The organism is Deinococcus aetherius (assembly GCF_025997855.1).
Lineage (GTDB): Bacteria > Deinococcota > Deinococci > Deinococcales > Deinococcaceae > Deinococcus > Deinococcus aetherius.
Genome location: NZ_AP026560.1, coordinates 1,895,039 through 2,004,980, shown reverse-complemented (window position 1 = coordinate 2,004,980; position 109,942 = coordinate 1,895,039). Strand labels below are relative to the sequence as shown.

Genomic DNA, 109,942 nt, shown 5'->3' with positions numbered 1-109,942 from the left:
GAGGCGGTTGTGGAGGAGTTCGTCGGCTACGGGTATCGGCGCGTGACCCGCGAGTTGGCTCGACGAGGCCGCCCGGTGAATCACAAACGGGTGCTGCGGGTCATGCGGGAACGCCGCTTGTTGTGCCGCCCTAAACGTCGCTACCGAGCGACGACCCACTCGAACCACAGCGAGGCGCGCTTCCCCAACCTGCTGCCCGAGGTCATCCCGGTACGACCGGATCAGGTGTGGCAGGCCGACCTGACCTACGTGCGGGTCCAGCAAGGCTTTGTCTACCTGGCCTGCGTTCTGGACGGCTTCACCCGTGAAGTTGTCGGCTGGTCCATGTCCAGGTTCCTCGACGCGGACTTGCCGCTGACGGCCTTGAACAACGCGCTGGCCGCGCGTTGTCCGGCCCCAGGGCTCCTGCATCATTCGGACCAGGGCGTGCAGGGTGGATTCAAGTGGTCGTCGCAACACCCTGACCAAGGAGGGTGGGATGAGCACTGGGAAGCGAAAATCAGATAGTGCGGGGCGCTGTAAGCTGCATTCGCCAGGACGGCCAAGCGTCGCCCGACGGGAGCACCAGCGGCAGTTCTGGGTGTTGATTGCGGCGGGTCAAGGGAGTGAAGATGCAGCCACAGCCGTCGGTGTCTCGCCTGCGGTGGGCACGCGATGGTTTCGAGAGGCAGGTGGTATGCCCCCCACAACATTGGCTCCCTGGAACGCCACGCCGTCAGGGCGGTATCTGTCCTTCGCCCAGCGGGAAGAGATCGCGCTCCGTCGAGCACAAGGTCATGGCGTGCGGGAGATTGCGAGGCACTTGGCAAGGTCCCCGTCGACCATCTCGCGTGAACTGCGGCGTAACGCCGCCACGCGTGGCGGCGGCCTGGAGTACCGGGCGACGACTGCCCAGTGGCACGCCGAACGGTCCGCCCGCCGACCAAAACCAGCCAAACTCGCGGTGAACGTGGCGCTGCGGGCGTACGTGCAAGACCGCCTGGCCGGGCAGGTCACCTCGCCCTGCGGGGCAACTATTCCTGGGCCGACTGTGGCGTTCAAGGGCCGTCGGCACGGGCGGCGACAGAGTCGCCGCTGGGCCAGTGCGTGGAGTCCACAGCAGATCGCCCGCCGACTGCAACTCGACTTTCCGAATGACCGCACCATGCGCATCAGCCACGAGGCCATTTACCAGGCGCTGTACATCGAAGGGCGGGGTGGGCTGCGCCGTGAGCTGGTCACCTGTCTGCGAACCGGTCGAACGTTGCGTGTTCCTCGAGCGCGTCGCGCCCGAATGAGCAAGCCGTTCGTCGCCCCCGAAGTCATGCTCAAAGAGCGTCCAGGAGAAGCGGCGGATCGGACGGTGGCGGGCCACTGGGAAGGCGACCTCATCCTCGGCCTGGGGAGCTCGGCCATCGGGACCTTGGTGGAGCGCTCGACGCGGTTCACGTTGTTGCTTCATCTCCCTCGTCTGCCCAGCCACGGTGTGGAAGCTCGCGTCAAGAATGGCCCGGCGCTGGCTGGACACGGTGCTGAAGCGGTGCGTGACGCTGTGACGAGCGCACTCACCCTCCTGCCGGAGCAGCTCCGACGGTCACTGACGTGGGATCAGGGTGCTGAGATGAGCCAGCACGCTAAACTGCGCGGTGAAACCGGGGTCGCCGTCTATTTCTGCGAGCCGCAGAGCCCGTGGCAGCGAGGCACGAACGAGAACACGAACGGTCTGTTGCGCCAATATTTTCCAAAGGGCACGGACCTGAGCGTGCACAGCGCGGACGACCTTGCCGCCGTGGCCGCTACCTTGAACGCCCGACCTCGCAAGGTGCTCGACTGGCGAACACCCAAGGAGGCCTTCGAACACGCGCTGCACGCCATTCATACTGCTGTTGCAACGACCGCTTGAATCCGCCCAGTACGCCAGCCGGGTCTACGTCAACCGACTCCGCGAAGTGGGCATCACGCCCAGCATGTCCAGAACGGGGAATCCGTACGACAACGCCAAGATGGAGAGCTTTTACAAGACCCTGAAGACCGAGGAGGTTGATCTGCAAGAGTACGTTGATCTGGAAGACGCATGGCGGCACATTGATGCCTTTATTGCGAACCTGTACAACCGCCGCCGACTGCACTCCAGCCTGGGGTACGTCCCGCCTGCCGAATTCGCCGCTCGGTACACTGCCCCCCAGATGTGACTTGCCCTGCGGTCCGCTCGATTGGGGTCACTCCACAGACCACCTGGTATGCCCACCGGTGGTTGGTCGAGGACTATCACAAGTGCTTAAAAACAGGCTGTCGCGTCGAAGAGCGACAACTCAGGACAGCCGAACGGTTGACCCGTCTCCTTGGATTTCTGTCGTTGGTGGCGGTACGGCTCCTGTGGCTGCGGAACGCGACGCGTTCCGCAGGTGATGACCTGGCGCAGTCTTCCGTCCCGACACCTCTGGTGGAAGTCATTGCAGCTCGGTTGAGGCAGCCGGTGGAGGAAGTGCGGCTCCGCACGTTCTGGCGCGCTGTGGCCGCGTTGGGTGGTTTTCTCGGACGAGCAGGAGACGGCGAGCCCGGCTGGCAGACCTTGTGGCGCGGCTGGCTCCGACTTCAGGATTTGGCCTGGACGCCCCCTCCCATTAAGGGTACTTGTGGGTAATGATCAGCCCTGAAGGAGTGGGCCTGCGCGTCACTTTCTGTCATGGCCGCAGTATGGGCCTCGCGCGACTCTTCTCCCTCCGGCGAGCACCGCCCCCGGAGAACAGAGGCGAGCCTGGGTCAGGGGGTACCCTCCCAGGCTCGCGGACCGCTCGGTGGCGGGATCTTAGGACCGCACCACCTCGCGCGGGGCCTCCAGCCCCAGCAGCATCTCCTCGCTGAGGGTCTTCTCGCGGGCGACGGCGTAGATCATCAGGCCGTAGAACACCTTGGCGCAGACGTCGGCGACCGAGTGGCCGACCTGTCCCAGCACGAAGGCGGGGGCGCCGCCGAGGCCCAGCAGCGGGAGGGCGTACACGAGCGGGTGCAGGCTCCAGGAGGCCATCAGGAGGACACGCAGCCCGGTAAACAGCTCGCGGACCCGGGGCGTCTCGAAGCGCAGCACGCCGCGCAGTTCGCTCCACAGGACGAACAGGATGTACCCGAAGGGCACGCACGACGCGGCCCCCCAGGCAGCACGCAGGCCGAGGTTCTCGTGCTGCACCTCGCCCAGGTAGCCCAGCCCGATCATCAGGACCGCCGCGCCCGCGAGCCGCGCCACCAGGCTGGCACTCTTGCGGCGCCCGATGTCGAGCACCAGCATCAGGGCGGCCAGGATCAGGGGCACCGTGCCCAGCCAGTCGGCGTAGCGAAAGGCGTCGTTGAAGGGCTGGCCGGTGGGCACGTACGTCCCGCCCTGCAGGACGTAGGCTGCCTTCCAGCCTCCCAGGAGTTGCCAGTAGTGATAGCTCGCCATGCCGACGGCGGCGGCCATCAGGCTCAGCGCGAGACGGTACGCACTCGCCACCTGTGAGCGCAGCAGGGTGAACAGCAGCGCCGCCCCGCCCATGAACGCCGTGGTGAGGTTGAGAGCGTTGAGGATCAGCAGGTGCTGTTCCGTGGTCAGGGGCATCAGGTCGTTCATTCGCTCTCCGGGCGCGGGGCGCCGTGGCTGTGGCCGAGGGGCGTGGGGTGGTCCTGGAACGTTCCGGCGACGGGTCCCGCGACTCGCCGCAGGTGTTCGGCGAGCACGCGCCTCAGCTCGCCGGGCTCGGTGGTGGCGTGCTGGTCGCGTACCAGGGCGAGCAGCCGTGGAGCGCGCCCGTCGAGTTCCTCGTGCAACTCGCGCTCGAACGCCCGCCACAGTTCCTCGGCCGTCACGGGCGCGGGGAGCGGGGCGTCCTCCACGGGCGCCGCCACCGGGGCTGGAAGCTCGTCGGCGTACAGGAGCGCGGGCAGGTCGCGCGGTGCCCACGCGATGACCGTCTTGCGGTAACCCGCCGTGCTGTCGGGCAGGGCGGCCCTGGGAGGGGCGCTGCCGCGCAGGTGCCAGACGTGGTGGTGGGTCGCCCCGCGCTCCAGCAGCACCACGCCCTCGAAGCCCCGCGCCGTGAGTTCCGTCAGCAGGGAGGGCTCGTGCGCGGGGAGCGGCTGGGCCAGCGCCAGGGTGCGACCATCCACCGAGGCCAGGGCGAGTGCGGCCTGCTCGGCCCCCAGCGCGAAGGCGTGGACCGTGCCGTGACGCGCGGCCCGCAGGATGGTCGCCGCCGCCTCCGCAGGCGCAAGGCTGGCGTACACGGCATGGACCAGTCGGCCGTGGTGCAGCAACAACCACCCCCGCGCGCCCCCGGGCAGGTCCAGCTCGAACAGCCCGCTGAACCTCTCCGCCCGTCGCTGGGCGAAGGTGGCGCCAAAGGTCGAGCTGGGCAGGTACTCCCCTGCCGTCCGGCGGCGGGTCAGCAACCGAAAGACGTGGGCGACGGGCGCGGGCACTTCGGCCGTCATGTCTGCCCACCTCGCGCCATGCCGTCAAGCAACTTCCGCCGTGTGGCCTGGTTCGAGGCCGTCTCCCCGGGGGGACAGCCACGGCGGTGCCACGCCCGACTCCCATCCGTTCCTCGCGGACGGGGAGGGGTCCTTCCAAGTGCGCTCGTCATACCCCTTTTGTAGAAGGGTGGTCATCACAAGAACCTTTTCTCTAGGCCTGAATCGTGTCCGCGCTTACAAGACAGGAGGGCGTAGAAAGGAGCGAGAGAACCGCCCTCGTCTTCAAGTGGTGATCCACCGTGAGACAGCAGCAGGCGCGGGTGTTCCGGGTCTCGCCCCCGTTGAATGTGGCGGTGGGGCAGGGTCTCCACCGCCGGGACCGTGCTCGTCCGGTCCTCGTCGGCCACCTCTCCCACAACTAACGAACGCTTGTTAGACTGTCTCCGCAGATGACCTCTTCCGACCCCCCCGTTCAGGTTCCCGGTGCCGCCTCCCCGTGGGCAGACGCCCTCGCCCGCCTCGCCGCCGATCAGGCCCGGGTGAGGGCGGGGGGCGGCGCCAAGGCCCAGGCGCGGCAGCACGAGAAAGGGCGGCTGACCGCGCGCGAGCGCATCGGTCGCCTGGTAGACGAGGGGACTCCCTTCGACGAACTCATGACCTTCGCCGGGTGGGAGATGTACGAGGAGGTCGGCGGCTGTCCCGGCGGCGGCGCCGTCACTGGCATCGGTCAGATCCAGGGGCGACCCTGGATGATCGTCGCCAACGACGCGACGGTGAAGGCGGGAGCGTTTTTCCCGATCACCGCAAAAAAGGTCATCCGCGCGCAGACGATTGCCCTCGAAAACCACCTCCCCGTCGTGTACCTCGTGGACTCGGCGGGCGTGTACCTCCCTATGCAGGACGAGATTTTTCCCGATCAGGACGATTTCGGGCGAGTCTTTTACCTCAACGCCCGGATGAGCGCGAGGGGGATTCCTCAGATCGCCGCGATCATGGGCAACTGCGTGGCGGGGGGCGCCTACCTCCCGGTCATGTGCGACACGCTGATCATGACCGAGGGCTCGGGCCTGTACCTCGCCGGTCCCGCGCTCGTGAAGGCGGCCATCGGGCAGGTCGTGGACTCGGAGGAACTGGGAGGGGCGGCCATGCACGCGGGCATCGCGGGGACGGTCGACTACCGCGAGCCCGACGACGACGCGGCTCTCGCGCGGGTGCGCTCGCTCGCCGACCTATACGCGCGGGGAGACGTGGCGCCCTGGGCCAGACGCCGGGCGGAGGTGCGTGAGCCGGAAAGCCGGGACCTGACCGAACTCGTCGGCTTCGACGGCTCCAAGACCTACGACGTGCGCGACCTCATCACGTCCATCACCGACGGCGGTGAGTTCCATGAGTTCAAGGCCGAGTACGGGGAGACCATCGTGTGCGGCTTCGCCCGCCTGGGCGGTTACCCGGTGGGCTTCGTGGCGAACCAGCGTACCGTGATCAAGAAGAAGCTCAAGGCAGGCGGCGAGCCCGGGCTGCGCACCCGCATCGAGGTCGGCGGCGTGATCTACGGCGACTCCGCCGACAAGGCCGCGCGCTTCATCCTCGACGCGAACCAGGCGGGCGTGCCCCTGGTCTTCCTCTCCGACGTGACCGGCTTCATGGTGGGCCGCGACAGTGAACAGGAGGGCATCATCCGGCGGGGCGCCAAGCTCGTGAACGCGGTGAGCAACAGCGTCGTCCCCAAGATCACCGTCATCACGGGCGGCTCCTTCGGGGCCGGGAACTACGCCATGAACGGCAAGGCGTACTCGCCCCGCTTCATCTTCGCCTGGCCCAGCGCCAAGTACGCCGTGATGAGCGGCAACGCCGCCGCCAAGACCCTCCTCGACATCCAGCTCGCCGCCCTCAAGCGCGCGGGCTTTGATCCCGACGACGAGGAATTGCAGGCCCTCTACGAGCAGGTCAAGGCCAAGTACGACGCCGAACTGGATCCCCGTTACGCCGCCGCCCGCCTCTGGGTGGACGAGATCATCCCGCCGAATGACACCCGCGACCGCCTGATCCGCGCCCTCGAAGCCTGCGCCGGGAACCCGCACCAGGAGGAGTTGCGGGTGGGCGTGTTTCAGGTGTAGGGCCTTTCTCCCTCCCCACCTGTGGGGGAGGGCCGGGGAGGGGGGGCGTGTGACCAACTCGGAGTGCACCAAGACGCCTTGCCACCCATCCCAGCCGCGCCTCATGTCGTCCGCGTTCACCCCCTCTCCTGCGGAGCTGTACCAGTTCCAGCTTCCCCCTCTGCAAGCAGCTCTGCGCGTCATAGGGGGAGGAGCCAAAAAGCCCCCCTTCCCCGGAGGTTCCACCCATGACCAGCACCCTCGACCGCCCCGCCAACCCCAACGTCTCGCCCATGAACGATGACCAGCGCACCATCGTCGCCGCCCTGAGGAGCTTCCTGAAGGACCGGGTGGAGCCGGGCGCCGCCGAGCGCGACCAGACGGGTGAGTTCCCCTTGCAGATCGTCCGCGAACTCGGCGACATGGGTATCATGGGCGCGCAGACGCCCGAGGAATACGGCGGCACGGGGCTGGACACCGCCACCTTCGCCATGATCATCGAGGAGATCGCGGCGGTGGACGGTTCGCTGTGCCTGACCGTCGCCAGCCACAACTCGCTGTGCCAGGGGCACATCCTGATCGGGGGCACGGACGCGCAGAAGCGCAAGTTCCTGCCCGACCTCGCCAGCGCACGCAAGCTCGGGGCGTGGGGCCTGACCGAACCCGCCAGCGGCTCCGACAGCGGCGGCCTCCAGACGCGCGCCGTGGAGCAGGCGGACGGATCCTGGATTTTGAACGGCTCCAAGAACTTCATCACCCAGGGCAGCGTGGGCGGCACCTACGTCATCCTGGCACGCACCGACGCGCCGCGCCCAGGCAAGGGCAAGAACGACGGCATCAGCGCCTTCGTCTTCAACCGCGATGAGGTGACGGGCTTTTCCATCGGGCGCAAGGAGGACAAGCTCGGCCTGCGGAGCAGCGACACGGCGCAACTGATCTTCGAGGACATCCACCTCCCGCAGGACGCCCTGCTCGGCGAGCGCGGCAATGCTTTCAAGGACGTGATGCGGGTGCTCGACGGCGGGCGGGTCGGCATCGCCGCGATGGGGCTGGGGCTGGGCCGCGCCGCCTTCGAGTACGCCGCCCGCTACACGCTCGGGCGCGAGCAGTTCGGCAAGGCCATCGCGCACAACCAGGACATCGCCTTCCGCCTCGCGGACATCGACACGCAGCTTGAGGCCGCCCGGTTGCTCATCCGCAAGGCCGCCGACCTCAAGGACGCGGGGCAGAACTTCACGGCCGCTGTCGCCCGCGCCAAGCTCTACGCCACCACGGTCGGCGTCCACGCCTGCGACGAGGCGATCCAGATGCTCGGAGGCTACGGGTACATCAAGGAGTACCCGGTGGAGCGGTACTGGCGCGATAACCGCCTGACCCGCATCGGGGAAGGGACCGACGAGGTACAGCGGCTGGTAATCAGCCGGGACGTGCTGGGGCGGTTCGCGGATTGAGGGCAGATTTCAGAGGCGGGCGGCGTGGTGGAGGCCGCCCGCCTTTTACACCGGAATATCTACCCAGGGCCTGATCTTTGCCTTGTCCCGGTGTGCCTCGATCACCAGTCCTACATCTGAGAGTGTGATGGTGCTGAGCATAGGCTCGTAATATTGAAGCCGCCTCGCCACACCCGGGAGATGGTACGTCCAATACAGACCCATGAGGGGACTGAGCCAGAGTTCGCTGCCGTGTGTGCGCTCGGTGGCGTGGTGGTCGCCGTATCCGCCGTAAATGGCGCCCACGACGCTGCTGTTCACGATGCTGATGTACCGGGGCATCATCTCAAAGACGGCCTCGCAGGCATCGCGGTACTTTTGCACGGGCGGCGTCTCCGGCATGAGGCTGAAGGCACCCAGGTAAGCGCCGTCCTTGATAAGGTCGGCGGTCGCTTCCAAGTAGTGCGCGTGGCAGACCCCATGAAAGCGGTCCACGCCGAAGCCCAGACAGACGAGCAATTTCTTCACGCCCTGGAGTTCGTTGACGGCGACCAAACTCGTTATGTCCTCATGGGGCGTGCCCAGGTCCACCTCGTCGCCGCGCATCAGGGAGTCGGTGCCGCCGTCCACGAGGATAACCGTCTCTATGCTGAGATGCTCGATTAACGCCTGGTACGCAGTTCTCAGGGGTTGCACGCCAACCTTGCGAAAGGCGTAGATGCTGGACGGTTCGCCCTGGGTACGTAGCCAGCGGCTCAGCCAGTATTCGGGGAAGTAGTCGCCGGGGTGCACGCTGAAGTGTGGGGTCACTTCCACGACGGCGGGCGCGAGGGACCCTGGCGGCTGAAGGGCGAGTGACGTGAACGAGTAGTTCGCCAGAAACACTTCCTTACCCTCTGCGCGCAGGGCGAAGTACAGAGGGAGGCCGCAGAACACGTCGAATCCGCCGCCCATCCCGGCGATCAAGATTCGCTTGGAGTCGGCGACTTCTGCGAAAAAGGGCGGCTGCAACGCGTTCATCAGCGGCCAGTGTGTCACACGTGGGACGGCGGAGCCTGCAAATTTACCTGTACTTCCTCACCCGCTCCATCAGCAGCCCGAAAAACCCGTCCGCGTCCACCTCCGTCATAACCTCGGCGCTGGGTGCCTTGCCGGTCACGCCCCACATGTCTCGCCCTCATTCCTTACAGGATTCCCGTAACGCGACGGTGGGTGCGGAAACGCTGCCGTTATGTTCCTTAAGACTCCGCTTCCCGCCCTTGAAACGCCCGCCGGGCCTCCATAATCGCCTCCCGGTGCTGCTCGGCCCAGACCCACACGCCGCAAAAGGCCTCGCTCAGGCTGCGACCCATGTCGGTGAGTTCGTACTCGACCCGGGGCGGGATGACCGGGTACACCGTGCGGACCACCAGGCCGTCCGCCTCCATCTGACGCACCGTCTTCGTCAGCATCTTCTGGCTGATGTCGCCGACCAGCTCGCCCAGACGGGTGAAGCGTAGCCGCCCGTGTTCCTCCAGGGTCTCCAGCACGAGCATGGTCCACTTGTCGGCGACCCGCCCGATGATCTCTCGCACCAGGGAGTCAAGCTCCGGGTCCGACTGTGGGGGTTGCGCGGCACGGTCTTCGGTCACGCTCATATAATCACTCTCCTCTGGGTAAGTATAGCTCCTTAGGGTGCCTACTTCCTTTTGGTAAGTGACCAGCCTATCCTCCGAACCAGGAGGAGCACCATGCAAATGAACGGCAACACCATCTTGATCACCGGCGGGGGTTCGGGGATTGGCCGCGCGCTCGCCGAGGCGTTCCACGCTCGCGGCAACCAGGTCGTCATCGCGGGACGCCGCCAGCAGGTGCTGGACGAGGTGACGGCGGCGAATCCGGGGATGAAGTCCGCCGTGCTCGACATCGAGGACCCGGAGGCGATCCGCCGCTTCGCCGCGTCGCTCCAGGCCGAGTTCTCCGCCCTGAACGTGGTGATCCACAACGCGGGCATCATGCGCGCCGAGTCGGTGCGGGACGGGGCGCTGGAGGACGCCGAGGCGACCGTGGCGACGAACCTGCTGGGGCCCATTCGTCTGACGGCGGCGCTGCTGCCCCTGCTGCTGGGCCAACCGCAGGCCGCCATCGTCACGGTGTCGTCCGGCCTGGCGTTCCTGCCGTTGGCGGCGACCCCCACCTACAGCGCGACGAAGGCCGCGATCCACTCCTACACCCAGTCGCTGCGCCACCAGCTCCGGGAAACGTCCGTGCAGGTGATCGAACTCGTCCCGCCGTACGTGCAGACGGAGCTGATGGGCTCGGGGCAGGCCAGCGACCCCAATGCCATGCCGCTGGTGGACTTCATCGGCGAGACGATGCGCCTTCTGGAGACCTTCCCGGACGCGACCGAGATTCTGGTCGAGCGGGTCAAGCCGCTGCGGTTCGCCGAGGTGGACGGGAAGTACGGCGCCGTGTTCGGCCAGATGAACGGCTCGGCGCACTGACGGCGGACGTGGCGACGCCCGGACGGGAGGGAAGGTCCGGGCGTTTCTCCCTCAGGTCCGGGCCGGGCCTCCGTACCGCCCCACCCGCTCCACCAGCAACCCGAAAAACCCGTCCGCGTCCACCTCCGTCATGACCTCGGCGTTGGGTGCCTTGCCGGTCACGCCCCACACGTCCGCCACCGTTCGCCCCCGGCTGGGGCCGCCCGTCAGGTCGATCTCGACGTGCATGGGGCGCGTTCTGAACAGCTCGGGTCGCAGCAGCCAGGCCACGGTCAGGGGGTCGTGGAGGGCGCCGCCGTCCCAGCCGTAGCGGACGCGGTGGTGTTCGGCGAAGAATTCGAGCAGCACGGCCACGAACTCGCCGACCGGGGTAGCGAGGGCACGGAAGGCCGCCACGCGCGCCGGGTGGGCGATGGCCTGGTGCGAGGCGTTCAGACCGATCATGGTGAGGGGCACGCCGCTCGTGAAGACGATGTGGGCGGCGTGCGGGTCGGCGAGGGCGTTGAACTCGGCGGCGGGCGTCCAGTTGCCGGTGTCGGTGGAGCCCCCCATCCAGACGATCCGCCGGATCAGGGGCGCGATGTCCGGGGCGAGCCGCAGGGCGAGGGCAACGTTCGTGAGGGGGCCGGTCGGTACCAGGGTCACGTCGCCAGGCTGCTCGCGCACCGCGTGGATAATGAAGTGCGCGGCATGTTCGGCTTCCACATTCCTGCTGGGCGTGGGCAGGTGGGGGCCGTCCAGCCCGCTTTCCCCGTGCACGAGTTCGGCGCTGATGGGCCCGGCGACGAGGGGGCGGTCGGCGCCCCGGTACACCGGCACGTCCGCGCGGGCGAGTTCGCGCACGACGAGGGTGTTGTGGGTGGTGCGCTCCACGCCGACGTTGCCGAAGACGGTGGTCAGGCCCAGCACGCGCAGTTCCGGGCTCGCCAGCGCGAGCAGGAGATTCACGGCGTCGTCGTGGCCGGGGTCGCCGTCGAGGATGACGTTCAGGGGCATGGGGCAGTCTGGCATGGGGCGCACCCGCCCCGGCGCGGGTTGCCCGCCCTCCTCCCCCTCCCCCTGGACCTTTGTCCCGGACTGTGTGCCCGAGCGTGAAGTCAACGTAAGATTCTGCGCATCTGCCCCACGTTCGCGCCCCTACACTGTGGCTATGAAGGGCCTGCGCGAATTCATCGACTGGCTCCGGGAGGCCCTGAAGGGCTCGCCCCAGCCCCAGCCGGTGCCCATTCCCGTCCGCGTACGCGAACGTCGCTGACGGGCCTCCTTCCCGAATGACTCCCCCGCTCACCCCCCCGGGTGGGCGTTTTTCTGACCTCCCGTCGGTAGCACTTGGTAACACAGGGCCGCCGTCCAGGTGGGTCCCCGCGCTATGCTGCCCCCCGTGCCTGGCCCGTCCGAACAAGTCTCCGAACATGGGATGGAGGAACTGCGCGCCCTCGTCGCCGACCGCCCGGCGGGGGAGCGCGAACGGGTCGAGCGGGCCTACGAGTTCGCGCGGGACGCCCACGAGGGCGTGAAACGCAAGAGCGGCGAGCCGTACATCACCCACCCGGTCGCGGTCGCCATCATTCTGGCGGGGCTGGGCATGGACACCGACAGCCTCCTCGCCGGGCTGCTCCACGACACGGTGGAGGACGTGGAGGGCGTGACCTTCGAAGAGATCGAGCGCCGCTTCGGGCCGGACGTGCGCCGCATCGTGGAGGGCGAGACCAAGGTCAGCAAGCTCTCCAAGCAGGGGAGCCAGGCCGCCGAGGTCAGCGACGCGGGGCGCGACGTGCAGGCCGAGAACCTGCGCCAGATGCTCGTCGCCATGACCGGGGACATCCGCATCATCGTGGTCAAGCTCGCCGACCGGCTGCACAACATGCGGACCCTGGGCAGCATGAGGCCGGAAAAGCAGCAGCGCATCGCCCGCGAGACGATGGAGATTTTCGCGCCGCTCGCCCACCGCCTCGGCATCGGGCAGATCAAGTGGGAGCTGGAAGACCTCAGCTTCCAGTACCTCCAGCCCGACGCCTACGAGTACCTCCAGACCCGGCTGCGCACTCGCCAGGACGAGCGACAGGCCCTGATTGAGCAGGCGGTGGCGCAATTACGTGAGGCGCTTGAAGACGACCTCGAACTTCCCGAGTGGGTCAGCGACATCGACATCGCGGGGCGGAGCAAGCACCTCTGGAGCATCCACAACAAGATGCAAAAGGAGGGCAAGGCGCTGGAGCAGATTTTCGACCTCCTCGCCATCCGGGTGATCCTGACGCCCAAGGACCTCACCGTCCCCCCCGGCACCGACGAGAAGCGCCGCGTGCGCGCCGAGGAGACGCGGGAAAAACGCATCTGCTACCACACCGTCTCCATCGTGCACTCGATGTGGACGCCGCTGCCGGGCCGTTTCAAGGACTACATCGCTGTCCCGAAGCCCAACGGCTACCAGAGCCTGCACACCACCGTGATCAGCCAGAGCGGGCAGCCCATCGAGGTGCAGATTCGCTCGCGGCGAATGCACGAGATCGCGGAGTACGGGGTGGCGGCGCACTGGATGTACAAGCAGGGCAACCAGCTCGCCCAGCGGGACCGCGAGAACTGGATCGCGCAGCTCCGTGAACTCCAGAACGAGATCAACGACGCCTCCGACTACCTCGACGCGGTGAAGACCGACATCCTCTCGCAGCGGGTGCGGGTCTTCACGCCCAAGGGGCTGGCGATCTCGCTTCCGGCGGGAAGTACGCCCGTGGACTTCGCGTACCACATCCACACCCGCATCGGGGAGACGACGGTGGGGGCGCGGGTGAACGGGAGCATCGTGCCGCTCTCGCACAAGCTCGGCAACGGCGACATGGTGGAGATCGTGACGAGCAAGAACGGCCACCCCAGCAAGGACTGGCTGAACTTCACGGTCACGAGGAGTGCCCGCGCGAAGATTAGGCACCATTTCCGCCAGCAGGAACGCGCGGAGGCACTGCAACACGGCCACGACCTGCTGGAGCGGTACCTGCGCAAACGCCAGCTTCCGGTGCGGCAACTCATGCGCACGAAGCTGCTGGAGGACGCGACGAGCCGCCTCGTCGGCACCCGCAACCCGGACGACCTGTACCTCGCGCTGCACGCCGGGAAGCTCACGCCGAGCGTGGTGGGACGTATCCTCGCCCCCAGCCTCGCGCAGGAGCAGGCGCCTCACCCCGAGCGGCGCGGCCCGCCCCCACAGAAACCCACCGAGCCGGGCGGCGTGTACGTCGAGGGCTTCTCCACCGCCACCAAGCTCGCGCACTGCTGCAACCCGATCCGGGGCGACCAGATCATGGGCTACCTGACACGCGGGCGGGGAGTCAGCGTCCACCGCATCGACTGCCCCAACATGATCCGGCTCCTCAAGGACGAGCCCGAACGCTGCATCGCCGCGAGCTGGGACGCGGGGACGCCGGGCAGCACCATCGTGGACCTCGACGTGGTGGCGTCCGACCGCGCGGGGCTCCTCGCCGACGTGCTGGGTGTGCTGGCGAGCGAGAAGCGCAGCCCCATGAAGATCGAGGCGGGCGTGAGCGCCGACAGCACCGCCCACATCCACCTGCGGCTCGCCGTGGGCGGGAACGCCGATCTGGAGGTCGTGCGTGACGCGATCATGCGGGTGCCGGGAGTGACGGACATCCTGCGGGCGGGCAAGGGCAACGGGCGGGTCAGAAACGGGGCGAGCGCGTAGGTGCCGCCGTTCAGCCCGGGGTGGAGCAGGTGGGGGCAGAGCCGCCCGAGGGTGAGTTCGGGGGCGGTTGTCTCCCCCCCCATCCCGCCCTCCTCCCCACACCCTTTCCTTCGCCGTCCCTCACGCTCGGCCTCTAGCCTTCCCGCATGACCCGCCGTGTCCTCTTCCTGTGCGCCGCCCTCCTCGCCGTCCACGCGGGCGCTCAGACGCTCGTGCCCCTCGATTCGCGCCCGGCGACGCGGGTGCTGCCCGCCCTGATCGCGGAGGTGGGGGGACGCACGGTGCAGGTGCCGGGTGCGGACCTCCTCGGGAACGCGGAGCGCGGGGCGGACCCGGCGGCCCTGACCACCTGGCTGAACGCCCAGCCCGCCGACCAGCCGCTCATTGTCGCCCTCGACGCATTCGCTTACGGCGGCCTGGTGCAGTCGCGCACGAGCCCGCTCACCGCCGGGGAGGCCCTGGCCCGCCTCGAACCCGTGCGGGCGTGGGGACAGCGGACGGGGCAGCCCATCTACGCCTTCATCACCCTGCCGCGCGAGCCCGACGCCACGAACCGGGAGCGCAACCTGGCGGTCGTGCGGCAGGCCGTCGAGTGGGCGCGGCAGGGCGTGTTCAAGGAACTGCACGTTACCTGGGACGACGCGCTCCCCGGCAGCCCCTCTCCCGCCGAGGGCGCGGCACTGGTACAGGACGCCCCGGAGGGCGTGCTCGTCTACCCCGGCGCGGACGAGGTGCTGGCGATGCTCGCCGCCCGCGCCCTCGCGCCGAGCGAGAAGACCGTGCGTGTGGAGTACAGCGACCCGGCCAAGGCGCAGCAGGTCATCCGTTACGAGGGCATTCCCCTGACCCGGAGCACCGAGAACCACGCGCGGGCGAGCAGCTTCCGGGTGGTGACGGAGGGGCCCGCCGACCTGACCCTCTTCGTGTACAACGGCGGGGACCCGCGTCAGGCCGCCGTGCGGGTGAGCAGCCTCCTGAGGCGCGGCCCGGTCGCGGTGGCGGACGTGGCGCAGGTCAACCTGGGCAACACCCGGCTGTGGTCGGACCTCGCCACCCTGCGCCAGCACGCGAACCTGCGCTCGCTGGCCGCCTGGGGCACGCCGGGCAACAACCTCGGCACGGCCCTCGCGCACGCCCGAGTCGCGCTGGAGGGGGCCGACCCCGTCCGGCAGGACGCCCTGCTCGCCCGCGAGTACGCCAACGACGTGATCTACAGCGCCGAGGTGCGGGCGGCCCTGCGCAAGGCCATCCCCGAGGCGGAGCTGAACACGCCCGCCGGGCAGGCCAAGCTCCTCGAACTCGCCCGGGACTACTTCCCGCTGCGGGTGGGCCGGACGTACACCCTGGACGACGCGACGCTGCCGTGGGGCCGCTCCTTTGAGTGGGATTTCGACCTGAAGCCGCGTTGACGATCTGGGGGGAACGCTGGGTGTGGACGCTCTGCCAACGTTCGGCCCGCCTACTCAACCCGGGGTGACAACTGCGCCGCCGGGCGTTTCTCCACGCTCAGCAACAGGGCCGCGCCGATCACCAGCGCCGCCCCGAACAGTGCGGTGGGGGAGAGGCGCTCCCCGAAGAGGAGGGCGGCCAGCCCGGCGGCGACGACGGGTTCAAGGCTGGCGATCACGCTCGCGCGGGTGGCGGGGAGGTGCTTTAGTCCCGCGCTGTAGGCGAGGTAGGCGAGGTACGTGCTGAAGACGGCAATAGCCCAGAGCGACCCCCACGCCCCCGACGTCTTGGCACTGAAGCTCACGAAGGGGAGCAGGCACAGCGCCCCGACCGGCAGGGCGACCGCGAGGAGGGCAGGGGGCGAGTACCGTCCGAAGAACGCCTTCCCGTACAGGTAATACAGGCTGTACGTGAACCCGGCGACGAGCCCCCACCCCAACGCCGCGCCCGTGACGCTCACGCCCTGCCCGCCCCCCAGGCTGATCAGGGCGATGCCCGCGAGCGTTCCCACGACCGCCGTCATCTCCCTCACGCCCAGCCGCTCGCGCAACACCGCCCAGCCGAACAGCGCCACGAAGGCCGGGGCGGTGTAGAGCAGCACGCTGGCGAGGCTCGCGCCGCCCGCCCGCACGGCGAGCTGGTAGGAGCCGTAAAAGACACTCACGCCGAGCACGCCAAAGGCGGCGGTGACGAGGAGGTCCCGCCCGCGTGGCAGGGGAGCGCGCGTGACGAGCGCGTGGAGCGCGTACAGCCCGCCCGCGAGTGCGGCCCGCCAGAAGGCGACCTCCAGCGGCGAGACGCCCGCCCCCTGCGCGTTCTTGCCCAGGATACCGAGCAGGCCCCACAGCACCGCCGCGACCAGGATGAGGAGCGGGGCCGGGACCCTCACGTGCGCTGCCGCCAGACGGCCACGGTGGCAGCCACCACGGTCAGGAGGCCCAGCCCGCCCAGGCCCAGGAGCAGCAGGGTGCGCCGGTCGCGCGTCGCCCCGACGGGTGCGAGCGTGCCCTCGGTGAAGGGGCCCCGGTCCCCGGACGGCAGGAGCACGTCCACGGGCACAGGCGCGTCCGGACGTCCTGCTTGCAGCGAGGTGGGGCCGGGCGCGGTGACAGGCCGCAGCACCCCGTCGGGCGTGAGCGGCGAGTACACGCTGTTCGTGACCCAGTAGCCGTACTCGCCGGCGGGAACGGCGGCGTCGATCACGAGGTTCGTCCCCTCCACCCGCACGGTCGGCGCGGGGAGCGGGGTCGGGGGCCCGCCGCCCTCGGGCGCCTTCCGCAGACTGGCCTCAAAGCCCGACACGCGCAGGTGATACTCCCAGCCCCCCGTCCCGGTCACGTTCAGGCGCAGGTCGTCCAGAGTCCGCACGCCCCCCACGCCCGTCCGCACGAAGATGTCGGTCACGCCCGCCGAGAAGCCGCTCGGTGCCCCCCAGGGATTCTCGATGCGCCCCAGCTCCACCGTGAAGCGCATCCCCTGGCCCTGCGGCTGGGCCCGGAAGCCCCGCAGGTCGAGCGCGCTCTCGCTCACCGCCGGGCGGGTGGGGAGCACGTAGCCCCCGTCGCCGCGTGCGTCCCCGGCCGGATCGGAAAAGAACACGAGCGCGGCGGTGAGGAGCGTCAGCACGGGCGCGAGTATACCGTGGCGTTTGGGAGGTTCAGGTGGGCTGAGGTTGGGGAGGTGGGGGGCAGGGTGTCTTGCTCCGTTTACCCCCACCCCCCAGCCCCCTACCCCCAGGGGGGGCAGGGGGAGCGGCGCTGCGCTGGGCAAGGGCACACGGGCGGCGTGAGTGGGCGAGTCTTTTTGAACGCAATGTTTGATCTTGCTGCGTCCCATCTATGTGCCCACCGTCTCGCTGCGCGAGCCGACGTGGTCGTGGGCCAGGACCGTCCGCCCACTTCCACTCAAAGGGCGTCCGAATTCGCGTTTTGAACAGCGCAAAAGCTCCGGCTCCTTTTCTCCCTCTCCCCTCGTGGGAGTCGTAGAGCCGCTTGCGGAGAGGGCCGGGGCGTGTGATCGGCTCCACCGCCTATTTCCGCCCAGCCGCCGTCTTTTTGCTCCTCCCCCCTTGTGGGGGAGGCTGGGAGGGGGGTCAACGAAGCGCCCCCCAACGCACCTCCACGCCCAACACCCCCTGCATCCATCCCAGGGGAACAAGGTGGAGCGCCGCTGGCGTGGGCCTCCCCTTCAGGCCGCCCGTGCCCGCGAGATTAGCGCCAGGAGGGCCTGGGCGAGGGCGGCGGGATCATGGCGGGCGGTGGGGCCGGTCTGGAGGAGGGGGGCGCTGCGCACGCGGCCCCGGAGGTCACGGCTGGCGCCCGCGAGGTCGAGCACCTGGGCGCCCTCGGCGGCGTAGCGCCCCTGCACGTCGGGGGGAATGGGGGCGCTGTTCATGAGGACCCAGTCGGGGGCGCGGCCGAGGTGGGCGGTGATGGCGAGGACGTGGTCTTCGAGGGTGAGGCCCGTCGTCTCGCCGGGCTCGCTCATCAGGCTGGCGACGTAGACGATGGGGGCGCCCGACTCGCGGATGGCGCGGGCGATGTCGGGCACGAGCAGGGCGGGGATGATCGAGGTAAAGAGGCTCCCCGGCCCCAGGACGATCAACTCGGCCCCCCGCACGGCGCCCAGCACGTCGGGAAGCGCGGGCAGGCCGGGGGGTTCCAGCCGCACGTCGAGGATGCGGGCCGGGCCCACCTGACCGCTGAGCCTGCTCTCGCCGCGCACCTCGCGCCCGTCGGAGAGCCGCGCGACGAGGGTGGCGGGCCGGGTCGTGGCGGGAAAGACCTGCCCGCGCACCCGCAGGACCTCGTGGATGTCGCGCATCGCGCCCTGAAGCCCGCCCTGTTCCTCGCTGAGGGTGGCGAGGAGGAGGTTGCCGAAGGTGTGCCCCTCCAACCCCTCCCCGCGCCCGAAGCGGTGGAGCAGCAGCCGGGCGAGGACCGGGCTGTCGCTGAGTGCTGCGTAGCAGTCGGTGAGGTCGCCGGGCGCGATCATGTCGAGGGCCTGCCGCAGCCGCCCGCTCGACCCGCCGTCGTCCGCCACCGTCACGACCGCCGTGATGTTGCCCGTGTGGACCTTGAGGCCCATCAGGAGGTTCGAGAGACCCGTCCCGCCCCCCACCGCCACGATACGGGGGCCGCGTGCGCGGGTGCGGTGGGAGTAGATCACGTCGAGGGCCGTTTCCGGGGCGGTGCCCGTCGAGCGCAGCATCGAGCGGCTGAGCATCATGATGCTGAGCAGCGCGCCCACGAGCGCGAGCCCCATCACGGTCATGCCGCCCACGTAGAGGGGCAGCACCTCGGGCTTGGTCAGGGCATTGAGCCACAGGATCCAGCGGGTCGCCACGAAATGCAGCGGCCCGGTCCAGGTGAAGTGCAGGAAGCCCACCGCCCCGATGAAGGTGCAGACGACGAAGAGCAGGAGCCAGCGTTTGACCCCCAGCCCCGGCTCCAGCCACATCCGGGCCCGGCGGGTGGCCCGGCGTGCGCTCCCGACCCGTGTGCTCACCGAATCGTTCATCCGCCCTCCCCCACCTGCATGTCGCGGTGGTCGGTCACCTGCGCGCCCTGGTCCGCGAGGTCCCCTGCCAGCCGCGCCGCCACCGCCACCGAGCGGTGTTGCCCCCCCGTGCAGCCGATGGCGACCGTGTACCCGTGCCGCCCGGACGCCCGCGCCCGCTCGGCCGCCGTCCGCACGAAGTCGCGCACCTCCCCGTAAAACCTCTCGGACGCCTCGTCCCCGAAGACGTACCCCGCCACGTCGGGCTCCAGCCCCGTCTTGGGGCTCAGCTCGGGAACGTAGTAGGGGTTGGGCAGCGAGCGCACGTCGATCACGAGGTCGGCGTCGCGCGGCGGGGCGTTCTTGAAGCCGAAGCTCATCAGCCGCAGGGCGAAGTCGCGCTCCAGCCGGAAGGTGTGCAGCACCCGCTCGGCGAGTTCCCCTGCCGTCAGCGACGTCGTGTCGATCACCGTGTCCGCGATGGCGCGCAGGGGCGCGAGGAGTTCGCGCTCACGGGCGAAGTCCACCATCAGGGTTTCACCCAGGGGGTGCTCGCGGCGGGTCAGGTTGTAGCGGCGCAGCAGCACCTCGGCGTTCGCCTCCAGAAATAGGACCCGCAGGTCCTCGCGGCGGCGGGCCAGCCGCGCGTAGCTCGACTCCAACGCCCCCAGGAAGTGCCGGGTCCGCGCGTCCGTGCTGATCGCCACCCGCTCCAGCCCGCTCGCCGAGACGAGGTCGTGCATCGCCCCCCACAGCTCGGGCGGCAGGTTGTCGGTGATGAAAAAGCCCGCGTCCTCCAGCGTCCTCAGCGCGGTGCTCTTCCCACTCCCCGACAACCCCGACACGACCACAAACGCCATGCGGCCAGTCTACCCCCGGGGCGGCACCGGGCCGGATAGGGTCGCCTCCTCGTCAAGACAACGCGGACCGCAGGGGCACCCACGGTCCACGCTCCATCGCCCTCAGCCGAAGAACGCCCCCCACAGCAGGTACGCGTTGAGCCCGATGATGATGCCCGCGAAGGTCCAGCCCAGCACCGTGACGACGGGTCTGCTCACGAGCACCCCCATCACGTCGCGGCGGGCGGTGAAGAGCAAGAGGGGCACGAGGGCGAAGGGCACGCCGAAGCTGAGGATGACCTGCGAGAGCACGAGGGTCTGGGTGGGGTCGAGCCCCGCCAGGATCACCGCGAAGGCGGGCAGCATGGTCAGGGTGCGGCGCAGCCACAGCGGAATGTGGAAATTGACGAAGCCCTGCATGATGACCTGCCCCGCCATCGTGCCCACCGCGCTGCTGCTCAGGCCCGAGGCGAGGAGGGCGATGGCGAAGGCGACGGCGGCGGCCGGGCCCAGCAGCGGCGTGAGGGTCTGGTACGCGACGCTCAGGTCGCCCGCGTTCTCCACGTTCTTGCCGTGGAAGGTCGCCGCGCTCACCGCGAGCATGCTCATGTTGATCAGTCCCGCGAAGCCCATCGCCACGATCACGTCCACCCGGTTGAGGCGCGAGAGCCGCACCTTCTCCGCGTCCGTGCGGGTGGGCACCCGGCCCTGCGTGAGCGCCGAGTGGAGGTAGATCACGTGCGGCATGACCGTCGCACCGATGATGCCGACCGCCAGATACACGCTGTCCACCCCCTGAAAGGTGGGCACGAAGCCGCGCAGGGCCTCGGCGCCGGGCCGCGCCAGGACGAACTGCACGAGGTACGCCACGCCGATGATCAGCACGAAGGCCCCCACCGCGATCTCCAGCGGGCGAAAGCCCCGGCGCTGGAGGGTGAGCAGCCAGAAGGTGATGACGCCCGTGATCGCCGCCCCCCAGATCAGGGGCAGCCCGGTCAGCAGGTGGATGGCGAGGGCCGCCCCCAGGAACTCCGCGAGGTCGGTCGCCATCGCCACGATCTCGGCCTGCACCCAGTAGGCCCACACCAGGGGCCGGGGCCAGCGTTCCCGAATGACTTCCGGCAGATTCCTGCCCGACGCGATCCCCAGCTTCGCGCTGAGGTTCTGAATCAGCATCGCCATCAGGTTCGCCGCCAGGATCACCCACAGCAGCGTGTACCCGAACTGTGCCCCGCCCTGGATGTTCGTGGCGAAGTTCCCGGGGTCCATATACGCGATGCTGGCGACGACCGCCGGACCCACGAAGGGCAGGACGCGCGCCAGTCCCCGCCGCTGAGCGGGGCGCGTCAGGATTTGCGTGGCCCGCTCCGTCATACGGGCGTCCAGACCACCCGCTGGGGCCGGGAACGAGGTGACCGACTTGGAAGAAGGGGGCGGGGCAGACATGAACGTATTTTAGGCATACCTAAAAAAATGTCCAGCCCGCCCAAGGAGAGATGAAGGGTCGGGGGAGGGGGGAGGCCTTCCCCGTTGCCCTAGCCAATTCTCGCGGTTCCGGGCGCGGCGGGCTTACCCTGGCCGCATGACCGCGTCCCTCCCCGCCCAGACCGAAGCGGCGCCTGCCCAGACGCAGGTCGCCCCCCTGCGCGTCCTGATCTGCGACGAGATGAACCCCGGCAATCTGGAGCACGCCGGGTTCGAGATCGACTACGGGGGCAACCTCCCCCGCGAGGAGACCCTGCGCCGCCTCCCCGGGTACGACGCCCTGATCACCCGCAGCCGGACGAAGGTGGACCGCGAGTTGCTGGAGGCGGCGGGCGAGCGCCTCAAGGTCGTCGGGCGCGGCGGGGTCGGTGTGGACAACATCGACCTGGAAGCTTGCTCGCGGCGGGGCATCCTGGTCCTCAACGCGCCCGAGAGCAACAACGTCTCGGCGGCGGAACTCGCCTTGGCGCACCTGATGGCCGCCGCGCGGGGACTGACCCGCTCCGACCGCAAGACACGCGCGGGCGAGTGGGACCGCAAGTTCCTGGGCGTGGAACTCAAGGACAAGACGCTGGGCATCGTGGGGCTGGGCCGCATCGGGAGCATCGTCGCCGACCGGGCCCAGGGGCTGAGGCTCAACGTGGTCGCCTTCGATCCCTACGTCCCCGAGAACAAGTTCGAGCGGCTGGGCATTACCCGCGCCACCACCCTCGACGACCTGCTGGCCCAGGTGGACTTTCTGACCGTCCACACGCCGCTCACCGAGGAGACGCAGGGGATGATCGGCGCGCGGGAACTCGCTCTCCTGAAGCCCGGCGCCATCGTCGTGAACGCGGCGCGCGGCGGGATTGTGGAGGAGGGGGCGCTGGTGGACGCCCTTTCGGCAGGCCACCTCTTCGGGGCGGGCGTGGACGTGTTCGTGGACGAGCCGCCCGCGCCGGATCACGTCTTCCTGGGTGCGCCGAATCTCGGGATCACCGCGCACCTCGGCGCGAACACCCGCGAGGCGCAGGAACGGGTGGGGGCGGAGATCGTGGGGCGGGTGCTGGCGGCCCTCCAGGGGGACGTGAGCAAGGGCGCGGTGAACGCCCCGGCCCTCGACGCCAAGACGCTGGAGCTGCTCGGCGGCTACCTCGACCTCGGCGAGAAGCTGGGGCGCATCCTCGCGCAACTGCTTCCCGGCGCGCACGACCTGGAGGTCACCTTCCGGGGTGAGTTCCCCGCCGACCCTGCTCCCGTGGTGACCGCCGTCCTCGTCGGGTATCTGAGCGGCAGCACGGACGAGCGCCCGAACATGATCAACGCCCGCGCGCTGGCGAAGGAGCGCGGCCTGAACCTCGCCGTGCGCGAGGAGGGCGACAGCCCCGACTACCAGACCGAGGTGATCGTGCGGGTCGTCAGCGGCGCGCAGGGGGAGAAGCAGCGCACCCGCACGGTGGGGGGCACGGTCTTCGGCCGCAGCCCGCGCCTGACCCGCCTACGCAACTTCCGGGTGGAACTCGCCCCCGAGGGTTTCATCCTGATCGCCTCCAACCAGGACCGCCCGGGCGCCGTCGCCAAGCTCTCCAACTTGCTCGGCACCTGGGGCATCAACATCGCGGGGATGGCCCTGGGGCGCGCGGAGAAGGGGGGGCAGGCCCTCTTTACCCTCACCCTCGACGACGGTCTGACCCCCGAGCAGCTTCAGGCGATCCGCGACCTCGACGTGATCGAGTCCGCGTTCCTCGTGCGGGTGTAGGGGAAAGGGGAAGGGAGCGGACCGTCCAAAGAGGGCGCCCGCCCCACGCCTTATCATGGGGCATGAGCGACCCCGCCCTCCAGGTGATCAGCGTCGAGGAGTACCTGCGGACGGAACTGGAGAGTTCGGTCAAGCGGGAGTATGTGAGTGGGTTCGTGTATCCGCTGCACGGCGCGACGAAGGCGCAGGCGGGCACGAGCAAGGCACATGCCCTGATCACCGGCAACATCATGTTCGCGCTCCAGCCTGCCAGCAGGCGGTCCCGGTGTCGCCTCTACGCGGCGGACATGAAGCTTCGCATTGAGGATCGTGACTCCTTCTATTACCCCGATGTCATGGTCGCCTGCGGGGAGGACAACGGTGAGGAGTATTACGAGACGGACCCCTGCCTGCTCGTGGAGGTTCTCTCCAAACGCACCGCCGCGATTGACCGCCACGCCAAGTACCACGCGTACACGTCCATCCCCAGTCTCCAGACGTACCTGATCGTCTCCCAGAGCGAGCGGCGCATCCTCGCCTACGGGCGGGAGGGCGACAGTTGGCGGCTCACCGAGTACGACGGCGCGGGCGAGATTCCCCTCACCTGCCCCGGACACACGCTCACCCTGGATGAAGTGTACCAGGGGGTCATCGACTCTCCGGGGTCGGCCCCAGTCCCTCGTGTTTGAGAGGGTTGGCCGCACCGGGTGGCTCAGACACTCAGTTGCACGATCAGCCGCTCCAGGGTCGCCCCGGGGTCCAGGCCCCGTTTCATCGCCACGTCGGCGTCGAGGATGCGGGCGAGGTGGGCTCGCACCTTGTCCTCGCTCAGGCGGCGGGCCACGTCGAGCGCCTTCTTCGCCGGGTAGGGTTTGACCCCGAGGCGCTGGGCGGCGACCGCCTCGGTCACCCGGCCCTCCTCCTGGGTCAGCGCCACGCAGCGCGCGACGAGGCTGTACTGCCACACGACCGCACCGAGGAGCTTGAAGGGGTCCTCCCCCCCCGCCAGGAGACGGCGCAGTTGGGTGACGGCCTCGCCGGGGCGCCCGGTGGTCGCGGCCCCCAGCAGCGCGAAGGAGTCGCCGGGCGGCTCGCGGCCCACCACCCGCCGCACGAGGTCGGCGCTGTGGGGCGGGTCGAGCAGCGTGAGCTTGTTGAGCTCGCCCGCGATGCCGGTGAGATCGGGGCCGAAGACCTCGGCGAGGTAGAGGGCGGCCTCCCGGTCGAGCTTGAGTCCGAGTCCCCTCGCCCGCCCGGTCACCCACCCGGCCACGTCGCCGGTCTTCTGCGGGGCGGGGGAGGAATGGTGCTCGCCGCGCGACTCGTAGAGCTTGACCCGCGAGGCGGGCGGGTTCTCGTCGAGGACGGCCACGGTGACGGGCGCGGAGGCGAGGAGGTCGAGCAGGGCCTTGTCGGGCTTGGCGCCCGCGAGGTCCACGACCACGCCGCCGTCCCCGAAGAGGCTGGGGGCGAGGAGGGGGGCGAGGGCGGGCGCGGTGACCTCCTCGCCCGCGAGGCGGGGCAGGTCGCGCACGTGCAGGCCCCGGGCCGCGAGGGTCTCGCGCAGGGCCTCCTCCGCCAGGAAGCGGCTGCCGCTGAAGGCGATCAGTCCCACGCGGCGGCAGGTCTCAGGGTGTTCCAGGTCTTTTCCAGGGCGGCGCGCATCTCCCCGGCGGTGGCAGGCCGCGCCTCCGGGTCGCGTTGCAGGGCGGCGCGCAGGACCGGGTGGACCTCGGGAGGGCCGGGCAGGGGCGCGCAGTCCTCGTGGATGCCGACGAGCCACCCCAAGGCGTCCTCGTAGGGGGGAGAGCCCGCCAGGCAGTCGAACAGCAGCACACCTACCGAGTATAGGTCGCTGCGGGGGTCGCCGCGCACGCCCCGGAACTGCTCGGGGGCCATGAAGTGCGGGGTGCCCATGCGCGTGCCGTCGTGAATGTCAGTGCCGAGCGCCCGCGAGTGGCTCATGCCGAAGTCGATCAGCCGCACGGCGTCGCCCCGCGCCCGCCCGCCGTGCAGGAGGACGTTCTCGGGCTTCAGGTCGTGGTGCGTGACCCCGCACGCGTGCAGATGCTCGACGGCGCGCAGCACGCCGGTGGCCACGCACAGCGCCGCCCCGGCGGGGAGGGGACTGGCCTCGATCACCTCGCGCAGGGTGCCCCCCGGCACGAAGGGGAAGATGAGCTGACGCGGCGTGCGGGCGAGAAGTGGCACGACGAGCGGGTGGCTGAGCCCCGCCGCGATTCCGCCCTCGTGCGCGAACCGCAGGGTGGCCTCGGGCTCGGCGGTGAGCAGCGTCTTGACGAACACGGTCTGTCCCCGCCACTCCCCGACCTCGCTCTGGACGCCGCCGCGTGTGGCGAGAACGCGGCGGCGTTCGATGGTTTGGGCGACACGGAAGTCCTGCACCCGGACATTTTAAACTCAGTCCTCCTCCAGTTTTGTCACAGCCGTGTCTCCGTGAGGGGAAGTGGGGTGCCCCCTTCCGGCCCGTCCCCGGCTCACACGACCTTCCCCGGCGTGGCTCCTCTCCCCGGAACTCACCTGGGGACACCTCCAGGGCCGCAGGAGGGCCACTCGGGTGGGGAGGGACACGCCGGGCCTCAGACCCGGTCGAGGGCCTCGTAGGGTTCGGGCGGCCGTTCGACCCGGATGGGGTCGCCCGGGCGGACCTCGCCCCCCGCCACGACGATGCCCATGACCCCCGCCTTGCGGACGAGGCGGCCCTGGGCGTCGCGGCCCAGCACGGCGGCGAGCAGGCCCGGCCGGAAGGAGTCGAGCTGGGCGCAGGGGTTGCGCAGCCCCGTGACCTCCACCACCGCCGCCCCGCCCAGGTGCAGCCGCGTGCCCCGGGGCAGGCCGAGGAGGTCGAGCCCGCGTGTCGTGACGTTCTCGCCCATCTGCCCGGCGGCCACGTCGAGGCCCTGGGCGCGCAACTCGTCGTGCAGCTCGGCGTGGATGAGGTGGACCTGCCGCAGGTTAGGCTGAGTGGGGTCGGCGGCCACCCGCGAGCGGTGCCGGACGGTGACGCCGAGATGCGCGTCCCCCTCCACGCCCAGCTCGGCGAGGAGCCGGATGCGCTCCCGGTTCGCCTTGCTGAAGGAGTGGGTCTCACTCACGCTGACGGCGGTGACGGTGGCCGTCATGGGCTGAACGGTCATGGGGACATGGTATGGCCCGGCCGACAAGGAGAGAGGGAGTGGGCGCTCCTCTGCCCCACCCCCTCCTGCTCCTGGAATTCTCGTCCGGGTCAGCTCACGCGGACGCTGTTCACGAGGTTGCGGATCACGGTCTCGTTGCGGCTGTAGTCGCCGGTCTTGGCCGCGATGGTCACGACCAGGGTCCGGCCCTGGAGGCTGGTGATCAGGAACTCGCGCCGCACGTCGTCGCCCTGGCCGGGGGTGGTGAAGACGAACTGTGCCCAGGGGGCGCCGCCCATCTGCACGAGGCTCGCCCGCAGGGTCTTGACGTTGGGCACCTGCGCGCGGATCACGGCCGGGAACTGGGTGACGAGGTCAGCCACCTGCGCGGGCGCGAGCCTGCCCTCCCGCCACTCGAAGGCCACCGTGACCTTGCGGTCCTCGGTCAGGAAGACGGCGTCCGGGCGGCTGGCCGCCACCGGGAAGGCCTTGGTGATGCCCGCCTCGCTCAGGGTCAGCAGACGGGCGTTCGGTTCCAGGGTGACGGGCACGGTCTGGAGCTTGACGGGCGCGGCGAGCGCGCTGGAGAGCAGGCCAGCGGCCAGCAGGGAGAGCAGGACCTTCTTCATGGGGTCTCACGTTACCCGCCCGCCCCGCCCCTGCCATGAACACCGCGTGAGGAGCGTGCGAGGGACCGTCAAGAGGACGTCAGGTTGAGGCCGGGGCCGGATAGGGGAGGGCCCCGCCCGGCGACCCCGGTCCCGCTACCATGCGCCCATGACGGATTCCGGGCTGGCCCTCGATCCCACTTTTCCACAAGGCTTCCGGGCGGCGGCGATGGCGGCGGGCATCAAGCCGAGCGGACGAACGGACCTGAGCTGTGTGGTGAGCGACGAGGCCTGCACCTGGGCCTTCGCGGGCACCCGCAGCACGACGGCGGCGGCCTGCGTGGGGCGCAACCGCGAGCTGTACCGCGAGGGAAGGCCCGTGCGCGCCCTCCTCGTCAACGCCGGGAACGCCAACGCCGCGACCGGGGCGCGGGGCGTGCGCGACAACGCCGACATGGCGGGGGCGCTCGGCAGCGTGCTGAACGTGGACGCCGACGCCGTGCTCACCGCGAGCACCGGCATCATCGGCCATCCGCTGCCGATGGACCGGGTGCTGGGCGGCGTGGAGCACCTGCCGGAGGAACTGGGCACGGCGGCAGGCCCCTTCGCGGCGGCGATCATGACGACCGACACACGCCCCAAGCTCGCCCAGGCGACCCTGAGCACGGGCGCCCGCATCGTGGGCACGGCGAAGGGCAGCGGCATGATCCACCCCGACATGGCGACGATGTTCGCCTTCGCCTTCACCGACGCGCGGGTGGACGCCTCCGCCCTGCGGGAAGCCTTTCCCGCCGTCGTGGCCTGCACCTTCAACGCGGTGACGGTGGACGGCGACACGAGCACGAACGACATGGCGGTGGTGCTGGCGAACGGCCTCGCCGGTGACGTGGACCCGGGGGAGTTCCTGGCCGCGCTGGAGGGCGTGATGCGCGACCTCGCCCGCATGATCGCCGCCGACGGGGAGGGGGCGACCAAGCTCCTCACCGTCCGGGTGGGCGGGGCGCGCACCGAGGCCGAGGCGCTGACGGCCGCCCGCACCTGCTGCGTGAGCCCCCTGCTCAAGAGCGCCGTCCACGGCAACGATCCCAACTGGGGCCGGGTGATCATGGCGGTGGGCCGCAGCGGCGCGGCGGTGGACATCGAGCGGATGACGGTGAGCGTGCAGGGCCGGCCCGTCTTCGCCGGGAGACCCCTCCCCTACGACGAGGCGCAGGTCAGCGCTAGCATGAGGGCCGAGGAAGTCGTCTTCGAGGTCAACCTCGGCGTGGGGGAGGCGCAGGGCGAGGCGTGGGGCTGCGACCTGAGCGCCGAGTACGTGAGCATTAACGCGGACTACACGACCTGAGCCCGCTTTAACCGCCGCGCCCCTTGAGGAACTGGCCGACCCACGGCACCCGGTCGGAGAGGAGGCGGCCCCCCACCGCGAAGTCGCGCGGCGGGTAGGAGTGGAAGCGGAGGTTGATGCCGTCCACGTCCTCCGGCCCCACCCCGAACAGGCGGGCGAGGACGGGGGTGAGGTGGCGGGCCACCTGCCGCTGCTTGCGGGTGCTCATGTTCCAGTCGGAGAGTTCGACGGTCAGGTCCACCCGGCCCCGCTCGCGGGGGGTGCGCCCGCCGATGTAGAGGTCCTCGTCGCAAACTTCGGCGAAGTGAACCGTCGTGTGCTCGCGCAGTTCCTCACGGGTGGGGCCGCCGCGCGGCGAGAAGAAGAGCAGATTGACCGCCTCGGTGAGTTGCCGGGCGACCTCCGCCTTGCGCCCGGCGGGGAGGGGAGGGCAGGTGACGCGCAGGTAGGGCATAGGTCAGTGTAGGCGCGGCCCCATCTCCTCCTTGAGCCTTCCCTGAGTCGGCTCCCGGTGAGCGCGGGAGGGGGTAGCGTGGGCCATGACGAGCCCCACCCTCCCCGCCTCGGCCCTGGCCCGCCCGCTCGACCTCTCGCTCTCCTCGAACCGGTACGTGGTGGCGGGCACGGTGGCGAGTACCCTGGCCGCCCGGCTGTCCGGCCACCCCTGGCCCTCGGCGCTCGGCGTGGGCGCGGCGGGCTTCCTGGGCTGGGCGGCGGCGCGTGAACTCGACCCCGACTACCCCGACACGGCGGGCGCGGCGTTGCCCCTGGCGGCCCTCGCGGCGCTGGTGGGGGGGCCGCCCAACCCGCTCGCGGGTCTGTCCGTCCTGAGCGGCCTGCGGGTCCTCGCGGCCACGGTAGGGCAGGCGCCGGTCCCGCTCGACGTGGCCGCGCTCGCCGGGCAAGCGGGCCTGTCGGCGCTGACGGGGGAGCGGGTCGCGGCCCTCGTGCCGGGAGCGGCGCTCGCCCTGTCGTCCACGCGGCCTGACGCCTTCCAGGGCTCGGGGCGGGACGCCGGGCTCGTGGCCCTGGCCGCCCTGCTGCCGGGAGTGCGCCGGGGGCAGGGACGGGGCGCCCCGGCCGACGCGCTGACCCTCGCCGCCCTGGGCCTGTCGGGCGTGCTGACGCGGGCGGAGACCGTGGAGACCGAATGCGACCGCGCTTCCACCCCTGTCCCCGCCGAGCGGGTGCGCCTCACGCGGCTCCTCGCGCTGGGAGCCCTCGGCGCCGGGTTGCTCGCGCGGGAGACCCGCTCGCTCGCGCCCCTCGCCTCGGCGGTGCTGGCGGTCGGGCTGCGGCGGGTCCTGCCGGGCGCGAAGTGAAGCTCCCAGGGAGCGCGCACCCCGCCTCCCCCACCCGGGGCGGGTAAGCTGGAGCATGACCGGACTCCCCAGGCAACTCACCCTGCTCGCGGCGACCGTCCTCACGCTGGTCATGAACTACCTCAGCAACGCGCTCCCCCTCTTCGGGAACAGCAACCGGGAGGTCAGTGACGGCCTGCCCAACGCCTTCACGCCCGCCGGGCTGACCTTCTCGGTGTGGGGCGTGATCTTCCTGGGCCTGCTCGCCTTCGCGGTCTATCGGGCCCTCCCGGCGCAGAGGGGCCCACGCCTCGACCGCCTCTTCTGGCCGTTCCTGCTGGCGAACCTGCTCAACGTGGCGTGGCTGCTGGCCTTCCAGAGCCTGAACTTCGGCCTCAGCGTGGTCGTCATGCTCGCGCTGCTGGGCAGCCTGATCTGGCTGTACCTGCGCGTGCGCGGCCTGAAGCCGCTCGGCGCCGAACCCCTCACGCTCGCGCTGCCCACCAGCCTGTACCTCGCCTGGATCAGCGTGGCGACGATGGCAAACATCACCGCTTTTCTCGTCAGCCAGGGGGTGACGGGAGGCCTGGCGGGGCTGAGCGGCCCGGTGTGGTCGGCCCTCCTGGTGGTCGTCGCCGCGCTGCTGGGCGTGTTCTTCCTCATGCGCTTTCGGGACTACGCCTTCGCCGGGGTGCTGCTGTGGTCCTTCTACGGCGTGTATGCCGCGCGGCCCGAGGTGAACACGGTCGTCCTCGGCGTGGCGCTCGCCGCCGCCCTCGTGCTGCTCGGGATCGTGCTCGCGGCCCGGCGGCCCAGGGCGGCGCTGTAGGGCCCCAAAGGGGAGGGGGAGGCCACGTTCGACCTCCCCCCGCCTGGAACAGGAAGTTTACTTGCTCGTGGTGTTGTTGGGAGTGGGTGTGTTGCTGGACGCGGGGGCGGGGGCGGCGACCACCGACGGCGTCGTCTGGATGTTCAGGCGGGCGATCTGGGCGTCGAGGTACTTCTGGGCGGCGTCGCGGGCCAATTGCTCGCGGATGGTGGGCGCGACCTCCGCGAGGGGCGCGAGACCCGCCTGATTGCGCTTGGTGACGAGCAGGACGTGCCAGCCGTACTCGGTCTGCGCGATCTGGGGCTGGTTCACGGGGCCGCCGAAGGCCGCCTTGTCGAAGGCCTCCACCGTGTCGCCGGGCGCGATGCAGCCGAGGTCGCCGCCCTCCGCCGCGCTGCCGGGGTCCTGGCTCTTCTCCTGGGCGATCTTGGCGAAGTCCCCGCCTGCCTGGAGGTCCTTCAGGACGGTCTGGGCCTCGGCCTGGGTCTTGACCAGGATGTGCCGCACGCAGGCCTGGGCCGGGCGGTTGAAGGACTGCTTGTTGAGGTTGTAGAAGCTGTTGACCACGGCGTCCCCGAACCTGAGGCGGTTCTTGATGCCCTCCAGGTACGCGGAGACGACGGCCTGCCGCTCCAGGTCGGCGCGCAGATCGGCCTCGTTCCCGTAGCCCGTCGCCTGAAGGGCCTCGGCGAACTCGGCGTCCGAGGAAAAGCCCTTGCGGGCGGAGGCGAACTGCTCGTCGATCTGGGCGGGCGTGACCTTGGTGTCCCGGCGGGCGAGCTGGTACACGGCGCGGTCGCGGGCGAACTGCTTCAGGAATTCCCCCCGCGCCTCGGCGAACTCGGGCAGGATGTCGGGCGTGAAGGGCACCCCCTGCGAGTTCAGCACCCGCGCCACCGCCACCCGGAACGCCCGCTCGTAGTCCGCCAGCGTGAAGCGTTCGCCCCCCACCACCGCGACGACCGCCTGGGGGTTCGCGGCGGGAGCCGGGGTGGTCCGGGCCGGGGCGGCGGGCGTCGTGGCAGGTGGAGTGGTTGGGGTGGCGGGCGTGGTTTGGGCCGGGGTCGGCTGAGCTGGGGTGGTCTGGGCCGGGGCAGGCGCCGTGGTCTGCGCTGGGGCCGTCTGAGACGGCGTCGCCGGGGGAGTGGGGGCGGGCGTCGGCGTGGTGGTCTGGGCCAGGGCCGCGCCGCCGAGCAGCAGGGCGAGCGTGAGGATGCTTTGTTTCATCCGCCCACTCTAGCGTCCTTCAGTCCCCCCGTCTGGAGGATCGGACGCATGAGGTCGCCAGTCGCTGGAAACTAGTCGCCAGGGCAGGGTGCTGCCCACTTGAGCCGCCCTCCTCCTGGCGCCTGGCGACTTCCCCACCCCTGCTACAATCCCCCCCGATGCGCCTGACCCTGGTCGAAACCACCGATTCCCGCGTGTACGACGACGCGGTGCGCTCGCTCCCCCTCACCAGCGCCCTGCAAGGCTGGGGCTACGGGGAGGCGCGGCGCGTGCTGTGTCAGACGCCGATGCGTTACCTCATCCAGCACAGCGGGCGGACGGTGGGCGCCGTCCAGCTCCTCCGCAAGCGGCTGGTGCCCGGGCTCAGCACCCTTTACGCTCCGCGCGGCCCGGCGCTGGAGTCCCTCGACCTCCTGCCCGCCTTCGCCGAGGCCGCCCGTAAGGTCGCCCGGCCCACCGACGCCCTCCTCAAGGTCGAGCCCCCCTCACCCATCCCTGCCGACGACTCGGTGCCTGTCCCCGGGTCGTTCGGCCCCCTGCGCCGTGCCGAGTCCGAGCAGCCCGAGCACACCATCCTCGCCGACCTCACCCGTTCGGAGGACGAGCTGTTCGCGGGCCTGCACTCGATGGCGCGCCGCAACGTCCGCACCGCGCAGAAGCTGGGCGTGGTCGCGGGCCGCGACGACGACTTTGAGGCGTTCTGGGAGATTTTCACGGCGACGAACGAGCGGGCCAAACTCGGCGCCTTCCCCCGTGCCTACTACGAGACCATGCTGCGCGAGGGCAACGCGCACGGCGGCGAGGCGTACATCGTCCTGTCGCGGTACGAGGGGAAGGCGCTCGCCGGGGGCTTTTTCCTGGCGATGGGCACGGGCACCTCTTACCTCTTCGGCGGCAGCGTGCGCGACGACCGCACCCAGCCGGACGGCACGCCCTACAAGGACGCCAAGGCGCCGGACGCCTTCTACTGGAACGCGATGCTGGACGCCAAGCGCCGTGGCTACACCCTCTTCGACTTCTGGGGCATCCCGCGCAGGCTGGACGAGGACAAGCATTCTTTCGGCGTCTTCAAGATGAAGCTCAAGTTCTCCGAGCACCGTGTCTGGTATCCCGCCTACGACCTAAATCTCAACGTCGCCGCCCCCGCCATCGTGAGGGCGTTGCGCTGGCGCAAGACGCAGAACAACCTCAGGAAGCGGGGGAGTGCGGAGGACGTGCTGTAGGGAGCGGTCAGCTCTCAGCTTTCAGCAGTCAGCGAAAAGCCCGGGATCAGCGGTTTTCCGGGCTCAGGCTGTCCACCACGAGGTGATGCCCGTCGAGGTTCCGGGCGTCGAAGGTCCGCCCGAAGCCCTGATCCTCTATCGGCGTGATCCGGGCGCCCAGTTCGGTCAACGCGGTATGAATGGCCTCCACATCGTCCGTCTCGAAGCCCAGTTCGACCGGGCCGGGGCCGTCGCGCTTGGTCGGGTCCTCGGTCTCGACGTTCTTGAGTCTGGGGGTGTAGCCCTACGACCCCAGGATCAGCATGTGCGGCGGAGCGGCGCGGGTCCGTCCTCAGGCCGAAGGCCCGTTCTTAGAAGTCTTGCGCCCGCGCCACGTCCGACACGAGCAGGTTGACGTTGCGGAGGGTGGCCGAGGTCGTTGTGGTCATGGGCCGAGCGTCTCACCCGTCGCCCCCGCCCGTCTTGCACAAGCGCGGCAAGACCCTTACCGGGCGACCTGGGAGCGCCGCGCGGGAGCCGTCACCCCCAGCGCCAGCACCGCCGCCGCCCCCGCCAGGACCGCCGCCGCGATCATCGCCGCGCTGTAGCTGCCCAGGGCGTCGCGGCTGACTCCGCCCAGCCAGGAGGCCAGCGCCGCGCCGACCTGGTGGGAGCAGAAAATCCAGCCGTAAACCGTGCCCACGTTCGCCCGCCCGAAGGTGTCGGCGGTCAGGGCGATGGTGGGCGGCACGGTGGCGATGTAGTCGAGGCCGAAGAGCACCGCGAAGAGGGTCAGGCTGTAGCCCGGCGGCACGAAGGGCAGCAGCGCGAGGCTGACCCCCCGGAAGGCGTAGTACATCCCCAGCAGGAAGCGCGGGTCCACGCGGTCGGTGAAGTACCCGCTGGCGAGCGTGCCCACGAAGTTGAAAGCCCCCATCACCGCCAGCATCCCCGCCGCAAAGCCCGGGGTGAGCCCCATGTCCCCGCAGTACGCGATGAAGTGGGTGCCGATGATGCCGTTGCTCGTCGCCCCGCAGACGAAGAAGGTCGCCGCCAGCAACCAGAAGTCGCGGTGCCGCACCGCCCGCCCCATCACCCGGGGGTCGGGCTGGGGGGCGGGGGCAGCCGTGCTCACCGGGTCTCCGTCCGGCCTCAGCCCCACCTGCGCCGGGCTGTCCCGCAACAGCCACCACACCAGGGGGGCGAGCACGAGCGCCACCGCCGCGATGATCCAGGTGCCGCCCGTCCAGCCGAGGTTCTGGGCCCAGCCCGTGAGCAGGGGAATGAACAGCAGTTGCCCCGCGCTCGTCGCCGCGCCGAAGATGCCCGTCACCAGGCCGCGCCGCCGCACGAACCAGCGGGTCGCCACGGTCGCCCCCAGGACGCTGCCGACGAGTCCCGTCCCCAGCCCGCTCAGCAGCCCCCACGTCAGGTGCAGGCCCAGGGCGGAGCGCGACAGGGTGGTCAGCGCGAAGCTGAGGGTCACCAGCAGCAGGCCCACGGTGGCGACCCGGCGCGGCCCGAAGCGGTCCATCAGACGCCCCGACAGGGGGGCGGCCAGCCCGAAGACGAGCAACCCCAGGCTGGCCGAGAGGGACAGGGTGCTCCGGCTGAGGCCCAGCGACTCCTCCATCGGCAGCAGGAACACGCCGGGCGCCGAGCGGGCCCCCGCCGAGATCAGCAGGGCGAGGACGGTGACGCCCACCACGACCCAGCCGTAAAAGAGCCTCTGCGTGCTGAACCGGGGGGGCGTGGGGTCGTTCATGGGCCGATGATAAGCCCCTGGTGAAGGGTGGCGGGTCGGCTGAGGTGCCGGACCCTAGACCTGTTCCTCCCCCCGCGTCCTGAACCGCCGCGCTCCCCACCACAGCCCCCCCCCGAGGGCGGCGAGGAGCAAGGCGGGCGTCAGGTCCGCCTCCGCCCGCTGGACGTACCGCAGGGCAGCCTCCCCGGACTTCCAGAGGGCGTACTGCCACAGCCCGACGTGCAACACGGCGCCGACGAGCGCCCAGAGGGTGAAGGGGACGGAACGCACGCCGAGGGCGCGGGCGGTCCACGTCACCGGTGTGCGCAGCGACCCGACGCTGCGGCTCAGGACGATCAGGAGTGGCCCGGCGTGGGCGGTCAGGCGCCGTATTCGCGGGGTCTGCACCCGCTCCCGCCAGCGCGCAGGCAGCCGCGCCAGAATTCGTCCGCCCAGCGCGTACCCGGTGAGGCTCCCCAGGAAGTTCCCCAGGGCACCCCACAGCACCGCGTCCGCGTAACTCGTCCGCCCCGCGCCCATCAGGGCCGCCTGCGCGAGCATGGGCAGGATGCCGGGCACCCCGGGCACCCCCGCCCCCTCCACGAACATCAGGCCCAGGGTCGCCGCGTTCAGCCACGCCGGGTCGAGCGCCGTGAGCCAGGCGGGCAACTCCGGCGTCACGCCCACCCCCGCGTGAGGTCGAGGGCCATCGTGACCTGTTCCTCCGCCTGCCCGGTCCACGGCGTCCAGAGCGGGGTCTGCTGCGCCGCCCAGACCCGGAAGCCGCGCCGCTCGTAGAGGTGGACGGCGGCGGCGTTCCGCCTCGTGGTCGAGAGCTGGACGCCGGGCACCCGCCGTGCCCGCAGCTCGGAGAGGTAGGCGTCGAGCAGCGCCCCTCCCGCCCCCAACCCCCTTGCGGACGCGAGCAGGTTGAGGTGCAGGTGGGCGGGGTAGAGGTCGGCGGGCGGATGCGGCACTCCGTAGAAGGTGGAGCGTAGCAGATAACGCAATGAAGGCCACGCCCCCGGCAACCGCCCCGTCACCAGCCGCCCCAGCAGCCCCGGCACCTGCGCGGCGAGGGCGTGCGAGTAGCGCCCCCGGTCCACGCTCCCCAGGATGTACCCGACGACCTCGCCCCCCTGCCGCTCCGCTACGAAGCCCACCCCGCCCCCGCCGGGTGTGAGGTACGGCGCGACCCACAGGGCGGCGAAGAGCGGGCGCGAGGGGAAGAAGCGCGCGGCACTCTCCCCGAAAAAGGCCGTCTCGTAGGCGACGTGGGCCAGCGCCCCCGAGTCGGCGGGCCGCACGGGGCGCAGGGTGAGGGCGGGCGCGAACATGCGCCCCAGCCTAAGCGCGGGGGTGGGGCGGCGTGCCCCGGTCCCCACCCGGGCGCGTGGTAAATTGAACCCAGTCCAGAGTTTCTTTCCGGCCGGGGCGAGGCCTTCCGCCCGTCCCCCGAGCCGCCCCAGGAGTGTGCCCATGATCGACTTCACCCTCACCGACGAGCAGAAACAGCTCCAGCAACTCGCCCGCGACTTCACCCGCCGCGAGATCATCCCCGTCGCCGCCGAGTACGACCAGAAGGAGGAACTGCCCTGGCCGGTGGTGCAAAAGGCCTTCGAGGTCGGCCTCCTCAACGCCTCCATCCCCGAACGCGCGGGCGGCCTGGGGCTGGGCATGGTGGACGAGTGCCTGATCGGCGAGGAACTGGCCTACGGCTGCATGGGCATCTACACGGTCATGATGGCCTCCGAACTGGGCATCACGCCCATCCTGGTCGGCGGCACCGAGGAGCAGCAGAAGCGTCTCCTGAGCCCGCTCACCGAGAAGCCATCGCTGGCCGCCTTCGCCCTCAGTGAACCCAACAACGGCTCCGACGCCGCCGGGATGCACACCACCGCCGTCCTCGACGGCGACGAGTGGGTCATCAACGGCACGAAAATGTGGATCAGCAACGGCGGGGTGGCCGATATCACGGTCGTCTTCGCCACCACCGACCGCCAGGGCGGGCACCGGGCGACGGTCGCGCTCGTGGTGCCTAAGGACGCGCCCGGCTTCTCGTGGAACAAGATCAAGCACAAGATGGGTCAGCGGGCGAGCCTGACCTCCGAACTCGTCTTCGAGAACGTGCGGGTGCCGAAGGAGAATCAGCTCGGCGGCCTGGGCGACGGCTTCAAGATCGCCATGAAGACGCTCGACAAGACCCGCATCCCGGTGGCGGCGGGGTCGGTCGGCATCGCCCGCCGCGCGCTCGACGAGAGCGTCAAGTACGCCAAGGAGCGTCAGGCGTTCGGCAAACCCATCGCCGACTTCCAGGCGATCCAGTTCAAGCTCGCCGAGATGGCGATGGGGGTCGAGACCGGGCGGCTGATGTACCAGAAGGCGGCGTGGCTGGTGGACCGGGGCCTGCCCCACGGCTACGAATCCGCCATCGCCAAGGCCTACTGCTCGGACATGGCCTTCGACGCGGCGAACGAGGCGATCCAGGTTCACGGCGGCTACGGCTACGTGGGCGAGTACCCGGTCGAGAAGCTGCTGCGCGACGTGAAGCTCAACCAGATTTACGAGGGCACGAACGAGATTCAGCGGGTGGTGATCGGCCGTCAGCTCCTGAAGTGACGGCGGCACGGCGAGAGGGGGCGGGCCAGATGGTCTGCCCCCCTTACATTTCTGCTTGACTTCCCCTTTCCCCCACCGGATAGTGAGCGCACCCTAAATCCAGCTTCACGGGCTCACCGCCTGACCAAAGAGGAACTGCCCTAGGAGGATTACACATGAAACGACTGGCCTTCACCGTCACCTTCGCCCTGCTCGCCGCCGCCCAGGCGCAGAAGGTCCAGACCCCCGTACCTATCGGCGTCGCCGTCGCCCAGACGAGCAACACCGCCCTGCTGGGGCAGGAGCAGGTCATCGGGGCGCGCTTCGCCGAGAAGTTCCTGAACGCGCGGGGCGGCATCAACGGCACGCCCATCAAGCTCGTCTTTCAGGACGCGGCGGGCGACGAGAACAGCGCGATCAACGCCTTCCAGAACCTGATCACCAAGGAGAACGTCGTCGGCATCGTGGGGCCCACCCTGTCGCAGCAGGCCTTTGCCGCCGACCCCATCGCCGAGCGGGCCAAGGTGCCCGTGCTGGGTCCGAGCAACACCGCCAAGGGCATCCCGCAGATCGGGGAGTTCGTGGCCCGGGTGTCCGCGCCCGTCGCCGTCGTAGCGCCCAACGCCATCAAGCAGGCCCTCAAGCTCGACCCCAAGATCAAGAAGGTCGCCGTGCTGTACGCGCAGAACGACGCCTTCTCGACCTCCGAGACGGGCACCTTCCAGGAGACGGCCAAGGCCCAGGGCCTGAACGTCGCCACGGTGCAGAAGTTCCAGACGACCGACACCGACTTCACCACCCAGGTGACGGCGGTGCTCAACGCAGACGTGGACCTCGTGATCGTCTCGGGCCTCGCGGCGGACGGGGGGAACCTCGTCAAGCAGCTCCGGCAACTGGGCTACAAGGGCCTGATCATCGGCGGCAACGGTCTGAACACCTCCAACATCTTCTCGGTGTGCCAGCGCTACTGTGACGGCATCATCATCGCGCAGGCGTACAGCCCGGCCCAGCCCAGCGCGGCCAATCAGGTCTTCGTGAAGGAATACCGCGCCCAGTACAAGAAGGACCCGCCCCAGTTCGCCGCCCAGGCCTACGCGGGCGTGCAGGTCATGGTCGAAGCCCTCAAGGCCCTCGACCGCAAGAAGAAGCTCGCCCAGTGGGACCTCGGCGAACTGCGGGCCGCGCTGAACAAGCAGATTCTTGCCGGGAAGTACAACACCCCCCTCGGCGAGCTGCGCTTCGAGAAGGACGGCGAGATCATCCAGAAGGACTTCTACGTCGCCCAGATCAAGATGAAAGACGCGCGCACGGGTTCGTTCGTCTTCTTGAAGTAAGCCGTCAGCTCTCAGCCGTCAGCAGTCAGCAAGAACGGAGCTGATCGCTGACGGCTGACCGCTGAAAGCTCCCAAAGAAAGGGCCACCGTGGAACTGAGCCAACTCATCCAGAACCTCCTCAACGGCCTCGCCATCGGCAGCGTGTACGCGATCTTCGCGCTGGGCTACACGCTGGTCTTCTCCATCCTGGGCATCATCAATTTCGCGCACGGCGCCGTGTTCACGCTCGGCGCCTACTTCACCTACACGCTGGTCGTCGGGCAGTTCGAGAACAACGGACTCCTCAAGGGGGTTAACCTCTTCCCGCAGGGCTCGCCGCTGTCGGGGAACCCCTGGGCCTTCGCCCTCGCCACCCTGATCGGAGCAGTGATCGCGGGGTTCGTCGCCGTGCTCGTCGAGCGGCTGGCGTTCCGGCCCATGCGGGCGAGGGGCGCCGATCCCCTGCTCGCCCTGGTGAGCAGCCTGGGCGTGGCGCTCGTCGTCGTGAACCTGATTCAACTCCTCGTGGGCGCGGAAATCTACAACTTCCCCTCCGACGCCTACGGGGAGGTGCGGCCCGCGCTGAGCTTTCAGATAGGAGACCGGGTCGTCATCGTCCGCACGGTGCAGATCATCATCTTCGCGGTGAGCCTGGCGATGCTGGCGGTGCTGGGGTACGTGATCGGTCGGACCAAAGTGGGCAAGGCGCTGCGGGCGGTCGCGGAGAGTCCGGGCACAGCGAGCCTGCTCGGCATCAGCGTGGACCGCTTCATCCTGATCACCTTCTTCCTGTCGGGCTTTCTCGGGGGACTGGCAGGAACGCTCGTCGGCACGGCCTTTGGGGTGGCGGGGCCGTACTTCGGGGTGACGTATGGGCTCAAGGGGCTGGCCGTGATCGTCCTCGGCGGGCTGGGCAGCATTCCCGGCGCGGTCGTCGGCGGCCTCGTGATCGGACTGGCGGAGGCATTCGTGCCCGCCAACTACAGCGCCTACAAGGACGCGGTGGCCTTCGCCCTGCTCTTCGTCATTCTCCTCGTGCGTCCGCAGGGTCTGCTGGGCCGCGTGCAGATTCAGAAGGTCTGACATGGGAGACTTCCTTGCCCAGTACGGCTTCCTGATCGTCACGATGGTGCAGGCAGGGCTGTTGGGCCTGAGCCTGTACTTCCCGCTCCAGGCCGGGCAGCTCAGCCTCGCCAGTCCCGGCTTCTACGCGGTGGGGGGGTACGTCGCCGCGATCCTGCTCACCAACCCGGCCTTCGCGGGGCTGCGCGAGTCGCTGGGGAACGGCCTCTTCCCGCTCACCTGGCTCGCGGCGGCGCTGATCTGCGGTCTGCTCGGCCTTGTCGTGGGCATCCCCGCCCTGCGGCTGCGCGGCATCTACCTCGCGCTGGCGACCATCGCCTTCGTCGAAATCCTGCGGGTGGTGAGCCTGAACTTGGGCGTCACGGGCGGGGCCATCGGCATCTTCGGCATTCCGCAGGCGTTCGGTTTCCAGGACCGCTGGCAGTACATCTGGCTCTTCGGGCCGCTCCTGATCCTCACCCTGCTCTTCGCGCGGCAGCTCGAACGCTCGCGGGTGGGCCGGGCCTTCCGCGCGATCCGCGAGGACGAACTCGCCGCCGACGCGATGGGCGTGCCGCCGACGCGCTACAAGGTGCTCGCCTTCGTGATCGGCGCGGTGCTCGCCGGGATCGTCGGGGCGATGAGTGCCCCCTTCCTGAACACCTGGAACGCCAAGCAGGGCACCTTCGACGCCTCCATCGCCATCCTCGCCTTCGTCCTGATCGGTGGCTCGCGCAACATCTGGGGCCCGGTGGTGGGCGGGGCGCTCCTGACCGCCGTGCCCGAACTGCTGCGCTTCCTGGCCGACTGGCGCCTCGTGATCAACGGGCTGGTGCTCGTCGTGGCGAGCCTGTACCTGCCGCAAGGGATCGTGGGGGCTCTGGAAAGATTACGGCGCACCCGGCCCCCCCGCCGCCCCGAGACCGCCGCCCTGCCCGGGGTGAAGGGAGGCACGCCGTGACGGCCACGCTGACCGAACGAAAGACCGTGCTGGAGGCTCGCGGCCTGACCCGGCGTTTCGGCGGCCTCGTCGCGGTGAACAACGTGAGTTTCGACGTGGCCGAGGGCGAAATCTTCGGCCTGATCGGACCCAACGGGGCGGGCAAGACCACCCTGTTTAACCTGATGACCGGCCTCACCCCACCCAGCGCGGGCACCCTCTCGTACCGGGGGCAGCGGGTAACCGGCCTCGCCCCGCACCGGATCGCGGCGCTGGGGATGAGCCGCACCTTCCAGAACATCCGGCTCTTCCGGGCCCTGACCGCACTGGAGAACGTCAAGATCGCCCAGCACGTCCGCACGGGCGCGGGGATGTGGGCGGGCGTGTTCGGCACGGCGCGGGCGGAGGAGGCGCGGGTGGAGGAACGGGCGTGGGCGCTGCTCGACCTCGTGGGCCTCGCCGACCGGGCGGGGGAGAGCGCGGGGAATTTCAGCTACGGCGATCAGCGGCGACTGGAGATCGCCCGCGCCCTCGCCACCGAGCCGCGCGTCCTGCTCCTCGACGAACCGGCGGCGGGCATGAATACCAGCGAGAAGGGCGGCCTGACCGCCTTCATCCGTCAGATGCAGGGCCGCTTCGACCTCACCGTCCTCGTGATCGAACACCACGTCCCCCTGGTGATGAACCTGTGCGACCGGGTGGCCGTGCTCAACTTCGGGCAACTCATCGCGGTCGGCGACCCGGCCACGGTGCAGCGCGACCCGAAGGTGATCGAGGCGTACCTGGGGGGGGAGTGATGGCGCTCTTACAGATCGAGAACCTGAGCGTGAACTACGGCGGGGTGCAGGCGGTCCGTAACCTCAGCCTGCACGTCGAGGAAGGCGAGGTCGTCACGCTGATCGGCGCGAACGGGGCGGGGAAGACGACCACCCTGCGCGCCGTGTCCCGCCTCGTGCGCCCGCGCGAGGGCCGCATCACCTTCGCGGGCCGCGACATCACCCGCCTGCCCCCCGACGAGGCGGTGCGGCTGGGCATCGCGCAGAGCCCCGAGGGGCGGCAGGTCCTCGCCCGGCAGAGCGTGGAGGACAACCTGGAACTGGGCGCCTACACCCGGCGGGACCCGGCGGAGGTGCGGGCGGACATCCGGCGGATGTACGAGCGGTTCCCCCGGCTGGGCGAACGTCGCAACCAACTGGCCGGGACGCTCTCAGGTGGCGAACAGCAGATGCTCGCTATCGCCCGCGCGCTGATGAGTCGTCCCCGGCTGCTCCTCCTCGACGAGCCCTCCCTCGGCCTCGCGCCGCTGATCGTCCGCGAAATCTTCGCCATCATCCGCGCGCTGAACGAGGCGGGGACGACCATCCTCCTCGTCGAGCAGAACGCCCGGCTGGCGATGGGGCAGAGCCACCGGACCTACGTGCTCGACGCCGGGCAACTGACCTTGCAGGGGGACAGCTCTCAGCTCGTGAACGACGAGCGGGTGCTGCACGCCTACCTGGGGGGGTGAGGGGTGAAGGCCGAGGGGGAGAGGCGGCCGTCCCACGCCTCTCCCCCTCGTTCCTGTTCAGCGCGTGCCGAAGTCCTGCACCCAGTAGGTGCCCTTGGGGCTGGCGGGGTCGTTCACGTACCCGACGCCGAGTTCCTTGAACCTCGGGTCCATCAACGTCCTGCAATGGCTGGGGCTGTCCAGCCAGGCCTTCATGACGTGCTCGCTGTCGTACCCGGCGGCGAGGTTCTCGCCCACGAACTGCCAGCCCGTGTATCCGGCGGCCTCGGCACGGTCCTCGACCTCCAGGCCGTCGGGGTTCCGGTGGTCGAAATAGCCCCGGGTTGCCATGTCGGCGGCGTGAGCGCGGGCAGCTTTCGCTAGATAGCCGTTCCAGGTGACGGGCGTGGTCGCCGCGAAATGCTGGTCGCCGCACGTACGCGGCTGGGCACGGACCTCGTTCACCTGCCGCAGAATCAGGGCTTCTTCGGTGCTTTTCGTTTGGTCACCAGCGTCATTCGCCGAGGGAGTGCCCGTCGTGCCCGTGCCGCCACAGGCCGTGAGGGTGAGGGAACCGAGGAGGAGAAGGATCAGGGGAGTGCGCATGGGAATGCCGCCACCCTAGACGCTTCCCTCTTGCGCCCTCGTCACACGGCCTCTCCTAAAGACCGCGCGGACGGCAGGAGGCAGAACGCGGCCCCCGACCATCCACATTGGAAAGAGGCGGCCTCCCCCGCGCCGCCTCCCCCAGGGCTCAGCCCTGCGTCTCCTTTGGGATGTCCACGTCGAACAGCGCCTGCACGAACTCGCGGCTGTCGAAGGGTTGCAAGTCGTTCGCCCCCTCGCCCACGCCGATGAACTTGATGGGCACCCCCAGCTCGCGGACGATGGGGATCAGGATGCCGCCCTTGGCCGTGCCGTCGAGCTTGGTGACGATCACGCCTGTCAGAGGGGTAGCCTCGTGGAACTTCTTGGCCTGCTGGAGGCCGTTTTGCCCGGTCACAGCGTCGAGGACGAGCCACACCTCGGCGGGCTCGCCGGGGTCGGCCTTGTCGATCACGCGGCGGACCTTTTTCAGCTCCTCCATCAGGTTGTGCTTGGTGTGGAGTCGCCCCGCCGTGTCCACGAAGAGGAGGTCGGTGCCCCGCGCCACCCGCGCGCTCGCGGCGTCGAAGGCCACGGCGGCGGGGTCGCCCCCCTCGGGACCCTGAACGACGGGCACGCCGAGCCTTTCTCCCCACACCCCGAGTTGCGCGCCCGCCGCCGCGCGGAAGGTGTCCCCGGCGGCGAACATCACGCCCCGGCCCCGGCTGCGGTAGTACTGGCCGAGCTTGGCGATGGTGGTGGTCTTGCCCACCCCGTTCACGCCGATCACCATGACGACGTGCCCGCCCGGATCGACGGTCGTGCGCCGGGCGCTCGGCGCGAAGCCGAACTTGCGGAACTGCGCCCGCTTCGCGTCGGGCTCCAGTTGCAGGGTGAGGGCCTCCATCAGGGCCTCTTGCAGGTTGGGTTTGTCGCTCGCCCGCACGTCGGCGATGATCTCCTCGGTGGCGGCGCGGCCCACGTCGGCGGCGATCAGGGCGTATTCGAGGTCCTCGATGGAGTCGAGGCGGTTCGTGAACGAATCACGCAGATCCTGGCCGATGAACCCGGCGGTGTCACTGATCTGCTTGCGGGTCTTGCTTAGCCCGTCCCGCAGGCGCTCTAGCCAACTCATGTCCCCACCATACCGCCCGAGGGGCGGGCAGCGGGCGCACGGGGTCGCAAAGCGGAGGCGCTCAGCCGCCCGGGGTCCCCGCCTGCGCCTCCCGCAGAAGCTGCACCTTGAGCGTGCTCAGGCGGCCACGACTCAATACGCCCTTGAGGAGCACCCGGTCTCCCAACGCGAGCACGGGCACGTCGTGGCCGTACCGGGCCTCCAGCTCCGCGTTCCCGCTCACGTCCACGGGCGTGTAGCGGTAGGCGAGGGCTTGCAGGCCCGCCTCCGCCTGCTCGCACAGGTGGCAGCCCGCGCGGGTGTAGAAGGTGAGGGTGGGGAGGACGCTCATGGGGGGAGTCTAGGCCGGAACCGGCGTGGGGCGCGGGAGGAGCGTCAGCGCCTGCACGGGCGCGTACATGTCCTGGGAGGCGATGAGGTCCCCGGCAGCGCTGTAGGTTCGCAGCACCTGCCCGCCCCGGCGCACAAGGTACACCTGCCCGCCCGCGTCGATCTGGAGCAGCCACGGCGCACCCTCGGGCTCCCCGACCAGCGGCTCCAGGGCGAAGGACGCCCCGGGCTTGCCGCCGGGCTCGATGCGGCGCACCCGGCGGGCCACCCCGTCCACGATGTAGACGGCGCCGGAGCCGTCCACCCCCAGGCCCTCCAGCTCGCGCAGGGCGTCGCTCTCCCGGTCGCGGCGGAAGGCGTAACGGCTGAGGTACTCGCCCTGGGGGGAGAAACGCTGCACCTCGCGGTTGCCGCCGTCGAGGACGTAGATTTGCCCGTCGGGCGCGGCGGCGATGGCGCGCGGGTTCTCGAAGCGGCCCAGGCCCTGCCCGCGCCCCCCGAAACGGCGTACGAAGCGCCCGTGGGTGTCGTAGACGACGACATGGTGGGTCTCGCCGTCGAGGACGTAGACGTGCCCCCGGGTCACGGCGAGGCTGACGGGTTGCAGCAGCTCGCCCTCGCCCAGCCCGTAGGGGCCGAAGGCGGCGACCTCGCGGCCGTCGGGGGCGAGGCGGCGGATCAGGGCGCCCGTCTTGCCCTGGCGGAAGTCGAGGAGCGCCGCGTAGAGATGCCCGTCCGTGTCGGCGGCCAGGGCGCCCGGCGCCCCCGGCAGACCGCCCTCGCCTCCCCCCGTGTTGCGCAGGCTCAGGCGCAGTCGTCCCCTCAGGTCCAGGACGCGCAGGGTGCCGCGCTTGTCGGTCACGCTCAGGGCCAGGGCGAGCGGGTCGGTGAAGGCCTCGTCCTCCAGCACCCCGGCGTCGAGGCGGGCGATCACCTCGTCGAGGGTCGGTCGGTCCTCGGGGTCCTTTTCGATCATGTGCAGGATCAGGTCGGCGAGCTTGCCGGGCACCTCCATCCGCACCTGCTTGGGCGGCTTGGGCGTCTCGAAGACCTGCTGGTGGACCACCGCCTCGTAGCTCCCCTTGAAGGCGGGTTGACCGGTCGCCATCTCGTAGGCGAGCAGCCCCAGCGAGTACACGTCGCTGCGGGCGTCCACCCGGTTGCCCTTGGCCTGCTCGGGGGCCATGTAGACCGGCGTGCCCACCCGCGTGCCCGTCATGGTGAGCCGGGTGAGGACCTTGCCGACCGCGATGCCGAAGTCCATCAGCTTCACGCCGCCCTCGCGCAGTTTGCCGTCCACGAAGGCGTGCCTCAGGACCATCACGTTCGCGGGCTTGATGTCGCGGTGGACGACGTTGTGCAGGTGGATGTGCCGCAGCGCGTCGGCGAGGGCGCGCAGAACCTGGGCCGCCTCGGCAAAACTCAGCGGTCGGCTTTCGAGCAGGGCCTCCAGGCTCTCGCCGTCGAGGAATTCCATTGCGATGTAGTGTTCGGGGGCCTCCATCCGGTAGTCGTACACCCGCACGACGCCGGGGTGGTTGAAGCGTTTGAGGACCTCGGCCTCGCGGTAGAAGCGTTTCACGAAGCGGGCGTCGGCGAGGTACTTCTCCTGCGGCACTTTGAGGGCCACGATGCGCCCGTCGAGCCGCCGCCGCGCCCGGTACACGCTGCCCATCCCGCCGATGCCCACCCGGTCGAGCACCTCGTAGTCCTGAAAGTTCAGGTCGGGCACGGTGGGAAGCGGGCGGGGTGGAGGGGCGGACGCTGTGCGCCTGACCCCGGTGGGGACCAGGGTGCGCGGGCTGCCGGGCAGGCGCAGGCCGCCGCCCGACGCGGACGCCCCGCCCAGCCGGAAGGCCGCGCTTCCCGCCACGACCGCCACGGCGACGAGAACCCCCTGCGCGCGGCCCAGCCCACCCCCGCCGAGTGCCAGTGCGCCCAGAAGCGCCGCCAGCCCGACCGCGAGGGCGGCCACGGCGAGGCTCAGGATGCGCTCGCCCGAACGGACGCAGATCATCACGCCCACCACGAACAGCGAACCGAGCAGAAGCAGATTCACGGGCGGTCCCCGCAGGGAGGCGGGCAGGAGCGGACGGCGGGAGGCACGCGCATGGCTGTTTCCTTTATACCGGACCCCCCTGTCTGGACGCTTACAGGCTGCCCACTGGGGGGGCCACCGGGGGGAAGGGGGGCGTAACCCGGCAGGGCGCCTTCCTATACTGGCCGGATGACCTCCTGGGCGTACTGGGCCGAACTCGTCGAGCTCTTCGAATACCGGGTCGCCGACGTGCTGGCGGGCCGGGTGCCGCGCGGGGGCAGGCGGGGGCTGGCCGAGCTGCGCGACACGCTCCTGGGGGCCCCGCTCGAACCCGCCCTGCACCGCCGCCTGCTGGAGAGTGACCGGCGGTACCGCGCCGGGCTCGGGTTGGAGGGCGGAGTGCGCACCACGGCCGCCGAACCCGGCCCCGCGTCCGCCTGGACCGCGCCCGCCGCCGGGGACTCCCCCGAGACCCGCGCCTGGGAGGAGCTGCGGCGCCTGGCGTGGCACGCGGGCCTGCGCGAGCAGGTGTCTCAGCGGACCCGCCCCCTGCGCGACGAGCCCGGGCGCCTGACCCTGCGCGTGCTGTACGCGGCCCTGGAGAACGCCGAGCGCGCCGCGCGGGGCGTGGCCGAGCCGCTCGCGGTCCCTGCCGAGCACGACCCCCTCGTCTCCCTGCACGACGCGGAGGTGGCCGGGCGTCTGGCGCTGGCCCTCGCCGACGCGCTCCTGCCGGAGGAAGGCCCCGCGCGGGTGCAGGCCGCCCTCTGGGCTGTCCACGACGCGCCCTTTCCCCGCCACCCCGACGAGGACCTGCTGGGGGCGCGCATCGAGGCCGCCGAGCGCGAGCCCCTCGCCCCCGAGGCCCGGGCGGCCCTCGTTCGGGCCCTGCGGGCATCCCACCCCGCCGTGCGCGATCCGCGTGAGCGGCCCGCCATCCGCGCGGCGGCCCGGCAGCTTCAGGCCCTTCTGGGTGAGCTGCTGGAGGGCGCCCCCGCCCCGGCACTCGGCGTGATGCCCGCGCGCAGCGTGCTGTACGCCGCCCACGCGGCCGCCGCACTCCCCGCCCCCGACGACGGGGCGGACGACCTCGTCATCCACCTCGTGGGGGGGCAAGGGGTGCACTGGCGCGGCCTGAACCTGCGCTGGCAGCCGGTCGGGCCGCACTGGCAGTTCCAGGTCGGGGACGAGGTCGCCCTGCTGCAACCCCACCTGCCCCCCACCGAGCGCGCCTGGACGTTGCCGACCTCCCAGGGGAACCTGAGCGTGTTTCTCAGCGGCGCCTACGCCCTGCTGCGGGTGGCCCCGGTGGGCGGCGAGGGCCCCGGCCACCTCGCGGCGCGGGCGCGGGCCGTGGCGCGGCTGCTCGACCCCGGTGAGCACCACGCGAACCTGCGGCTCGCCCGGGCGGCGGCGCAACTTCTGCGGGGGGGGCAGGTGGACGCCGCCGCCCTCGGCCCCGGCAGTGCGGGGCGGTACGCGGGCGCCTCCCAGGAGACGCTGCTCACCCTGGCCCGCAAGGGTGTCGACGCCCTGACCTCGCGCATGACCCGGCTCACGCCCGTCGAGAGCGAGGCCGCCCTGCGGGACGGCGCCGCCGCCCTCGGCCTCCCGGAAGAACGCGCCCTCGCGCTGCACGACGTCCTCCACGCGGCGACCTTCGCGCCCGAGTGCCTGCTCGCCCCGTCCCCCGCCTCCCGGCTGGACGTGCCCGAGGGCGGCGCCTTCGTCAGCGTCCGCCTGGGGGAGGGCCCCGTCACGCTCCACGTTCGGAGCCGCAGCCTGACCGTTCGGCAGGAGGGCGGCGGGGACCCGGTCGCCGCCTTGCCCGGGCAGCCCGCCCTCCCCCTGCGCGACCTGCTCGTCCTGCCCCTGCCGGGGGCGCGGGTGCTCCTTGTCCGGCAGGGGTCGTGGGTGGCCGCCGCCTTGGATTCGCCGGACAGCTCGGGAGGAACGGTACCCTGAAGGGCCACCCCTCCTCTCCGTCCCGCGAGGGAGGTCACCCGCCCCCACCCCGTCCCTTACCCTACCCGCATGGCGACCCTGTACCTGATCCTGCTCACCCTCCACAACCTCACGCGCTGGCTGGTGCTCATCGCGGGAGTCTGGGCCCTGCTCGTCAGCGTGCGCGGGATCGGGGGTGCGCGGCCCTTCACCCCCGCTGACCGCCGCCCCGTCGCCCTCTTCGCGGGAAGCGTCCACCTTCAGGTCGTGCTTGGGCTGCTGCTCTTCGGCCTCCTCGGGGCCACGGCGGGCCGCGCGTTCTCGGACGCCCCGCGTGCCAGCTTCCAGTGGGAACACCTGGGCCTGATGCTCGTCGCCGCCGTCTTCGCCACCCTCGCCAGTGCGCTCAGCAGACGGGCGGCGAGCAACCAGGCGGGGTTCCGCGTCGCCGCGCTCTGGTCGGGGCTCGCGCTCGTGGTGATTCTGGTGGGTATTCCGTGGTGGCGGCCTCTGCTGCGGCTGTTCTCGTAGGAAAGCGGTCAGCCCTCAACCGTCAGCAAAGAGAGGACGCCACGGCGTGGGCCAGGGCGTCCTCTTCTTGCTGAGGGCTGACCGCTCCCTCACCTCCCCGGCTCGATAATTACCTTCCCCGTCGTCTTGCGGTCGAGGAGGTCCTGAAAGGCTCGGGCACTCTCGGCGAGCGGGTAGGTCGGCCCGACCTGCGGGGTGACGCGCCCGCTTCCCACCAGCGACGTGAGCGCCCGTGCCGCATCCCGGGTCGCCTCCTGGTCGCCCATCAGCGAGGTCAGCCACAGCCCCGTCACGGTGAGGTTGCGTTTCATCAGCTCGACCGGGCGCATGTTCGCCTGCTCACGGCTCGCGTTCCCGATCACGATGATTCGGCCCCGATTCGCGGCCATGTCGAGGCTTTCCTGAAAACGCTTGCCGCCCACGACTTCCAGGATGAGGGGCACGCCTTTCCCGCCTGCCGCCTCGCGCACCTTCTGCACCCGGTCCGGATCGTCCTGAAGCAGCGTCACGTCGGCGCCGAGTTGGCGGGCAATCTCCAGCTTCTCCTCGGTGCTCGCCATCGCCACGACGTTCATGCCCAGCGCCTTCGCCAGTTGGATGCTCGCCGTGCCCAGCGCCCCCGCCGCCGCCTGCACGAGAACCCACTCACCCTCCTGGCCGTGCCCCAGCGTCTTCAGCCCGTGATAGGCGGTGAAGTACGACACGGGGAAGGCGGCGGCCTGGGCGGCGGTGAAGTGCTCCGGCACCGGGATCAGCGCGGCGGCGGGAGAGACGGCGTACTCTGCCAGCCCCCCGCGCCCCCCCAGGCTGGTGACCTTCTGCCCGACCTGCACGCCCCTCACACCTTCCCCCAGCGCGTCCACGGTTCCCGCGAACTCCATACCCGGCGTGTACGGCACCCGCGTGCGTGTCAGGTATTCCCCGGCCACCGCCAGCACGTCCGCGAAGTTGATGCCAACCGTCTCCACCTTCAATCGCACCTCGCCCGGGCCAGGCTGAGGGACGGGCACTTCCCGCACCTCCAGCACCTCGGGGGGGCCGAGACGTTCGACGACGATGGCGCGCATGGTGCCGCCCTCTTTGGGTGATCCAGCACTTTGAGTCATGGGGAGAGGATACCCGCGTTGTCCCTGTCAGGGTGAACGTCAACGTTCAAGATGAACGCGGGCGTATTTGACCCGTCGCCCCGCCCCGTGAAAAGCTGGGGCCCGCACCCAAGGAGGTCCCATATGAGCATCGTCGACCAGACCCGCCAGGGGGACGTTCTCGTCCTGACCATCAACAATCCGCCCGTCAATGCCTTTTCGCCCGGTGTGCCGGAAGGCCTCCACGCGGGCCTCGACGCCGCGCTGGCCGACGAGGGCGTCAAGGCCGTCGTCATCATCGGCGGGGGGCGCACCTTCATCGCGGGGGCGGACATCAAGACCTTCGACCTGCCCCGCGAGCAGGCTCCCGACCTGCGCGGCTTCATTCAGAGGCTCGACGCCTTCGAGAAGCCGACCGTCGCCGCCATCCACGGCACCGCGCTCGGCGGCGGGCTGGAAGTGGCGCTCGCCTGCAACTACCGGGTGTCGGTGAAGGACGCGCAGATGGGCCTGCCCGAGGTCAAGCTCGGCGTCCTGCCCGGCGCGGGCGGCACCCAGCGCCTGCCGCGAGTCGTCGGTGTGCAGAAGGCGCTGGAGATGATGCTCTCGGGCAACCCCATCAGGGCGACCGAGGCCAGGGAACTCGGGCTGGTGGACGAGATCGTGGAAGGGGACCTGCTGGAGGGGGCCGTCGCCTTCGCCCGCGAGCACGCCAACATCCGCCCCCTGCCGCGCGTGAGCGAGCGCCGGGTGGAGGGCGTTCCCCCCCAGGTGTTCGAGGCCGCCCGCAAGGGGATCGAGAAGACGCACAAGGGCCAGCTCTCGCCCAGCTTCATCATCGACCTCGTGGAGATGACGACCACCCAGCCCTTCGCGGTGGGCTGGGACGAGGAAGCCCGCCTCTTCATGGCCGCCAAGGACTCGCCCCAGTCGCGCGGCCTGCGTCACATCTTCTTCGCCGAGCGGGAGAGCGCCAAGATTCCGGGCCTGGGCAAGGACACCCCGACCACCGACATCAGGAAGGCGGGCATCATCGGCGCAGGCACGATGGGCGGCGGAATCGCCATGAACTTCCTGAACGTGGGCATCCCCGTGACCATCGTCGAGACGGGCCAGGAAGCCCTCGACCGGGGCCTCGGCGTCATCCGCCGCAACTACGAGAACTCGGCGAAGAAGGGCCGCATGACGATGGAGGATGTGGAGAAGCGCATGGCGCTGCTCACGCCCACCCTCGACATGAACGCCCTCGCGGACGCCGACATCATCATCGAGGCCGTGTTCGAGAACATGGAGGTGAAGAAGGACATCTTCACGAGGCTCGACGCTATTGCCAAGCCCGGCGCCATCCTCGCCACGAACACCTCGACCCTCGACGTGAACGAGATCGCCTCCGTCACCTCCCGCCCCGAGCAGGTGATCGGCCTGCACTTCTTCAGCCCGGCGAACGTGATGCGGCTCCTCGAAATCGTGCGGGCGGACAAGACGAGCGATTCCGTCCTCGCTACCAGCATGGCCCTCGCAAAGCGCATCAAGAAGGTGGGCGTCGTGGTGGGCGTGTGCGACGGCTTTGTCGGCAACCGCATGATTCACCGCTACGGCGACGAGGCGCGCAAGCTCGTCGAAGAAGGCGCCCGCCCCGAGGACGCCGACGCCGCCATGCACGCCCTCGGATTGCCGATGGGCCCCTTCGAGATGAGCGACATGGCCGGGCTGGACGTGGGCTACCTCATCCGCCAGCACCAGGCGAAGGTGCGCGGCGAATCCAAACCCGACGGCTGGCTCGACCGCATCGTGGAGACCGGGCGCAAGGGCCAGAAGACCGGCGGCGGCATCTACGACTACGACGAGAACCGCAGGCCGAGGCCGAACGCCGACATGCAAAGGCTCATCGAGGACTACCGCGCCGAGAAGGGCCTCCAGTCGCGTGAGATCACCCAGGAGGAGGCCACCAAGCGCCTCGTCTACTCGCTCGTCAACGAGGGCGCCCAGATTCTCGACGAGGGCATCGCCCAGCGGGCGGGCGACATCGACGTGATCTACATCTACGGCTACGGCTTCCCGGCCTACCGTGGCGGTCCCATGCAGTACGCCGACGAGATGGGCTTGGGGAACGTGGTCGCCGACCTGGAGCAGTACGGCCAGACGCCCGCGCCGCTGCTCAGGAGGCTGGCTCAGGAGGGGAAGACGTTCGCGCAGTATGACCGGGAGCGGCCAGGCGTCTAAAGTGTTCGCATATTTGATAACGTAGCTATGGTGAGCGATGCCTCGTAAAATCCGAGACCTCATCCGGGACTTGGAAAAGGCGGGATTCGAGTTGAGGAGCGTGCGGGGCAGTCACCGGAAGTACGTCCGGGGTGAGGTCACCGTCATCATCAGCGGCAATGCGGGCGACGATGCGAAGAAGTACCAGGAAAGGGACGTGCAGGACGCACTGAGGCAGAATTGAGGAGGAGAAGGTGTACCTGACCATTGTCAGTTCGGGCGAGCGCAACTGGAACGCCCTCGTCCCTGAACTTCACTGCATCGTCACCGCCGGAAACCGGGAAGACCTTTTCCGCCTTACCCAGGAGAGCATGGCCCTCGCGTTGGAGGACCAGCCGGAGTCCGAGCCCCAGGTGCGGAGCTTGGAGGATTTGGACGCCGACCTCAGAAGTGAACTCGATGGCAGCGAGGAAATCATCTTCCTCGCCCCCGTCGAGATGAATCCCGTCAGCCTGGAAATCGAGCAGGCGTTGGAGAAGGCGGGTGTGTCTCAGGCGGAACTCGCCCGCCGCCTCGGCACCAGCCGCTCCGCCGTCAACCGCCTCGTCAACCCGTTCTACTGGGGCCACTCGCTCGACATGCTCCGGCGTGTGGCCGCCGCCCTGGAAGCCGAACTGGAAGTCAAGCTCACGGCGAAGGCGTCGTGAAGTTCGAGAGAGGATGTCTTCCCCTGCTCGCACTCTTACTAGTGACTGCCCCCTGTAAAGCGAACAGATGAGAGGAGAGCTGATGCTGACCCCCGTCTACTTGTCCAGTCTTCCTCGGAGATTTGGCATCCTGCTCTTCTGCTTGTCTCTCTTTGGTCTCGTCCACGGTATACCCCACACCTGGGGGAGGTGGACGCTGCTTGCCCTGGTTCTCGCCGTGACGTGCAGTATCGGGAGCCTGCTCCTGCTGCGGAGCACAGAGAATCAATCCTGGCTCTGGCTTGGGGGCGGGAGTACGCTGGCCGCCCTTGTTCTGGCCTACGACTTGATCGTCTCGTCCTAAATCCGCCTCCAAGAATCCCTCCAAGGAGACCCACCATGCGTGAAGCCGTCATCGTTTCCACCGCCCGCACCCCCATCGGCCGGGCCTACCGGGGGGCCTTCAACGCCACCCCCTCGCCCACCCTCGCCTCCTACGCCATTCGCGCCGCCGTCGAGCGGGCCGGGGTCGAGCCCGCCGAGATCGAGGACTGCATCATGGGCGCCGCGATGCAACAGGGCGTGCAGACCACGATTGGCCGCAACGCCGCGCTGCGCTCCGGGCTCGGCGTGGGCGTGGCGGGCCAGTCCATCGACCGGCAGTGCGCTTCCGGCCTGATGTCCATCGCCACCGCCGCCAAGCAGGTCATCGTGGACCGCATGGACGTGTGCGTGGCGGGCGGGGTGGAGTCGATCTCGCTCGTGCAGACGCCGGAGATGCGGGTGGGCCCTGACCCCGAACTCCTGTCCATGCACAACGGCGTCTACATGCCGATGATCGACACCGCCGAGGTCGTCGGACAGCGGTACACCATCAGCCGCGAACGCTGCGACGAGTACGCCCTGCGCTCGCAGCAGCGCACGGCGAGGGCGCAGGCCGAGGGCAGGTTCGACAACGAGATCATCCCCGTGACCGCGCGCATGTCCGTGACTAACAAGGAGACGGGCGAGGTCACCATGAAGGAAGTGACGCTGACCAAGGACGAGGGCAACCGCCCCGACACGACGATGGAGGGCCTGCGCTCCTTGAAGGCCGTGCGCGGAGAGGGCAACCAGATCACGGCGGGCAACGCCTCGCAGCTCTCCGACGGCGCCTCGGCGTGCATCGTGATGGAGGCGGAACTGGCGCGCTCACGCGGTCTGCAACCGCTCGGGCGTTACATGGGCATGGCGGTGGCGGGCACCGAGCCCGACGAGATGGGCATCGGCCCGGTGTACGCGGTGCCCAAGCTGCTGAAGCGGTTTGACCTGACGGTGGACGACATCGACCTGTGGGAGCTGAACGAGGCGTTCGCCGTCCAGGTCCTCTACTGCCAGGACCGCTTGGGCATCCCCGACGACAAGCTCAACGTCGACGGCGGCGCCATCTCGGTTGGCCACCCCTACGGCATGAGCGGCGCCCGCCTCGTCGGCCACGCCCTGATCGAGGGGCGGCGCCGGGGAGCTAAGTACGTCGTCGCGACCATGTGCGTTGGCGGCGGCATGGGGGCGGCGGGGCTGTTCGAGGTGATGTAAGGGCAGTGATGAGGGTTGAGAGGCGCGGGGCGGTGATGGCCGTCTCGCGCCTTCTTCTTTTCGCTCCTCCCCCTTGATGGGGGAGGTTGGGACTTGTAAAGCTCCGAAGGAGAGGGGGTGAACGGGCACAGCATCCCAAGGCCAACAGGAAGGGAAGCCATCTTCTTGACGGTGAGAGGGCTCGCCTTCCCCCTCACCCCAACCCTCTCCCGCCGGGGGAGAGGGAGCAAAGGACCGCACCCACTATCGTTTGACGTTGAACAATCTACAATGTGCCCATGACCACCTCCCCCCTCATCCCTCACGGCCTGCACCACGTCACCGCCGTGACGGCGAACGCGCAGGCGAACCTCGGCTTCTATACGGGCGTGCTGGGCCTGCGGCTCGTGAAGAAGACGGTGAATCAGGACGACGTGACGGCCTACCACCTCTTCTTCGCGGACGGGGCGGGGAGTCCGGGAAGCGACCTGACCTTCTTCGAGTGGCCCGTGCCGCCCGAGGTGCCGGGGAACCACTCGATTACGCGGACGGGGCTGCGGGTGCCCAAGGGGAGCCTGGAGTGGTGGGCGGATCATCTGCGCGGCCACAGCCTGACCATCACGCCCGTCACCCGCGCGAATCGGCCCCACCTCGACTTCGCCGACCCGGAAGGCCAGCGCCTCAGCCTCGTGGAGGGGGGACCGGAGGGTGTGGTGTGGGAGGGCAGCACCATCCCCACCGAGCACCAGATTCTCGGCCTGGGGCCCGTCGAACTCACCCTGCCCGGCCTCTTTCCCACAGAGCGCGTGCTGACTCGCGCCTATGGCCTGCACGCGGCGGGCACCTACCCCGACCCCGAGAAGCCCGAGCGGACGGTCCATGTTTACGCGATGGCCTCAACAGATCAGCACGGCGGCGGGCCACACGCCGAACTCCACTTACGTCTCGACCCCTCCCTACCCCCGGCCCGGCCCGGCGCGGGCGGCGTCCACCACCTCGCGCTGCGGGTGCGGGACGAGGACTACCACGCCTGGAGCGAGCGGCTGACCGGCCTGGGCCTGCGGACAAGCGGTGAGGTGGACCGCCACTGGTTCCACTCCATCTATTACCGCGAGCCGCAGGGCATCCTGATCGAACTGGCGACGGACGGTCCCGGATTCGCCGTGGACGAGGACCCGGCCCACCTGGGAGAAACGCTCGTGCTCGCGCCCTTTCTGGAGCTCCGGCGCGGGCAGATCGAGGCGGGGTTAAGGCCGCTGAGCCTCAAGGGGCGCGGGAACTGAAAGGGAAAGGGGCGAGGCCGCCGCTGTGGGTGCCTCGCCCCTCTTTTTTCCCCTTCGCCTACGCCAGCACGGCTTCCGGCTCGGCGACAGGCAGCTCGAAGGCGTCGGCCACGCCGCCGTAGGTGATCTGCCCCCGGTAGGTGTTCAGGCCGCGCCGCAGGGCCTGATTGCGCTGCAGCGCCTCCATCCCCTGATCGGCGAGGAGCAGCGCGTAGGGGAGGGTCTGGTTGGTGAGCGCGAAGGTGCTCGTGCGCGGCACGGCGCCCGGCATATTCGCCACACCGTAGTGAATCACGCCGTCCACCACGTAGGTGGGATCGTCGTGGGTGGTGGGGTGGATCGTCTCCACACAGCCGCCCTGGTCCACGGCCACGTCCACGATGACGCTGCCCTCCTGCATGAGCGGCAGCATGTCGCGCGTGACGAGGTGCGGGGCCTTGGCGCCGGGGATCAGCACGCCGCCGATCAGGAGGTCGGCCTCCGGCAGCAGGGCGCGGATGTTCGCCTCGCTGCTCATCATGGTGGTGAGCCTGCCGAAGAACACGTCGTCCAGGTAGGTCAGGCGGCGGTGCGACACGTCGAGGACGGTGACCTTGGCGCCCAGCCCCATCGCCATCTTCGCCGCGTTCGTGCCGACCACGCCGCCGCCGATGATGACCACATGGCCCGCCTGCACGCCGGGCACGCCGCCGAGGAGCACGCCGCGCCCGCCGACCGGCTTCTGGAGGTGGTACGCGCCCGCCTGCACGCTCAGACGCCCGGCGACCTCGCTCATGGGCATCAGCAGGGGGAGGCTGCCGTCCTCAAGCTGCACCGTCTCGTAGGCGATGGCGGTCGTCCCGGCGGAGAGCAGCGCCTCGGTCAGCGGGCGGTCGGCGGCGAGGTGGAGGTAAGTGAAGAGCAGGAGGTCGTCACGCAGGTACCCGTACTCGGCCTCCACCGGCTCCTTGACCTTCACGACCATCTCGGCGGCCCAGGCGTCCGCCGCCGTACCCAGCGTGGCGCCCGCCCCCTCGTACTCGGTGTCCGTGATGCCGCTGCCCACGCCCGCCCCGCGCTCGACGATGACGGTGTGCCCGCGCCGCACCAGGGTGGCGACCCCTCCCGGCGTGAGGGCCACCCGGTTTTCCTTGACCTTGATTTCCTTGGGAAGTCCGATTCGCATGTCATTGCCTCCAGGCGCCGTGCGGGGTGAACTCCGCCGACGATTCCTTCGTTGCCGTGACGCAATGGTAGCAGGAGTATCGGCGTTCAGGATTGCTTCCTCTCCGGCCGACGGGTCCGATGCCGCAACAACGTTGCTTCTAAAGGCTAAACTGTTGGCATTTATGTCACGGCCCGAACTCGACGCCATCGACCGCCGCATCCTGACCATCCTCCAGCGCGACGCCCGAATACCGAACACCGAACTCGCCGACGAGATCGGCCTGACGCCCGCCCCGACGCTGCGGCGGGTCCGGCGGCTGGAGGAGGAGGGCGTGATCAACCGCTATGTGGCGCTCCTCGATCCCAAGCTGGTCGGTCGAGACCTGATGGTCCTCGTGCGGGTGACGCTGGACCGGCAGACCAAGCAGGGCTTCGAGACCTTCGCCGAGCACATGCGCACCCGGCCCGAGGTGCTGGAGTGCTACCTGTGCCTGGGCGACACCGACTACCTCCTCAAGGTCTGCGTGCCCGACCTCGACGCCTACCAGACCTTCCTGGTGGACGTGCTCGCCGCGACGCCGGGCGTGAGGAATACGGCGAGCACGATTGTGGTGAAGCAGGAGAAGTACACGACGAGCCTGGCGGTGGAGGAGGAGCGGTAATGGGAAAAGCTGGGAGGTTGACCGCGTGCATGGCCCTGACGACCCTGTTGCTCGCGTGTAGCCCCCAACTTGCGGGGAGCGAGAAGCAGTCGCCGGCGGAAGGCTACAAGCACCTCAACGCCTGGGCCTACATCCGCGAGCGTCCCGACGGTCACGGGTTGTCCTCCATCTACGAGGGCGAGTTGGGGGAGGCGGCCATCCTGACGTACCTCCGGAACAGGATGGAGAAGGCCGACGAGGCGCTGAAGGCTATGACGGCGGCGGGTGCCGATTCGGCGGAGGTCAGGCGGCTTGAGGCGCGCAAGGCGTCGGCCCAGCGGACACTCGATCTGATGGTCTCGGCGGGGCGCCTGGAGAGAAGCTCTGTCACCCGCTAGGCTGGAGGCTCTATGCGTTCCCTGACTCTCTGTGCCCTGATGCTCGCCTCCGCCGCGTTCGCGCAGTCTTCCACCCCGGCTACGCCGACCCCGGCCCGCCCCGCCGCCGCGCCCACCTTCGTTCCCGTGCCGTACCTCAGCACCCAGCCCGTCCGCTCCTTCAAGGAGCCCGGCTGGGTGATCGATCCCGCCAAGACCTACCGGGCCGTGCTGAAGACGAATAAGGGCGACGTGACGGTCGAGTTTTACGCCCGGCAGGCACCCAAGGCGGTGAACAACTTCGTGTTTCTGGCGCTGAATCACTTCTACGACGGAACGCGCTTTCACCGGGTCATCGAGGGCTTCATGGCGCAGGGGGGCGATCCCCTCAGCGCGGACACGGCGCAGCGGGAAAAGTGGGGCACGGGCGGGCCCGGCTACGGCTTCTTCCTGGAACTCGACGAGGGGCTGAACTTCAACTCGGCGGGGGTGCTGGCGATGGCCCGCTCGCAGAGTCCGTTTTCTCAGGGAAGCCAATTTTTCATCACACTCGATGCCGCCGATTTCTTGAATGGACAGTACACCGTGTTCGGCAAGGTCGTGGCCGGGCAGGACGTGCTGGCGAAGCTCACGCGGACGGCGCGGAGTGGGCAGGGCGGGGAGACGCCCATCAATGGGGCCCAGCCCGACACCCTCCAGAGCGTGCAGATTCTCGTCTCGCGGTAAAGGGCGAGGGGGACCCGGCGGCGGTCCCCGTTCCTCCTCTACACTCCCTCCATGCCCCGTCTGTCCCGCCTGGTCCTCCCCCTCGCCGCTCTGGCTGCCGCCGTCTGGTACGTGCGCGGCGTGCGCCGTTACCGCGACCCCATCCGCATCCCACCGCAGGACGCGGGCGCGGTTCTCAGCCCCGCCGACGGGCTGGTGTGCTTCGTGCGCTGCATCGAGGGCGGGGAAGTGCGGGTGGAGACGCTGGCCGCCCCTCTGAGGGCGCGTGACCTGATCGGCGCGGACGTGCGGGAGGGCTGGCTCGTAGGCCTGGTCAACGGGCCGCTCGACGTGCACTTCGCCTACGCCCCGGTGAGCGGCACGGCCAGGGGGTCCCAGCACCTCGGGAGCCGCCTGAATCTGCCGGTCGGGGGCCCCGGGCTCCTGCTGGGCCGCCCCGCCGACCTCCTCGGCACGCGCGGCGCGGTCGAGAACGAACGCCACGTCACCACCCTCACCACCGAGAAGGGCGACGTGAGCGTGACTCTGGTCGCGGGAAGGGGAGGCCTGAACGCCACCACCTACGTCCGCCCGGGAGACGAGACGCGCGCCGGGCACAAGCTCGCCTTTCTGGAGGAGGGCGGTCTCATCCTGTTGACGCTGCCCGGGCACGCCGCCCCCCAGGTCAGCGTGGGCGACCGGGTGACGGGGGCGGAGACGGTGGTGGCGCGAATTTAAGCGGCTTCTTCGACCGGAAGGCCATCCAAAAACTCGTCGACACCCGACGGCGGCGCCCTTCCTGGGACGGTCAGCGCGCGGTCAGGAACACGAGGTCCAGGGAAGGCGGCTGGTGCCCGAGCAGGCGGATCATCTGCACGATCTGGGCCGTGTGGCGCACCTCATGCTGCATGACGTGCCAGATCACCTCGTCCGCCGAGATGGTCTCCGTGCGGTCCTCCGAGACCTTGATCCTGCGGTTGGAGGCGACGACCTCCATCAACTCGGGCCACCTCCGGAGCGTGTCCGACTCCACCGCCTCCCAGTAGGCGAGCAGCGACTCCAGCGGTTCTTTTTCGTGGTGCCAGTATTCGTCGGCCGAGGTGGGCTCAGCGCCCAGCGTTTCCAGGTGCACGGTCTCCAGCACGAGCGGCTGGCCGAGCAGATCCAGGCGAAACCAGCCGTCTTCCACCACGGGAATGTGAGCCACCAGGTCCTTGACGCAGCGGGCCCCGTCCGTCGGAAGGACGGCCCGCGCGAGGGCGTCTTCCGGCAGGGCGCGCAGGGTCGTCCAGAGTCGGCGGCGGGCCTGCGTCAGATAGCGGTAGAACGCCTCGGCATCCATGCCCCGAGCATAGTGCCGGTCCCGTCAGATCGTGTCGTGATTTCGGGACGGTGCAGGGTCGTCTCCCGTCACCTCGGCTCCACGGCCGAGCGCCCCGGAGACTCAGCGGACCAACGCCACTACCAGCGTCACGACGAGGGCGGCGAGCCCCATGCCGATGCTGCTCGCGGCGCCGGTCTGCTCGCCCTCCTCGCGGGCGCGGGCGGTCCCGATTCCGTGGGCGACGCTGCCGATGGCGACTCCCCGGGCGAGGGGGTGGTGCACGCCCAGCCGCGTCAGGGCAGGGGGGAGCACGAGCGCGCCGAGGAGCCCCGAGAGCACGGCCAGCGTCGCCGCGAGGGCCGGGGGCGCCCCGGTGAGGTGGGCGAGTTGCAGGGCGACCGGGCTGGTGGCGGTCGCGGTGATCAGCGAACGCTTGGCCTCCACGCCCAGGCCGAGGAGGCGGGGGAGCAGCGTGTCGGCCCCCACCCCGACCAGCGTGCCCGCCGCCCCCCCCAGCGCCAGCGCCCGCCACTCCCGCGCGAGCAGCGCCCGCAGCCGGTACAGCGGCACGGCGAGCGCCACCACCGCCGGGCCCAGCAGGAAGGAGACGGGCCGAACCTCCGTCTGATAGACGTGGTACGGCGTCCCCGACACGAGCAGCACCGCCGCCACGACCACCGTGGCGATCAGGGTGGGATTGACGAGGGCACTCCGCGTCCTGACCTGCGCGACCACGCCGAGCGCGAAGGCGAGGAGAGTGAGGGCGACCCAGGTCATGTGCCCCCCTGGGAACCCCGCTGACGGCTGACCGCTGACGGCCGAAAGCTCCTCCTCATCCCCGCACCAGCCGAGACGCCACCGCGCCCGCCACCCCCGCCCCCAGCAGCAGCCCGGCGAGCATCACGAGGAGCCAGAGCGCCCACTCCGCACCTCTGGAGAGATACTCGACCACACCCACGGTGGCGGGCACGAACAAGAGCCCCAGGGTGGCGAGCAGGCCGTCGGCGGCGTCCTCGATCCAGTGCAGCCGCACCACTCCCAGGGACAGGGCCGCCCACAGGAGCACCATGCCGACCACCGAGCCCGGCAGCGGCAGCCGCAGGGCGGAGACGAGGGCGGTGCCGAGCGCCGCGAACCCCACGAGCACGCCCAGCCCCAGCACGAAGCGCACCGGAACGGGCAGGCTCCGGGTGACGGACGTGCTCACGCCCCCGCCGTCAGCCGGGCGAGCATCCCCCGCACGACCTGCTTGGCGTGGCGGGCGACGAGCGGCATGAAGCTGCGGTAGTCCACCTGCGCGTCATGGTCGGCGGTGTCGCTCACCGAGCGGATGACCACGAAGGGCACGCCCGCCTTGGCGCACACCTGGGCGACGGCGGCCCCCTCCATCTCCGCGCAGGCTGCCCCGAAGAGGTCGTGCAGCCTCTGCGCTCCCTCACGCGAGGCGACGAACTGGTCGCCGCTCGCCACCCGGCCCTCCAGGACGCGCACGCCCTTCACCTCGCCCGCCGCTGCGAGCGCCAGGGCCCGCAGCCGCTCGTCGGCGGGCCAGGCGGGGGGCTCGCCGGGCACGGTGCCGGGCTCGTACCCCAGCGCGGTCACGTCCACGTCGTGCTGCACGAGGTCGGTGCTCACCACGATGTCCCCCACGCGCAGGCCCGGCTGCACACCGCCCGCCACACCCGTGAAGATCACCCGGGTGGCGCCCGCCGTGAGAAGGTGCGTGGTCGTCATCGCGGCGTTCACCTTGCCGATCCCGCCGCGCGTGAGGAGCACGGGCACCCCGTCCAGCACGCCCCGGTGCAGGGTCACGCCGGGCCGCGTCAGGTCCTCGCGCTCCCGCAACTCCGCGAGCAGCAATTCGATCTCCTCGTCCATCGCGCCTATGATCGCCAGCATTGCGGCCCAGTCTACGGCGCCCATGACCTGAGTCATGGCGGTCGGTCTCCCTGCCCCGGCATCCTGTCGTCATGACCCACGTGATCGTCAGCCCCTGCATCGGCGTCAAGGACCAGGCCTGCACGGAAGTGTGCCCGGTCGAGTGTATCTACGACGGCGGCGACCAGTTCCTGATCCACCCCGACGAGTGCATCGACTGCGGCGCCTGCGTCCCCGCCTGTCCCGTCAGCGCCATCTTCCCCGAGGAGGACGTGCCCGCCGAGGAAACCGAGTTCATCGTCAAGAACCGCGCCTTCTTCGGCCTGTGAGCGTCCTCGCCGCCCTGAACGTGCTCCTCGTCGGCGTGTGGGTGGGGATGTACCTCTTCACCACCTTCGTCGTGAGCCCTGCCTTCAAGGAGCTGTTTCCAGACGAGGCAATCCGCAGCGCCCACCGTCGCCTCGTAGGTCGTCACTATGCCCGGGTGAACGGCCCGCTGACGGGTCTGCTGCTGCTCGTCGTGCTCGGGCTAGGCTTGAAGCAGGGCTTCACCGCGCCGCTGGTGCTCGAACTCGCGGTGCTCCTCCTCATCGGCGCCCTCGTCGCCCTGCATGTCCGGCGGGGCACCGGCTCCCTGCATCACCCACCTCACCCTGACGGCCAGCGTCCTGCTCTGCGGGCTGGCCGTGGCGGCGCACCCATGAGCCTGGCCTTCCCATCCCCCCCGTACGCCCGCCTCGGTGACGAGCAGTTGCGGCGGTTGCTGTGGATCTTCTATGCGAGGGCAACACAGGACGAATTGCTCGGCCCCGTCTTTACCCGGCAGGTCGGTCCCTTTCCGCGCGGGGGGTGGCCCGTCCACATCGCCCGGCTGGAGGGCTTCTGGCGGGCGGTCCTGGGTAGGCCGAGCGCCTACCGGGGGCAACCGGGCCCGGCGCACGCGGACCTGGGGCTGGGCGCGACGAACTCGACCCCCCGAGGTCGGGGCGCTGCTAGCCCTCGCCGGGCGGATGTGGGTGAACCTGGAACGGCACGCCCGGGGCGCCGGGGAGGGCATGTGAACCGCGCCCAGCCCCCGCAGGTTCTCGCGGCGACGCCGGGGGGCCGCAGCCTCCTCTTCCACCTGAACGCAGGCGAGGGAGTGCCCCGCCACGGGCACCCGGGGGCACGGGTGGTGATCGCCGTCCTGAGCGGCGAGCTGCACGTCACCCACGATGGGAAACAGCCCCTCGCCCTGGAGGCCGCCGGGCCTGACACGCGGGTGCTGGTTACGCTGCTGGGCGGGGCGTAGGGGCGGATGTTGGAGAAAAGGGTCCCGCCCTCCTTCCCGGCCCCCGGCGTGGCAGCATCTGGGGACGTGACCTCTCCCGCCGAACGACTGCTCGGGCAGGCGCCCATCTTCCGGGGCGCCGACCCCGCCGATCTGGAACCGCTGGCGGCGCTGGCGTCCTTCCAGTTGTTCGCGCGGGGAGAGCACCTGTTCCGGGCGGGGGACCCGGTGGACACGATGTACGTGGTGAGCGCAGGCAGCGTGCGCGTGTACCGCCTGGCCCGGGGGGGCACCCGCGAACTGACCCTGCACGTCGAGGGGCCCCGGCAGGTCGTGGCGGGGGTGGCGGCCTTCGAGGCGCAGGCACGGTACCCGGCGAGCGCGGTGGCCCTCGCCACCCCGACCGAGGTGCTGGCCCTGCCCGTGGGAGTGGTGCGCGAGCGGGTCCTGGGCACGCCCGCCCTCGCCGGGGCAGTCATCGGGTATTTCGCCCGGCGGCAGGCCGAACTCCTCGCGCGGGTGGAACGGCTCGTCTTCAGCGAACTCGGCGAACGGCTCGCCGCCTACCTGCTGGAGCACGCGGGTGAGCCCCACGCCCTGCCCACCAACAGCGAACTCGCCGCCCTGCTCGGCACGGTGCCCGAACTCGTCAGCCGCAAGCTCGGGGAGTTCTACCGCCTGAACCTCATTGTGCTGGAGAGGCGCACCGTGCGGGTGGTGGACGCCGCCGAACTCGCCCGCCTCGCGGGAGGGCCCGGAGCCTGAGCGGGCGGCGTATCCTCCCCCCATGACCGACGCGCAGTCCACCGAACTGATGCCCGATGCCTCCGTCGCCGACCCCTACGGCTCCCTTGATCCCGCCACCCTGCGTCATGTGGACAGCCTGAAGTGGACCGTCTACGGCGAAGGGATCATTCCGTTGTGGGTCGCCGACATGGACTACCCGGTCGCGCCCCCCATCGTGGCCGCCCTCCAGGATCGCCTGGGGCGCGGGCTGGGCTACCACCAGCTTCTCGGCGATCCCACCCTGGGCGGGCAACTGCGGGACCACCTCGCCACCCAGGGGCTGACGGACCTCCCCGCCGAGGGCATTTCCTTCCTGCCGGGCGTGGTGCCGGGCATCTACGCCGCCGTCAAGGCGCTCACCGAGCCGGGCGAGCCCGTCGTCACCATGACGCCCGTGTATCACCCCTTCCACCTCAGCATCACCGACCAGGGCAGGCGGGTGGCCGCCGCGCCGCTGCGGGAGGGGGAGAGGCGCTGGGAGATCGACTGGGAGGCGCTGGAGGCCGCGACCGAGGGCAGCAGGCTCCTCCTGCTCTGCCACCCCCACAACCCCACCGGGCGGGTGTGGGACGAAGGAGAACTCGCCCGGCTGCGCGACCTCGTGCTCGCCCGCGACCTGTGGGTGATGTCGGACGAGTTGCACGCCGATCTGCGGTACACGGGCAGGGCGTTCGAGGCTTTCGCCGCCGATCCCCAGGTGCGGGCGAAGACGATCACCCTCACCGGGCCCTGCAAGGCGTACAACACGGCGGGCCTGGGCATCGGGGCGATGGTGGGCCACGACCCCGAGCTGGTGCAGCGAGTCAAGAAGGCCGCCGGGGGTCTGATGGGTCACCCCAGCGCCCTGAGCGTGACGATGTGGCAGGCGGCCCTGCGGGAGGGCGGCCCCTGGCTGGAGGGCATGGTCGCTTACCTGCGGGGGAACCGTGACGTGCTCCAGGCATTTGTCGAGACACAACTCCCTTGGGTCCGGTCCTTCCCCGTCGAGGCGACCTATCTCGCCTGGCTCGACCTGCGGTCCCATCCGCGAGCCGGTGACATTCAGAAGTTCCTGCTGGAGGAGGCCAGGATCGCCGTCCACGATGGCCCGGTCTTTGCGCCGGAAGAACTCAAGCCCCAGTACCAGGGCTTCATCCGCGTCAACTTCGCCACCAGCCGCGCCCTCTTGATCGAGGCGCTGGAGCGGATGGCGGAGGCGCTGGGGCGGGAGGAGGTGGTTCAGAGCTAGTGGGGAGACCCCTCGGAGGGCAGATGGGTTCCTCGTTTCTCGTTTTCTGGCTTAGCCAGACCGTTTCAGTACTTGGGTCTGGCATGACCAAGTTCGCCATCGGCATCCTGCTCTACCAGAAAACAGGCCAGGTCTCGGCGCTGGCCCTGTCCATCCTCTTTGGCTACCTGCCCAGCCTCTTCGTCGGCCCGTTCGCCGGGGTCATCGTGGACCGTTACAACCGCCGCCTGATCCTGCTGATCACCGGCTTCGCTCAGGCCGTGATCGGCGTGGCCTTGCTCGCGGCTGTCACACAGGCGGCCCTGCCCACGGTCACGATCTTCGCCCTGCTGGCCCTGCAAAGCGCCGTCGGCACCTTCCAACCCCTCACCGAACTCGCCAGCGTCGGCCAGATGGTCCCCAAGGAGGCGCTCGCGCGGGCCAACAGTCTGTTGTCGATGAACGAGGACATCAGCCAGGTCTTCGCGCCGATCCTCGGCGGGTTCCTGGTGGCCGCCGTGGGCATCCAGACCGTGCTGCTGTTCGATGTGTTCTCCTTCCTCGTCGCCTGCGCGGCGCTCCTGTTCATCCGCATCCCAAATCACGAGCGGGCCGAAGTTTTGCGCTCGCCGGGCTTGAGCCTGGCCGGGTACATGGCCGACTTCCGCCAAAGCCTCGGCTATCTGCGGTCTCAGCCGAAGCTCTTGCAGCTCCTGTTGATCATGGCCTTGCTCAACTTCTCCTTCACCATCACGCTGCCGCTCGTTTCGCCGCTGGTCTTGGAACGAACTGGGAACGACACGGTGGCGCTGGGGCTCGTCACCGCTTGCTCGGGGATTGGGGCGATCCTGGGCGGCGTCTTGGTGATCGCGCTGCTCAAGCGGAAGCTGAGTATTCGTCAGGTCTTCCTATTGAATGGATTCGAGGCCGTGCTGGTACAGATCAGCTTTGGGCTGGCGCGCGTGCCGGTGCTCTGGGGCGCGTTCCGCTTCCTGCCTGGGCTGACCAGTCCTTTCGCCAACGCCTCCTATCAGGTCTTCTGGCAGACAGCGGTGCCGCAGGCATTACAAGGCCGGGTGTTCGCGGTGCGCCGCATGCTGGCCGTCTCGCTCACCCCGCTGGCGCTGGTCTTAAGCGGCGTCCTGTCGGACCTGATTACGGACTTTCTCGTCGGCCAGGGTGTGAACGCCTCCGAGGCCCGCCTCCAGTCCTTCCAAAGCATGTTGGTCGGCTTCGGCGTCCTGTCAGTGGTGCTCTCCTTAGCTTTCGCGTGGGGACCCACCTTCAGTCAACTGCATGTTGACGACAAGCTCGACTCGCCAGCACATCCGACTCACGGGTTCTGAAGGTCTTCCACCCCCACCGCCGTCAATTCCCGCAGCCGCCCGATCAAGGGCCGCAGCCGCTCGCGCCGTAGCTTGAGGGCCGCGCGATTCACGACGAGGCGGGCGCTGGAGTGAAACAGCACCTCGACCTCCTCCAAGTTGTTCGCGCGCAGGGTGCTTCCCGTCTGCACGAGGTCCACCACAGCGTCGGCGAGCCCGGTCAGCGCGGCGAGTTCGATGTTGCCGCTGAGCCTCACGACCTCGGCGGAGATGCCGCGCGAGGTCAGGTAGGCGCGGGCCGAGCGCGGGTACTTAGTGGCGACTCGTGCGATGAGGCCCGTCGCCCCCACCTCGCGAATCAGGGACAGTCGGCACCCGGCGAAGCGCAGGTCCACGGGCTCGTAGATCGCCCGCCCCGACTCGACGAGCACGTCCTTCCCGACGATGCCCGCGTCCGCCACGCCGAGGTCCACGTACACGGGCACGTCCTGGTTGCGCAGTTCGAGCACCGTCACGCCGGGGAACTCGTGCCGCAGCGCCCGGGACCGCTCGGGGAGGGAGAGGGGCAGCCCGGCGCGGGAGAGCAGGGAGACGGCCTCCTCCAGAATCCGGCCCTTGGGCAGCGCGAGGGTGAGGTGGTCGGGACCGCGTTGGACGGCCGGAGTCACGCGGGCAACTCCTCGCTGATGGTCGTGCCCCGCGTCCAGCGGCGGATACCTCGGCGGGCGCAGTAGGCGAGGAGTTCCTCGCGGTCGTCCGTCCAGGCGAGTTCGGCCACGAGTCCGGCGGCTCTGGCCGTCTCCGCCCCGGCGGGGTCGAGGGCCAGCACGACCTCGGGTTCGGGGGGGAGCGTCGCCGCCGCCACCTCGGTCAGCCGCTCCAGGCCGATGGCGAAACCTGCCCCCGGCACCCCGGCGAGGTCGTAGCGCCCGCCCCCGAGCACGGGCTGGTTCAGCCCCTCGGCGTACGCGCGGAAGGTGATCCCGGTGTAGTACCCGTAGCGGCGGCTGGCCCCCAGGTCGAACAGCAGCCCCGGTTCGCACAGCGCGGCGACCGCTTCCAGGTGCCCCACGGCCGCCCGCGCCCGCTCGCCGCGTGCCAGCCCCGCCGCCTGACCCAAAACCTCGTGCCCGCCGTACAGGTCGGTGAGGGTGTGGAGGGTGCGTGTCACCTCCGCTCCCAGGCCGTGCTGCCGGGCCAGGAGGTCCACGTCCGCCCCGCTCTTGCGGTCGATGGCGCCGTGCAGGGCGTCGCGCGCCTCGCCGTGCAGGCCCGCGTCCTCCAGCACGGCGTCCACGAAGCCGGGGTAGGCAACCTCCATGACCGCCCGCACGCCGACCTCCTCCAGCGCCCGGGCGCTCAGCCGCAGCAACTCCGCGTCGGCCTGGGGCGTCTCCACCCCGACGAGTTCCACGCCGACCTGGTAGAACTCCCGCAGCCTGCCGAGTTCGCTCGTCAGGGTCCGCAGCCACAGCCGCCCGCCGTACTGGAGGCGCAGGGGAAAGGGCCCCTCCGGGAAGCGGGCGCGCACGAGCCGACCGATGGCGGTGGTGTATTCACTTCGCAGGGCCAGCACCTCGCCGCTCGCGTCGATCAGCTTGAAGGCCCGCGCGCTTTGCGGGTGCGCCTCCGAGGCGAACTCCAGGGCGGGCAACTCCACCCCCCGGTAGCCCCAGGCGGAGAAGACGCCGACGAGCCGCGAGCGCAGATGCTCCCGCCACGCCCACTCGGGCGGCAGGACATCCCGGGTGCCCTCGGGAATGGCACGGCTGACGGCGGGGGGGCGGGGGGGCGCGCTCACGGGGGGCATTAAAGCACCGGGGCGGGGGACGTGTGGCTGGGGGGAAGCGGTCAGCTATCAGCCCGAAGCCGTTGCCCCGGCTCTCGCTGCTGACGGCTGACCGCTCCCGGCTCCCCGCTATACTCCCCCCATGCGCCGCGCCGCCCTGCTCCTCCTCCCGTTCGCCGCGCTGCTGGGGGCGTGTAACCGCACGGCCGACACGTTCCAGCCGCGCATCGTGATCACCAGCCCGGAGGGGGGCGGGGTCAGCCGGGCGAGCAACTTCGTGGTGAAGGGGTACGTGCTCGACGACCAGGGCGTGAAGGAGCTGACGGTGGAGGGCCGCCGCGTCCCCCTCCAGGGAGGCACGCCGAAGCTCGCCAACTTCGTCTTCAAGACGCAGATTCAGGGCTCGCGCGGGGAGTACACGATCCGGGCGCGCGACGCGGCGGGCAACGAGAGCACCCTGCGCCTGCCTGTCAGCGTGGACGGCACGAACCCGGTGATCAAGGTCACCCGCTTCGAGCGCGAACGGAACTTCATCCGCGTGACGGGCGTCGCCACCGACGACAACCGCGTCGCGCAGGTTCTGGTGGACGGCAACCGCCTCAACGTCACGCCGGGGGCCCGCGTGGACTTCTACGCCGAGACGACGGGCATCTACGCCGACATCGAGGTCCGCGACGCGGCGGGCAACGTCACCAGGCTGCGCGCCCGGCAGTAACGAGGCCGCCCCGACTTCCGGCACAGTCCCGCCCCGGCCCCCCGGCTAGCCTGGGCCGTGCCCCGCGTTCCCGCTCCCCCACCCGGGTCCTCCCTCACCCTGACTGCGACGGTCCCCACCCCGAGGGTCCGCGCCCCCCGCCCTACCCCCAGCCAGGAGGTGCCGGCGCCGCCCCACCTCCCCGAGATCGCGCGGCGACTGGCCGAGACGTACCTGCCCACCCCGCCCCGCCCCAGGCTCAGCCCGGAGCCCCTGGACGGCTTGATCGAGACGATCCTGAGTCAGCAGAATGTCGGCGCGATCACCCGGCGGCAGTTCGAGGCGCTCAAGCTCGCTTACCCGAGTTGGGAGGCGGCGCTGGCGGACGGGCCGGACGGCATCGAGGCCGTGTTGCGCGCGGCAGGCGGCGGTCTGGCGCGGGTAAAGGCCGACTACATCTGGAACGTCCTGCACCGCCTGGAGGAGACGCGCGGCGCCCTCAGCCTGCGCGAGACCCGCGACCTGAGCGACGCGGACGCCCGCGCCCTGCTGGAGTCGCTGCCCGGCGTGGGGCCCAAGACGGCGAGCTGCGTCCTCCTCTTCGACCTCGCGCGGCCCGCGATGCCGGTGGACACCCACATCGACCGCATCGCCAAGCGGCTCGACCTGACGCCCTCCCGCTGGAGCGCCGTGAAGGTCGAACGCTGGTTCGACGAGGTGCTGCCGCGCGACTGGACGGCCCGCTACACCTTCCACGTCGCCACCATCCGCCACGGTCGCCAGACCTGCAAGGCCGGGCGCCCCCGCTGCGAGGGTTGCGTGCTGCGCGACCTGTGCCCGTCCTCGGCGATCTTCCTGAATGAGCGCGAGGCTTGAGGCGTTGCCGGAGGGGATGGGGAGGTGCGGCGAACACCCCGGAAAGTGGCGGGTGCATTGCCCAAGGTCATCGCCAACGCCGGTCGCCTCCGCCTCGTCCTGGGCCAGGAGGGGATCGGGATCGCTGCCGTCATCCCCCTCTGGACCGGACGCGGAAGAGGCGGAAGCCCGCGAGCCTCCGCCTCTGCGCTTTCTCGTGTCTCAACCCGCGTCCGGGTGGCGCTGCGTCTCGTGCAGGTCGACCGGCTTGCCCTTGCGGGCGCGCAGGTTGAGCAGTTCGACCATGATGGCGAAGCCCATGGCAAAGTACGTGTAGCCCTTGGGAATCTTGAAGCCGAAGCCGTCGGCGATCAGGTTGACGCCGATCAGGAGCAGGAAGGCGAGCGCCAGCATCTTGACGGTGGGGTGCGCCTGCACGAACTCGCCGATGGGGCGCGCGGCGACGAGCATGATGGCGACCGTCACGACGACCGCACTCACCATCACGCCGATGTCGTCCGCCATGCCGACCGCCGTGATCACCGAGTCGAGGCTGAAGACGATGTCGAGCACCATGATCTGCGCGATGATGCCCGCGAAGTTCGTCGCGCCCACGGCGCCCACGCCGGGGGTGTGCGCGCCGGGGCCCTCCAGTTGCTCGTGCATCTCCTTGACGGCCTTGTACAGCAAAAACAGCCCGCCGAAGATCAGGATCAGGTCGCGGCCCGAGAATCCCTTGCCGAAGACCTCGAACAGGTCGTCTTGCAGGCGGTAGATCCAGGCAATCGAGAACAGCAGCGCGAGCCGCATCAGCATCGCGCCGAGCAGGCCGATGGTGCGCGCCCGCTGGCGCTGCTCGGGCGGCAGCTTTCCCGCCAGGATGCTGATAAAGATGACGTTGTCGATGCCCAGGACGACTTCGAGCAGAAGCAGGGTGCCGAAAGCCAGCCAGGCCTCGGGCTGGGTGACCCAGCCGAACAGGGTTTCCATCAAAAGGTCTCCATAGGGGAGGGAGAGCGGGCCGCGTGGACGCGCTCGAGCGAACGGAAGACGAGGACAACCGGGAGACCCGGACGCGCCGACGGGGCACGCTACCCCCCATCGTCCGGGAGAAGTTGTGCACCGTTCCTAAGTGGCGGGTGAAGGGTCTTCACCTTCCACGTTCCCTGCTCCGGGCACGGCCCCCTGCCGCGCCGCCCCGTCCAGGTACACGCTCAGCAGCGCCCGCGCCGTTCCGTGCGGGTCGGCGGGCGGCGCCCCCGTCACCAGGGGGTAGAGCAGCGCGAGCAGCGCCCGGGTCAGCACGGCGGGGGGCAGGTCGGCGCGCAGTTCGCCCTGGGAGATCGCCCCCTCGATGAGGCGGGTCAGGCCGCCCATCCACACCCGGCGGTACTCGCCCTCGAAGGCCGCGCGGCGTTCGGGCGAGACGTGGCGCAGTTCGCCCGCCAGTTGCAGGCCCAATCTCTGCTCGGGGGCCGAAGCCAGCAGGTCGCCCACCAGCACCTCCAGTTGCGCGCGGATGCCGGGCTGCCCCTCGGCGTGGGCCACCAGCCGCGCGAGCCCGGCCAGGGTGCCGTTCAGCATCGCCAGGAACAGGGCCTCCTTGTCGGCGTAGTGGTGATACAACGCGGGCTTGGTCACGCCCACCGCCGCCGCCACCTCCCGCATGCTGACCCCGTGGTAGCCGCTCGCCACGAACAGCCGCGCCGCCTCGGTCAGGATGCGGGCGCGGGTGGTGTCGGGCGTCGGGGAGACCGTCGGGGAGGGCGGCAGGGTCACGCGGGCATGATAGCCCAGGTGGGGCAAAGGTCCCGGGGGAGAGCCGGTTGGGCTCACGCTCCTCGTGCGCCGGAAGCCAGCGAGGCCACGGTCATCTCAAGTTGGTCTAGACCAGAGTGTCTATACTCTGTGACAGGAGGAGCCGTGACCACTGCGAAACTGTTCAGGAATGGCCGCAGTCAGGCTGTCCGCCTGCCCAAAGCTTTCCAGTTCGAGGGCCAGGAGGTCGTCGTGAAAAGGGTTGGAAACGGTGTCCTGCTGCTACCGTCCTCGCCCGAGGGGCAGCGCGAGTTCTGGCGCCGTTGGTATCAGGAACTCCCGGAGATGGAGACGGCCATTGAGCGGAACCAACCTCCCGCCCAGGAACGCGACTGGGACCAGTAGATGGCCCTGCAATTCCTGCTCGACACCAATATCTGTATCTACGTCATGAACCGCCGTCCTCCGCAGGTGGCCAAACGGTTCGCCGAGTTCCCACCGGACGCCATTGGTCTGTCCAGCCTGACGCTCGCCGAGTTGAGCTATGGGGTCGAGAAAAGCGGGTCCGAGCGGAACCGCGTGGTGCTGGAAGGCTTCGTTCAGCCGCTCGAAGTCGTCGCCTTCGATCCTGTCGCCGCCCGGCAGTACGGCGTGGTGAGGAGCACCCTGGAACGCAGGGGAACGCCCATCGGCGCGCTGGACACGCTGATCGCGGCCCACGCCCTGGCCCTCGGCCTGACCCTTGTCACCCACAACACCCGCGAATTCGAGCGGGTCGAGGGGCTCAGGGTCGAGAACTGGTTTTGACGGGCGGCTCAGTTCTGGCGGTCCTAGGACAAGGGCTCAGGCGTCTCCCGGGTTGGTGAAGTACGGCCAGATGTGTCCACCCTCGCATGTCGCCGTGAATTCGCGGCCTGACCCCCGCAGCCGCCCCGGCTCTCCACAGGCCGGGCAGACCGCTTTTGCTGGGGTATTGCCCCCGCAGGCGCGGCATTTGAGGTAATACCCGTATTTGCCGTACTGCACGGTCACGTCCCCTGAAGCGCACGTTCGGCACACCGGCTGAGGCCCACGGCTGACCTGCCCCTGCCGCTCCTGAGCAGGGCGCACTTCGGCGGACGGCGTGGGCGCCGGAACTGCCGCTGCGGGAGCTGCGTTGACGGGAGCACGCCCGCCGGGCTCTGCCTGTGCCGAGGCCGCGCTGGACGTGTGGCGCGTTCGTAGAAAAGCCGTGATCCGGGTCAGCTCCGCGTCGCTGAAGGCAAACGCACCGAGGCCACCCCCCGAACCGATGATGGCCCGCACCCGGTCGGGCACCTGATCCGCCTTCACGACCTCGGGCACGTCCACCTTGCGGGTGATGCGGCCCCCGTCCGAGATGGCGACGAGAACATCACGCCGCATGGGGTCGAATCGGCGCTGCCTCAACCCGAACATCGCGCGGTCCAGCAGCTCCTCGGTGTGGTCGGCGAGGAGAAGGCCCAGCAGATCGAGTTGGCGCCTTGCTTGGAGGATCGGCGAGGGCATACCGCGCCCCTGGCCCTTCCACCAACGTGTCCACTCGCCCCGCTCGTTCACGCTGACCTGTCCAGCGACGCTCTTGCTTTCCACCACGCTCACCCCGAATCGGTGGACGATCAGGTGGTCGATCTGCGCCGCCTCCCCCTCACGCTCGACCCGGAGGTTGTTCAGCACGAACTTGTGGGCGTCTTCCCCGAACGCCCGCTTGAGGTAGTGCGCCATCTGCCGCTCGGCCTCGTGCCCGGCGCGGCGCAGGGGGTCGGGGTACGTCTGCGGTTCGAGGTCCTTGACGATCATGGCTGCGGGCAGGCTAACCACGCCGGTCTGACACTTCTGTCAAACCTCCGCCGCCCACACCTCCTGCGCCGTCTCCCGGCGGCGGATCAGCCTCCACGCTCCGTCCTCCCACAACGCCTCGGCGGGGCGGGGCCGGGTGAGGTACGTGCCGCTCATCGCCGCCCCGTAGGCCCCGGCGTCCCCCACCGCGAGGAGGTCGCCGGGGCTGGGCACGGGCAGCACCACGTCCCGCGCGAGGAGGTCGCCGCTCTCGCAGGCGGGACCGGCCACGTCCCAGGTCTCTCCCCCCGCGCCGTCCCAGAGAGGGGTGACGGGATGCACGGCCCCGTACAGCATGGGGCGCAGCAACTCGGTCATCCCCGCGTCGGTGAGGAGGAAGTTCCGCCCGGTGCGCTTCGTGCCCACGACCCGGGTGAGGAGGGTGCCCGCCCGAGCGACGAGGTAGCGGCCCGGCTCGACCCACAGGCTCGCCCCGAAGACGGAGGCCGCCGCGTGGGCCTCGCGGGCGATCCCGGGCAGATCGGCGTCCAGCCCCCAGCCCCCGCCCACGTCGAGCACCTCCAACTCGCCCGTGTGCGCCCGCAACTCGGCCAGCCGGGCGAAGGCGAGCCCGAAGTCGCCCGCGTCCCGGATCGCGCTGCCGATGTGGACGTGCAGCCCGAGGGCCGTGTGCCCGGCGTCCCGCAGCGCCCGCAGCACCCCGGGGGCCTGCTCGATTGTGACCCCGAACTTGCTCCCCGCCGCGCCCGTGGCGAGGTGGTCGTGAGTGCTGACGTTCAGCGCCGGATTCACCCGCACGAGGGCCCGCGAGTCGGGGGGAAGGAGCCCGGCCTCCTCCTCGCGGTCCACGACGAAGGTGGCGCCGAGCCGCCCGCCCGCCGCGTACTCCTCGCCCGACTTGGCGGGGCCGTTGACCAGGATGCTCTCGCCCCCCGCGCCCACGTGCTCGGCCCGCGCGATCTCCCCGGCGCTCACGCACTCGAAGCCCACCCCCGCCACGCGCAGTCGGGTCAGGAGCGTGAGGTTCGGGTTCGCCTTCATCGCGTAGAACACCCGCGCCTGACCAAACGCCGCGCGCACCCGGGCGAGGGCGGCGTCCAGTTCCGCCGCGTCGTACACGTAGAGGGGCGTGCCGAAACGCTCGGCGGCGGCGTGGAGTTCGGTCCTGGGAATCGAGGGGGAGGCGGTCACGCGGGACAGTCTGCCACTCCCGGGGGTGGTTGCAAGAGCGGGCCGCCCCGTTCGCGTCAGGAGGGTACGCCGCTGTCCCCGGAGGCAGCCACGACCCGCCGAAGAAGCTCCGCCGAGGCGTGCAGCGCCTCATCCGTGTCCTGACCGTAGCCGCCCGACCACGGCTGACCGCCGATCTCCAGGACGGCGGGCCCCCGGAACCCGCCCTGTCGTAGCCCCTTGAGGACATCGCCGAAGTCGATGGACCCCCAGCCGAGCGGGAGGTGCCAGTTCACCTCGGGGAGGGGCGTGTCGGAGATGTGCAGCAGGGTCATTCTCGGGGCGAGCGCCAGATAGCCTTCGACCTGCTCGGGCGCAGCATGGTTGAAATCGAACACCAGCCCCAGGTACGGGAAGCGGTCGAGAAGCGCCCGGCACGCCTCCGGCTCGTCCAGGAAGCGGGTCCCGGGAGCGTTGTGCTCAAAGCCCAGGACGAAGCCGTGCTTCCGCGCCAGCGAGAGCCCCAGCTCGAACGCCCCGGGCAGCATCCCCTCCAGCCCGGCGAGGCCGTCCGGCCCGGCCGTACCCGGAAAGAGGTGCCAGTGGACGTGCGCGACCTCCAGTTCGAGGATCGCCGGGAGATTGGCCTCAAGCACGTTGGTGGGTGTGTGCCCGGCGGTCGTGCGGCCCCCGGGCATGAGGGGGAGGGCGATTTCCATCACGGCCTCCAGCCCGGCATGACGCATCCGGCGCGCGACCTCCCCCAGCGGGACGCCCAGCCGTTCCTCGTCCAGGCCCCCCGGCGGGCCGGGGAGTTGCAGCCCGTGGAATCCGGCCCGGGAGGCGAACTCGATCTCCCGCGTGACCGGGCGCCAGTTATTGGGGAAGAGGCGGGCGTTCATGCCCAGACGGGGCGGCTGAAGCGGAGGCACTCGGGCAGCTTAGCGGCCCCGTTCCTCCGGGGGAACAGGAAGCGGCCCCGCCGCCCGCCCCGGCGCGCTCAGCCCAGCTCCAGCACCGTCGGGTGCGCGAGCCCCGCCGCCCTCGCCGCCCGCCAGGCCCCCCGCGCGTCCCCGCGCTCGACGCTCGCCATGAACGCGGGGTCGCGGGCGAGGGTAGTGAGCACCCAGAAGTCGCCCCACGCTTCCAGGCCCCACTCGGTGCGCATCGCTTTGGCGGCGGACGCCCAGATCGGCTCCGAGAGGTGTTCGAGGGGGGCGATGAAATGCAGTTCGCCGTCGGTGCCGGGGGTGCGGGCGACCTCCCGGCGATAGGCGTCGCGCTCGCGGCGGTTCATGTTCTCCCAGGCCCCGGCCTCGCAGTAGCGGGCGGGCAGGGCGCTGAAGGTGTCTCGGCAGCGGGTGGGCCGCACGTCGTAGCGCGAGCAGCCGCCCGTGGAGCGGTCGAGCAGCGGGCAAAACCCTACCTCCCGGCGGTGCCGCTCGACGTACACGTCGTCGTCGGGGGCGGTGCGGGCATTCTGGATCACGCGCCGGGCGTGGGCCTCCACCCGCGCGGCCTCCTCGTCCGTGAGGGCCTGCGCGGTCACGAGCGCCTCGGCGAGGCTGACCCGGATGGGCATGTTGCAGCACGCGACGCACCCCGCCCCGCAGTGGACCCGCCCGCCGCGTTCCTGGTAGCCCACCGTCCAGGCCCGGGCCCGCCGGGCGTAGGCGTCGTACCCGCGCCGCACGGCCTCGGTCACCCGCGTGTAACGGGGCGGGTGAAAAGTGGACCCGGCGGTCCTGAAGTCTCCGGGGGGGGTGGGGGGACGCGTCATCCGGGGTCAGGGTAGCGCGGGTATACTCGCCGCAACGTGTTCCGACGCCCCCCTCGCCCGCAGACCACGCCCGACCCCGACCTCCGCCCGGCGGTGGCCGCCGAGGTCGCCCCCCCCGCCGAGACGCCCGACGCGACTCGCGTGCTCACCGAACTGCTCGCCCGCCCGACCGCCGAGGGCATCCTGGAGGGGGCGCTCGCCCACGGGGCCAGCCTGCTCGGCGGCGGGGTGCAGGGGTACGCGGTGCTGCGCCGGGGAGAAGACCACGTGTCGGCGGTCTGCGGCTACCCCAAAACCCTGGTCGGCACCGTGCTGAGCGGCCCCTGGACCGGCCCCCGCCCCCGGGTGCTCGCGGGGGGCAGCCGCGACCTCTACGAACAGAACCCGCCAGAGGTCCAGGCCCGGCTCGACGAGGGCGGACTGCGGGACGCGGCCAGGACGCTCGTCGTGCCGCTGGGGGACCGGGGGCGCAACCTGGGCGCGCTCGTCTTCGACTGGAAGACGGCGGGGGAGGTCCCGCCCGCCTCGCAGGACGCGGTGGGGAGGTGGGCGGCGGCGGTAGCACCCCTCCTGGGCCTCGTGGGCGCGCGGGACGACTGGCGCCAGGCCGCCCGGCAGCTCACGGTCGCCCTGGTGGAGGCGGTCGAGAGCCGGGAGTTCGACTCGCTGGGGCACGCGCAGGCCGTCGCCGAGACGGCCCTGCGGCTGGGGCGGGGGGTGGGGCTCGCCGAGCGAGAACTCGAAGAACTCTGGTTCGCCGCTGCCCTGCACGACCTCGGCAAGATCAACGGTGAGGCCGGGCACGCGCAGGTCGGCGCCAACTTCCTGCACGGGGTTCCGCAGCTCGCCGAGTCGCAGAAGGCCATCCGTCACCACCACGAGCGCTGGGACGGCGGCGGGGAGCCGAACGGCCTGGGCGGCGAGGACATTCCGCTCTACGCCCGCATCCTGGCCGTGGCGAACGCTGCCGTCCGTCTGGGCGACCCCGAGCGCCTGAGGGCCCAGGCGGGGAGCAGCCTCGACCCGCGCCTGGTGACGGTGTTCGAGAAGCTGACGCAATGATCCGGGGTTTGCCGCCCCGCCCGGTGTTCTTCGCCCGGGTCCCCGGGCCCCCGCTATGATGCGCGGGTGACCTCTGGCGGCCCGACCTTCCTCCGCTTCCCCGTGCTGGAGGCCCGCTACGGCCCCCTGACGCCCATGGACCAGGGGATGCAAAGCCGCGTGTACAGCACCCCGGATGGCCGGGTCGTCGTGAAGGTGTACCGCAACCACCAAGGCGAGCACCGCCTGGAGGCCGAGAACCTGCGCCGCGCCGGGCTGGGCGAGTGGGTCCTGGGCGCCGTGGAGGCCGATGGGGTCGAGGCCCTGATCATGCGCCGCTTTCCAGGGCACCCCCTCACCGCCGCCGACGTGTCCCGCGCCCTGCCCCGCCTGCGGGAGATTCTGGGCGCCCTGCACCGCGAGCGTGGAGAGGCCGTGGATCTGGGCCGACTCCGCGAGCGCCTGAAACGCTTCCGCCGTGCGCTGGCCGCCTACCCCCTCGACGACCTCTTCGACGCCGTGGAGGAGCCGCTGGAGCGCGGCCTCCTCGACCAGCCCTCGGCGTTTTGCCACCTCGACCTGTGGCAGGACAACATCCTGATCGCGCCGGGTGGGGAGGTCATCGTGATCGACTGGACGAAGGCCGCGTGGGACGACCCGCTGCGCGACATCGCCCTCCTCAAGACGGGCACCCTCGACCTGCTCTCGCCCGACGCCAGCCTGGAGGCGGCCCTGACCTTCCTCCCCGACCGCGAACCGGCGACCGTGACCCGGCTGCGGGCCTACCTCGCGCACACCTACCTGCACGACCTGTACTGGTTCCTGATGAACGAGCCCTACGAGTTCGACGGCCAGCGCGGCCCCAAGTTGTCGCGCGCCCGGCACGTCCTCGCGCGGTTGCCGGGCTGAGCCCCACCGGGCGGGTATGGTGTGAGCCATGCTCACGGTCGTGGCCCACCCCCTGATCCAGCACAAGCTCTCCCTGATGCGCAGCGTCGAGACTGGCGTCAAGGAGTTCCGCGAACTCGCTGCCGAGGTCTCGATGCTCCTCGCCTACGAGGCGATGCGCGACCTGGAGCTGAGCCCCACCCACCTGCAAACGCCACTGCAAGAGGGTGAGTTCCCGATGCTCAGCGGCAAGAAGCTCGCCCTCGTCGCCATCCTGCGCGCGGGGCTGGTGATGACCGACGGCATCCTCAGCCTGGTGCCCGCCGCGCGGGTCGGCCACATCGGGCTGTACCGCGACCCCCTGACGCTGAAGCCCGTCGCTTACTACAACAAGCTCCCCGCCGACATCGCCGAGCGCCGGGTCTTCCTGACCGACCCCATGCTCGCCACGGGCGGAAGCGCGGGCGCGGCCATCCAGTTCCTCAAGGACGCGGGCGCCCAGACCATCAAGCTCATGTCCATCCTCGCCGCGCCCGAGGGGGTGGCCGTCATTGAGGCCGAGCACCCCGATGTGGAGATCGTGGTGGCGGCGGTGGACGAGCGGCTCAACGACCACGGCTACATCGTGCCGGGGCTGGGGGACGCGGGGGACCGGATTTACGGAACGAAGTGAGAGGCGCCCTGGCCGGGTCCTGATCGGACTTCCAGCAACAAGGTGCGGAAGGCGGAAAGCAGAAGGCCAGCCGGGATCGCCTTCCGCCTTTGCCCTTCTGCCTTGGCCTGCTCTCACGCCCACTTTCGTGCGGGGTCTCATGGCTGAGGTTGTCCCGGGCCCGTCCACATCCCTCTTTCGGCCATCGCCTCCCCTCACCCATTGCCTTTAGACTCCGGTCAGCTTATGGACTCCCTGAAGGCGCTCGCGGCGCAATTCGGTATCGCGGACCTGTTCGGGCGCGGTTTTCTCAGCGTGCTCCTCACCTTCCTGACAGCCTGGGTCTTCACCTGGCGCTTCATCCCCGGCGTACGTGACTTCGCCCTCCAGGTCGGGTGGGCCGATCAGCCCAACGCGCGGCGGCTGAACAAGGAACCCCTGCCCAACGCGGGCGGGCTCGCCATCTTCACGGGCTTCCTCCTGGGTGTGGTCGTCGCCTGGGCGCTGCGGCCCATCGTGATCGAGGGGGTGAATATCCAGGTGCTGGCGATCCTGCTGGGGGGCGCGGTGCTCGTCCTGGTGGGCTTCATCGACGACCAGTACGGGCTGACGCCCGCCTTCCGGCTGGGGGTGCAGGCTCTCTCGGCGCTCCTGCTGATCGTCAACGGGCTGCGCATCGACCTCAACGCCATCCCCTTCCTGCCCGCGCTGCCCGCCGCCCTCAACGAACCGCTGAGCTTCGTCGTTACCCTGCTGTGGGTGGTCGGGCTCACGAACGCCGTGAACCTGATGGACGGGGTGGACGGGGTGGTGGGGGGCGTGGGCTTCGTCGTGAGCATGGTGCTGCTCGCCACGGCGGCGCAGTTCGCGGACCGGGCGGCGGCGGTCGTGCTCCTCGCGGGGCTGGCGGGGGCAGCCCTGGGGTATCTGCGGCACAACTTCAACCCCAGCCGGATCATCATGGGGGACGCGGGGGCGTACCTCTTCGGCTACACGCTCGCCGCCGTCAGCCTGCTGGGCACCCTCAAGGTGAGCGCGGGGGCCAGCCTGCTCGTACCCCTGATCGTGCTCGCGCTGCCGCTTTTCGACACCACCCAGGTCGTGATCGGGCGGCTGGCGCGGGGTATCCGCAACCCGCTCGGGCACCCCGACAAGACGCACATCCACCACCGGGTCCTGGCGCGCACGGCGTCGGCGCGGCGCACGGCGGTCATCCTCTGGGGGGTGGCCCTGCTGTGCGGGGTGCTGGGGATGCTTGCGCAGGGAGTGCGGCTGCCCGTCATCCTGGCGACGGTCCTGGTGATCCTCCTCTGCCTGTGGTTCGTCACCTACCGCCGGGTGCGCGCTCACGAGGAGGAGACGGGGGGCGTGCCCTCCTCCCCCGGGAGAAGCGGCTGATAACGTGACGCAAATGACCGGATCGCCCGCACAACCCGCCCCTCAGAACAGCGAGAAACGCATCGTCCTCGCCTTCGGCACCCGGCCCGAGGCGACCAAGATGGCCCCGGTGTACGCTGCCCTCTCGCGCCAGCCCGGCCTCACGCCGCTGATCCTCTCCACCGGTCAGCAGCGCCAGATGCTCGACGAGGCCCTCGCCGTCTTCGGCCTCACCCCCGACGAGGACCTGAATGTCATGACCGACCGCCAGACCCTCGCCGATCTCACCGGGCGCATCGTTCCCCAGGCGGGGCGCAAGCTGCGCGAGATGGGCGCGGACATGGTGCTCGTCCACGGCGACACCACCACCTCCTTCTGCGTCACCCTGAGCGCCTTCTATGAGGGCATCCCGGTCGGGCACGTCGAGGCCGGGCTGCGTTCGGGCAACATGCGGGAACCCTTTCCCGAGGAGGCCAACCGCCGCCTGACGGGGGTGCTCAGCGGCCTGGATTTCGCCCCGACGCCGGGCAGCCGCGCCAACCTGCTGCGCGAGGGCAAGGACCCGGGCGGCGTGTTCGTGACCGGGCAGACCGCCGTGGACGCCGTGCGCGAGGTGGCGGGCCGGGTCCCGCTCAGGCCCGAGTGGCGGGAGCGGCTGGACGCCGGGGGGCGGCTGGTGACGGTCACGATGCACCGCCGCGAGAACCTGCCGGTGATGGCGGAGATGGCGCGGGCACTCGCGGACGTGGCCTACGCCTACCCCGACTGTCATTTCGTCTACCCGGTCCACCTCAACCCGGCGGTGCAGGAGGCGGTGCGCCCCGCCCTGGGTGACTTGCCGAACTTCGAGCTGACTGACCCCCTCGACTACGCGAACATGGCCCCGCTGATGGCCGCCTCCGCCCTGCTGGTCACCGATAGCGGCGGCTTGCAGGAGGAGGGGGCGGCGCTCGGCGTGCCCGTGGCGGTGCTGCGCAACGTGACCGAGCGGCCCGAGGGACTGGAGGCGGGGGTGCTGCGGCTCGCCGGGAACGACCCGGGCACCATCCGCGAGGTGATCGGCGGGCTGCTGGGAGACGAGGCGGAGCTGAGCAGGATGCGGGCGGCGCGCAATCCCTACGGGGATGGGCAGGCGTCGGGGCGCATTGCTCAGGCCGTCGCGTGGCACTTCGGGCTGGCCGAGAAACCGGCGGACTGGCAGTAGGGGTGGGGGAACGGGGGCGGCGTATCCTCTTCCCACGTGACCCAGACCGATCCCCCCCGGCGCTACGCCGTCGTCCTCAACCCTTCCGCCGGGCGTGGCCTCGCTGAGCGCGAGTGGCCCCGGTTGGAGGCGGAGTTGCGCCGCCACCGCCTGCCCTTCGACCTCATCCGCGAGCCGAGCGGCGCGGCGGCCCTGGAGCGGGTGTGCGCCCTTCCGGCAGACGTGGCGGTGCTCGCGGTGGGAGGGGACGGCACGGTGACGGCCCTGCTCCCGGCTGTGGTGGACGAGACGGGGCTTGGGCGGGGTCGCGCCCTCGGCCTGGTGCCGCTGGGCAGCGGGAACGACTTCGCGGGCATGCTCGGGTTGAGGCCGGGGGACTTCGCCGGGGCGCTGGACCGCCTCGCCGCGCCGCCGTGCCGGGTGGACGCGCTGCGGGTGCGCATCGTGGAGGGTGACGTGGCGGGCACGTCCCGTCTCCTGCTCAACGGGCTGGGGATGGGGCTCGACGCCGAGGTCGCCGCGCTGCTCCCCCAGGCTCCCGCCCGCCTCTCTGGGTTCGGGCGGTACACCTGGGCGGCCCTGACGGCGCTGCGCGGGCTGACCCTCACCCCCGTCACCGTGGAGGTGGACGGCGCGGTGGTGTACAGCGGGCCGAGCTGCCTTGCCGCCGTCATGAACGGCACACGCTACGGGGCGGGCTTCCGGGTCAGCCCGCTCTCGGACCCGGGCGACGGACGGCTCAACGCCGTGGTGAGCGGTCCGGTGGGCCGCCTCCAGGTGCTCGGCCTGATGGGTCTGCTGTTGCGGGGCCGCCACCTCGGGCACCCGCAGGTCCACCATGCCGCCGGACGCCGGGTGACGGCCACCTGGGCGCGGCCTACCCACCTCCACCTCGACGGGGACCTCGCGGGGCGGGTGACGCGGGTGGAGGTGGAGATGCTGCCGGGGGCGGTCACGCTGCTGGGGGGAGCCGTCAGCCGTCAGCGGTCAGCAAAAGACAGAAGGCCCCAGCCTGAGCCGGGGCGCTGCGTGCTGAAGGCTGACGGCTGATCGCTTACTGCAACGACGCCAGCCGCGCCTTCGCCTCCTCCAGGTCGCGCTTCTGCCAGAAGGTCTCGGCAGGCAGGCTCACGGCCTTCTGAAGCTGGGCGGCGGCCCCGGCCTTGTTGCCCTGAAGCAGCAGGGCGTTGGCGTACTCGATGCGGTGGACGGCGACGCCGGGTTCGAGGGCGATGGCCTTCTCGAAGTTGGGCGTGATCTGGTTCGCCCGCGCGCCGGTCACGAAGGTCGCGGCCCGCCCCTTGGCGACCAGATTGGCGTGCCACAGGCCGAGCGCGACGTAGGCGCCCGCCATGTTGGGCTTGAGCTTCAAGGCCTGGTCGAGGTTCTTGCGCATGTCCCCGGCGAGGTTGAGGCTGTTGAGAATCCCGCTGTACTGGGCCAGCCTCCCCTCGGCGCGGGCCAACTCGAAGTAGGCGTCCGCGTTGTTCTTGTCGAGCGCGATGGCCTGACGGGCGTACCCCTGGGCCTTCTCGAAAAGGGCCTTCTTCTGGTTGTCGGGGCTGAGAGCCGCCCCGGCGGTCGTGGCCTCGGCGGCGAGGGCGAACCCGGCGCCGGTGTTCAGGGCGGCGGCGCTGCTGGCGGCCTCCTGCCACTTGCCCTCGTCGAAGAGGGCCTGCGCGGCCTGCTGGCTCTGGGCGCCTGCCGTCGCAGCGGCGGTCAGGGCCAGGGTCACGAGGGCAGGGCGGGTGAGGGATAGACGCATGGGTTCCTCCTGGGGTGGGAATTGTGAAAACTGGACCGAGTATACACAGGGCCGCGCGAGGACGCTGACGACGGCATCAGGAACGTGCCGGGAACTCCCCGCCGGGGTGGGCCGGGCCAGCGGGACGGGATGATAGCCTCGGCCTACCTTGAACGCCTCCGCGCCCGGCTTCGACTGGAAGGGTGTCCTCGCCGACCTGCGCGCTCACCTGCCCCGGGGAAGCGGGAAAGCGGGGCACGAGGTGCGCGGCAGCCTGCGCTGGCTGGAGGCCGAGATGCGCGGGCGGGGCGCGAACGGGTCGAGCGTGCGCAACATCGTGTACCGCGACGTGGGCACCCCGGCGGACAAGGCTGCCCTGCGCGCCATCCTCGAAGGCCTCGCGCGGGAGGCGGGGCGGCCCCTCGAAGGGGGCGGGGCGGCCTCTCCACCCGTGCCTTCCCCCCTCCCCGACGAGCTGGAGCTGCTGGGCCGCTCCAAGAAACGGGCGTACAAGCAGTTCCTGGCGGGCGTCCGGTCGGGCCGCGCCCCCCGGTTGATCGTGACGGGCCGCGCGGGGGCAGGCAAGACGATCCTGCTCGACCACCTGGAACGGGCCCTGCGGGGCGTGGCGAGCGGGCCGGTCACCCGGCTCAACCTGCGGGGCGACGTCCAGGCGGGGGGGCCAGCGGGAGGGGAGGGGACGCTGCCGCTCGCCGCGTCGGGCACCTCCTTCTCGGCCCGGGCGCAGGCGCAGGCGGACGCGGCCCGATCCGTGCTTCCTCCCCCGCCCGGCGTGCTCCTCGCCCGGGTCACCGCCGACCTGACCTTCGCGGGCGGGCCGCCCCGGGGCCCCGACGGTTCGCCCCTGTCCCCCGCCGCCTGGGCCGCCGAACACCTGCTGCGCCGCGCCCCTCCCGGCGTGGCCGTGCTCCTCGCGCTGGAGGACGCGGCCGGGCTGCCCGGCGGCGTGGCGGAGGTCATCGAGCTGCGCCCCCCCACCCCCGCCGAGGCCCGCGCGTACCTGATGGCCCGCCTGGGCATCCCCCGCGAGCGGGCCGACCTGCTCGTCCGCGAGACGGGGCGGCACCTCGACCGCCTCGTCCTGCTCGCGGGCTCGGGGGCAGAAGAGGCGGCCCCCGACCGCCTCCTCGCCGACCCGGACGTGCGGCGGCTGGCGGCGGCCCTCGCGGCGCTGGAGGTGGGGCCGGACGGGGACATTCCCGGGCCTGCCCTCGCTGCCGCCCTCGGGGGGCCCGTGGCCGCCCTCCCCCCGCACGCCCGCGCCCTGCTGCGGGAGGGGAGCGCGGGCTGGACGCCCCTGCCCCCGCTGCGGGCCGCCCTGGGGCACGTTCCCGCCCGCGAGGTGCAGGAGCCCCTACGCCGTCTGGCGGGCGCCTCCCTGCCCCCGGACCTCGCCCGGTTCCGCTTGAGCGCCCTCGCCGCGCTGGGGGAGTGGGGCGGGCTCGCCGCGCACCTCGCCGGGTGTCCGGACGACGCCCGGCACCTGCCGCCCCTGTGGCCCCGGGTGCGGGCGGGGGCGCGGGGGGCCACCCGTGAGACGCTCGCCCGGGCGGTCGCCGCCCACCACGCCGGGCGCGGCGAGTACGACGAGCCCCACGCGCGGGACGCCCTCTTCACCCTGCTGGAATCGCCGAACCCGGCCGTGCGGGGCTGGGCACGGGTCAAGCTCGCGGAGAGCAGCGTGGACGCGGGCAATTTCGAGGCGGCGACCGCAGGGCTCGCCCACCCCGACCTGAGCGGCGTCCTGGCCGGGGCCCCCGACTCCTGGACCGCCGCCGCCGGGGCCGACGCCCTGCTCGTGCGGGCGGCCCTGGCCCGCTGGCGCGGGGACCTGGAGGCGGCCACGCACGCGGTCCGCGACCCGCGCACCGCGCACGGCGGGGCCCGCGCCCACCTCTGGCGGGGCCTGATCGCCAAGGACGCGGGGCGCTGGGGCGAGGCGCTGCACCACCTCCACCTCGTCCCGGAGGCGAGCCCGCTCCTCTCCGCCCGCGCCCGCTACCAGGAGGGCGACCTGCGGCTGCGCCTGGGCCAGCCCGCCGCCGCCCTGGAAGCCCTGACGGACGCCGCCGCCCGCCTGGAGGTCGCCGGGGGCACCGACGAGGAAGGTGCCCGGGCGCTGGCCCGCGCGGCCACGGCCCTGCGCCGTCTGGGCCGCCCCGGGGAGGGGTGGGAGCACCTGGGCCGCGCCCTCGCGCTCCTGCCGAACGCCGTGGGGGGTGGGCGGGGGGACACGGTGCTGCGCGCCCGGCTCCTGAGCGAGGGCGTGCCCGTCCTGCTCGCGCTGGGACGGCCCGACGCCGCGCTCGCCGACGCCACGCGCGCCCTGGCCCTGCTCGCCCGCCCCGGGCCCCGCCGCCCGGAGGCCGAGTACCGCACCCGCCGCACCGCCTACCGCGTCGCGCTCGCGTACCTGACGCGTGGGGTGGGCCTGCCGTACCTCCAGCCCTTCGCCGGGCCGCGCGGCGACCACCCCGACCTCGCCCATGCCCGGGCGCTGCTCGACGTGGGGCTCACCCGGGCCGATGGAAAAAGCGACCGCGAGCAGGTCCTCACCTTCGACATGCGGCTCAGCCGCGCCCTCGCCGACCCCGACCCGCGCGCCGCCCTGGAGCACACGGGCCGGGCGCTGGACATGACCGACCACCCCTACGCCGAGGCCCAGGCCCGCGCCATCCGCGCCGAGGCCCTGCTGCGGGCGGGGGAGGGAAACGCCGCCCTCGCCGAGGTCAACCGCGCCCACGCCCTCGTGCGCCGGGTGCAGCTCGGCCTCCCCGGCACCCACGCGCCCGACCCCGGGCTCACGGCCCAGCTCCTCGCGCTGGAGGCCCGCGCGACCGTCGGGGAGGGGGTGGGAACTCTGGGCTGGCTGCGCGACGCCCTGCGGGAGCCCGACCTCGCCCCCTTTCGGCCCGGGGTGTGGCGGGAGGCGGGCCGCGCCTTGGAGCACGGACACCCCCACCCCGAGGCCGTGCTGCGTGTCCTCCACCCGGACTGGGAACCCGGTCACCTGCGGCTGCGCGACGCGCTCGTCCTTCTCGAAACCGGGCCGGAGGGTTAACTGACATCTTGCAGTTGAGGGAAAGGACGTCTGGAACGCCCTTTTGGCCCCATTGTGGGGTGTGAACCCAAAAGAACAGCGTTCCAGACGGTTGTATTCTGACATCCTGCCCTGCTTTTCCCGCAAGCAGCATCGGGAGTCGTTCGAGGTCTTCCTCGACCTGCTGTTGGATGGTTCTGGTAGACCGCTACCCCAACGGGCCACCGTCAAATCTCCCTCAGCTCTCAGCCGCTTCCTCAATCACGCGGTCTGGGACACCCGGCACCTGTGCCGAGTGTTGCGTCAGCACGCCCTGGAGACGGTGCAGGACTGGTGGCGACAGCAGCCCCACCAGCGCCCTCGGCTGGAACTGCTGGTGGACCTGACCAGCCTGGAAAAGACCGGCAAGTTCAGCGAACTTGCCGACTGGGTTCACACCTTCAACAGCGTCCACGGCGTTCACCTGGTGGTGTTGTACCTGTGCTGCGGGCAGCTTCGTCTGCCCTGGGCTTTTCAAATCTGGCGGGGGAAGGGGACCCCTTCCCCCGCGCAGCTCGCGTTGAAGCTGCTCCGCACCGTTCCTTCTGCCCTGATGTCTGGAAAACGGCGTCCCCGTCTGCATGCAGACGGGGGCTTCGAGAGTGCCGAGTTTATTCGGGGCGTTCTCGCCCGTGGCCTCGACATCGTGGTCGGCGTGCGCTGCACCCGGAAACTGGAGGGTGGGCGGCAGGTCCGTGACCTGATGGTCCGGGGGAGCCTGGTCAAGCCCACAGGGCTTGACCACACCATGTGCGTCTCCTGGGTCTGGCTCTACCGCAACAAAGAGCCTGAACAACGCTTCGTGATGTCCAATCTCGATCTGGGGGGCAAGTACCTGGCTCGGCTGGGGAAGTGCCGGTGGCGGATCGAAGCCTTCTTCAAAACGGTCAAGGGACGCTTTGGGCTCGAACGCTTCGCCCAGCACAGCAAACAGGGGGTGATGCGCTGGTGGTGCCTCTCTGGGACAGCCTTCCTCCTCTGCCATCTCCAGAACCTCGATCTGCCTGTGGGGAGAGCAGGCATGTGGCCCGACTGGGGCGATCTGGCGAGAACCGTACGGTTCTCGTTCGTCCCCGATGTGCGTCGTCAAGCACTCCAACTGGAGCTGGACGCGCTCGACGCCTTCCAGCATGCACTTCCCGTCCCCTCAACCTAAATTGCAAGATGTCAGTTAACCCGCCCCCGTCCCCGGAGCGGGTATGCTGGGGCGGATGAGCACCCCCTACGCCCACGGCGGAGGCCGCGCCGCCGTGAGACTGCTTCAGGGTTACGTCTGGCACCCGGCGGACGCCGACGTGGACCTGGAACACTACCTGCCCCACGAACTCGACGAGGCGCACGTCCTGTGGGACCAGGTCACGCCGCCCTTCGCCTTTTTCGAGAACGGCCAGCCGACGGCCGGGCAGACCTTTTACCAGTTCACGGTCCTGCGCGTGTACGACGACAAGCCCGGCGGCGAGGCCCTGCACGGCGACGCCGAGACCGCCAGCCAGGCCCTCGGCCCCCTGCTGGACGCCACCCCCGAGGGCGTGGGCTGGCAGCTCTGGGAGGACCTGCGCGAGCTATGAGCCCCATAGGCGCCCCGTGATCGAGTGGCTCGACCTGCGGGTGGAGGGTGACTCCCACCCCCGCCGTTTCGACGGCCCCGTCAGCCTCCGCCTGTACCTTGAGCGGGTGGAGCGCCTGCCGGGCGAGGCGGTAAAGCTCCTGCTCGAACGCGGCGAGGTCGGCCCGCCCCACGCCCGGAGGGGCTACCGCGTGGAGCCGCTGCGGCGATGACGGACGCCGCGCCTACCCGGGAACACATCACCCTGCCCCGGAGCCCGGACCCGGCCACCCTCGCCGCCCTGCTCGCCACCCCGGGCGGCGCGAGGCTGAGTGCTCGAACTGGAGTGGACACGGCGGGTCGGTCGCGCGTCGTCCTGACCGTCGAACACGTCGACCTGGAGGTGGTGGCCGAGACCCGGCAACGGCTATTGCAAGCCTGCCGGGAGCGCGGGGTGCGGGCCTTCGTGGTGTGAGGGGCCTGGGTGGGGAAGGTTTCTTCCCAGGTCCCTGACTTGGTGCGTGCGGCGAGGATGATGTTCTTAGCTCCTCCCCCCTCGTGGGGGAGGGTGGGAGGGGGGTGACGAGCGTAGCTCACCCTCATGCCATTCAACGAGCGGGCAGTTTCGCCCCACCTCCCAGTTCGTATCAAGCTTCTTGTGGTGAAGTTGGCTGGGGGCCGAGCAGACGCAGCCCCCAGGGCCACCCCGAACCGCCAAGCCCGCCTCTCGCCTGAGCAGCAGACGGCACCGCGCTCCCTCGCCTCCTCTCCCTGCCTCTCAATCCCCCGCCCCGCCCTGCGCTAGCCTGCCCCCATGTTGGACCGTCCCCGCCGTCTGCGCCGCACTGCTGGCCTGCGGGCCATGACCCGTGAGGTCACGCTTTCTCCGCAGCATTTCATCCACCCCATCTTCGTCCACGAGGGGGAGACCGAGGAGCCCATCGCCACCATGCCGGGCGTGAGCCGCCACAGCGTCGAGGGCGCCGTCGAGCAGGCGAGAGCCGCCCGCGACCTCGGCATCCCCAGCGTGATCCTCTTCGGCATCCCCGACCACAAGGACCCCGAAGGCAGCCAGGCCTACGCGGAGGGCGGCGTGATTCAGCGCGCAGCGACCGCCATCAAGGCCGCCCTGCCCGACGTGACCGTCATCGCCGATACCTGCCTGTGCGAGTACACCGACCACGGCCACTGCGGGCCGCTGTGCCAGACGGGGGACGGCGAGTGGACGGTGGACAATGACGCGGCCCTCGATCTCCTTGCCAGGACCGCCGTGTCCCAGGCGCGGGCGGGCGCGGACATCGTGGCCCCCAGCGCGATGATGGACGGCCAGGTCGGCGCGATTCGCTCGGCCCTGGACAAGGCGGGCTTCTCACACGTCCCCGTCATGGCCTACGCGGTCAAGTACGCCTCGGCCTACTACGGGCCCTTCCGCGACGCGGCGGGCAGCACCCCCAGCGTCGGCAACCGAGCGTCGTACCAGATGGACCCGGCGGGCGGCGAGCGCGAGGCGCTGCGGGAGGCCAGGCTCGATGCCGAGCAGGGTGCGGATTTCCTGATGGTCAAGCCCGCGCTGGCGTACCTCGACATGGTGAGGCTGCTGCGCGACACCTTCGACCTGCCCCTCGTCGCCTACAACGTGAGCGGCGAGTACGCGCTCGTCAAGGCCGCCGTGCAGGCCGGGTACATGGACGAGCGCCGCACCGTGCTGGAGACGCTGACCGGGATGCGCCGTGCCGGGGCCGACGCGATTATCACCTACCACGCTCTCGACGCCGCCCGCTGGCTCCGGGAGGGGTCAAGGTGACGAGCGAGACGCACCCCATCCGGGTGGACTGGGTGGAGACGGGCCTATGGCCGGGCCGCCTCGGGCTGACGTTCGCCCCGGGCAAAAAGGGCGCGAGCGTCCTCCAGGCGGGTGTCGTGCACGACCGGGACCTGGGCGCCGACCTCAGGCGGCTGGCCCGCGAGGGCGTGCAAGTGATCGCCCCCCTGATCGAGGACCACGAGTTCGAGCTGCTGGGCATCCCCGACTATCACACCCTCGTCGAGGAGCACGGCCTGACCGTCCTCGCCTGCCCGATCCGTGACCGGGACGTGCCGGGCGACCTGGGTGGCTTCGGGGCCTTCCTCGACGAGCTGATGGACGCCCTGCTCGACGGTCGCCGGGTCGTCGTCCACTGCCGGGGCGGGCTGGGCCGGGCGGGGCTGACCGCCGCTTGCCTGCTCGTCCAGGCCGGGATGCCGCCCGAGCAGGCCACCCTGCGGGTGCGTGAGGCCCGTCCAGGCACCATCGAAACCGAGGCTCAGGTCCAGTTCATCCACGACTTCGCCCGCCGCTGACCTTCCAGGGAGGCCCGTCATGATCACCGTCGCCAACCGCATCTACGTCAACCCCGCGTATCACGACCAGTTCGAGGCCCGCTTCCGCGAGCGCGCGGGGCTGGTGGACGGAATGCCCGGCTTCGTTGCCAACCACGTCCTGCGGCCCACCGGGGAGGGCGAGCCCTTCGTGGTCCTCACCTTCTGGGAGTCGCGCGAGGCGTTCGAGGCGTGGACGAACAGCGACGCCTTCCGCCAGGGCCACGCGCGCAGCGGCACCCTGCCGAAAGACGCCTTTACGGGCCCGAACGTCCTCGAAATCCATGAGGTCGTTCAAAGCGGCGGGCCTCGCTGAGCGCATTTTTCGCTCACCGGCCCGTCAGCCACGCCCCCTACACTGAGGACATGATGAAAGCGACGCTGGCCTGCCTGAGCATCGCCGCACTTCTCGCCTCGTGCGCTCCGGCCCTGAACCCGCCCGTCACGGGCCGCATCGTCAACGCCACGACCGGCCAGGAGGGCACGATCACCTTCTCCCCCGGCGCCCTGAGCACCCGGGCGGGCGACCCCTTCGCCGGGAACAACACGACCATTCAGATCGGCGGTCAGACGTTCGGGGGCCGCACCGTCCTCCTCGACGCCTCCACCACCGTGACCGTCCGCCCCGCCGTGGATGTGGGCTTCGGCTTCGGCACCGGCCCGTACGACGATCCGTTCTTCGGCACCCGGGTGGGCACCACGACCCAGACGCGCACGGGTCTGCGCACCGGCAACCTGATCGCCAAGTCCTTCGCGGCGCCCGCCCGCACCATCACCTGCACCCTCCAGGTGAACGACGCCTACCACGGGGTCGGCGACTGCACGGGCAGCGACGGGGCGCGGTACGCGTTGCAGTTCTAGGAAAAGCGGCCAGCGTTCAGCCGTCAGGGGTCAGCCGGGAAGGGCGGCCTCTGACGGCCTCCTGTTGGCCCGCCCTCAGCGCGCCGCCCGCATCAACCGCCAGCCTATGAGGAGCATCACCGCGCCCCACGCCAGATACCCGAGGTCATAGGCGAGCCAGTACGGCCCCGGGCGGACATGATGGATGCCCAGAATCTGGTGGTCGATCAGGCCCTCGACCACGTTGAAGAGGCCCCAGCCGAAGATCAGGGTGCCGAGAAAGGTGGAAGTGCGCCAGGTCGTGTGGCTGGCCCGCAGGCCGCTCCAGAAGAGCAGCGTTCCAAGCAGGGTGAAGACCCAGTTCAGGCTGTGGAAGAGGCCGTCGCCCAGGGTGTTGATGCGTAAGTTCTGAAGGGTCTCCGGCGGATACGGCTCGCTGACCATGTGGTGCCACTGGAGGATCTGGTGCAGCACGATCCCGTCGAAGAATCCACCCAGCCCCACCCCGAGCAGCACCCCGCCCGTCATCCAGCGTCTCTGCTCCGCCGCCCGCTGCCCGAGACTGCCCCGCGCTCCCCGTACGCTCATTACTTGCCCCCTTCCCTGAACGTTAGGGGAACAGGCGAGGAGTGAAGGTACGGGCGCTTTCAGACGGACTTGAGCTTCGGGCCATCCAAAAGGAAAAGGGCGGAAGCTCGCGCCCCCGCCCCTCTGTTCTGCTTGCTGACCGCTCCGCCCTTACGACTGCTGGTTGCTGGCCCCAGCCTCAGGGGCGGCCCTTCGGCCTTCTTGCCGCCCCCAACGTGTCCCTACGACTGCTGGTACATCACCGCGCGCTTGACCTCCTCGATCAGTTGGGTGATCGGGATGTCGCGCGGGCAGGCTTCCGTGCAGTTGTAGGCGGTGCGGCAGCGCCAGACGCCGGTGTTCTGGTTCATGATGTTCAGCCGCTGGTTGGTGGCCTGGTCGCGGCTGTCGAAGATGAAGCGGTGCGCCTGCACGATGGCCGCCGGGCCCAGGTACGAGCCGTTCACCCAGAAGATCGGGCAGGAGGTCGTGCAGCACGCGCAGAGGATGCAGTTGCTCGACTGCGCCATCCGCTCGGCGAGTTCAGGCGATTGCAGCCGCTCCCCGGCGGGAGGCGGGCTCTCGTTGATGAAGTACGGCATGATCGCCCGGTAGGCGTCGAAGAAGGGCTCCATGTCGGTCAGCAGGTCCTTCTCGACCTTCAGGCCGCGAATGGGCTCCACCGTCAGCGTGCCGCCCTCTTTCACCACGTCGCGCAGCAGCGTCTTGCAGGCGAGCTGGTTGCGCCCGTTGATCATCATCGCGTCGCTGCCGCAGATGCCGTGCATACACGAGCGGCGGAAGGTCAGCGAGGGGTCCACGAACCACTTGACGTAGTTCAACACGTCGAGCACGCGGTCGGCGGGCTGCGCCTCCACCGGGTACGTCTCCCAGTGGGCCTTCTTGTCCTTTTCCGGGTTGAAGCGAAGAACCTTGACCTTGATGTGCATCATCTGCACGTTCGGGGCGGCGTTGGAGGGGGGGTAGTACTCGGGCATGTCTTTCCTTTGTCGGGGGCGTGTCGCGTGCGGCTTGTCGCTTGTGGAAAAAGGAGGAGCTTTTCTCTACAGGAGACGGGCCACCCGCCACGAGCCCCTCAGTACACGCGTGGCTTCGGCTCGAACGCCCGGGTGTAGCCCTTGAGGGACACGGACTTGTAGCCGATCAGCACGTTGTCGGGGTTGTTGAGGTCCTTGTAGGCCATCGTGTGCTTGAGCCAGTTGGCGTCGTCGCGCTCGGTGTAATCCTCGCGGTCGTGGGCGCCGCGCGACTCCTTGCGGTTGAGCGCCGAGGCGGTCGCGGCCTCCGCGCAGTCGAGCATGAAGCCCAGTTCCATCGCCTCGATGAGTTCGCTGTTGTACCGGACGCTGGGGTCGGACACCGAGACCCCCGCGTAACGGACCTTGAGTTCCTTGATGATCTCGACCTGCTTCGCCATGTCCGGGCCGTTGCGGAAGATGCCGACGTTGTTCATCATCGACTCCTGCAACTCCTTGCGGATCAGGGCGGAGTTCTCCTTGCCGGAGGCGTTCTTCAGGCGGTCGAGCAGCTCCACCGTCTCGCGCTCGGGGTCCTCGGGCATCTCGGCGTACTCCACCTGCTGCGCGTACTGCGCGGCGAAGATGCCCGCCCGGCGCCCGAAGACGATCAGGTCACCGAGGCTGTTCGTGCCCAGCCGGTTCGCCCCGTGCAACGACACGCACGCCTGCTCGCCCGCCGCGTACAGCCCCTCGACCGGCGTGCCGTTGCCGTCCGCCAGACACAGGCCGTTGATGTCGGTGGGGATGCCGCCCATCGCGTAATGTGCCGTCGGCTGCACCGCCACGAGGTCCTTCACCGGGTCCTGCCCGAGGTAGGTGCGCGCGAGGTCGGTGATCTCCGCCAGCTTGCCCTCGATCACCTCGCGCGGGAGGTGCGTCAGGTCGATGTGCACGGCGTCCTTGTCGCGGCCCACACCTCGCCCCTCCCGAATCTCAGTGATGATCGAACGCGAAACGATGTCGCGCGGCGCAAGGTCCTTGATCGTCGGCGCGTAGCGTTCCATAAACCGCTCGCCGTCCGAGTTGCGCAGGATGCCGCCCTCACCGCGAATCCCCTCGGTCACCAGGATGCCCAGCTTGGCGAGGCCGGTCGGGTGGAACTGGTAGAACTCCATGTCCTCCAGCGGCAGGCCCTTGCGGTAGTAGATGCTCATCAGGTCGCCGGTGAGCGTCAGGGCGTTGGAGGTGATCTTGTAGATGCGCCCGTACCCGCCCGCCGCCAGGATCACGGCCTTCGCGTGGAAGGTGTGTAGCTCGCCGCTGGCGAGGTGGTAGGCCACCACGCCCCGGCAGCGCCCCTCCTCGATGATCAGGTCGGTGACGTGGAATTCGTTGTAGAAGTTGGTCCCGGCCTTCACGTTCTGCTGGTACAAGGTTTGCAGGATCATGTGGCCGGTGCGGTCCTTGGCGTAGCACGACCGCTCGACCGCCGCCTTGCCGAAGTCGCGCGTGTGGCCGCCGAACTTGCGCTGGGCGATCTTGCCGTTGTCGAGCCGCGAGAAGGGCAGGCCCATGTGTTCCAGCTCGTAGACGGCCTCGATGATGTCCTTGGCGAAAATTTCGGCCGCGTCCTGGTCGGTGAGGTAGTCGCCGCCCTTGACGGTGTCGAACATGTGCCATTCCCAGTGGTCCTCGGCGACGTTGCCGAGCGCGGCGCCGATGCCGCCCTGGGCCGCGCCCGTGTGGGACCGGGTGGGGTAGAGCTTGGAGATGCAGGCGACGGACACCCCGCCCTTGGCGGCGTAGAGCGCGGCCATCAGCCCCGCCCCGCCCGCGCCGACCACCAGTACGTCGTAACGATGGTGCATATCAGTCCTTTACTTCAGGTCGAGTGCGTCAGATCGAGAACAGCCCAATGGTCCCCAGGGTGAAGATCACGGCGCTGATCGTGTAGAAGATGATCTTGACCCACGCCCGGTTGGGCCGCGAGCGCACGTAGTCCTCGATGGAGTACCGCGCGCCGTTGACCCCGTGCAGCAGGGAGAGGGCCAGGATGGTCCAGTCGTAGAATTTCCAGGCCGGGTTTTGCAGCTTGTTGACGACGGCGATGTACGTCGCGTCGGCCTCGCTGACCTGGATAAACGTCATGTAGATGTGGCCCAGGATCAGGAAGACGAGCACCAGGCCGCTGATCCGCATGAAGATCCACCAGTTCAGCTCGGCGTTGGAGTGCGCCTGCTGCCGGGCGTCCGTGAAGGTGCGCGCGCGGATCATGCCGCACCCCCGAGCATGCGGCCGATCACCACGAAGGCGGTGTAGGCGGTGGCGAGCAGGGTCAGGCCCATCACGGCCCAGAACATCTGCCGCTGGTACAGCACGCCCATGCCGGTGAAGTCCATCACGATGATCCGCAGCCCGTTCAGGGAGTGGTACACGACCCCCGCCGTGACCGCGATCAGCCCCAGGCTGAAGATCGGCAGCTCGTAGGTCGTGTGGAGCGCCATGTAGGCCCGCTCGCCGAACACGAACAGGCTGATGCTGATGACGTGAACGAGCAGATAGGCCAGGATCGCCAGCCCGGACAGGCGGTGAAGCAGCCAGGCCCACTGCCCCTCTCTTCCTCGGTACATTCCTCTTCCTCCTCGTGCTCCCGCGCCCGCTCGCGCCCTCTGCCCTTCCCGGGCGGAAGGCGGGCCGCCAGACCGCTCGTTTGCCGTGTGGGTGATGCTTCACGCCACCTTTTCAGACAGCCCACAGAATATCACCCCGCCCCACTTCCCTTGCGGCGGGCATTCCACTCGCCCGGACACCCTTCGTCACTTGGTGAGTGAAGTCCCAATAAAGGCGAAGCCGACCTCACAGTCCGGGACTTTCGCCCCGCTCTCCTGGCACCAGGCCGATTCTTCACCGCCGGGCCGACATTCGCGCTAGGGTGCGGGCATGACGCAAAGCGGCGCGCCCACCCCGCCCCTGCCCCCCCTCAACGAGGCCGAGTACGCCCGCAAGCTCGCCCTCGCCATCCTGAGCACCCTCCAGACCAAGGGGCTGCTGAGCGCTGCCGAGGTGGACGCCATCCTGATCGCCGCGCGCCGGGCCGCCCAGGGACAGGGGACTCCCGCCGCTCCCTCGACACCGCCCGCCCAGGTCCCCGACGCCCGCCCCGCGCCCGCCCCCTTCCAGGTCACGGTGCAGCCCTCCCCGCCGCCGAGCAGTCTCTCTTGGCACACCACTCCTCCCCCTGCGGAGAAGGCGGACAGGGGGAAAGAGCAGGCGGACGAGAAGGTCCCGCCCGTCATCGACATGCAGCTCGACTGACCGTCAAGCCCGGCGAGCCCCAGCGCGCCCAGGCCAGTTGGCGAGCGCGGCCCCCGCGAGGATCACGAGGGCCCCCAGCCATACGGCGGCGGGCAGGCGCTCGTGGAGCACGGCGGCGCTGAGGACGAGCGAGACGGCGGGGGCGAGGGTGTTCCAGACGCTCGTGCGGGCCGCGCCGAGCACCCGCGCCCCGTTCGCCCAGGCGACGTAGGCGACCACGTTCGCGCCCAGGGCACTCAGCGCGACTCCCGCCCATGCCAGCGGCGGCACGTCCACCGGAGCCGGGACGTGCGGCAGCGCCCAGAGCACGTACGGCAGACACCCCAGCGCGAGGCTGAAGGCCACGAAGGGCAGCGCCCCCAGCCGCTCGGTGAGGGGCCGGTTCCCCAGGGTGTAGAGCGCCCAGGCGGTCGCCGCCCCGAGCACCCACGCGAGCCTGCCGGGCGTCACCGCCGCCCCCGGCCGCAGGGTCACGGCGAGGAGGGCAAGCAGGCCCACGAAGGCGAGGGTGGCCCCCGCCCCCTGCCGCCACCCGACCCGCTGGCCGAGCAGCAGGCCCAGCGGGATGACGAGCACGGGCACGATGCCGCTCACCAGCCCCGCCACCCCAGCCGGATTTGCGTGAATCCCATTCAGGAAGAAGGCCTGGAAGACGGTATTTCCCAGCAGGCCGACAAGCGCCACCTGCCCCCAGGTGCGGGCGTCCCAGCGCGGCCAGCCGTGCGAGCGGACGGCGAGCGCGACGAGGACTACTCCCGCGATCAGGAAGCGGCCCAGGTTGATCGTCTCGGCGTTCAGGAAGCGCAGGATCACCTTGAGGAGCACGACGTTCGTCCCCCACAGGATCACCGTGAGGAGCACGCCCGCCAGCGCCAGCCCCGTTCGTGGGGGAGAGGTCCGGGAATGGTCGGGGGCGAGCGGTGTCGAGGTCACGGGCCCGAGCATACGTCGCCGTCGTCTTCGGCAGTCCAGGGGGGCGGGACACCGGAGGCGCAGGAGACAGGGAAAGAGGCGCGGGCCGTAACGCCCACGCCCCTTCCATCCCCCCTGGCGGTCAGAACTCGACCGTCTCGTTCGTCCCCAGGTCGCTCGCGGGCTTGCCCGTGACGGCGGCGCGCGCCTGCGCGAACAGGTTCTTGATCTTGCCGTCGCTGCCCCAGTACTCGCCGCCCTGCGCCTCGATCTTCACGAGCTGGATGCTCGGGTCGTCGATGCCGCCGGGGAAGTAGGCCTGATAGGCGTCGTTCCACAGCTCCTCCAGCTTGGCGCGGTCCTCTACAAGCTGCGCCTCTCCGCTGATGCTGACATAGGCGCCCTTGCCGTGGTCGGCGTAGGTGACGTTCACCTGGGGGCGGGCCGCCATGCACCGCACCTGCTTGGTGTCCTTGCCGCCCAGGAACCACACGTCCCCGTCGAACTCCGCCTGCCGGGTGGTCATGGGGTGCGCTTGGAGGTGCCCCTCGTCGGTGATCACGGTGAGAATGGCAATGGGCACGTTCTTCATGACCTCGGTCATGGCCTTGATCGTCTCTTCGCGGCTGAGGTCGCTCTGCTCGGGCGTGTTGACCTGGCTCATGGATCGAGCTTGGCACGGCGCTTTTCGCCCCTTCTGGCAGCGCGGGCACCGTCTAAAGGTTCCCGTCAGGTTGCGTGAGGCTCAGGCCGCAGCCCGGCGGTGCGCGGCGTCGGGCACGTTGCGGACGAGGACTACCCCCGCCAGGAAGAACAGCGCGGCGATCCCGAAGACCAGGGTGTAGCCCAGGTTGCCGCCGTGCGCGTTGCCCCAGTCGAGGAGGGCCCCCTGCGGCGCGCTCGTCATCTGCGGGGCCACGAAGGCGACGTGCCAGATGCCCATGTCGCGGGCGTAGCTGCTCGCGCTCGGCATGGCGTCGCTTCCCAGCGCCCAGTCCACGCTCGTGAAGGCCCCGAAGCCCACCCCGAACCCCACCGCGAGGGCGAGCGCGACCGGGTAGGAGGGCGCGACGAGCAGCGCCAATGCGGCGGCGGCCATCACCCCGCCCGCCACGTAGATCACCGGCTTGCGCCCGACGCGGTCACTCACCCGCCCGCCCACGAGGGCCGAGGCGATGCTCCCCACGATGATGCACACGAGCATGACGCTGGTGCTCGTCTGAGCGTCGCGCTGCCCCAGCACGTCCGCGTTGTAGTACTGCAAGAAGGGCTGCACGGAATACTGCCCCAGCGCGAACAGCACCCGCGTCACGAACACCCAGAAGAAGGGCTGGTGCGCGAAGAGTTCCCGCCAGGAGAGGGTCGGGCCCTTCGCCGTTTGGACGACGGGCCCCGCCGACTCCGGCACCCCCCGCAGGGTGATCAGCGCCGGGATCAGCAGCACGGCGGCGATGAGCGCGAAGGAGACGAGGACCGGCAACTTGAGGAGGCCGATCACGAACGCAGCCACCGCCCCCAGCAGTTGCCCGACCGCCTGGAGCAGCGCCATCACGCCGCTGTAGCGTCCGCGCTCCTCCGGGGGCACGAGTTGAGGGATCAGGGCGCTGTAGGGCGCCGTCGCGTAGTTGTTCCCGAACTGCACGAGCAGGAAGCCCAGCACGTACACCCAGAAGCCTCCCACTCCCGTCAGCGAGGTCGCCGCGAAGGCCATCACCGCCAGGCCCGCGAGGTTGACCCCCACGCCCAGGCGGATGTAGGGCACCCGCCGACCCGTGCGGTCGCTGTGAGCCCCGACGAGCGGCGGCAACACGAGGGCGATCAGGGCGCCGACGAGGAGCAGCACGCCGAGGTAGGTTCCCTTCTGCCCCTCGCCCACGAAGCGGACCACGTTGGCGGGCAGCAGGATCAGCAGCAGCAGCAGCCAGTGGAAGGCGGTGCCGAACCAGAAGGCGGACAGCACCCACGGGCTGACGCGCGGGGACGCGGGGGAGGGGGTCGTCATCTGGAGCGAGTATAGGCGCGTCTTCATGGCCTTTTTAGGTATCCGGGGAGGTGTGGGGCGCACAGCAGTTCGGCGGCGGAAGCGCGCGGCACACTGCCTCCCATGAACCTCGAAGATGCCCTCCTCGCCTTCCGCGCCTCCTTCCACTACGACCACCCCGACGGCCTGAGCATCGAGCCCCGGGTCGAGGGCCAGACCCTGCGCGTGGAGGTGCGCCACCAGGACGTGAACGCCGTGCGCGGCTTCGACGTGGTCGCCGAGCCCCTGGAGAGCGAGGAGCGCGACGCCGTGCAACTCGGCGAGGACGTGGCCCGTGTGGTGGAGCAGGAACTGATGTACGGCCAGTTGCCCGGTCAGCACGACGACGGCTCCTTCAAGCGCGTGGTGGTCTGACCCTCAGGGGGAGGGACAGAACGCTGTGTGCTTCTGCTCCCCCTTCCTGTGCCTGGTCGATCAGGCCCGCTGCGGCAACCCGTCCCAGAAGGTTTGCAGGTCGGCTGCCAGTGGGACCTCCGCGACGAACTGGGTCCCGGCCCAGGGAAAGGCTATTCTCGCGGCGTGCAGGGCCTGCCGGGGCAGCAGCAGCCGCGCTGTCAGTTCCAGCGTCTGCCCCGTCTCCATGAAGTCGAGGAAGGCCTGCGGGTCGCGCCCGTAAATCTTGTCCCCCACCATCGGCAGCCCCAGGTGAGCGAGGTGGGCCCGAATCTGGTGCAGCCGCCCCGAGCGCGGGTAAGCCTCGACCAGCGTGAAGCCCGCCCGCCGCCCCACCACCCGGAAGTCGGTGACGGCGGGCCGCCCGTTCGGCACGACCGCCTGCCGGATCGCCACCCGGTTCGCCCCACCTAACCCCAGGTCGCCCAGCGGCGCGTCCAGCGTGCGCCGTTCCCATCCCGGCTCCCCGTGGACGACGGCGAGGTAGGTCTTGCCGACGACATGCTCCTTGAAGAGGGTGAAAAAGCGCCGGGCGGCGTCCTGGTCGCGGCTGAGGAGTTGCGCTCCGCTCGTCTCCCGGTCGAGGCGGTGAGGGGGCGCGAGGTTGGATTCGCCCGTCTCCGCCCGCATGAAGGTCAGCACGTCGGGCACGTCCACCCGGGCGCGTACCGGATGAGTCAGCCACAGCGCGGGCTTGTGGATCACGTAGAAGTCGGGGTGCTCGACGACGACGCGCGGCTTCTCGGTGGGTGGGAGAAGGGGGGCGCGGGAAACGGGCAGGGTCACCCTCAGACCTCCCACACCGAGCGGTAGGGGCGGTCCTTCAGCCGGGCGGCGAGGTCCACCCCGCGCTCGACCGTGCGCGTGAGCCGTTCGGCCAGCCACTCGCCCGGCACCCCGTCCGCCGCCCACTCGGCGGAGGTGGCGTAGGCAAAGTGCGGGTTGATCACGCACCGGAAGTCCGTCATCAACCCGAAGGCGAAGGCCCCGTGGCTGAGGTAGCCGTGACCCAGCCCGCCCGACACGAGGAAAGTCACCACCCGGTCGAACCACGCGCCGTTCAATCCGCGCTCGGGGTCGGTGCTGCCGGTGAGTTCGACCAGATTCTTCACGCCCGCCCCCAGCCCCCAGTTGTACACGGGCACGTCGAGAAACACGCCGTCCGCCTCCCCAATGGCCCGGTGGTACAGCTCGGCGTTTGGGTGGGCGTAGCAGGTGTCGTTGTCGAAGAGGGGCAGCGGCGTGTCCCGCAGGTCGAGGAGGGTGACCGTGTGCCCCGCCTCGCGGAGCTGCGCCGCCGCCAGCCCGGCCATCCAGCGGCTGCGGCTGACGGGGTCGAGGCTGGTCGAGAGCACGGTGAAGCGCAGCGGCGGGGTCACGGGGGGCAGGGTAGCAGGGGAAGGGCCGCCCCACAGACGCTCCCCGACATTGTGGCGAGCGTCGCTCTCTTCCGGAACGTTAAACGTCGATGAGGTACACCCTCGCCTCGCGCCTGTTTACGATCCTCTGAATGACCTGACAACTCAGCCCCGGCACGTCCCGCCCGTGAATCCCGGCCCCAGACCGAGCCCTTCAGGAGACGCCATGACGCTCGCCAGTTCCGTCTTCAGCGTGACCCCCTCGTCCCCCGAGCGCCTGCGCCGCCTGCCGACCACCGCGCGGCCCATCGTGAATGCCGACGACATCCTCGTGCCCGAGGGGTACAGGGTCGAGGCCGTGCTCGTCGGCCTTTCCATGCCCACCACCCTCACCTTCGGCCCGGACGGCACTCTCTTCATCGCGGAAGGCGGCAGCACCTGGCCCACCCGCCCCACCCTGCCCCCGCGCCTCCTGACCCTCAGCCCGGAGGGGGAGTTGGACGTGTTCGCCACCGAGGACCTCGCGGGCGTGCGTGGCATGTCCGTGCGGGACGGGATGCTCTACGCGAGCGCCAAGGGGGGCTATTTCTCGCGCCTGGTGCGGTACGACCTCCAGACGCGCGAACGTACCCTGATCCTGGAGACGATGCCCAACGGTGGCTGGCACGAGCCCGCCGGACCCATCTTCGGCCCCGACGGGCTGATGTACTTCGGACAGGGCTCGGTGACGCTCCAGGGGGTCAACGGCCCGGCGGACTTCACCGTGGATATCGCCAAGCACCCCCGGGCGCACGACATCCCCGGGCAGGACGTGATCCTCACGGGCGCGAACGACTGGAGCCGCGACCCCACCGCGCCGTACCCCTTCCTCACCGAGACCGGGCCCTTCAAGCCCTACGGCAGCCGGGCGGAGAAGGGCGAGGTCGTCAAGGGAGAACTCTGGTGCAACTCGGCGGTGTGGCGCGCGAAGCCCGACGGCAGCGAGGTCGAACTTCTCGCCTGGGGCATTCGCAACCCCTGGGGCCTGACCTTCGACGAGGAGGGCGACCTGTACGTGGCCGACCTGTGCATGGAGGAAAAGGACCCCCGCCCCGTCGGGCAGGACCCCAGCAAAGTCTGGCGGGTGAAGAACGCGAGAAAGCCTCACGGCACGGTGGAGACGCCCGAGTGGTTCGGCTTCCCCGAGATCGCGGGGGACGGTCTGCCCGTGTGGCACGAGAAGCACCATCCCCGGCGCGGCCCCGTCGCCCAGCCCCTGATCGAGAACCCGTCGCCGTGGGCCGGGCCCGCCGTGTACCTCAACGACCCGCACACCGGCAACGGCAAGATCGAGTATTGCGGGTACGACGGGTTCGGTCGGCGCGGAAAGCTCTTCCTCTGCCAGTTCGGCACCTACTGGCCCCTGAACTCCCTGCGCGACGAGCACCAGAACAACGGCTTCAACGTGGTCGCCATCGACCCGGGGACCGGGGAGGCCGAGAATTTCATGCGCAACCGCGTGCCCGGCCCCGCCTCCGCCCACCCCGGGCAGGGAGGACTGGAGCGGCCCGTGGACTGCGCCTTCAGCCCGGACGGGCGCAGCATGTACGTCCTCGACTTCGGGGTAAACGCCGCGAACAAGCGTAACGTCGTCGCCTACGCCCATACCGGCGTGCTGTGGCGCGTGACGCGGCTGTAAAGGGGAAACCGTGACTGCCCTGAATCTTCCACAACCGCTCGCCATCGAACTCGACGAGGCGACCTGGAACGAATTCCTCGACCGCTCGGAACGCTGGTTCGGCCAGGTGCGCGCCGCCCAGGCCTCCTTCCGCAAGCTCGCCGAGGACGTGCTGGGTCAGATGCACGAGCCGCACCTCCGCCAGCTCATCAAGGAGGTCGTCGTCACCGCCCGCAGGCACGAAGAACAGGTGGACGAGCTGTACCGCGTCATCGGTCGGGAACCGCCGAGCCCCAGCCTTCTGAGCGTGGGCGGCCAATTGCTGAGCAAGGGGCAGGAGGCCCTGGGTGCCCTGCAAGGGCTGGCGACGGGCGCCCAGGGCTGGTGGGACGACCTGCACCAACTGTTCTTATCGAGCCTGAACTCCATCAGCGCCTTCTCGGCGGCGGAGCAACTGGGGTACGCGCTGGGCATCCGCGAGATCGTGGACATCGCCTTCCCGATCTCGCTGGAGAAGTTCAAGCAGCACCGCATGATCCAGGAAATCCTCAACGAACTCGTGCCCCTCGCCATCCTGTACCGCACCGGGGTCTAGAGCGGGCATGAGACGTTACTGGGCCGTCCTCGGCGGGCTCGTCGCCTTCTTCCTGGCTCTCTTCCTGGTGGTGGAGGCGCTGGGTGTGCCGCTGCTGACCGACCCCTCGCCCTATCTGCGGGGGGGAGGCGTCACGGCGGGGCTCGTCGGCGTCGCCCTCCTCGTCGTGGACGTGCTGCTCCCCGTGCCGTCGAGCCTGGTCATGATCGGGCACGGGGCGCTGTTCGGCGTGTGGCTGGGCACGCTGCTCTCGCTTTTTGGGAGCGTAGGGGCGGCGTTGCTCGGTTTCGCTATCGGGCGGCGGGGTGGGCCGTGGCTGGCCCGCGTGGTCCCGCCAGAGGGGAGGGAACGGAGCGAGGCGTTGCTGCGCCGTTGGGGCCTCCTCGCCATCGTCGTCACGCGCCCCGTGCCCCTGCTCGCCGAGACGGTGGCGGTGCTCGCGGGCGCCTCTCCCCTGGGGTGGCCTCAGGTGGCGCTCGCCGCCGCCCTGGGGGCCCTCCCCTCCGCCCTGCTGTACGCGCTGGCGGGTGCGACGGCAAGCGGTATCGGGACGGTCTGGGTCTTCGTGGCGGTCGGGCTGATCGCCGCCTGCTTCTGGCTCGTCGGTCGTCGGCTGGAGCGGTCCCTGGTGTGGCGGGCGCGACAACCGCGCTGAGGGGGAGCCCGTTTTGCTCGGAGTGGGTCGCGGCATGCCCCCTCCACTCCCGGCCTAAGCCATCCGGCGCACGGCCTGCTCCGGGCAGCACCCTTACGCTGCTGGGGGACAGTCGGGACTCCCCGGCAGTTCAGGCCTCGGGCCCGAAGGGGGCAGGCGATGAAGCTGAACCACCTCAACCTCACCGTCACGGACGTTAGGGCGACCCGCACGTTCCTCGAAACGTATTTCGGGCTCAGGGGGCAGAGAAAGAACAACGACCACATGGCCTTCCTGTCCGACGGCAATGGGACCTTGATCAGCCTGTTTCGTGGCGAAGACGTTCATTACCCCGAGACCTTCCACGTCGGCTTCATGCAGGCGAACCCGGAGGCCGTGAACGAGATCAACCGGCGGCTGCGCGAGGGCGGTTACGAGGTGGAGCCCCCCAGCCGACAGCACGGGTCCTGGACCTTCTACTTCCGCTCGCCGGGCGGCTTCGTCATCGAGGTGCTGTGCTGACCCCTCCCGGGTCGGCCGCGTTCTCGTAAGCCTGCCTAAGCCACCCGGCGCACGTTCCTCCCCGGGGAGCGTTGTTATGCTCCTCCCGTGCCGTTCGACGCCCGCGCCCTGTCTGCCCTCGATTTCCCCCGCATCCGCGACGCCCTCGTCGAGCGCAGCGCCACGCCCCTGGGGGTGGAGCGGGCGCGTGCCCTGCTGCCGCAAGGTGACGGAGGCCGCATCGCGCGCGAGCTGGACGAGGTGGAGGACGCCCTCTTCGGCGTCAGCCTCTCGCTCGGGGGGATTCAGGACATCCGCGAGCTGTACGCGCGGGCGGTCGAGGGCCGGGTGCTGGCGGGGCAGGAACTCCTGAACGCCGTCTATTCCCTCGACGCCGCGATGAGCGTCAAGCGGGCGATCAATGCCAACTCCCGGGGGCCCCTGCGCGAGGTGGCCCTCGGTCTCGGGAACCACGGCGAACTCGTGCGGCGGGTCCTGACGGCCATCGACCGTGATGGGGCCGTGCGCGACGACGCGAGCCACCGCCTGCGCGACCTGCGGCGGCGCATCGAACCGTTGCGGGGCCGCATCCGCGAGCGGCTGGCCGCCACCCTCGACCGCTGGGCGGACGTGCTGCAGGAACACATCGTCACCATCCGCCGCGACCGCTACGTCCTCCCCGTGCAGGCGAGCCGGGTGGGGCAGGTCCAGGGCATCATCGTGGACGCCTCGGCGACCGGGCAGACGTATTTCGTGGAGCCCGCGACCGTCACGCCGCTGAACAACGAACTCGCCCGGTTGATCCTCGACGAGGAGGCCGAGGTCCGCCGCATCCTCACCGAGCTGTCCGGCCTCCTCGCCTCCGACGCCGAGGTGCCCATGACCCTCTCGACCGTGGGCGAACTCGACCTGATCGCCGCGAAGGGGAGACTGGCGCGTGACTGGCGGCTCAACCGCCCCGAGCCCGCGCACGACCACACCTACGAGCTGCGGGAAGCCCGCCACCCCCTGATCGAGAACCCGGTGCCCAACGACCTCGAACTCGGCGAGACGAAGATGCTCCTGATCACCGGGCCGAACATGGGCGGCAAGACGGCGACCCTCAAGACGCTCGGTCTCGCCGTCCTGATGCACCAGTGCGGGATGTACGTGGCCGCCTCCAAAGCCCGTCTCCCCGTCGTGCGTGACGTGCTCGTGGACATCGGCGACGAGCAGAGTATCGAGGCGAGCCTCTCCACCTTTGCCTCCCACCTCAAGCACCTGCGCTTCGTGCTGCGGCACGCCTCTCCCGACACCCTCGTCCTCATCGACGAGCTGGGCAGCGGCACCGACCCCGGCGAGGGCGCGGCGCTGGCCCAGGCCCTCATCGAGACGTTGCTGCGGCAGGACGCGCGGGGCATCATCACCAGCCACCTCTCGCCCCTGAAACTCTTTGCGTTGGAGACGCCCGGCCTCAAGAACGCGAGCATGGGTTTCGACGTGGAAGCCCTCGCGCCCACCTACCAGCTTCAGGTCGGGCAGCCGGGCCGCTCGTACGCGCTCGCCATCGCCCGGCGCATGGGACTGCCGGAGGACGTGCTGGGCCGCGCGGAAAGCCTCCTCGGCCCCGACGCGGGGTTGATGGAGCGGATGCTGGAAGGGCTGGAGCGCGAGCGCGCCGACCTCGCCACTCAGCTCGAAACCACCGACGCCGCCCGCCGCGAGGCCGAGGCCGAACTCGCCCGGGTGCGCCAGGAGCGCGAGACGCTGGAGCGGCGCCGCAACGAGATGCTGGCGGAGGCCGCCCAGAAGGCCGAGAGCCTGTACGCCGACGCCATCGAGCGGGTCCGCACCCTGCGCGCCCGCGCCCAGGAGGACAGCGCCCGCCCCCGAGTCATGCAGGAACTGCGCGAGCTGCGCTCCGCCGCCCAGAAGGCCCGCCCCGCCCCGCCTCCCGCCCGCGAGGAGCGCGGCGATCCCATCCGCGTCGGCAGTCGGGTGGACGTGCCCGCCTACGGGTCGAGCGGCCAGGTGCTGGAGCTGCGCGGCGACGACCTCGTGGTGCAGCTCGGCGTGATGAAGGTCGGCGTCAAGCGGCGCGACGTGCGGCTCCAGCCCGAGGCGAAACCCAAGGTGGCCCGCTCGTCTTTCGGCGGCACCGCCCCCGCCAATTTCGAGAAGGAACTCCAGTTGCGCGGAATGGGCGCCGAGGAGGCCGTCGAGGAACTTCGCACCGCCATCACCGAGGCGCACGCCCTCAAGGAGACGCCCCTGCGCGTCGTCCACGGCAAGGGCCAGGGCGTCCTGCGCCGCCTGCTCCGCGACTACCTCAAGACCGACAAGCGGGTGGAGAGCTACCACGACGCCGAGGCCAACCAGGGCGGGCACGGGGTCACCATCGTCAACGTAAGAACCTGAGGCCTCCCGTCAGGCAGGAATCAGGCTGAGGTGGTAGCCGGACATTATCTGTGACATCTCTGTAAGAAACAGGGGCTTTGTCTAGACCGGCACATGGCCCAGCTTGGAGTTGCCCTCACGATGCTGGGGTGGTCAACCGTTTTCCTCGCCTCCTGAAGGCCGGGGCCGCCGCCCTGGCGCTGACCTCGTCTGCTCTCGCCGCTGCTCAGCCGGGGCCGCCCACGCTCGGCGGTTTTCACCTCCCCGCCAATTACATGTCGCGCTTCTCGACGACGGAACTCCTCGCCTCGAACGAGGTGGGGTTCGGGGTGCGGTACTTCCCGCTGCCCTTCAACCAGGACATCCGGGTTTCGCTCGCGAAGCAGCCGAACTACTGGGAATACAACCTCAGCACGCGGGCGAACGACACGACCTTCGCCGTCGGCGTCTTCGACAACGGGGCGACGGCGGCCGCCGGGATTCCGCGCCTGGAGGTGACGCACGACCCCTTCAAGGGGGTGCAGTACAGCGGCCGACTCCAGGGCAACACGGCCTACTCGCGCTTCACGGGCGGCTACGCCTTCACGGTCGCGCAGGACCGCGTGCGCGTCCTGAACAACGTGGGCGTGGCCTACGACTACCAGGGCGGTGACCGTGAGGTCGTGGCGCCCTACACCCAGACCGAAGTCGGCGGGGGGTACGGCCGCTCCTTCGGTCGTCTGAACACGTATGTCGGGGGCACCGCCCGCGCGTACACCTTCCCGGTGCAGCGGCAGGCGCAGGGCAGCCTGGACGTGAGCGTCGGGGCGAACATCACACCCGTCACGGGGCTCACCTTCGACGGCTCGCACCTGGAGCGGTTCGCGGTGGGGAAGGTCGCCGTGGACGACCTGAACTACGCCCGTTACCAGGAGTCCAACTTCAGCGTGACCTACCGCCTGCCCGTGGGGTCCACCCCGCCCGCCTTCACCCTAGGCGCCGTCCGCACCCGCGTGACCCGCAGGTGGACGGACGACTACACCGCCGTGCGCGGCGACGTCCTCTTCCGGGTGGAGGCGCTGCCCACCCTCGTCGGCCCCAGCATCGGCTACGAGTGGCCGCGTGACCGCAACGCCAGCCGCTGGCTGCTCAGCGTCTCGTTCCTGCCCAAATAGGTCTTTTCCGGGTGCGCGGGTGGGCGGTCGCGCTGGGGCCGTCCACCCGCGTCCCGTTCGCCCCGGCCGCTATACCCGGGGAGGGGGAGGTCACCCCCCGCCGCCCTGTCTGACGGGAGTGTCATCATTCCGTTGTCAGCGAAACGGGGCTGTGGCAGAATGCTGGGCAACTCCCAGCGTCCCTTTCCCATTTTCTCACCCCGGCAACAGAGTGGAGGCCGCAGTGGTACACGCGACGAGACAGGTCAAACTTACCCGTGAGGGCTACGCCCGGCTGGAGCGCACCCTGGAGCAGGAGCAGCGGCGCCTCGCCGAGGCGACCCGCATCCTGCAAGAGCAGATGGAGACGAGCGCCGACAACGAGGACACCGGCCTGGAGGACGCCAAGCGCGAGAAGATGGGGATCGAGGCCCGCATTGAGGAACTCGAAGACACCCTCGCCCGCGCCTCCATCATCGAGGACCACGGCCAGGAGGACCAGATCACCCTGGGGGCCGTCGTCGCCCTCGCCAACGAGACCACCGGCAAGGATATGCGGGTGCAGGTCGTCAGCGTGCCCGAGGCGGCGGTGCTGGGCGGCACCGTTCCGCGCATCAGCGAGGACAGCCCGGTGGGCCGCGCGATGATGGGCCGCAAGGTGGGGGACTCCTTCGTGGTGAACCTCGGCAACGGCAAGCAGGTCAAGTACCGGGTGAAGACGGTCGAGTACTGAGGCAAGAGGCAAAAGGTCGGAGGCAGAAGGCGCGGGGGTGGCCTTCTGCCTTCCGCTTTCTGCCCTCGACCTCCGGCCTCCTATACTCCCCCTCATGTCCGACGCGCCTTCTCCCGACTCCCGCCGCGAGGGCCTGCACGAGCAGACCGTGAGCCGCCTGAACAACCTCGACGCTTGGCGCGAGGCGGGGTTTGAGCCCTTCCCGTACCGCTTCCCGCAAACGCACCACGCCCGCGACTTGATCAAAGCCCACCCCCCGGGCGAGGAGGGCAAGCTGGAGCCCGGGCAGGAGTGGCCGGGGGAGACCTACTCGCTGGCGGGCCGGGTCACCCTGATGCGCCACATGGGCAAGGCGGCCTTCGCCGACCTGGGTGACGAGGACGGGCAGATACAGCTTCACTTCAGCAAGGGGGACACCGAGCATTTCGAGGCGACGAAGCGGATCGACCTCGGTGACATCATCGGCGTCACGGGCTTTCCCTTCGTCACGCGGACGGGGCAGCTCACGCTGCGGGTGCGGTCCTGGCAGCCCCTGGTCAAGAGCCTGCATCCCCTCCCCAGCAAGTTCCACGGCCTCCAGGACGAGGAGTTGCGCGCCCGCCGCCGTTACCTCGACCTGATGGTGACCCAGGGCGCGCGGCAGAAGTTCCAGGCCAGGAGCCGCATCATCCGCTACCTGCGCAATGAACTCGACCGCCGGGGCTTTATCGAGGTGGAGGGCCCCACCCTCCAGGTCACGGCGGGCGGCGCGGAGGCCCGGCCCTTCCTGACCCACCACAACGCCCTCTCGCACGACTTCAAGTTGCGGATCAGCCTAGAGCTGTACCTCAAGCGGCTCCTGGTGGGCGGCTTCGAGCGGGTGTACGAGATCGGGCGCGTCTACCGCAACGAGGGCATCGACCGCACCCACAACCCCGAGTTCACCATGCTGGAGCTGTACTGGGCCTACGTGGACTACACCGAGATTGCCCGCCTCGTCGAGGAGCTTCTGAGCGGGCTGGCCCGGGAACTCCACGGTTCTTACACCTTCGAGTCCGGGGGCAAGCCGCTCGACTTCACCCCGCCCTTCGCCCGGGTGGACTATGTGGGGTCGCTCCGCGAACACGTGCCGGGGCTCGACTTCGACCCGTTGGACCTGGGCCGACTGCGCGCTTTTGCCGACGCCCAGTTCCCCCAGTGGAAGGACGTGCCCGCCTACAAGCTGCTCGACAAGCTGTTCGGCGAGTTCGTGGAGCCCCTCCTCGTCAATCCCACCTTCGTGATGGACCACCCGGCGGTGATCAGCCCCCTCGCCAAGCGCCACCGCACCCGCCCCGGCCTTACCGAGCGGTTCGAGGTGTTCTGCTCGGGCTTCGAGCTGGCCAATGCCTTTTCCGAACTCAACGACGCCTTCGACCAGCGCGACCGGTTCGAGGCGCAGTCGGCCCGCCGCGACGCCGGGGACGACGAGGCCCACGCCCAGGACGAGGACTTCCTGCTCGCCCTGGAGTACGGAATGCCGCCCGCCGGGGGCCTGGGGATCGGCATCGACCGCCTCGCCATGCTCCTGACGGGCAGCGACTCCATCCGCGACGTGCTGCTCTTTCCCCTGCTGCGCCCCGAGGGCCAGGACAGTGCGGGGGAAGGAGCGGAAAGCGAAACCCCCGGAGGCTGAGTCGAGGCTGCCCGAAGAAATTTGTAAGAACGACGGGGATAGAACTGCAACGTCAGGGGCCGAGGGCTGTCCTCCGGCCCCTCCTGTTACCCAGGTGGTAGCGTCACGCGTTGGTTTGTTCTGTTGACAAACAAAAAAAAGTAAGGCAGGATGAGTGTTGTAATAAAACTTCCTCAAGCACGCTCTGTGGAGACCCTAGTCTCCCGCCCAGACGTTCGCCTCGCTGTGTAGTGCCCGTGGAGTTCTCGTGACGTACCGTACGCCCCCACAAGACACGCTCGACCTGGCCGCGATCCGTGTCCGGCACACACTGCTCCTGCTGGGGCTGCTGTGGCAGGGCGACCGGGCGCGGGTGGACCTGGCGCGGGAGCTGGGCATGTCGCGCAGCGCGATCAGCTCCATCGTGAGCGAGCTGATGGATGCGGGACTGGTGTGCGAGACGGGGCCGCGCGCCGCCCAGGGTGGGGGGAGCGGGCAGGCGGGGCGCCGCGCCACGATGCTCGCGCTGAATACCCGCGCCGCCTTCCTGCTCGCC

116 protein-coding genes and 1 pseudogene (2 of these 117 cut by a window edge) are annotated in these 109,942 nt (G+C 70.1%); 68 read left to right on the top strand and 49 right to left on the bottom strand.

Going from position 1 to position 109,942, the window contains the following annotated elements:
* The 4 genes and pseudogenes from DAETH_RS10040 to DAETH_RS24650 all read left to right on the top strand — a co-directional run.
* On the top strand, positions 1 to 507 hold the 3' portion of the coding sequence (locus DAETH_RS10040) for an IS3 family transposase (protein WP_264774761.1). 141 nt of this gene lie to the left of the window's left edge; only the last 507 of its 648 coding nucleotides appear in the window; the start codon falls outside the window, past its left edge; it ends in the stop codon at positions 505 to 507.
* Positions 479 to 1,882 carry an IS30 family transposase gene (locus DAETH_RS10035; protein WP_264774760.1) on the top strand — a complete coding sequence of 468 codons (1,404 nt, stop codon included), beginning with the start codon at positions 479 to 481 and terminating at the stop codon, positions 1,880 to 1,882. Before DAETH_RS10040 ends, DAETH_RS10035 begins: the two co-directional genes overlap by 29 nt.
* A gap of 43 nt (positions 1,883 to 1,925) precedes the next feature.
* Positions 1,926 to 2,171 (top strand): annotated as a pseudogene (locus DAETH_RS10030) (transposase); the annotation flags it as partial.
* On the top strand, positions 2,168 to 2,623 hold the full coding sequence (locus DAETH_RS24650; protein WP_406585080.1) for an IS4 family transposase: 456 nt from the start codon (positions 2,168 to 2,170) through the stop codon (positions 2,621 to 2,623). The pseudogene DAETH_RS10030 and the gene DAETH_RS24650, both read left to right, overlap by 4 nt.
* Before the next feature lie 165 nt (positions 2,624 to 2,788).
* On the opposite strand, the gene DAETH_RS10025 is transcribed toward DAETH_RS24650, so the two are convergent.
* Both DAETH_RS10025 and DAETH_RS10020 read right to left on the bottom strand, forming a co-directional pair.
* The gene (locus DAETH_RS10025) at positions 2,789 to 3,586 is read right to left on the bottom strand and encodes a bacteriorhodopsin-like (protein ID WP_264774758.1); all 798 of its coding nucleotides are present in this window, start codon (positions 3,584 to 3,586) and stop codon (positions 2,789 to 2,791) included.
* Entirely contained in the window at positions 3,583 to 4,446 is an 864-nt protein-coding gene (locus DAETH_RS10020) for a hypothetical protein (protein ID WP_264774757.1), read from the bottom strand. Before DAETH_RS10020 ends, DAETH_RS10025 begins: the two co-directional genes overlap by 4 nt.
* 281 nt (positions 4,447 to 4,727) lie before the next feature.
* Here DAETH_RS10020 and DAETH_RS10015 point away from each other — a divergent pair, with 281 nt between their 5' ends.
* From DAETH_RS10015 to DAETH_RS10005, 3 genes are all read left to right on the top strand, one after another.
* Complete coding sequence (locus tag DAETH_RS10015; protein ID WP_264774756.1) at positions 4,728 to 4,850, top strand: hypothetical protein; 123 nt, start codon at positions 4,728 to 4,730, stop codon at positions 4,848 to 4,850.
* 27 nt (positions 4,851 to 4,877) lie between these two features.
* Complete coding sequence (locus tag DAETH_RS10010; RefSeq protein WP_264774755.1) at positions 4,878 to 6,545, top strand: acyl-CoA carboxylase subunit beta; 1,668 nt, start codon at positions 4,878 to 4,880, stop codon at positions 6,543 to 6,545.
* A gap of 227 nt (positions 6,546 to 6,772) precedes the next feature.
* Positions 6,773 to 7,975, top strand: a complete 1,203-nt coding sequence (locus DAETH_RS10005; protein WP_264774754.1) for an acyl-CoA dehydrogenase family protein — start codon at positions 6,773 to 6,775, stop codon at positions 7,973 to 7,975.
* 45 nt (positions 7,976 to 8,020) lie between these two features.
* Here the strand turns inward: DAETH_RS10005 and DAETH_RS10000 are convergent, their stop codons facing one another.
* Together DAETH_RS10000 and DAETH_RS09995 are read right to left on the bottom strand one after the other, a co-directional pair.
* Positions 8,021 to 8,974, bottom strand: a complete 954-nt coding sequence (locus DAETH_RS10000) for a DUF1152 domain-containing protein (RefSeq protein WP_264774753.1) — start codon at positions 8,972 to 8,974, stop codon at positions 8,021 to 8,023.
* Between the two features lie 218 nt (positions 8,975 to 9,192).
* Complete coding sequence (locus DAETH_RS09995; protein WP_264774752.1) at positions 9,193 to 9,591, bottom strand: winged helix-turn-helix transcriptional regulator; 399 nt, start codon at positions 9,589 to 9,591, stop codon at positions 9,193 to 9,195.
* A 93-nt stretch (positions 9,592 to 9,684) separates the two neighbouring features.
* Here DAETH_RS09995 and DAETH_RS09990 point away from each other — a divergent pair, with 93 nt between their 5' ends.
* Positions 9,685 to 10,437 (top strand): SDR family oxidoreductase, encoded by a 753-nt coding sequence (locus DAETH_RS09990; protein ID WP_264774751.1) that lies wholly within the window; start codon positions 9,685 to 9,687, stop codon positions 10,435 to 10,437.
* A 51-nt stretch (positions 10,438 to 10,488) separates the two neighbouring features.
* Here DAETH_RS09990 and DAETH_RS09985 read toward each other — a convergent pair whose 3' ends face one another.
* A complete protein-coding gene (locus DAETH_RS09985) occupies positions 10,489 to 11,433 on the bottom strand; it encodes a nucleoside hydrolase (RefSeq protein ID WP_264774750.1) in 945 nt (314 codons plus the stop codon).
* A 421-nt stretch (positions 11,434 to 11,854) separates the two neighbouring features.
* Here DAETH_RS09985 and DAETH_RS09980 point away from each other — a divergent pair, with 421 nt between their 5' ends.
* Both DAETH_RS09980 and DAETH_RS09975 read left to right on the top strand, forming a co-directional pair.
* On the top strand, positions 11,855 to 14,131 hold the full coding sequence (locus DAETH_RS09980) for a RelA/SpoT family protein (RefSeq protein ID WP_264777427.1): 2,277 nt from the start codon (positions 11,855 to 11,857) through the stop codon (positions 14,129 to 14,131).
* A 146-nt stretch (positions 14,132 to 14,277) separates the two neighbouring features.
* Positions 14,278 to 15,540 (top strand): DUF4127 family protein, encoded by a 1,263-nt coding sequence (locus tag DAETH_RS09975; RefSeq protein WP_264774749.1) that lies wholly within the window; start codon positions 14,278 to 14,280, stop codon positions 15,538 to 15,540.
* Positions 15,541 to 15,590: 50 nt separating this feature from the next.
* Here DAETH_RS09975 and DAETH_RS09970 read toward each other — a convergent pair whose 3' ends face one another.
* From DAETH_RS09970 to DAETH_RS09950, 5 genes are all read right to left on the bottom strand, one after another.
* Positions 15,591 to 16,469: a DMT family transporter gene (locus DAETH_RS09970; protein WP_264774748.1), complete on the bottom strand. Its 879-nt coding sequence runs from the start codon at positions 16,467 to 16,469 to the stop codon at positions 15,591 to 15,593.
* On the bottom strand, positions 16,466 to 17,206 hold the full coding sequence (locus DAETH_RS09965) for a glucodextranase DOMON-like domain-containing protein (RefSeq protein WP_264774747.1): 741 nt from the start codon (positions 17,204 to 17,206) through the stop codon (positions 16,466 to 16,468). Before DAETH_RS09965 ends, DAETH_RS09970 begins: the two co-directional genes overlap by 4 nt.
* Positions 17,207 to 17,767: 561 nt before the next feature.
* Positions 17,768 to 19,099, bottom strand: coding sequence for a gluconeogenesis factor YvcK family protein (locus tag DAETH_RS09960; protein ID WP_264774746.1), 1,332 nt, complete (start codon positions 19,097 to 19,099; stop codon positions 17,768 to 17,770).
* Entirely contained in the window at positions 19,096 to 19,938 is an 843-nt protein-coding gene (gene rapZ, locus DAETH_RS09955) for an RNase adapter RapZ (RefSeq protein WP_264774745.1), read from the bottom strand. The genes DAETH_RS09960 and rapZ overlap by 4 nt, the downstream gene beginning before the upstream one ends.
* Positions 19,939 to 20,040: 102 nt before the next feature.
* Entirely contained in the window at positions 20,041 to 21,291 is a 1,251-nt protein-coding gene (locus DAETH_RS09950; protein WP_264777426.1) for an Nramp family divalent metal transporter, read from the bottom strand.
* Positions 21,292 to 21,499: 208 nt separating this feature from the next.
* On the opposite strand from DAETH_RS09950, the gene serA reads away from it, so the two are divergent.
* Both serA and DAETH_RS09940 read left to right on the top strand, forming a co-directional pair.
* Entirely contained in the window at positions 21,500 to 23,140 is a 1,641-nt protein-coding gene (gene serA / locus DAETH_RS09945) for a phosphoglycerate dehydrogenase (RefSeq protein ID WP_264774744.1), read from the top strand.
* Between the two features lie 62 nt (positions 23,141 to 23,202).
* Positions 23,203 to 23,808, top strand: a complete 606-nt coding sequence (locus tag DAETH_RS09940) for a Uma2 family endonuclease (protein WP_264774743.1) — start codon at positions 23,203 to 23,205, stop codon at positions 23,806 to 23,808.
* Between the two features lie 23 nt (positions 23,809 to 23,831).
* Here the strand turns inward: DAETH_RS09940 and holA are convergent, their stop codons facing one another.
* From holA to DAETH_RS09920, 4 genes are all read right to left on the bottom strand, one after another.
* The gene (holA, locus tag DAETH_RS09935; protein WP_264774742.1) at positions 23,832 to 24,734 is read right to left on the bottom strand and encodes a DNA polymerase III subunit delta; all 903 of its coding nucleotides are present in this window, start codon (positions 24,732 to 24,734) and stop codon (positions 23,832 to 23,834) included.
* Positions 24,725 to 25,525 carry a serine/threonine-protein kinase gene (locus DAETH_RS09930; RefSeq protein WP_264774741.1) on the bottom strand — a complete coding sequence of 267 codons (801 nt, stop codon included), beginning with the start codon at positions 25,523 to 25,525 and terminating at the stop codon, positions 24,725 to 24,727. The genes holA and DAETH_RS09930 overlap by 10 nt, the downstream gene beginning before the upstream one ends.
* 194 nt (positions 25,526 to 25,719) lie before the next feature.
* A complete protein-coding gene (locus DAETH_RS09925; RefSeq protein WP_264774740.1) occupies positions 25,720 to 26,277 on the bottom strand; it encodes an MOSC domain-containing protein in 558 nt (185 codons plus the stop codon).
* 89 nt (positions 26,278 to 26,366) lie between these two features.
* Positions 26,367 to 26,885 (bottom strand): hypothetical protein, encoded by a 519-nt coding sequence (locus DAETH_RS09920; RefSeq protein WP_264774739.1) that lies wholly within the window; start codon positions 26,883 to 26,885, stop codon positions 26,367 to 26,369.
* A gap of 148 nt (positions 26,886 to 27,033) precedes the next feature.
* Between DAETH_RS09920 and argJ the strand changes: the two genes are divergently transcribed.
* Positions 27,034 to 28,209 carry a bifunctional glutamate N-acetyltransferase/amino-acid acetyltransferase ArgJ gene (gene argJ / locus DAETH_RS09915; protein ID WP_264774738.1) on the top strand — a complete coding sequence of 392 codons (1,176 nt, stop codon included), beginning with the start codon at positions 27,034 to 27,036 and terminating at the stop codon, positions 28,207 to 28,209.
* Positions 28,210 to 28,216: 7 nt separating this feature from the next.
* Here the strand turns inward: argJ and DAETH_RS09910 are convergent, their stop codons facing one another.
* Positions 28,217 to 28,663 carry a tautomerase family protein gene (locus tag DAETH_RS09910; protein WP_264774737.1) on the bottom strand — a complete coding sequence of 149 codons (447 nt, stop codon included), beginning with the start codon at positions 28,661 to 28,663 and terminating at the stop codon, positions 28,217 to 28,219.
* An 85-nt stretch (positions 28,664 to 28,748) separates the two neighbouring features.
* Between DAETH_RS09910 and DAETH_RS09905 the strand changes: the two genes are divergently transcribed.
* Together DAETH_RS09905 and DAETH_RS09900 are read left to right on the top strand one after the other, a co-directional pair.
* Positions 28,749 to 29,531 carry a hypothetical protein gene (locus DAETH_RS09905; RefSeq protein ID WP_264774736.1) on the top strand — a complete coding sequence of 261 codons (783 nt, stop codon included), beginning with the start codon at positions 28,749 to 28,751 and terminating at the stop codon, positions 29,529 to 29,531.
* A gap of 55 nt (positions 29,532 to 29,586) precedes the next feature.
* A complete protein-coding gene (locus tag DAETH_RS09900) occupies positions 29,587 to 30,339 on the top strand; it encodes a tryptophan-rich sensory protein (protein WP_264774735.1) in 753 nt (250 codons plus the stop codon).
* Between the two features lie 57 nt (positions 30,340 to 30,396).
* On the opposite strand, the gene DAETH_RS09895 is transcribed toward DAETH_RS09900, so the two are convergent.
* On the bottom strand, positions 30,397 to 31,566 hold the full coding sequence (locus DAETH_RS09895) for a peptidylprolyl isomerase (protein WP_264774734.1): 1,170 nt from the start codon (positions 31,564 to 31,566) through the stop codon (positions 30,397 to 30,399).
* A gap of 158 nt (positions 31,567 to 31,724) precedes the next feature.
* On the opposite strand from DAETH_RS09895, the gene DAETH_RS09890 reads away from it, so the two are divergent.
* On the top strand, positions 31,725 to 32,789 hold the full coding sequence (locus DAETH_RS09890; RefSeq protein WP_264774733.1) for a lipid II:glycine glycyltransferase FemX: 1,065 nt from the start codon (positions 31,725 to 31,727) through the stop codon (positions 32,787 to 32,789).
* A 46-nt stretch (positions 32,790 to 32,835) separates the two neighbouring features.
* On the opposite strand, the gene DAETH_RS09885 is transcribed toward DAETH_RS09890, so the two are convergent.
* From DAETH_RS09885 to DAETH_RS09870, 4 genes are all read right to left on the bottom strand, one after another.
* A complete protein-coding gene (locus DAETH_RS09885) occupies positions 32,836 to 32,958 on the bottom strand; it encodes a hypothetical protein (RefSeq protein ID WP_264774732.1) in 123 nt (40 codons plus the stop codon).
* Between the two features lie 315 nt (positions 32,959 to 33,273).
* Positions 33,274 to 34,533, bottom strand: coding sequence for an MFS transporter (locus DAETH_RS09880; RefSeq protein WP_264774731.1), 1,260 nt, complete (start codon positions 34,531 to 34,533; stop codon positions 33,274 to 33,276).
* A 54-nt stretch (positions 34,534 to 34,587) separates the two neighbouring features.
* Positions 34,588 to 35,193 carry a DedA family protein gene (locus DAETH_RS09875; RefSeq protein WP_264774730.1) on the bottom strand — a complete coding sequence of 202 codons (606 nt, stop codon included), beginning with the start codon at positions 35,191 to 35,193 and terminating at the stop codon, positions 34,588 to 34,590.
* Positions 35,190 to 35,849, bottom strand: a complete 660-nt coding sequence (locus tag DAETH_RS09870; protein ID WP_264774729.1) for a GNAT family N-acetyltransferase — start codon at positions 35,847 to 35,849, stop codon at positions 35,190 to 35,192. The genes DAETH_RS09875 and DAETH_RS09870 overlap by 4 nt, the downstream gene beginning before the upstream one ends.
* A 142-nt stretch (positions 35,850 to 35,991) precedes the next feature.
* Between DAETH_RS09870 and DAETH_RS09865 the strand changes: the two genes are divergently transcribed.
* From DAETH_RS09865 to DAETH_RS09840, 6 genes are all read left to right on the top strand, one after another.
* Positions 35,992 to 37,131 (top strand): acyl-CoA dehydrogenase family protein, encoded by a 1,140-nt coding sequence (locus DAETH_RS09865; protein WP_264774728.1) that lies wholly within the window; start codon positions 35,992 to 35,994, stop codon positions 37,129 to 37,131.
* Between the two features lie 155 nt (positions 37,132 to 37,286).
* A complete protein-coding gene (locus DAETH_RS09860; RefSeq protein WP_264774727.1) occupies positions 37,287 to 38,444 on the top strand; it encodes an ABC transporter substrate-binding protein in 1,158 nt (385 codons plus the stop codon).
* Positions 38,445 to 38,532: 88 nt separating this feature from the next.
* On the top strand, positions 38,533 to 39,507 hold the full coding sequence (locus DAETH_RS09855; RefSeq protein WP_264774726.1) for a branched-chain amino acid ABC transporter permease: 975 nt from the start codon (positions 38,533 to 38,535) through the stop codon (positions 39,505 to 39,507).
* Between the two features lies 1 nt (position 39,508).
* Positions 39,509 to 40,447, top strand: coding sequence for a branched-chain amino acid ABC transporter permease (locus tag DAETH_RS09850; RefSeq protein WP_264774725.1), 939 nt, complete (start codon positions 39,509 to 39,511; stop codon positions 40,445 to 40,447).
* A complete protein-coding gene (locus tag DAETH_RS09845; RefSeq protein ID WP_264774724.1) occupies positions 40,444 to 41,223 on the top strand; it encodes an ABC transporter ATP-binding protein in 780 nt (259 codons plus the stop codon). Before DAETH_RS09850 ends, DAETH_RS09845 begins: the two co-directional genes overlap by 4 nt.
* Positions 41,223 to 41,933: an ABC transporter ATP-binding protein gene (locus DAETH_RS09840; RefSeq protein WP_264774723.1), complete on the top strand. Its 711-nt coding sequence runs from the start codon at positions 41,223 to 41,225 to the stop codon at positions 41,931 to 41,933. Before DAETH_RS09845 ends, DAETH_RS09840 begins: the two co-directional genes overlap by 1 nt.
* Before the next feature lie 57 nt (positions 41,934 to 41,990).
* Here DAETH_RS09840 and DAETH_RS09835 read toward each other — a convergent pair whose 3' ends face one another.
* The 4 genes from DAETH_RS09835 to DAETH_RS09820 all read right to left on the bottom strand — a co-directional run bounded on the left by DAETH_RS09835 (position 41,991) and on the right by DAETH_RS09820 (position 46,021).
* Positions 41,991 to 42,518, bottom strand: a complete 528-nt coding sequence (locus tag DAETH_RS09835) for a CAP domain-containing protein (protein WP_264774722.1) — start codon at positions 42,516 to 42,518, stop codon at positions 41,991 to 41,993.
* Positions 42,519 to 42,666: 148 nt separating this feature from the next.
* Entirely contained in the window at positions 42,667 to 43,632 is a 966-nt protein-coding gene (gene ftsY / locus DAETH_RS09830; RefSeq protein WP_264774721.1) for a signal recognition particle-docking protein FtsY, read from the bottom strand.
* A gap of 61 nt (positions 43,633 to 43,693) precedes the next feature.
* Entirely contained in the window at positions 43,694 to 43,963 is a 270-nt protein-coding gene (locus DAETH_RS09825) for a glutaredoxin family protein (RefSeq protein WP_264774720.1), read from the bottom strand.
* 9 nt (positions 43,964 to 43,972) lie between these two features.
* Positions 43,973 to 46,021, bottom strand: a complete 2,049-nt coding sequence (locus DAETH_RS09820; RefSeq protein WP_264774719.1) for a protein kinase domain-containing protein — start codon at positions 46,019 to 46,021, stop codon at positions 43,973 to 43,975.
* A 168-nt stretch (positions 46,022 to 46,189) separates the two neighbouring features.
* On the opposite strand from DAETH_RS09820, the gene DAETH_RS09815 reads away from it, so the two are divergent.
* Together DAETH_RS09815 and DAETH_RS09810 are read left to right on the top strand one after the other, a co-directional pair.
* Positions 46,190 to 47,965, top strand: a complete 1,776-nt coding sequence (locus DAETH_RS09815; RefSeq protein WP_264774718.1) for a hypothetical protein — start codon at positions 46,190 to 46,192, stop codon at positions 47,963 to 47,965.
* 69 nt (positions 47,966 to 48,034) lie between these two features.
* On the top strand, positions 48,035 to 48,475 hold the full coding sequence (locus DAETH_RS09810; protein WP_264774717.1) for a hypothetical protein: 441 nt from the start codon (positions 48,035 to 48,037) through the stop codon (positions 48,473 to 48,475).
* A gap of 89 nt (positions 48,476 to 48,564) precedes the next feature.
* Here the strand turns inward: DAETH_RS09810 and DAETH_RS09805 are convergent, their stop codons facing one another.
* Positions 48,565 to 49,581 (bottom strand): NADPH:quinone oxidoreductase family protein, encoded by a 1,017-nt coding sequence (locus DAETH_RS09805; protein WP_264774716.1) that lies wholly within the window; start codon positions 49,579 to 49,581, stop codon positions 48,565 to 48,567.
* Between the two features lie 123 nt (positions 49,582 to 49,704).
* On the opposite strand from DAETH_RS09805, the gene DAETH_RS09800 reads away from it, so the two are divergent.
* From DAETH_RS09800 to DAETH_RS09780, 5 genes are all read left to right on the top strand, one after another.
* On the top strand, positions 49,705 to 51,783 hold the full coding sequence (locus DAETH_RS09800; protein WP_264774715.1) for a 3-hydroxyacyl-CoA dehydrogenase NAD-binding domain-containing protein: 2,079 nt from the start codon (positions 49,705 to 49,707) through the stop codon (positions 51,781 to 51,783).
* Positions 51,784 to 51,820: 37 nt separating this feature from the next.
* Positions 51,821 to 52,006 carry a type II toxin-antitoxin system HicA family toxin gene (locus DAETH_RS09795; protein WP_264774714.1) on the top strand — a complete coding sequence of 62 codons (186 nt, stop codon included), beginning with the start codon at positions 51,821 to 51,823 and terminating at the stop codon, positions 52,004 to 52,006.
* 10 nt (positions 52,007 to 52,016) lie between these two features.
* Positions 52,017 to 52,469: a helix-turn-helix domain-containing protein gene (locus tag DAETH_RS09790; RefSeq protein ID WP_264774713.1), complete on the top strand. Its 453-nt coding sequence runs from the start codon at positions 52,017 to 52,019 to the stop codon at positions 52,467 to 52,469.
* Between the two features lie 378 nt (positions 52,470 to 52,847).
* Positions 52,848 to 54,023 carry an acetyl-CoA C-acyltransferase gene (locus DAETH_RS09785; protein ID WP_264774712.1) on the top strand — a complete coding sequence of 392 codons (1,176 nt, stop codon included), beginning with the start codon at positions 52,848 to 52,850 and terminating at the stop codon, positions 54,021 to 54,023.
* Positions 54,024 to 54,301: 278 nt separating this feature from the next.
* A complete protein-coding gene (locus DAETH_RS09780; protein ID WP_264774711.1) occupies positions 54,302 to 55,285 on the top strand; it encodes a ring-cleaving dioxygenase in 984 nt (327 codons plus the stop codon).
* Positions 55,286 to 55,343: 58 nt separating this feature from the next.
* Here the strand turns inward: DAETH_RS09780 and ald are convergent, their stop codons facing one another.
* Positions 55,344 to 56,450 carry an alanine dehydrogenase gene (gene ald / locus DAETH_RS09775; protein ID WP_264774710.1) on the bottom strand — a complete coding sequence of 369 codons (1,107 nt, stop codon included), beginning with the start codon at positions 56,448 to 56,450 and terminating at the stop codon, positions 55,344 to 55,346.
* 163 nt (positions 56,451 to 56,613) lie between these two features.
* On the opposite strand from ald, the gene DAETH_RS09770 reads away from it, so the two are divergent.
* Genes DAETH_RS09770 through DAETH_RS09755 form a run of 4 tightly spaced genes read left to right on the top strand, consistent with a single transcriptional unit; the run spans position 56,614 to position 58,892 of the window.
* On the top strand, positions 56,614 to 57,093 hold the full coding sequence (locus DAETH_RS09770) for an Lrp/AsnC family transcriptional regulator (protein ID WP_264774709.1): 480 nt from the start codon (positions 56,614 to 56,616) through the stop codon (positions 57,091 to 57,093).
* A gap of 29 nt (positions 57,094 to 57,122) precedes the next feature.
* A complete protein-coding gene (locus DAETH_RS09765; RefSeq protein WP_264774708.1) occupies positions 57,123 to 57,470 on the top strand; it encodes a hypothetical protein in 348 nt (115 codons plus the stop codon).
* 12 nt (positions 57,471 to 57,482) lie between these two features.
* On the top strand, positions 57,483 to 58,175 hold the full coding sequence (locus DAETH_RS09760; RefSeq protein WP_264774707.1) for a peptidylprolyl isomerase: 693 nt from the start codon (positions 57,483 to 57,485) through the stop codon (positions 58,173 to 58,175).
* Positions 58,176 to 58,226: 51 nt separating this feature from the next.
* Positions 58,227 to 58,892, top strand: a complete 666-nt coding sequence (locus tag DAETH_RS09755; protein ID WP_264774706.1) for a phosphatidylserine decarboxylase — start codon at positions 58,227 to 58,229, stop codon at positions 58,890 to 58,892.
* Positions 58,893 to 58,962: 70 nt separating this feature from the next.
* Here the strand turns inward: DAETH_RS09755 and DAETH_RS09750 are convergent, their stop codons facing one another.
* The 4 genes from DAETH_RS09750 to DAETH_RS09735 form a co-directional block, all read right to left on the bottom strand.
* Positions 58,963 to 59,496 (bottom strand): DinB family protein, encoded by a 534-nt coding sequence (locus DAETH_RS09750; protein ID WP_264774705.1) that lies wholly within the window; start codon positions 59,494 to 59,496, stop codon positions 58,963 to 58,965.
* Positions 59,497 to 59,598: 102 nt separating this feature from the next.
* Positions 59,599 to 60,255, bottom strand: a complete 657-nt coding sequence (locus DAETH_RS09745) for an LrgB family protein (RefSeq protein WP_264774704.1) — start codon at positions 60,253 to 60,255, stop codon at positions 59,599 to 59,601.
* Positions 60,256 to 60,310: 55 nt separating this feature from the next.
* Positions 60,311 to 60,685 (bottom strand): CidA/LrgA family protein, encoded by a 375-nt coding sequence (locus tag DAETH_RS09740; RefSeq protein WP_264774703.1) that lies wholly within the window; start codon positions 60,683 to 60,685, stop codon positions 60,311 to 60,313.
* Entirely contained in the window at positions 60,682 to 61,377 is a 696-nt protein-coding gene (locus DAETH_RS09735; RefSeq protein WP_264777425.1) for a 5'-methylthioadenosine/adenosylhomocysteine nucleosidase, read from the bottom strand. Before DAETH_RS09735 ends, DAETH_RS09740 begins: the two co-directional genes overlap by 4 nt.
* 71 nt (positions 61,378 to 61,448) lie before the next feature.
* On the opposite strand from DAETH_RS09735, the gene DAETH_RS09730 reads away from it, so the two are divergent.
* The 5 genes from DAETH_RS09730 to DAETH_RS09710 all read left to right on the top strand — a co-directional run bounded on the left by DAETH_RS09730 (position 61,449) and on the right by DAETH_RS09710 (position 65,965).
* Positions 61,449 to 61,685: a ferredoxin gene (locus DAETH_RS09730; RefSeq protein WP_264774702.1), complete on the top strand. Its 237-nt coding sequence runs from the start codon at positions 61,449 to 61,451 to the stop codon at positions 61,683 to 61,685.
* Positions 61,682 to 62,647 carry a hypothetical protein gene (locus DAETH_RS09725; RefSeq protein ID WP_264774701.1) on the top strand — a complete coding sequence of 322 codons (966 nt, stop codon included), beginning with the start codon at positions 61,682 to 61,684 and terminating at the stop codon, positions 62,645 to 62,647. The genes DAETH_RS09730 and DAETH_RS09725 overlap by 4 nt, the downstream gene beginning before the upstream one ends.
* A gap of 66 nt (positions 62,648 to 62,713) precedes the next feature.
* Complete coding sequence (locus DAETH_RS09720) at positions 62,714 to 63,391, top strand: Crp/Fnr family transcriptional regulator (RefSeq protein WP_264774700.1); 678 nt, start codon at positions 62,714 to 62,716, stop codon at positions 63,389 to 63,391.
* 22 nt (positions 63,392 to 63,413) lie between these two features.
* Complete coding sequence (locus DAETH_RS09715; RefSeq protein ID WP_264774699.1) at positions 63,414 to 64,640, top strand: MalY/PatB family protein; 1,227 nt, start codon at positions 63,414 to 63,416, stop codon at positions 64,638 to 64,640.
* A 23-nt stretch (positions 64,641 to 64,663) separates the two neighbouring features.
* Positions 64,664 to 65,965 (top strand): MFS transporter, encoded by a 1,302-nt coding sequence (locus DAETH_RS09710; RefSeq protein WP_264774698.1) that lies wholly within the window; start codon positions 64,664 to 64,666, stop codon positions 65,963 to 65,965.
* Here the strand turns inward: DAETH_RS09710 and hisG are convergent.
* Both hisG and DAETH_RS09700 read right to left on the bottom strand, forming a co-directional pair.
* Positions 65,953 to 66,612 (bottom strand): ATP phosphoribosyltransferase, encoded by a 660-nt coding sequence (gene hisG, locus DAETH_RS09705; protein WP_264774697.1) that lies wholly within the window; start codon positions 66,610 to 66,612, stop codon positions 65,953 to 65,955. The two genes, DAETH_RS09710 and hisG, sit on opposite strands and share 13 nt — an antisense overlap.
* The gene (locus DAETH_RS09700) at positions 66,609 to 67,799 is read right to left on the bottom strand and encodes an ATP phosphoribosyltransferase regulatory subunit (protein ID WP_264777424.1); all 1,191 of its coding nucleotides are present in this window, start codon (positions 67,797 to 67,799) and stop codon (positions 66,609 to 66,611) included. Before DAETH_RS09700 ends, hisG begins: the two co-directional genes overlap by 4 nt.
* Positions 67,800 to 67,875: 76 nt before the next feature.
* Between DAETH_RS09700 and DAETH_RS09695 the strand changes: the two genes are divergently transcribed.
* Entirely contained in the window at positions 67,876 to 68,448 is a 573-nt protein-coding gene (locus DAETH_RS09695) for a hypothetical protein (RefSeq protein WP_264774696.1), read from the top strand.
* A 57-nt stretch (positions 68,449 to 68,505) separates the two neighbouring features.
* A complete protein-coding gene (locus tag DAETH_RS09690; protein WP_264774695.1) occupies positions 68,506 to 69,303 on the top strand; it encodes an endonuclease III domain-containing protein in 798 nt (265 codons plus the stop codon).
* A 201-nt stretch (positions 69,304 to 69,504) separates the two neighbouring features.
* Here DAETH_RS09690 and DAETH_RS09685 read toward each other — a convergent pair whose 3' ends face one another.
* Positions 69,505 to 70,275, bottom strand: coding sequence for a TerC family protein (locus DAETH_RS09685; RefSeq protein WP_319993710.1), 771 nt, complete (start codon positions 70,273 to 70,275; stop codon positions 69,505 to 69,507).
* A gap of 135 nt (positions 70,276 to 70,410) precedes the next feature.
* Positions 70,411 to 71,061: a TetR/AcrR family transcriptional regulator gene (locus DAETH_RS09680; protein WP_264774693.1), complete on the bottom strand. Its 651-nt coding sequence runs from the start codon at positions 71,059 to 71,061 to the stop codon at positions 70,411 to 70,413.
* Between the two features lie 144 nt (positions 71,062 to 71,205).
* Here DAETH_RS09680 and DAETH_RS09675 point away from each other — a divergent pair, with 144 nt between their 5' ends.
* Positions 71,206 to 71,445, top strand: coding sequence for an antitoxin (locus tag DAETH_RS09675; protein ID WP_264774692.1), 240 nt, complete (start codon positions 71,206 to 71,208; stop codon positions 71,443 to 71,445).
* Positions 71,446 to 71,847 carry a type II toxin-antitoxin system tRNA(fMet)-specific endonuclease VapC gene (gene vapC, locus DAETH_RS09670; RefSeq protein ID WP_264774691.1) on the top strand — a complete coding sequence of 134 codons (402 nt, stop codon included), beginning with the start codon at positions 71,446 to 71,448 and terminating at the stop codon, positions 71,845 to 71,847. It abuts the gene before it with no gap.
* 36 nt (positions 71,848 to 71,883) lie between these two features.
* On the opposite strand, the gene DAETH_RS09665 is transcribed toward vapC, so the two are convergent.
* The 4 genes from DAETH_RS09665 to DAETH_RS09650 form a co-directional block, all read right to left on the bottom strand.
* Positions 71,884 to 72,858 (bottom strand): nuclease-related domain-containing protein, encoded by a 975-nt coding sequence (locus DAETH_RS09665; protein WP_264774690.1) that lies wholly within the window; start codon positions 72,856 to 72,858, stop codon positions 71,884 to 71,886.
* 39 nt (positions 72,859 to 72,897) lie between these two features.
* Positions 72,898 to 74,049, bottom strand: a complete 1,152-nt coding sequence (gene lysA / locus DAETH_RS09660) for a diaminopimelate decarboxylase (RefSeq protein ID WP_406585079.1) — start codon at positions 74,047 to 74,049, stop codon at positions 72,898 to 72,900.
* A gap of 56 nt (positions 74,050 to 74,105) precedes the next feature.
* A complete protein-coding gene (locus DAETH_RS09655) occupies positions 74,106 to 74,960 on the bottom strand; it encodes a sugar phosphate isomerase/epimerase family protein (RefSeq protein WP_264774689.1) in 855 nt (284 codons plus the stop codon).
* Between the two features lie 68 nt (positions 74,961 to 75,028).
* Entirely contained in the window at positions 75,029 to 75,808 is a 780-nt protein-coding gene (locus tag DAETH_RS09650; protein WP_264774688.1) for a YkgJ family cysteine cluster protein, read from the bottom strand.
* A 36-nt stretch (positions 75,809 to 75,844) separates the two neighbouring features.
* On the opposite strand from DAETH_RS09650, the gene DAETH_RS09645 reads away from it, so the two are divergent.
* The 6 genes from DAETH_RS09645 (at position 75,845) to DAETH_RS09620 (ending at position 82,020) form a co-directional block, all read left to right on the top strand.
* Positions 75,845 to 76,870: an HD-GYP domain-containing protein gene (locus tag DAETH_RS09645; RefSeq protein ID WP_264774687.1), complete on the top strand. Its 1,026-nt coding sequence runs from the start codon at positions 75,845 to 75,847 to the stop codon at positions 76,868 to 76,870.
* A gap of 66 nt (positions 76,871 to 76,936) precedes the next feature.
* On the top strand, positions 76,937 to 77,758 hold the full coding sequence (locus tag DAETH_RS09640) for an aminoglycoside phosphotransferase family protein (RefSeq protein ID WP_264774686.1): 822 nt from the start codon (positions 76,937 to 76,939) through the stop codon (positions 77,756 to 77,758).
* Between the two features lie 28 nt (positions 77,759 to 77,786).
* Positions 77,787 to 78,410, top strand: coding sequence for a uracil phosphoribosyltransferase (gene upp / locus DAETH_RS09635; RefSeq protein ID WP_264774685.1), 624 nt, complete (start codon positions 77,787 to 77,789; stop codon positions 78,408 to 78,410).
* A 225-nt stretch (positions 78,411 to 78,635) separates the two neighbouring features.
* A complete protein-coding gene (locus DAETH_RS09630; protein ID WP_264774684.1) occupies positions 78,636 to 79,787 on the top strand; it encodes an MraY family glycosyltransferase in 1,152 nt (383 codons plus the stop codon).
* 13 nt (positions 79,788 to 79,800) lie between these two features.
* Positions 79,801 to 80,970, top strand: coding sequence for a non-hydrolyzing UDP-N-acetylglucosamine 2-epimerase (gene wecB / locus DAETH_RS09625; RefSeq protein WP_264774683.1), 1,170 nt, complete (start codon positions 79,801 to 79,803; stop codon positions 80,968 to 80,970).
* A gap of 36 nt (positions 80,971 to 81,006) precedes the next feature.
* Positions 81,007 to 82,020, top strand: a complete 1,014-nt coding sequence (locus DAETH_RS09620) for a diacylglycerol/lipid kinase family protein (protein ID WP_264774682.1) — start codon at positions 81,007 to 81,009, stop codon at positions 82,018 to 82,020.
* A 4-nt stretch (positions 82,021 to 82,024) separates the two neighbouring features.
* Here the strand turns inward: DAETH_RS09620 and DAETH_RS09615 are convergent, their stop codons facing one another.
* Positions 82,025 to 82,735, bottom strand: a complete 711-nt coding sequence (locus tag DAETH_RS09615) for a hypothetical protein (protein WP_264774681.1) — start codon at positions 82,733 to 82,735, stop codon at positions 82,025 to 82,027.
* 148 nt (positions 82,736 to 82,883) lie between these two features.
* Between DAETH_RS09615 and DAETH_RS09610 the strand changes: the two genes are divergently transcribed.
* From DAETH_RS09610 to DAETH_RS09570, 9 genes are all read left to right on the top strand, one after another.
* Positions 82,884 to 85,796 (top strand): hypothetical protein, encoded by a 2,913-nt coding sequence (locus DAETH_RS09610; protein ID WP_264774680.1) that lies wholly within the window; start codon positions 82,884 to 82,886, stop codon positions 85,794 to 85,796.
* Positions 85,797 to 85,857: 61 nt separating this feature from the next.
* Complete coding sequence (locus DAETH_RS09605; protein ID WP_264774679.1) at positions 85,858 to 86,970, top strand: transposase; 1,113 nt, start codon at positions 85,858 to 85,860, stop codon at positions 86,968 to 86,970.
* Positions 86,971 to 87,025: 55 nt separating this feature from the next.
* Entirely contained in the window at positions 87,026 to 87,382 is a 357-nt protein-coding gene (locus DAETH_RS09600; protein ID WP_264774678.1) for a DUF3208 domain-containing protein, read from the top strand.
* A gap of 16 nt (positions 87,383 to 87,398) precedes the next feature.
* The gene (locus DAETH_RS09595; protein ID WP_264774677.1) at positions 87,399 to 87,593 is read left to right on the top strand and encodes a hypothetical protein; all 195 of its coding nucleotides are present in this window, start codon (positions 87,399 to 87,401) and stop codon (positions 87,591 to 87,593) included.
* Complete coding sequence (locus tag DAETH_RS09590; protein WP_264774676.1) at positions 87,590 to 87,835, top strand: hypothetical protein; 246 nt, start codon at positions 87,590 to 87,592, stop codon at positions 87,833 to 87,835. The genes DAETH_RS09595 and DAETH_RS09590 overlap by 4 nt, the downstream gene beginning before the upstream one ends.
* Positions 87,836 to 88,174: 339 nt before the next feature.
* Entirely contained in the window at positions 88,175 to 89,164 is a 990-nt protein-coding gene (gene hemB / locus DAETH_RS09585) for a porphobilinogen synthase (protein WP_264774675.1), read from the top strand.
* Positions 89,161 to 89,700, top strand: coding sequence for a cyclin-dependent kinase inhibitor 3 family protein (locus tag DAETH_RS09580; protein WP_264774674.1), 540 nt, complete (start codon positions 89,161 to 89,163; stop codon positions 89,698 to 89,700). The genes hemB and DAETH_RS09580 overlap by 4 nt, the downstream gene beginning before the upstream one ends.
* Before the next feature lie 19 nt (positions 89,701 to 89,719).
* Positions 89,720 to 90,034: an antibiotic biosynthesis monooxygenase family protein gene (locus DAETH_RS09575; RefSeq protein WP_264774673.1), complete on the top strand. Its 315-nt coding sequence runs from the start codon at positions 89,720 to 89,722 to the stop codon at positions 90,032 to 90,034.
* Positions 90,035 to 90,084: 50 nt separating this feature from the next.
* Positions 90,085 to 90,579 (top strand): hypothetical protein, encoded by a 495-nt coding sequence (locus tag DAETH_RS09570; protein WP_264774672.1) that lies wholly within the window; start codon positions 90,085 to 90,087, stop codon positions 90,577 to 90,579.
* Positions 90,580 to 90,654: 75 nt separating this feature from the next.
* Here the strand turns inward: DAETH_RS09570 and DAETH_RS09565 are convergent, their stop codons facing one another.
* The 5 genes from DAETH_RS09565 to sdhC form a co-directional block, all read right to left on the bottom strand.
* Positions 90,655 to 91,146 (bottom strand): DUF2243 domain-containing protein, encoded by a 492-nt coding sequence (locus DAETH_RS09565; RefSeq protein WP_264774671.1) that lies wholly within the window; start codon positions 91,144 to 91,146, stop codon positions 90,655 to 90,657.
* 221 nt (positions 91,147 to 91,367) lie between these two features.
* Positions 91,368 to 92,123, bottom strand: a complete 756-nt coding sequence (locus DAETH_RS09560) for a succinate dehydrogenase iron-sulfur subunit (protein WP_264774670.1) — start codon at positions 92,121 to 92,123, stop codon at positions 91,368 to 91,370.
* Positions 92,124 to 92,221: 98 nt separating this feature from the next.
* Positions 92,222 to 93,973, bottom strand: a complete 1,752-nt coding sequence (gene sdhA, locus DAETH_RS09555; protein WP_264774669.1) for a succinate dehydrogenase flavoprotein subunit — start codon at positions 93,971 to 93,973, stop codon at positions 92,222 to 92,224.
* A 28-nt stretch (positions 93,974 to 94,001) separates the two neighbouring features.
* Positions 94,002 to 94,379 (bottom strand): succinate dehydrogenase hydrophobic membrane anchor subunit, encoded by a 378-nt coding sequence (locus DAETH_RS09550; protein WP_264774668.1) that lies wholly within the window; start codon positions 94,377 to 94,379, stop codon positions 94,002 to 94,004.
* The gene (gene sdhC, locus DAETH_RS09545; protein WP_264774667.1) at positions 94,376 to 94,735 is read right to left on the bottom strand and encodes a succinate dehydrogenase, cytochrome b556 subunit; all 360 of its coding nucleotides are present in this window, start codon (positions 94,733 to 94,735) and stop codon (positions 94,376 to 94,378) included. The genes DAETH_RS09550 and sdhC overlap by 4 nt, the downstream gene beginning before the upstream one ends.
* A gap of 310 nt (positions 94,736 to 95,045) precedes the next feature.
* Between sdhC and DAETH_RS09540 the strand changes: the two genes are divergently transcribed.
* Positions 95,046 to 95,420, top strand: coding sequence for a hypothetical protein (locus DAETH_RS09540; RefSeq protein WP_264774666.1), 375 nt, complete (start codon positions 95,046 to 95,048; stop codon positions 95,418 to 95,420).
* A gap of 3 nt (positions 95,421 to 95,423) precedes the next feature.
* On the opposite strand, the gene DAETH_RS09535 is transcribed toward DAETH_RS09540, so the two are convergent.
* The 3 genes from DAETH_RS09535 to DAETH_RS09525 form a co-directional block, all read right to left on the bottom strand.
* Positions 95,424 to 96,353 (bottom strand): DMT family transporter, encoded by a 930-nt coding sequence (locus DAETH_RS09535; protein ID WP_264774665.1) that lies wholly within the window; start codon positions 96,351 to 96,353, stop codon positions 95,424 to 95,426.
* 121 nt (positions 96,354 to 96,474) lie between these two features.
* Positions 96,475 to 96,996 (bottom strand): pyridoxamine 5'-phosphate oxidase family protein, encoded by a 522-nt coding sequence (locus DAETH_RS09530; RefSeq protein WP_264774664.1) that lies wholly within the window; start codon positions 96,994 to 96,996, stop codon positions 96,475 to 96,477.
* A gap of 81 nt (positions 96,997 to 97,077) precedes the next feature.
* On the bottom strand, positions 97,078 to 98,334 hold the full coding sequence (locus tag DAETH_RS09525; protein ID WP_264774663.1) for an MFS transporter: 1,257 nt from the start codon (positions 98,332 to 98,334) through the stop codon (positions 97,078 to 97,080).
* 102 nt (positions 98,335 to 98,436) lie between these two features.
* Between DAETH_RS09525 and DAETH_RS09520 the strand changes: the two genes are divergently transcribed.
* Positions 98,437 to 98,727: a hypothetical protein gene (locus DAETH_RS09520; RefSeq protein WP_264774662.1), complete on the top strand. Its 291-nt coding sequence runs from the start codon at positions 98,437 to 98,439 to the stop codon at positions 98,725 to 98,727.
* Positions 98,728 to 98,787: 60 nt separating this feature from the next.
* Here the strand turns inward: DAETH_RS09520 and DAETH_RS09515 are convergent, their stop codons facing one another.
* The gene (locus DAETH_RS09515; protein ID WP_264774661.1) at positions 98,788 to 99,552 is read right to left on the bottom strand and encodes an RluA family pseudouridine synthase; all 765 of its coding nucleotides are present in this window, start codon (positions 99,550 to 99,552) and stop codon (positions 98,788 to 98,790) included.
* Positions 99,553 to 99,554: 2 nt separating this feature from the next.
* The gene (locus DAETH_RS09510; RefSeq protein ID WP_264774660.1) at positions 99,555 to 100,145 is read right to left on the bottom strand and encodes an NADPH-dependent FMN reductase; all 591 of its coding nucleotides are present in this window, start codon (positions 100,143 to 100,145) and stop codon (positions 99,555 to 99,557) included.
* Between the two features lie 205 nt (positions 100,146 to 100,350).
* Between DAETH_RS09510 and DAETH_RS09505 the strand changes: the two genes are divergently transcribed.
* The 9 genes from DAETH_RS09505 to DAETH_RS09465 form a co-directional block, all read left to right on the top strand.
* Positions 100,351 to 101,802, top strand: a complete 1,452-nt coding sequence (locus DAETH_RS09505) for a PQQ-dependent sugar dehydrogenase (protein WP_264774659.1) — start codon at positions 100,351 to 100,353, stop codon at positions 101,800 to 101,802.
* 10 nt (positions 101,803 to 101,812) lie between these two features.
* Positions 101,813 to 102,376, top strand: coding sequence for a hypothetical protein (locus DAETH_RS09500; protein ID WP_264774658.1), 564 nt, complete (start codon positions 101,813 to 101,815; stop codon positions 102,374 to 102,376).
* 7 nt (positions 102,377 to 102,383) lie between these two features.
* Complete coding sequence (locus tag DAETH_RS09495) at positions 102,384 to 103,031, top strand: VTT domain-containing protein (protein ID WP_264774657.1); 648 nt, start codon at positions 102,384 to 102,386, stop codon at positions 103,029 to 103,031.
* 159 nt (positions 103,032 to 103,190) lie between these two features.
* A complete protein-coding gene (locus DAETH_RS09490; RefSeq protein WP_264774656.1) occupies positions 103,191 to 103,532 on the top strand; it encodes a VOC family protein in 342 nt (113 codons plus the stop codon).
* Positions 103,533 to 103,619: 87 nt separating this feature from the next.
* Positions 103,620 to 105,908, top strand: coding sequence for an endonuclease MutS2 (locus DAETH_RS09485; protein WP_264774655.1), 2,289 nt, complete (start codon positions 103,620 to 103,622; stop codon positions 105,906 to 105,908).
* 128 nt (positions 105,909 to 106,036) lie between these two features.
* Positions 106,037 to 107,041, top strand: coding sequence for a hypothetical protein (locus DAETH_RS09480; RefSeq protein ID WP_264774654.1), 1,005 nt, complete (start codon positions 106,037 to 106,039; stop codon positions 107,039 to 107,041).
* 223 nt (positions 107,042 to 107,264) lie between these two features.
* On the top strand, positions 107,265 to 107,753 hold the full coding sequence (locus DAETH_RS09475; protein WP_264774653.1) for a GreA/GreB family elongation factor: 489 nt from the start codon (positions 107,265 to 107,267) through the stop codon (positions 107,751 to 107,753).
* Positions 107,754 to 107,847: 94 nt separating this feature from the next.
* Entirely contained in the window at positions 107,848 to 109,407 is a 1,560-nt protein-coding gene (gene lysS / locus DAETH_RS09470; protein ID WP_264774652.1) for a lysine--tRNA ligase, read from the top strand.
* 247 nt (positions 109,408 to 109,654) lie between these two features.
* Positions 109,655 to 109,942, top strand: the 5' portion of a protein-coding gene (locus DAETH_RS09465) for an ROK family protein (protein WP_264774651.1). The gene runs 1,041 nt beyond the window's last position; only the first 288 of its 1,329 coding nucleotides appear in the window; it begins with the start codon at positions 109,655 to 109,657; the stop codon falls past the right edge of the window.

Coding starts and splice junctions, on each gene's coding strand:
- DAETH_RS10035 (WP_264774760.1), top strand. CDS start 479: ATGAGCACTGGGAAGCGAAAATCAGATAGTGCGGGGCGCTGTAAGCTG.
- DAETH_RS10025 (WP_264774758.1), bottom strand. CDS start 3,586: ATGAACGACCTGATGCCCCTGACCACGGAACAGCACCTGCTGATCCTC.
- DAETH_RS10020 (WP_264774757.1), bottom strand. CDS start 4,446: ATGACGGCCGAAGTGCCCGCGCCCGTCGCCCACGTCTTTCGGTTGCTG.
- DAETH_RS10010 (WP_264774755.1), top strand. CDS start 4,878: ATGACCTCTTCCGACCCCCCCGTTCAGGTTCCCGGTGCCGCCTCCCCG.
- DAETH_RS10005 (WP_264774754.1), top strand. CDS start 6,773: ATGACCAGCACCCTCGACCGCCCCGCCAACCCCAACGTCTCGCCCATG.
- DAETH_RS10000 (WP_264774753.1), bottom strand. CDS start 8,974: ATGAACGCGTTGCAGCCGCCCTTTTTCGCAGAAGTCGCCGACTCCAAG.
- DAETH_RS09995 (WP_264774752.1), bottom strand. CDS start 9,591: ATGAGCGTGACCGAAGACCGTGCCGCGCAACCCCCACAGTCGGACCCG.
- DAETH_RS09990 (WP_264774751.1), top strand. CDS start 9,685: ATGCAAATGAACGGCAACACCATCTTGATCACCGGCGGGGGTTCGGGG.
- DAETH_RS09985 (WP_264774750.1), bottom strand. CDS start 11,433: ATGCCCCTGAACGTCATCCTCGACGGCGACCCCGGCCACGACGACGCC.
- DAETH_RS09980 (WP_264777427.1), top strand. CDS start 11,855: ATGGAGGAACTGCGCGCCCTCGTCGCCGACCGCCCGGCGGGGGAGCGC.
- DAETH_RS09975 (WP_264774749.1), top strand. CDS start 14,278: ATGACCCGCCGTGTCCTCTTCCTGTGCGCCGCCCTCCTCGCCGTCCAC.
- DAETH_RS09960 (WP_264774746.1), bottom strand. CDS start 19,099: ATGAACGATTCGGTGAGCACACGGGTCGGGAGCGCACGCCGGGCCACC.
- rapZ (WP_264774745.1), bottom strand. CDS start 19,938: ATGGCGTTTGTGGTCGTGTCGGGGTTGTCGGGGAGTGGGAAGAGCACC.
- DAETH_RS09950 (WP_264777426.1), bottom strand. CDS start 21,291: ATGACGGAGCGGGCCACGCAAATCCTGACGCGCCCCGCTCAGCGGCGG.
- serA (WP_264774744.1), top strand. CDS start 21,500: ATGACCGCGTCCCTCCCCGCCCAGACCGAAGCGGCGCCTGCCCAGACG.
- DAETH_RS09940 (WP_264774743.1), top strand. CDS start 23,203: ATGAGCGACCCCGCCCTCCAGGTGATCAGCGTCGAGGAGTACCTGCGG.
- DAETH_RS09925 (WP_264774740.1), bottom strand. CDS start 26,277: ATGACCGTTCAGCCCATGACGGCCACCGTCACCGCCGTCAGCGTGAGT.
- DAETH_RS09920 (WP_264774739.1), bottom strand. CDS start 26,885: ATGAAGAAGGTCCTGCTCTCCCTGCTGGCCGCTGGCCTGCTCTCCAGC.
- argJ (WP_264774738.1), top strand. CDS start 27,034: ATGACGGATTCCGGGCTGGCCCTCGATCCCACTTTTCCACAAGGCTTC.
- DAETH_RS09910 (WP_264774737.1), bottom strand. CDS start 28,663: ATGCCCTACCTGCGCGTCACCTGCCCTCCCCTCCCCGCCGGGCGCAAG.
- DAETH_RS09905 (WP_264774736.1), top strand. CDS start 28,749: ATGACGAGCCCCACCCTCCCCGCCTCGGCCCTGGCCCGCCCGCTCGAC.
- DAETH_RS09900 (WP_264774735.1), top strand. CDS start 29,587: ATGACCGGACTCCCCAGGCAACTCACCCTGCTCGCGGCGACCGTCCTC.
- DAETH_RS09895 (WP_264774734.1), bottom strand. CDS start 31,566: ATGAAACAAAGCATCCTCACGCTCGCCCTGCTGCTCGGCGGCGCGGCC.
- DAETH_RS09890 (WP_264774733.1), top strand. CDS start 31,725: ATGCGCCTGACCCTGGTCGAAACCACCGATTCCCGCGTGTACGACGAC.
- DAETH_RS09880 (WP_264774731.1), bottom strand. CDS start 34,533: ATGAACGACCCCACGCCCCCCCGGTTCAGCACGCAGAGGCTCTTTTAC.
- DAETH_RS09870 (WP_264774729.1), bottom strand. CDS start 35,849: ATGTTCGCGCCCGCCCTCACCCTGCGCCCCGTGCGGCCCGCCGACTCG.
- DAETH_RS09865 (WP_264774728.1), top strand. CDS start 35,992: ATGATCGACTTCACCCTCACCGACGAGCAGAAACAGCTCCAGCAACTC.
- DAETH_RS09860 (WP_264774727.1), top strand. CDS start 37,287: ATGAAACGACTGGCCTTCACCGTCACCTTCGCCCTGCTCGCCGCCGCC.
- DAETH_RS09850 (WP_264774725.1), top strand. CDS start 39,509: ATGGGAGACTTCCTTGCCCAGTACGGCTTCCTGATCGTCACGATGGTG.
- DAETH_RS09840 (WP_264774723.1), top strand. CDS start 41,223: ATGGCGCTCTTACAGATCGAGAACCTGAGCGTGAACTACGGCGGGGTG.
- DAETH_RS09835 (WP_264774722.1), bottom strand. CDS start 42,518: ATGCGCACTCCCCTGATCCTTCTCCTCCTCGGTTCCCTCACCCTCACG.
- ftsY (WP_264774721.1), bottom strand. CDS start 43,632: ATGAGTTGGCTAGAGCGCCTGCGGGACGGGCTAAGCAAGACCCGCAAG.
- DAETH_RS09825 (WP_264774720.1), bottom strand. CDS start 43,963: ATGAGCGTCCTCCCCACCCTCACCTTCTACACCCGCGCGGGCTGCCAC.
- DAETH_RS09815 (WP_264774718.1), top strand. CDS start 46,190: ATGACCTCCTGGGCGTACTGGGCCGAACTCGTCGAGCTCTTCGAATAC.
- DAETH_RS09810 (WP_264774717.1), top strand. CDS start 48,035: ATGGCGACCCTGTACCTGATCCTGCTCACCCTCCACAACCTCACGCGC.
- DAETH_RS09805 (WP_264774716.1), bottom strand. CDS start 49,581: ATGACTCAAAGTGCTGGATCACCCAAAGAGGGCGGCACCATGCGCGCC.
- DAETH_RS09800 (WP_264774715.1), top strand. CDS start 49,705: ATGAGCATCGTCGACCAGACCCGCCAGGGGGACGTTCTCGTCCTGACC.
- DAETH_RS09795 (WP_264774714.1), top strand. CDS start 51,821: ATGCCTCGTAAAATCCGAGACCTCATCCGGGACTTGGAAAAGGCGGGA.
- DAETH_RS09785 (WP_264774712.1), top strand. CDS start 52,848: ATGCGTGAAGCCGTCATCGTTTCCACCGCCCGCACCCCCATCGGCCGG.
- DAETH_RS09780 (WP_264774711.1), top strand. CDS start 54,302: ATGACCACCTCCCCCCTCATCCCTCACGGCCTGCACCACGTCACCGCC.
- ald (WP_264774710.1), bottom strand. CDS start 56,450: ATGCGAATCGGACTTCCCAAGGAAATCAAGGTCAAGGAAAACCGGGTG.
- DAETH_RS09770 (WP_264774709.1), top strand. CDS start 56,614: ATGTCACGGCCCGAACTCGACGCCATCGACCGCCGCATCCTGACCATC.
- DAETH_RS09765 (WP_264774708.1), top strand. CDS start 57,123: ATGGCCCTGACGACCCTGTTGCTCGCGTGTAGCCCCCAACTTGCGGGG.
- DAETH_RS09760 (WP_264774707.1), top strand. CDS start 57,483: ATGCGTTCCCTGACTCTCTGTGCCCTGATGCTCGCCTCCGCCGCGTTC.
- DAETH_RS09755 (WP_264774706.1), top strand. CDS start 58,227: ATGCCCCGTCTGTCCCGCCTGGTCCTCCCCCTCGCCGCTCTGGCTGCC.
- DAETH_RS09750 (WP_264774705.1), bottom strand. CDS start 59,496: ATGGATGCCGAGGCGTTCTACCGCTATCTGACGCAGGCCCGCCGCCGA.
- DAETH_RS09745 (WP_264774704.1), bottom strand. CDS start 60,255: ATGACCTGGGTCGCCCTCACTCTCCTCGCCTTCGCGCTCGGCGTGGTC.
- DAETH_RS09735 (WP_264777425.1), bottom strand. CDS start 61,377: ATGCTGGCGATCATAGGCGCGATGGACGAGGAGATCGAATTGCTGCTC.
- DAETH_RS09730 (WP_264774702.1), top strand. CDS start 61,449: ATGACCCACGTGATCGTCAGCCCCTGCATCGGCGTCAAGGACCAGGCC.
- DAETH_RS09715 (WP_264774699.1), top strand. CDS start 63,414: ATGACCGACGCGCAGTCCACCGAACTGATGCCCGATGCCTCCGTCGCC.
- DAETH_RS09710 (WP_264774698.1), top strand. CDS start 64,664: ATGGGTTCCTCGTTTCTCGTTTTCTGGCTTAGCCAGACCGTTTCAGTA.
- DAETH_RS09695 (WP_264774696.1), top strand. CDS start 67,876: ATGCGCCGCGCCGCCCTGCTCCTCCTCCCGTTCGCCGCGCTGCTGGGG.
- vapC (WP_264774691.1), top strand. CDS start 71,446: ATGGCCCTGCAATTCCTGCTCGACACCAATATCTGTATCTACGTCATG.
- DAETH_RS09665 (WP_264774690.1), bottom strand. CDS start 72,858: ATGATCGTCAAGGACCTCGAACCGCAGACGTACCCCGACCCCCTGCGC.
- DAETH_RS09650 (WP_264774688.1), bottom strand. CDS start 75,808: ATGACGCGTCCCCCCACCCCCCCCGGAGACTTCAGGACCGCCGGGTCC.
- upp (WP_264774685.1), top strand. CDS start 77,787: ATGCTCACGGTCGTGGCCCACCCCCTGATCCAGCACAAGCTCTCCCTG.
- DAETH_RS09630 (WP_264774684.1), top strand. CDS start 78,636: ATGGACTCCCTGAAGGCGCTCGCGGCGCAATTCGGTATCGCGGACCTG.
- wecB (WP_264774683.1), top strand. CDS start 79,801: ATGACCGGATCGCCCGCACAACCCGCCCCTCAGAACAGCGAGAAACGC.
- DAETH_RS09615 (WP_264774681.1), bottom strand. CDS start 82,735: ATGCGTCTATCCCTCACCCGCCCTGCCCTCGTGACCCTGGCCCTGACC.
- DAETH_RS09600 (WP_264774678.1), top strand. CDS start 87,026: ATGAGCACCCCCTACGCCCACGGCGGAGGCCGCGCCGCCGTGAGACTG.
- DAETH_RS09590 (WP_264774676.1), top strand. CDS start 87,590: ATGACGGACGCCGCGCCTACCCGGGAACACATCACCCTGCCCCGGAGC.
- hemB (WP_264774675.1), top strand. CDS start 88,175: ATGTTGGACCGTCCCCGCCGTCTGCGCCGCACTGCTGGCCTGCGGGCC.
- DAETH_RS09575 (WP_264774673.1), top strand. CDS start 89,720: ATGATCACCGTCGCCAACCGCATCTACGTCAACCCCGCGTATCACGAC.
- DAETH_RS09570 (WP_264774672.1), top strand. CDS start 90,085: ATGATGAAAGCGACGCTGGCCTGCCTGAGCATCGCCGCACTTCTCGCC.
- DAETH_RS09565 (WP_264774671.1), bottom strand. CDS start 91,146: ATGAGCGTACGGGGAGCGCGGGGCAGTCTCGGGCAGCGGGCGGCGGAG.
- DAETH_RS09560 (WP_264774670.1), bottom strand. CDS start 92,123: ATGCCCGAGTACTACCCCCCCTCCAACGCCGCCCCGAACGTGCAGATG.
- sdhA (WP_264774669.1), bottom strand. CDS start 93,973: ATGCACCATCGTTACGACGTACTGGTGGTCGGCGCGGGCGGGGCGGGG.
- DAETH_RS09550 (WP_264774668.1), bottom strand. CDS start 94,379: ATGATCCGCGCGCGCACCTTCACGGACGCCCGGCAGCAGGCGCACTCC.
- sdhC (WP_264774667.1), bottom strand. CDS start 94,735: ATGTACCGAGGAAGAGAGGGGCAGTGGGCCTGGCTGCTTCACCGCCTG.
- DAETH_RS09540 (WP_264774666.1), top strand. CDS start 95,046: ATGACGCAAAGCGGCGCGCCCACCCCGCCCCTGCCCCCCCTCAACGAG.
- DAETH_RS09530 (WP_264774664.1), bottom strand. CDS start 96,996: ATGAGCCAGGTCAACACGCCCGAGCAGAGCGACCTCAGCCGCGAAGAG.
- DAETH_RS09525 (WP_264774663.1), bottom strand. CDS start 98,334: ATGACGACCCCCTCCCCCGCGTCCCCGCGCGTCAGCCCGTGGGTGCTG.
- DAETH_RS09520 (WP_264774662.1), top strand. CDS start 98,437: ATGAACCTCGAAGATGCCCTCCTCGCCTTCCGCGCCTCCTTCCACTAC.
- DAETH_RS09505 (WP_264774659.1), top strand. CDS start 100,351: ATGACGCTCGCCAGTTCCGTCTTCAGCGTGACCCCCTCGTCCCCCGAG.
- DAETH_RS09495 (WP_264774657.1), top strand. CDS start 102,384: ATGAGACGTTACTGGGCCGTCCTCGGCGGGCTCGTCGCCTTCTTCCTG.
- DAETH_RS09490 (WP_264774656.1), top strand. CDS start 103,191: ATGAAGCTGAACCACCTCAACCTCACCGTCACGGACGTTAGGGCGACC.
- lysS (WP_264774652.1), top strand. CDS start 107,848: ATGTCCGACGCGCCTTCTCCCGACTCCCGCCGCGAGGGCCTGCACGAG.